109 protein-coding genes and 4 pseudogenes are annotated in these 108,017 nt (G+C 33.3%); 28 read left to right on the forward strand and 85 right to left on the reverse strand.

What is annotated here, in order from left to right:
* Positions 1 to 16: 16 nt before the first annotated feature.
* The 4 genes from IGK82_RS13270 to IGK82_RS13285 all read right to left on the reverse strand — a co-directional run bounded on the left by IGK82_RS13270 (position 17) and on the right by IGK82_RS13285 (position 2,356).
* The gene (locus tag IGK82_RS13270; protein ID WP_016632492.1) at positions 17 to 172 is read right to left on the reverse strand and encodes a hypothetical protein; all 156 of its coding nucleotides are present in this window, start codon (positions 170 to 172) and stop codon (positions 17 to 19) included.
* Positions 173 to 1,150, reverse strand: coding sequence for a hypothetical protein (locus IGK82_RS13275; RefSeq protein WP_430605194.1), 978 nt, complete (start codon positions 1,148 to 1,150; stop codon positions 173 to 175).
* Between the two features lie 84 nt (positions 1,151 to 1,234).
* The gene (locus tag IGK82_RS13280; RefSeq protein ID WP_430605195.1) at positions 1,235 to 1,918 is read right to left on the reverse strand and encodes a LytR/AlgR family response regulator transcription factor; all 684 of its coding nucleotides are present in this window, start codon (positions 1,916 to 1,918) and stop codon (positions 1,235 to 1,237) included.
* The gene (locus tag IGK82_RS13285; protein ID WP_014862241.1) at positions 1,919 to 2,356 is read right to left on the reverse strand and encodes a hypothetical protein; all 438 of its coding nucleotides are present in this window, start codon (positions 2,354 to 2,356) and stop codon (positions 1,919 to 1,921) included. It abuts the gene before it with no gap.
* A gap of 485 nt (positions 2,357 to 2,841) precedes the next feature.
* On the opposite strand from IGK82_RS13285, the gene IGK82_RS13290 reads away from it, so the two are divergent.
* Positions 2,842 to 3,096 carry a hypothetical protein gene (locus IGK82_RS13290; RefSeq protein ID WP_016632522.1) on the forward strand — a complete coding sequence of 85 codons (255 nt, stop codon included), beginning with the start codon at positions 2,842 to 2,844 and terminating at the stop codon, positions 3,094 to 3,096.
* A gap of 301 nt (positions 3,097 to 3,397) precedes the next feature.
* On the forward strand, positions 3,398 to 3,709 hold the full coding sequence (locus tag IGK82_RS13295) for a DUF3784 domain-containing protein (protein ID WP_430605196.1): 312 nt from the start codon (positions 3,398 to 3,400) through the stop codon (positions 3,707 to 3,709).
* Positions 3,710 to 3,824: 115 nt separating this feature from the next.
* Here IGK82_RS13295 and IGK82_RS13300 read toward each other — a convergent pair whose 3' ends face one another.
* The 10 genes from IGK82_RS13300 to IGK82_RS13345 form a co-directional block, all read right to left on the reverse strand.
* Complete coding sequence (locus IGK82_RS13300) at positions 3,825 to 4,838, reverse strand: DUF916 and DUF3324 domain-containing protein (protein WP_430605197.1); 1,014 nt, start codon at positions 4,836 to 4,838, stop codon at positions 3,825 to 3,827.
* A complete protein-coding gene (locus tag IGK82_RS13305) occupies positions 4,835 to 5,041 on the reverse strand; it encodes a hypothetical protein (RefSeq protein ID WP_010818061.1) in 207 nt (68 codons plus the stop codon). Before IGK82_RS13305 ends, IGK82_RS13300 begins: the two co-directional genes overlap by 4 nt.
* A 22-nt stretch (positions 5,042 to 5,063) precedes the next feature.
* On the reverse strand, positions 5,064 to 5,390 hold the full coding sequence (locus IGK82_RS13310) for a hypothetical protein (RefSeq protein ID WP_289867717.1): 327 nt from the start codon (positions 5,388 to 5,390) through the stop codon (positions 5,064 to 5,066).
* A 94-nt stretch (positions 5,391 to 5,484) separates the two neighbouring features.
* A complete protein-coding gene (locus IGK82_RS13315) occupies positions 5,485 to 6,060 on the reverse strand; it encodes a WxL domain-containing protein (protein WP_174114296.1) in 576 nt (191 codons plus the stop codon).
* A 71-nt stretch (positions 6,061 to 6,131) separates the two neighbouring features.
* A complete protein-coding gene (locus tag IGK82_RS13320; RefSeq protein WP_430605198.1) occupies positions 6,132 to 6,770 on the reverse strand; it encodes a SpaA isopeptide-forming pilin-related protein in 639 nt (212 codons plus the stop codon).
* Positions 6,771 to 6,785: 15 nt separating this feature from the next.
* Positions 6,786 to 8,669, reverse strand: a complete 1,884-nt coding sequence (locus IGK82_RS13325) for a BspA family leucine-rich repeat surface protein (RefSeq protein ID WP_430605199.1) — start codon at positions 8,667 to 8,669, stop codon at positions 6,786 to 6,788.
* 765 nt (positions 8,670 to 9,434) lie between these two features.
* On the reverse strand, positions 9,435 to 10,034 hold the full coding sequence (locus tag IGK82_RS13330) for a tyrosine-type recombinase/integrase (RefSeq protein ID WP_016632541.1): 600 nt from the start codon (positions 10,032 to 10,034) through the stop codon (positions 9,435 to 9,437).
* A gap of 131 nt (positions 10,035 to 10,165) precedes the next feature.
* The gene (locus IGK82_RS13335) at positions 10,166 to 10,372 is read right to left on the reverse strand and encodes a hypothetical protein (RefSeq protein WP_002405302.1); all 207 of its coding nucleotides are present in this window, start codon (positions 10,370 to 10,372) and stop codon (positions 10,166 to 10,168) included.
* A 1-nt stretch (position 10,373) separates the two neighbouring features.
* Positions 10,374 to 10,658, reverse strand: coding sequence for a hypothetical protein (locus tag IGK82_RS13340; RefSeq protein ID WP_002405303.1), 285 nt, complete (start codon positions 10,656 to 10,658; stop codon positions 10,374 to 10,376).
* A gap of 16 nt (positions 10,659 to 10,674) precedes the next feature.
* Positions 10,675 to 11,295 (reverse strand): recombinase family protein, encoded by a 621-nt coding sequence (locus IGK82_RS13345; RefSeq protein WP_172759831.1) that lies wholly within the window; start codon positions 11,293 to 11,295, stop codon positions 10,675 to 10,677.
* Between the two features lie 113 nt (positions 11,296 to 11,408).
* Between IGK82_RS13345 and IGK82_RS13350 the strand changes: the two genes are divergently transcribed.
* A complete protein-coding gene (locus tag IGK82_RS13350; protein ID WP_000245205.1) occupies positions 11,409 to 11,672 on the forward strand; it encodes an AbrB/MazE/SpoVT family DNA-binding domain-containing protein in 264 nt (87 codons plus the stop codon).
* Positions 11,666 to 12,028 (forward strand): type II toxin-antitoxin system PemK/MazF family toxin, encoded by a 363-nt coding sequence (locus IGK82_RS13355; protein WP_016622469.1) that lies wholly within the window; start codon positions 11,666 to 11,668, stop codon positions 12,026 to 12,028. Before IGK82_RS13350 ends, IGK82_RS13355 begins: the two co-directional genes overlap by 7 nt.
* A 65-nt stretch (positions 12,029 to 12,093) precedes the next feature.
* On the opposite strand, the gene IGK82_RS13360 is transcribed toward IGK82_RS13355, so the two are convergent.
* Both IGK82_RS13360 and IGK82_RS13365 read right to left on the reverse strand, forming a co-directional pair.
* Entirely contained in the window at positions 12,094 to 13,056 is a 963-nt protein-coding gene (locus IGK82_RS13360) for a LacI family DNA-binding transcriptional regulator (protein WP_025193455.1), read from the reverse strand.
* A gap of 1 nt (position 13,057) precedes the next feature.
* Positions 13,058 to 14,497, reverse strand: coding sequence for a sucrose-6-phosphate hydrolase (locus IGK82_RS13365; protein ID WP_016622470.1), 1,440 nt, complete (start codon positions 14,495 to 14,497; stop codon positions 13,058 to 13,060).
* Positions 14,498 to 14,686: 189 nt separating this feature from the next.
* On the opposite strand from IGK82_RS13365, the gene IGK82_RS13370 reads away from it, so the two are divergent.
* On the forward strand, positions 14,687 to 16,618 hold the full coding sequence (locus IGK82_RS13370) for a sucrose-specific PTS transporter subunit IIBC (RefSeq protein WP_025194138.1): 1,932 nt from the start codon (positions 14,687 to 14,689) through the stop codon (positions 16,616 to 16,618).
* Positions 16,619 to 16,908: 290 nt separating this feature from the next.
* Here the strand turns inward: IGK82_RS13370 and IGK82_RS13375 are convergent, their stop codons facing one another.
* The 10 genes and pseudogenes from IGK82_RS13375 to IGK82_RS13420 form a co-directional block, all read right to left on the reverse strand.
* The gene (locus IGK82_RS13375) at positions 16,909 to 17,169 is read right to left on the reverse strand and encodes a hypothetical protein (protein ID WP_016622472.1); all 261 of its coding nucleotides are present in this window, start codon (positions 17,167 to 17,169) and stop codon (positions 16,909 to 16,911) included.
* A 174-nt stretch (positions 17,170 to 17,343) separates the two neighbouring features.
* Positions 17,344 to 17,886, reverse strand: coding sequence for a super-infection exclusion protein B (locus IGK82_RS13380; protein WP_016622473.1), 543 nt, complete (start codon positions 17,884 to 17,886; stop codon positions 17,344 to 17,346).
* A 341-nt stretch (positions 17,887 to 18,227) separates the two neighbouring features.
* Positions 18,228 to 18,326: pseudogene (locus IGK82_RS13385) on the reverse strand (putative holin-like toxin); the annotation flags it as partial.
* A 372-nt stretch (positions 18,327 to 18,698) separates the two neighbouring features.
* On the reverse strand, positions 18,699 to 18,953 hold the full coding sequence (locus IGK82_RS13390) for a hypothetical protein (RefSeq protein ID WP_016632484.1): 255 nt from the start codon (positions 18,951 to 18,953) through the stop codon (positions 18,699 to 18,701).
* Between the two features lie 109 nt (positions 18,954 to 19,062).
* Positions 19,063 to 19,302 (reverse strand): hypothetical protein, encoded by a 240-nt coding sequence (locus tag IGK82_RS13395; RefSeq protein WP_016618875.1) that lies wholly within the window; start codon positions 19,300 to 19,302, stop codon positions 19,063 to 19,065.
* The gene (locus IGK82_RS13400; protein WP_016618876.1) at positions 19,289 to 19,465 is read right to left on the reverse strand and encodes a hypothetical protein; all 177 of its coding nucleotides are present in this window, start codon (positions 19,463 to 19,465) and stop codon (positions 19,289 to 19,291) included. Before IGK82_RS13400 ends, IGK82_RS13395 begins: the two co-directional genes overlap by 14 nt.
* Positions 19,466 to 19,590: 125 nt before the next feature.
* Positions 19,591 to 20,151 (reverse strand): thermonuclease family protein, encoded by a 561-nt coding sequence (locus IGK82_RS13405; RefSeq protein WP_430605201.1) that lies wholly within the window; start codon positions 20,149 to 20,151, stop codon positions 19,591 to 19,593.
* A 97-nt stretch (positions 20,152 to 20,248) separates the two neighbouring features.
* Positions 20,249 to 20,740 carry a single-stranded DNA-binding protein gene (gene ssb, locus IGK82_RS13410; protein ID WP_430605202.1) on the reverse strand — a complete coding sequence of 164 codons (492 nt, stop codon included), beginning with the start codon at positions 20,738 to 20,740 and terminating at the stop codon, positions 20,249 to 20,251.
* 24 nt (positions 20,741 to 20,764) lie between these two features.
* On the reverse strand, positions 20,765 to 21,130 hold the full coding sequence (locus IGK82_RS13415) for a hypothetical protein (RefSeq protein ID WP_430605203.1): 366 nt from the start codon (positions 21,128 to 21,130) through the stop codon (positions 20,765 to 20,767).
* A gap of 47 nt (positions 21,131 to 21,177) precedes the next feature.
* Positions 21,178 to 21,444 (reverse strand): hypothetical protein, encoded by a 267-nt coding sequence (locus IGK82_RS13420; RefSeq protein WP_430605204.1) that lies wholly within the window; start codon positions 21,442 to 21,444, stop codon positions 21,178 to 21,180.
* A gap of 126 nt (positions 21,445 to 21,570) precedes the next feature.
* On the opposite strand from IGK82_RS13420, the gene IGK82_RS13425 reads away from it, so the two are divergent.
* Positions 21,571 to 21,852, forward strand: a complete 282-nt coding sequence (locus IGK82_RS13425; RefSeq protein ID WP_016622687.1) for a hypothetical protein — start codon at positions 21,571 to 21,573, stop codon at positions 21,850 to 21,852.
* A 163-nt stretch (positions 21,853 to 22,015) separates the two neighbouring features.
* On the opposite strand, the gene IGK82_RS13430 is transcribed toward IGK82_RS13425, so the two are convergent.
* The 31 genes from IGK82_RS13430 to IGK82_RS13580 form a co-directional block, all read right to left on the reverse strand.
* A complete protein-coding gene (locus tag IGK82_RS13430) occupies positions 22,016 to 22,102 on the reverse strand; it encodes a putative holin-like toxin (protein ID WP_219376566.1) in 87 nt (28 codons plus the stop codon).
* 183 nt (positions 22,103 to 22,285) lie between these two features.
* Positions 22,286 to 23,857: a DUF3991 domain-containing protein gene (locus IGK82_RS13435; protein WP_430605205.1), complete on the reverse strand. Its 1,572-nt coding sequence runs from the start codon at positions 23,855 to 23,857 to the stop codon at positions 22,286 to 22,288.
* 63 nt (positions 23,858 to 23,920) lie between these two features.
* Complete coding sequence (gene mobP2 / locus IGK82_RS13440; protein WP_430605206.1) at positions 23,921 to 25,165, reverse strand: MobP2 family relaxase; 1,245 nt, start codon at positions 25,163 to 25,165, stop codon at positions 23,921 to 23,923.
* Positions 25,162 to 25,605 carry a hypothetical protein gene (locus IGK82_RS13445; protein ID WP_174115633.1) on the reverse strand — a complete coding sequence of 148 codons (444 nt, stop codon included), beginning with the start codon at positions 25,603 to 25,605 and terminating at the stop codon, positions 25,162 to 25,164. The genes mobP2 and IGK82_RS13445 overlap by 4 nt, the downstream gene beginning before the upstream one ends.
* The gene (locus tag IGK82_RS13450; protein ID WP_014862503.1) at positions 25,606 to 25,872 is read right to left on the reverse strand and encodes a hypothetical protein; all 267 of its coding nucleotides are present in this window, start codon (positions 25,870 to 25,872) and stop codon (positions 25,606 to 25,608) included.
* Positions 25,873 to 26,182: 310 nt separating this feature from the next.
* Positions 26,183 to 26,995: a hypothetical protein gene (locus IGK82_RS13455; protein WP_430605207.1), complete on the reverse strand. Its 813-nt coding sequence runs from the start codon at positions 26,993 to 26,995 to the stop codon at positions 26,183 to 26,185.
* A 21-nt stretch (positions 26,996 to 27,016) separates the two neighbouring features.
* Entirely contained in the window at positions 27,017 to 28,129 is a 1,113-nt protein-coding gene (locus IGK82_RS13460; RefSeq protein WP_430605208.1) for a lysozyme family protein, read from the reverse strand.
* 6 nt (positions 28,130 to 28,135) lie between these two features.
* Positions 28,136 to 28,717, reverse strand: a complete 582-nt coding sequence (locus tag IGK82_RS13465) for a hypothetical protein (RefSeq protein ID WP_430605209.1) — start codon at positions 28,715 to 28,717, stop codon at positions 28,136 to 28,138.
* Complete coding sequence (locus IGK82_RS13470) at positions 28,717 to 30,663, reverse strand: type IV secretion system protein VirB4 (RefSeq protein ID WP_430605211.1); 1,947 nt, start codon at positions 30,661 to 30,663, stop codon at positions 28,717 to 28,719. The genes IGK82_RS13465 and IGK82_RS13470 overlap by 1 nt, the downstream gene beginning before the upstream one ends.
* Complete coding sequence (locus tag IGK82_RS13475; protein WP_016633144.1) at positions 30,647 to 31,237, reverse strand: hypothetical protein; 591 nt, start codon at positions 31,235 to 31,237, stop codon at positions 30,647 to 30,649. The genes IGK82_RS13470 and IGK82_RS13475 overlap by 17 nt, the downstream gene beginning before the upstream one ends.
* Positions 31,227 to 31,538: a hypothetical protein gene (locus IGK82_RS13480; protein ID WP_016633145.1), complete on the reverse strand. Its 312-nt coding sequence runs from the start codon at positions 31,536 to 31,538 to the stop codon at positions 31,227 to 31,229. The genes IGK82_RS13475 and IGK82_RS13480 overlap by 11 nt, the downstream gene beginning before the upstream one ends.
* Positions 31,535 to 33,448: a pLS20_p028 family conjugation system transmembrane protein gene (locus tag IGK82_RS13485; RefSeq protein ID WP_430605212.1), complete on the reverse strand. Its 1,914-nt coding sequence runs from the start codon at positions 33,446 to 33,448 to the stop codon at positions 31,535 to 31,537. Before IGK82_RS13485 ends, IGK82_RS13480 begins: the two co-directional genes overlap by 4 nt.
* A gap of 19 nt (positions 33,449 to 33,467) precedes the next feature.
* Positions 33,468 to 35,828 (reverse strand): VirD4-like conjugal transfer protein, CD1115 family, encoded by a 2,361-nt coding sequence (locus IGK82_RS13490; protein WP_016622139.1) that lies wholly within the window; start codon positions 35,826 to 35,828, stop codon positions 33,468 to 33,470.
* Between the two features lie 12 nt (positions 35,829 to 35,840).
* The gene (locus tag IGK82_RS13495; RefSeq protein WP_016622140.1) at positions 35,841 to 36,959 is read right to left on the reverse strand and encodes an ArdC-like ssDNA-binding domain-containing protein; all 1,119 of its coding nucleotides are present in this window, start codon (positions 36,957 to 36,959) and stop codon (positions 35,841 to 35,843) included.
* The gene (locus IGK82_RS13500; protein WP_014862493.1) at positions 36,952 to 37,146 is read right to left on the reverse strand and encodes a hypothetical protein; all 195 of its coding nucleotides are present in this window, start codon (positions 37,144 to 37,146) and stop codon (positions 36,952 to 36,954) included. The genes IGK82_RS13495 and IGK82_RS13500 overlap by 8 nt, the downstream gene beginning before the upstream one ends.
* Positions 37,147 to 37,217: 71 nt before the next feature.
* Positions 37,218 to 38,015 (reverse strand): hypothetical protein, encoded by a 798-nt coding sequence (locus tag IGK82_RS13505; RefSeq protein WP_016622598.1) that lies wholly within the window; start codon positions 38,013 to 38,015, stop codon positions 37,218 to 37,220.
* A 1-nt stretch (position 38,016) separates the two neighbouring features.
* A complete protein-coding gene (locus tag IGK82_RS13510) occupies positions 38,017 to 39,645 on the reverse strand; it encodes a hypothetical protein (protein ID WP_430605213.1) in 1,629 nt (542 codons plus the stop codon).
* The gene (locus IGK82_RS13515) at positions 39,632 to 40,705 is read right to left on the reverse strand and encodes a response regulator (protein ID WP_289867124.1); all 1,074 of its coding nucleotides are present in this window, start codon (positions 40,703 to 40,705) and stop codon (positions 39,632 to 39,634) included. The genes IGK82_RS13510 and IGK82_RS13515 overlap by 14 nt, the downstream gene beginning before the upstream one ends.
* A 43-nt stretch (positions 40,706 to 40,748) precedes the next feature.
* Entirely contained in the window at positions 40,749 to 40,967 is a 219-nt protein-coding gene (locus IGK82_RS13520) for a hypothetical protein (RefSeq protein ID WP_016616838.1), read from the reverse strand.
* Entirely contained in the window at positions 40,967 to 41,200 is a 234-nt protein-coding gene (locus IGK82_RS13525) for a hypothetical protein (RefSeq protein WP_236919488.1), read from the reverse strand. The genes IGK82_RS13520 and IGK82_RS13525 overlap by 1 nt, the downstream gene beginning before the upstream one ends.
* 15 nt (positions 41,201 to 41,215) lie before the next feature.
* Positions 41,216 to 42,103, reverse strand: a complete 888-nt coding sequence (locus tag IGK82_RS13530) for a hypothetical protein (protein WP_236919487.1) — start codon at positions 42,101 to 42,103, stop codon at positions 41,216 to 41,218.
* A 780-nt stretch (positions 42,104 to 42,883) separates the two neighbouring features.
* Positions 42,884 to 43,738 (reverse strand): hypothetical protein, encoded by an 855-nt coding sequence (locus IGK82_RS13535; protein ID WP_242384712.1) that lies wholly within the window; start codon positions 43,736 to 43,738, stop codon positions 42,884 to 42,886.
* Positions 43,728 to 44,114, reverse strand: coding sequence for a hypothetical protein (locus IGK82_RS13540; protein WP_229206974.1), 387 nt, complete (start codon positions 44,112 to 44,114; stop codon positions 43,728 to 43,730). Before IGK82_RS13540 ends, IGK82_RS13535 begins: the two co-directional genes overlap by 11 nt.
* Before the next feature lie 103 nt (positions 44,115 to 44,217).
* On the reverse strand, positions 44,218 to 45,249 hold the full coding sequence (locus IGK82_RS13545; protein WP_174115711.1) for a TIR domain-containing protein: 1,032 nt from the start codon (positions 45,247 to 45,249) through the stop codon (positions 44,218 to 44,220).
* A gap of 131 nt (positions 45,250 to 45,380) precedes the next feature.
* Positions 45,381 to 46,859: a glucosaminidase domain-containing protein gene (locus IGK82_RS13550; protein ID WP_430605214.1), complete on the reverse strand. Its 1,479-nt coding sequence runs from the start codon at positions 46,857 to 46,859 to the stop codon at positions 45,381 to 45,383.
* A gap of 104 nt (positions 46,860 to 46,963) precedes the next feature.
* A complete protein-coding gene (locus IGK82_RS13555; RefSeq protein WP_430605215.1) occupies positions 46,964 to 47,326 on the reverse strand; it encodes a hypothetical protein in 363 nt (120 codons plus the stop codon).
* Between the two features lie 14 nt (positions 47,327 to 47,340).
* On the reverse strand, positions 47,341 to 47,667 hold the full coding sequence (locus tag IGK82_RS13560; protein WP_101732215.1) for a hypothetical protein: 327 nt from the start codon (positions 47,665 to 47,667) through the stop codon (positions 47,341 to 47,343).
* A 256-nt stretch (positions 47,668 to 47,923) separates the two neighbouring features.
* On the reverse strand, positions 47,924 to 48,427 hold the full coding sequence (locus IGK82_RS13565) for a hypothetical protein (RefSeq protein ID WP_430605216.1): 504 nt from the start codon (positions 48,425 to 48,427) through the stop codon (positions 47,924 to 47,926).
* Positions 48,428 to 48,479: 52 nt separating this feature from the next.
* Positions 48,480 to 48,995: a hypothetical protein gene (locus IGK82_RS13570; RefSeq protein ID WP_430605218.1), complete on the reverse strand. Its 516-nt coding sequence runs from the start codon at positions 48,993 to 48,995 to the stop codon at positions 48,480 to 48,482.
* A gap of 353 nt (positions 48,996 to 49,348) precedes the next feature.
* Positions 49,349 to 53,428 carry a SpaA isopeptide-forming pilin-related protein gene (locus tag IGK82_RS13575; protein ID WP_430605219.1) on the reverse strand — a complete coding sequence of 1,360 codons (4,080 nt, stop codon included), beginning with the start codon at positions 53,426 to 53,428 and terminating at the stop codon, positions 49,349 to 49,351.
* A gap of 119 nt (positions 53,429 to 53,547) precedes the next feature.
* Positions 53,548 to 54,366 carry a LysM peptidoglycan-binding domain-containing protein gene (locus IGK82_RS13580; protein WP_430605220.1) on the reverse strand — a complete coding sequence of 273 codons (819 nt, stop codon included), beginning with the start codon at positions 54,364 to 54,366 and terminating at the stop codon, positions 53,548 to 53,550.
* Between the two features lie 463 nt (positions 54,367 to 54,829).
* Here IGK82_RS13580 and IGK82_RS13585 point away from each other — a divergent pair, with 463 nt between their 5' ends.
* A complete protein-coding gene (locus IGK82_RS13585) occupies positions 54,830 to 55,249 on the forward strand; it encodes a hypothetical protein (RefSeq protein WP_430605176.1) in 420 nt (139 codons plus the stop codon).
* A gap of 1,119 nt (positions 55,250 to 56,368) precedes the next feature.
* On the opposite strand, the gene traE is transcribed toward IGK82_RS13585, so the two are convergent.
* Together traE and IGK82_RS13595 are read right to left on the reverse strand one after the other, a co-directional pair.
* A complete protein-coding gene (gene traE / locus IGK82_RS13590; RefSeq protein ID WP_430605177.1) occupies positions 56,369 to 56,713 on the reverse strand; it encodes a type IV conjugative transfer system protein TraE in 345 nt (114 codons plus the stop codon).
* Positions 56,714 to 57,358: 645 nt separating this feature from the next.
* Positions 57,359 to 58,372 (reverse strand): replication initiator protein A, encoded by a 1,014-nt coding sequence (locus IGK82_RS13595; protein ID WP_430605178.1) that lies wholly within the window; start codon positions 58,370 to 58,372, stop codon positions 57,359 to 57,361.
* Between the two features lie 660 nt (positions 58,373 to 59,032).
* Between IGK82_RS13595 and IGK82_RS13600 the strand changes: the two genes are divergently transcribed.
* Together IGK82_RS13600 and IGK82_RS13605 are read left to right on the forward strand one after the other, a co-directional pair.
* Positions 59,033 to 59,884, forward strand: a complete 852-nt coding sequence (locus tag IGK82_RS13600; protein ID WP_010829216.1) for a ParA family protein — start codon at positions 59,033 to 59,035, stop codon at positions 59,882 to 59,884.
* 9 nt (positions 59,885 to 59,893) lie between these two features.
* The gene (locus tag IGK82_RS13605; protein ID WP_016622199.1) at positions 59,894 to 60,436 is read left to right on the forward strand and encodes a hypothetical protein; all 543 of its coding nucleotides are present in this window, start codon (positions 59,894 to 59,896) and stop codon (positions 60,434 to 60,436) included.
* 718 nt (positions 60,437 to 61,154) lie between these two features.
* Here IGK82_RS13605 and IGK82_RS13610 read toward each other — a convergent pair.
* The 5 genes and pseudogenes from IGK82_RS13610 to IGK82_RS13630 all read right to left on the reverse strand — a co-directional run bounded on the left by IGK82_RS13610 (position 61,155) and on the right by IGK82_RS13630 (position 65,719).
* Positions 61,155 to 61,454, reverse strand: coding sequence for a hypothetical protein (locus IGK82_RS13610; protein WP_016622659.1), 300 nt, complete (start codon positions 61,452 to 61,454; stop codon positions 61,155 to 61,157).
* Between the two features lie 797 nt (positions 61,455 to 62,251).
* A pseudogene (locus tag IGK82_RS13615) lies at positions 62,252 to 63,568 on the reverse strand (Y-family DNA polymerase).
* Between the two features lie 664 nt (positions 63,569 to 64,232).
* Positions 64,233 to 65,024 (reverse strand): CPBP family intramembrane glutamic endopeptidase, encoded by a 792-nt coding sequence (locus tag IGK82_RS13620; RefSeq protein WP_016622696.1) that lies wholly within the window; start codon positions 65,022 to 65,024, stop codon positions 64,233 to 64,235.
* A gap of 210 nt (positions 65,025 to 65,234) precedes the next feature.
* Positions 65,235 to 65,519, reverse strand: coding sequence for a bacteriocin immunity protein (locus tag IGK82_RS13625; RefSeq protein WP_016622697.1), 285 nt, complete (start codon positions 65,517 to 65,519; stop codon positions 65,235 to 65,237).
* Positions 65,520 to 65,535: 16 nt separating this feature from the next.
* Positions 65,536 to 65,719: pseudogene (locus tag IGK82_RS13630) on the reverse strand (leucocin A/sakacin P family class II bacteriocin).
* Between the two features lie 299 nt (positions 65,720 to 66,018).
* On the opposite strand from IGK82_RS13630, the gene IGK82_RS13635 reads away from it, so the two are divergent.
* Positions 66,019 to 66,147, forward strand: coding sequence for a preprotein translocase subunit YajC (locus IGK82_RS13635; protein ID WP_240186078.1), 129 nt, complete (start codon positions 66,019 to 66,021; stop codon positions 66,145 to 66,147).
* A gap of 133 nt (positions 66,148 to 66,280) precedes the next feature.
* Here IGK82_RS13635 and IGK82_RS13640 read toward each other — a convergent pair whose 3' ends face one another.
* The 4 genes from IGK82_RS13640 to IGK82_RS13655 form a co-directional block, all read right to left on the reverse strand.
* The gene (locus tag IGK82_RS13640; protein ID WP_010709164.1) at positions 66,281 to 66,481 is read right to left on the reverse strand and encodes a hypothetical protein; all 201 of its coding nucleotides are present in this window, start codon (positions 66,479 to 66,481) and stop codon (positions 66,281 to 66,283) included.
* 421 nt (positions 66,482 to 66,902) lie between these two features.
* Positions 66,903 to 67,124: a hypothetical protein gene (locus IGK82_RS13645; RefSeq protein ID WP_430605179.1), complete on the reverse strand. Its 222-nt coding sequence runs from the start codon at positions 67,122 to 67,124 to the stop codon at positions 66,903 to 66,905.
* A complete protein-coding gene (locus IGK82_RS13650) occupies positions 67,111 to 67,422 on the reverse strand; it encodes a hypothetical protein (protein WP_430605180.1) in 312 nt (103 codons plus the stop codon). Before IGK82_RS13650 ends, IGK82_RS13645 begins: the two co-directional genes overlap by 14 nt.
* Complete coding sequence (locus IGK82_RS13655) at positions 67,412 to 68,032, reverse strand: recombinase family protein (protein WP_430605181.1); 621 nt, start codon at positions 68,030 to 68,032, stop codon at positions 67,412 to 67,414. The genes IGK82_RS13650 and IGK82_RS13655 overlap by 11 nt, the downstream gene beginning before the upstream one ends.
* A 203-nt stretch (positions 68,033 to 68,235) precedes the next feature.
* Between IGK82_RS13655 and mazE the strand changes: the two genes are divergently transcribed.
* From mazE to IGK82_RS13695, 8 genes are all read left to right on the forward strand, one after another.
* Positions 68,236 to 68,466, forward strand: a complete 231-nt coding sequence (gene mazE, locus IGK82_RS13660; RefSeq protein WP_010775692.1) for a type II toxin-antitoxin system PemI/MazE family antitoxin — start codon at positions 68,236 to 68,238, stop codon at positions 68,464 to 68,466.
* Positions 68,466 to 68,807: a type II toxin-antitoxin system PemK/MazF family toxin gene (locus tag IGK82_RS13665; RefSeq protein ID WP_010775693.1), complete on the forward strand. Its 342-nt coding sequence runs from the start codon at positions 68,466 to 68,468 to the stop codon at positions 68,805 to 68,807. Before mazE ends, IGK82_RS13665 begins: the two co-directional genes overlap by 1 nt.
* A 111-nt stretch (positions 68,808 to 68,918) precedes the next feature.
* Positions 68,919 to 69,857 (forward strand): hypothetical protein, encoded by a 939-nt coding sequence (locus tag IGK82_RS13670; RefSeq protein ID WP_016622486.1) that lies wholly within the window; start codon positions 68,919 to 68,921, stop codon positions 69,855 to 69,857.
* A gap of 247 nt (positions 69,858 to 70,104) precedes the next feature.
* Positions 70,105 to 70,707 carry a protein adenylyltransferase Fic gene (gene fic, locus IGK82_RS13675; protein WP_010821245.1) on the forward strand — a complete coding sequence of 201 codons (603 nt, stop codon included), beginning with the start codon at positions 70,105 to 70,107 and terminating at the stop codon, positions 70,705 to 70,707.
* Positions 70,708 to 70,913: 206 nt separating this feature from the next.
* Positions 70,914 to 71,711, forward strand: coding sequence for a GH25 family lysozyme (locus IGK82_RS13680; RefSeq protein WP_016622485.1), 798 nt, complete (start codon positions 70,914 to 70,916; stop codon positions 71,709 to 71,711).
* Positions 71,712 to 72,223: 512 nt separating this feature from the next.
* Entirely contained in the window at positions 72,224 to 74,887 is a 2,664-nt protein-coding gene (locus IGK82_RS13685) for an HAD-IC family P-type ATPase (protein ID WP_016632613.1), read from the forward strand.
* A 150-nt stretch (positions 74,888 to 75,037) separates the two neighbouring features.
* Complete coding sequence (locus IGK82_RS13690; RefSeq protein WP_016622483.1) at positions 75,038 to 75,670, forward strand: YfbR-like 5'-deoxynucleotidase; 633 nt, start codon at positions 75,038 to 75,040, stop codon at positions 75,668 to 75,670.
* A 235-nt stretch (positions 75,671 to 75,905) separates the two neighbouring features.
* On the forward strand, positions 75,906 to 76,187 hold the full coding sequence (locus IGK82_RS13695; RefSeq protein ID WP_016622482.1) for a hypothetical protein: 282 nt from the start codon (positions 75,906 to 75,908) through the stop codon (positions 76,185 to 76,187).
* Between the two features lie 187 nt (positions 76,188 to 76,374).
* Here IGK82_RS13695 and IGK82_RS13700 read toward each other — a convergent pair whose 3' ends face one another.
* Positions 76,375 to 76,752 carry a VOC family protein gene (locus tag IGK82_RS13700; RefSeq protein ID WP_016622481.1) on the reverse strand — a complete coding sequence of 126 codons (378 nt, stop codon included), beginning with the start codon at positions 76,750 to 76,752 and terminating at the stop codon, positions 76,375 to 76,377.
* An 89-nt stretch (positions 76,753 to 76,841) separates the two neighbouring features.
* Here IGK82_RS13700 and IGK82_RS13705 point away from each other — a divergent pair, with 89 nt between their 5' ends.
* The 3 genes from IGK82_RS13705 (at position 76,842) to IGK82_RS13715 (ending at position 79,922) form a co-directional block, all read left to right on the forward strand.
* Complete coding sequence (locus IGK82_RS13705; protein ID WP_016622480.1) at positions 76,842 to 77,801, forward strand: LacI family DNA-binding transcriptional regulator; 960 nt, start codon at positions 76,842 to 76,844, stop codon at positions 77,799 to 77,801.
* 122 nt (positions 77,802 to 77,923) lie between these two features.
* Complete coding sequence (locus IGK82_RS13710) at positions 77,924 to 79,117, forward strand: ATP-binding protein (protein ID WP_025194140.1); 1,194 nt, start codon at positions 77,924 to 77,926, stop codon at positions 79,115 to 79,117.
* Positions 79,118 to 79,391: 274 nt separating this feature from the next.
* Positions 79,392 to 79,922 carry a GNAT family N-acetyltransferase gene (locus IGK82_RS13715; protein ID WP_016622478.1) on the forward strand — a complete coding sequence of 177 codons (531 nt, stop codon included), beginning with the start codon at positions 79,392 to 79,394 and terminating at the stop codon, positions 79,920 to 79,922.
* Positions 79,923 to 80,554: 632 nt separating this feature from the next.
* On the opposite strand, the gene IGK82_RS13720 is transcribed toward IGK82_RS13715, so the two are convergent.
* Both IGK82_RS13720 and IGK82_RS13725 read right to left on the reverse strand, forming a co-directional pair.
* Positions 80,555 to 82,306 carry a thiol-activated cytolysin C-terminal domain-containing protein gene (locus IGK82_RS13720; protein WP_430605183.1) on the reverse strand — a complete coding sequence of 584 codons (1,752 nt, stop codon included), beginning with the start codon at positions 82,304 to 82,306 and terminating at the stop codon, positions 80,555 to 80,557.
* Positions 82,307 to 83,150: 844 nt separating this feature from the next.
* On the reverse strand, positions 83,151 to 87,719 hold the full coding sequence (locus IGK82_RS13725) for a Cna B-type domain-containing protein (protein ID WP_430605184.1): 4,569 nt from the start codon (positions 87,717 to 87,719) through the stop codon (positions 83,151 to 83,153).
* Between the two features lie 208 nt (positions 87,720 to 87,927).
* Here IGK82_RS13725 and IGK82_RS13730 point away from each other — a divergent pair, with 208 nt between their 5' ends.
* Complete coding sequence (locus tag IGK82_RS13730; protein WP_430605185.1) at positions 87,928 to 89,535, forward strand: hypothetical protein; 1,608 nt, start codon at positions 87,928 to 87,930, stop codon at positions 89,533 to 89,535.
* 1,229 nt (positions 89,536 to 90,764) lie between these two features.
* Here IGK82_RS13730 and IGK82_RS13735 read toward each other — a convergent pair.
* From IGK82_RS13735 to IGK82_RS13745, 3 genes are all read right to left on the reverse strand, one after another.
* Positions 90,765 to 91,475 (reverse strand): Crp/Fnr family transcriptional regulator, encoded by a 711-nt coding sequence (locus tag IGK82_RS13735; RefSeq protein WP_016622422.1) that lies wholly within the window; start codon positions 91,473 to 91,475, stop codon positions 90,765 to 90,767.
* A 27-nt stretch (positions 91,476 to 91,502) separates the two neighbouring features.
* The gene (locus IGK82_RS13740) at positions 91,503 to 93,005 is read right to left on the reverse strand and encodes a thiol-activated cytolysin family protein (RefSeq protein ID WP_016622421.1); all 1,503 of its coding nucleotides are present in this window, start codon (positions 93,003 to 93,005) and stop codon (positions 91,503 to 91,505) included.
* 203 nt (positions 93,006 to 93,208) lie between these two features.
* Positions 93,209 to 95,587 (reverse strand): hypothetical protein, encoded by a 2,379-nt coding sequence (locus IGK82_RS13745; RefSeq protein WP_430605186.1) that lies wholly within the window; start codon positions 95,585 to 95,587, stop codon positions 93,209 to 93,211.
* Between the two features lie 156 nt (positions 95,588 to 95,743).
* Between IGK82_RS13745 and IGK82_RS13750 the strand changes: the two genes are divergently transcribed.
* From IGK82_RS13750 to IGK82_RS13770, 5 genes are all read left to right on the forward strand, one after another.
* Complete coding sequence (locus tag IGK82_RS13750) at positions 95,744 to 96,034, forward strand: recombinase family protein (protein ID WP_016617124.1); 291 nt, start codon at positions 95,744 to 95,746, stop codon at positions 96,032 to 96,034.
* Between the two features lie 66 nt (positions 96,035 to 96,100).
* The gene (locus IGK82_RS13755) at positions 96,101 to 96,826 is read left to right on the forward strand and encodes a PrsW family glutamic-type intramembrane protease (RefSeq protein ID WP_430605187.1); all 726 of its coding nucleotides are present in this window, start codon (positions 96,101 to 96,103) and stop codon (positions 96,824 to 96,826) included.
* A 241-nt stretch (positions 96,827 to 97,067) separates the two neighbouring features.
* Entirely contained in the window at positions 97,068 to 97,760 is a 693-nt protein-coding gene (locus tag IGK82_RS13760) for a TIGR00266 family protein (RefSeq protein WP_016622728.1), read from the forward strand.
* A 123-nt stretch (positions 97,761 to 97,883) separates the two neighbouring features.
* On the forward strand, positions 97,884 to 98,909 hold the full coding sequence (gene sppA, locus IGK82_RS13765; RefSeq protein WP_016622729.1) for a signal peptide peptidase SppA: 1,026 nt from the start codon (positions 97,884 to 97,886) through the stop codon (positions 98,907 to 98,909).
* A gap of 1 nt (position 98,910) precedes the next feature.
* Positions 98,911 to 99,423 (forward strand): RDD family protein, encoded by a 513-nt coding sequence (locus IGK82_RS13770; protein WP_016617119.1) that lies wholly within the window; start codon positions 98,911 to 98,913, stop codon positions 99,421 to 99,423.
* 154 nt (positions 99,424 to 99,577) lie between these two features.
* On the opposite strand, the gene IGK82_RS13775 is transcribed toward IGK82_RS13770, so the two are convergent.
* Both IGK82_RS13775 and IGK82_RS13780 read right to left on the reverse strand, forming a co-directional pair.
* Entirely contained in the window at positions 99,578 to 99,865 is a 288-nt protein-coding gene (locus tag IGK82_RS13775; RefSeq protein WP_016622730.1) for a bacteriocin immunity protein, read from the reverse strand.
* A 53-nt stretch (positions 99,866 to 99,918) separates the two neighbouring features.
* Positions 99,919 to 100,120 (reverse strand): annotated as a pseudogene (locus tag IGK82_RS13780) (leucocin A/sakacin P family class II bacteriocin).
* A 259-nt stretch (positions 100,121 to 100,379) separates the two neighbouring features.
* On the opposite strand from IGK82_RS13780, the gene yajC reads away from it, so the two are divergent.
* On the forward strand, positions 100,380 to 100,619 hold the full coding sequence (gene yajC / locus IGK82_RS13785) for a preprotein translocase subunit YajC (protein ID WP_025193441.1): 240 nt from the start codon (positions 100,380 to 100,382) through the stop codon (positions 100,617 to 100,619).
* Between the two features lie 22 nt (positions 100,620 to 100,641).
* Here yajC and IGK82_RS13790 read toward each other — a convergent pair whose 3' ends face one another.
* The 9 genes from IGK82_RS13790 to IGK82_RS13830 form a co-directional block, all read right to left on the reverse strand.
* Positions 100,642 to 100,842 carry a hypothetical protein gene (locus IGK82_RS13790; protein ID WP_010709164.1) on the reverse strand — a complete coding sequence of 67 codons (201 nt, stop codon included), beginning with the start codon at positions 100,840 to 100,842 and terminating at the stop codon, positions 100,642 to 100,644.
* A 557-nt stretch (positions 100,843 to 101,399) separates the two neighbouring features.
* Positions 101,400 to 101,651: a hypothetical protein gene (locus IGK82_RS13795; protein WP_016622462.1), complete on the reverse strand. Its 252-nt coding sequence runs from the start codon at positions 101,649 to 101,651 to the stop codon at positions 101,400 to 101,402.
* A 157-nt stretch (positions 101,652 to 101,808) separates the two neighbouring features.
* The gene (gene bsh, locus IGK82_RS13800; protein ID WP_016622461.1) at positions 101,809 to 102,783 is read right to left on the reverse strand and encodes a choloylglycine hydrolase; all 975 of its coding nucleotides are present in this window, start codon (positions 102,781 to 102,783) and stop codon (positions 101,809 to 101,811) included.
* Between the two features lie 152 nt (positions 102,784 to 102,935).
* On the reverse strand, positions 102,936 to 103,400 hold the full coding sequence (locus tag IGK82_RS13805) for a WxL protein peptidoglycan domain-containing protein (RefSeq protein WP_430605189.1): 465 nt from the start codon (positions 103,398 to 103,400) through the stop codon (positions 102,936 to 102,938).
* 400 nt (positions 103,401 to 103,800) lie between these two features.
* Positions 103,801 to 104,370, reverse strand: coding sequence for a WxL domain-containing protein (locus tag IGK82_RS13810; protein ID WP_025193446.1), 570 nt, complete (start codon positions 104,368 to 104,370; stop codon positions 103,801 to 103,803).
* Positions 104,371 to 104,400: 30 nt separating this feature from the next.
* Positions 104,401 to 105,027: a SpaA isopeptide-forming pilin-related protein gene (locus IGK82_RS13815; protein ID WP_430605190.1), complete on the reverse strand. Its 627-nt coding sequence runs from the start codon at positions 105,025 to 105,027 to the stop codon at positions 104,401 to 104,403.
* Between the two features lie 15 nt (positions 105,028 to 105,042).
* Positions 105,043 to 106,227 carry a WxL domain-containing protein gene (locus tag IGK82_RS13820; protein WP_430605191.1) on the reverse strand — a complete coding sequence of 395 codons (1,185 nt, stop codon included), beginning with the start codon at positions 106,225 to 106,227 and terminating at the stop codon, positions 105,043 to 105,045.
* A gap of 15 nt (positions 106,228 to 106,242) precedes the next feature.
* The gene (locus IGK82_RS13825; protein WP_430605221.1) at positions 106,243 to 107,037 is read right to left on the reverse strand and encodes a leucine-rich repeat protein; all 795 of its coding nucleotides are present in this window, start codon (positions 107,035 to 107,037) and stop codon (positions 106,243 to 106,245) included.
* A complete protein-coding gene (locus IGK82_RS13830; RefSeq protein WP_430605192.1) occupies positions 107,021 to 107,788 on the reverse strand; it encodes a leucine-rich repeat domain-containing protein in 768 nt (255 codons plus the stop codon). Before IGK82_RS13830 ends, IGK82_RS13825 begins: the two co-directional genes overlap by 17 nt.
* Between the last annotated feature and the right edge of the window lie 229 nt (positions 107,789 to 108,017).

Consider the following 108,017-nt stretch of genomic DNA (forward strand, 5'->3'; position numbering starts at 1 on the left):
ATAAAGTTCTTTGATACTATTCTTCTACGCTTTTAAAAGATAATATTACATTTGCATTTTCTGGCATACTAGTAATCACTTCTCCTACCCCATCAATATCTCGCAATTTTTTTTTTGAATAAAATTTTGTTACAGCTAAAATAGTACAGATAATGATTAATAAAATATTCATCTACAATCCCTTTCTTTTTTTATACCAATATAAAATCCTAAAATCTGATATAACTGATGTCCCTAAAAATGAACAAATAGTCAAAAGTATAGTCATTAATATTATATTTAAATTTCGTTTATTTTCTTTAAATATTTCATCTTTCTTTAAATGCTGCTCTGGCTGTTCTGGTTGCTCTGGCTGTTCTGGTTGTTCTGGTTGCTCTGGCTGTTCTGGTTGCTCTGGCTGTTCTGGTTGTTCTGGTTGCTCTGGCTGTTCTGGTTGCTCTGGCTGTTCTGGTTGTTCTGGCTGTTCTGGTTGTTCTGGCTGTTCTGGCTGTTCTGGCTGTTCTGGTTGTTCTGGTTGCTCTGGCTGTTCTGGTTGTTCTGGCTGTTCTGGTTGCTCTGGCTGTTCTGGTTGTTCTGGCTGTTCTGGCTGTTCTGGCTGTTCTGGTTGCTCTGGCTGTTCTGGTTGTTCTGGCTGTTCTGGTTGTTCTGGTTGCTCTGGCTGTTCTGGTTGTTCTGGTTGCTCTGGCTGTTCTGGTTGCTCTGGCTGTTCTGGCTGTTCTGGTTGTTCTGGTTGCTCTGGCTGTTCTGGTTGCTCTGGCTGTTCTGGCTGTTCTGGTTGTTCTGGAATAATATCATTAATTATATAAATAAAAAAAGTAAGTTCAGATTTTACTCCAGCAGTAATACTAGGAAGAGATAATGTTACAGGTACTCCTTCTAAGCTTTCCTCTTTGTTTAAATTCGAAATATCTAGATACATCTCTCCATCATAGTTTTCCCAATTGGAACGATATAAAACTTTTGGATCAGACAATTCTAATATGTATCCTTTTAAATTCTCTTCATTAAGAAACTGAATTTCACTTAAAAAAAGTTTTATATCATTTATTCTCATACAATAATCTAAACTATCCACATGCCTATGTTCTAAGTTGATATTAACTGAATCATTCATATCTACTGATTCTACTTTTTCTATATTTAGCGTCATTATAACAATAGCTACAACGACTATGAAAAAAAAACGAACAAATCTCAAAAATTTCCTCTCCTTTTGTAAATAAATACATCTCCCTTAATAAATATTGTTTTTGTATTTTCTTCCTAAAGGTATTACTTCATTATTAGTTAAAATAACTTGATTCGAAGTTACTTTTGCTATATTTTTTTTATTAACTAAATAAGACTTGTGAATACGAATAAAACCTTTATTCGTAAGCTGTTCTTCCAATCTACTCATTGTTGAATAAAATTCAAAAGTACTATATTGCCCATAATGAACACTCACTATTCTCGCACAAATCTCAAAATAAAAAATTTCCTCTAAAAAAATACATTTACTTTTTCCTGCACAAGTTAACACAATAGACTCTCTCATTCTTTTTTCATTACGCAAAATGGCCTTCTTTAAAACACGCTTAAATTTCTCTTTCTCTCCGTTGTCTTTTATTATGTAATTTAGTGCATCCACATCATATCCATCTATAGCAAATTTTCCTGTTTTTGTATAAAATACAATTTCTTTATCATAACCTAAAAGTCGTATTCTTTTTATAACTTCCAAATCTCTATCTATATTTATATCTACATAGATTAGATCGATATCTAAAAGATTATCTTCAATAAAAAAATATAATTCATCAATATTTTTCTTAAATGAAAACTTGGCAAAATATTCTGTTTTTTCTAAGCACTCACTAATTAAGTCTTTACAAATTTCAGCGTATTTTTTGTCCGAGTCACAAATTACTATATGCATCTATTCTACATCCTCTCTCTGACACAATTCAAACTTTATTTGTCGTTGTTCCAACACCTTAGATTTTAATAAAGATACTAAGAAATTCCCTTCCTTATGTGCATTACCTAGTTTATAATAATAATCTATTAAATACTCTTGCTGAATTAATGTATGCATATCTTCTTCCATAACAGTTAAATCTACTTCTGAAAGATAGTAACTTATTTCTGACAAAACTGCTTCATATTCAAATAATTTTACAATATTGTTTTTAAAATTATAAAAATCAATATTTCGTTGTAAAATTATGCATTTTTCTGAATATTCATTGTAAATCGATATTAAATCTAATACATGCTTTGGATACTCGTTACCATTCTTTCTAATAACACGTTTATAATATGGATTCATTCTAAATAAAATTTCAGGATTTAGTTCCCAATAACATAATTCCATAAATCTTACTCACTTTCATTTCTTTATAATATTATTTTCAAATGCTATATATCCAAGACTTATTAAATTCAGAATTTCTAAAAGCTTCTTGCAACCCTGAAAAATACTTAAATCTAAACACTTCTTCTATATACACAACAAGATTTTCTAATATATTTATATCATATCAACCATTATTAACTCACTTTTTAATGATTATTTTCGTTTTATTTATCTCTTACTAATAAAAAAATAAAACAGTAACGAGATTCTGCTACAAACAACCGTCATTACCCTTCGTAAATTGAAACAACAAAAAATATTATGCATAATGTTCATGATTTTACAATACACTCTTGATTTTTTTTAGCATATTTTATTAAAAAACCGTCGTTTTTTTATTCTTAGAATTATTGAATGATTATTTTGTTGACTTTATTGAATCTTCAAATTATTTTATATGTATAAATCTTTATATTCTTAACTAATCTTAAGGAGGAAACTGTATGAAGAAATATTTAACTGTATTCATTCTTTTTTTAGGAGTAGTAGCAAACCTTTTAGTACTGACACCACAACTATATATTCATTCTCAACAAACGGTAGTAGGACTAATTTTAGGAATTATTGGTTTTATTTTAGCTATTTTCAATTATAAAAAAGGATATAAAACTTACCAAAAAATTGCTTTTATCTTAGGTGGTATTATCAACATTTATCCAGTTTTATATTTTACATTTCTATTTTTTGCACTTGGTTAATTTTACTTCACTTAAAACACCATAAAATTCGCTATTTAGCTTAATTTTATGGTGTTTTATACATCTCTAAAATAAAAAAGCAACAACCATAAAAACTCGAGGTATTACTTTACGCATACATACAGACACTATTATCTTGTCAATTTTACGACTTTTTTTCAATTCTTTTCTGCACGTATTTCTATATAAAGAAACGTTGCTTAATCTATATTCCTTTTTTCAGCTACTACGCTTAAGTGATGAAACATTAAGTAATTATGGTAATCAGAAACTAGATAACAATTCTTATGAGGTGATTTTTATGGTAACAAGTGAAATATGCATATCTTTTATCATTATTTTTTTCTTTGCGTTGATTGGCATTCAATTATTTCGTGGTAAGTGGTTAATGTTAATCGCAGTTTATAATACCTCCTCAAAAGAAGAACGAAAAAAAATGAATGGGAAAAATTTAGGGAAACTGTTCGCTTGCTTGCTGTTTTTCTTGTGTTTATTATTAGTTTTACAAACTTTTAATTTACTTTCTCCAGGTATTTTTTCTCTGCTTATATTTAGTGCAACTATTGGCACAATCATTTTTGCCAATAGTTCAATTTTGTTTAAAAACAAATAATTTTTAAAGCCTTCTAAGTGAAGGCTTTTTCTTTTATTTACAAACTGGATTTATAAAATAAGCAAAGATTTAACGAGCATAGGTATAATAATTTCTCGAAACGATTAAAAATTACTTATCGTTTCTTTCTCAATACAACTATAAGAATAATCAACAGTAAGAAAATAATTCCTACTAAACCAAGTACTAACCACTGAACGTTTCTGCTTTCCTCTTTCTCTGAAACATCTGTTTTATTCAATGCAGTAGCTTTTTCTTCTGTAATTGTAAATGATTCTTTTAATTGCCATTCTTGCTTTTCTGACCTTACGGTCATTTTTAACGTATACTTTCCTGCCTTCATTGCTTGTTTTTCATAATAAATGGGAAACTGAAACAGACTACTAGGCGCTATTTGCATGTCTTCTTTCTTTTCACTTAACACTTCTTTTTCACTGGCATCTGTTACACTTGCTTCAATCGATACTTTATTAATATAGTTTGCAGTTTTATTTTCAATTGCTGCACTAACTACATTCCGACTATTTACCTGTGTAGGGGTTACTTCTTTTAACGTAACGGCATTTTCTACAGGTGTTTTATCTCCATGGACAAGTAACGCAATAGCATAGGCAAATTTATTTTTAAACATCCCTTTTGTTTCATCTGAAGTCTTTTCTTCTGTAACATCCCGAAGAGTAATTCCTCCCGCCACAATGCCTGCATAATCTTTAGTCGGAACAGAAACATTTACTACAAAATCTACCGTCTGTTTAGGGGCAATTGTCTGCTTTTCTTTTTCAAAAGAAGCAACTTTCGTAATATCAAAAGGGACACTCGAAGTAAGTTGATTTTGAGTCTTGCCATATTCCACTACACCATTAATATTGGTGGTTGCTGGACTCAATTCCCCTGCCACTTCAATTGCTTCCTCCGAATTGTTTGTTACATGTATAACCAAAGGGACAGATTCATTCACAGGTAACGACAAATCAAAATATGTTTTGCTTTTATCCACTTGATACGCAGATTGTTCTGCATTCACTGAAAAATCTGCTTGATTTTCTGTCGCTACTCCCGTAAGGGAAAAACCTATTAAACTGAGTAGCGAAATGATTCCTACTCCTATGTATACTGCTATTTGTTTCATACTCTTTCATCCTTTCTAATCATTTTAATTAGTCCAACTACTAAAATCATGGGTAATGTATAAACAATTGTTTGCCACCAAGTATCTGTAAAACCACTAAATATAGGCAGTTGTTGGTCCAAAGAATAGATTACAGGTAATCCTATAATTGTTGCAAGATAGGAAAGAATAATTGATTGTACTTGTTGCCATCTTTTTTTCACAGTTCATCCCTTCTTTCATTAGTTATACGATTATCCCTTTGTTTTGACGCCATTTATTTAAATAAGATACAGAGACACCATAATAATCCGCAATCTCATGGAGTGTATACTCCAATGCTCGTAAACGCATATATTCTTCTTGGCTCATTCTACGAATTTTTCGCTTATCAGAAGTTAATCGTCGTAATTCTTCACTACACGCCATAATTTTCTTATATAATTCACTGGTTTCATCTCTATGCCATTCATCATCTAATGCCATCAAACGTAATAATTCTATTCGTGTCGCTTTAATTTTGTTCTTATCCTGAAGAACTTTTTCATCACCTATGTTTCGTGTTTCATACATATTCTTTACTCCGTTTACTTGCTTTTCTCTGCTAAATACACCCATTTTCCTTTGAAAAAAGGGAAGCAAATCGCTTCCCACTTTTTTTTATTATTTATGGTGCTGGCGCATCCGTTAATGTCCAAGTTAAATCGGCAGTATATTGTTCTGCTGATTTTGCAGATGTCCCAGGAACTTCTAACGTTACTCCTGTGTTTGCTGCCCATGTTCCAGTTGATACACCGTTTCCTTGACCATTGGCTGCATCTAATACTTTAACTGCCGAATCTGGTGTTAAAATACCATCTGTTACAGTCACTGTCTCACCGTTATCATTATTAGCTTGCCCTGAATGTAATGTTACTTGTGCACCTACTAATTCTTTCATACTAGCTGTTTTTAATTTCCCTGCTGTTACTGTTAAATTCCATCCAGCTGAAGAACCTCGTAAATCAGTTACTTGTACTTTACTTTCGTCTTGCGCACCATAAGTTTCCGTTGTAGCTTTTATTTCTTGTGCCCCAAAATTAAAATCAGGCACTTGATCCAAAGTTAAGTCTCCTGCAGTAAAAGTTACTTTCCCTGTAGAATTTTGGTTTTGTGGTGCTGCATCTGCAGAAATTGAAGAGAATCCAATCCCTCCTGCAATCATAGCCACTGTTAATGCACTAGTCAATTTCATTGATTTCATAAATTTTCTCCTTCTTTCTAAAAAATATTTATATAAACAAAATCTAAGATTTGTTCATTCCACTTGTTTAGCTACTTTGTTATATATTTCCGATACATCCCATAAATAGTACTTGCCAAAATAAGGATACCTAGAATCATCCAAACGGATGACATTTTGACACCTGTTTTTGGTAGGTTTCCTTTTGCTTTCTTAGCGACTTCTTGTTTTTGAGCTACAGGCTTTTTACTGCTTGTACTTTGATTTTTATTCGTACTCTCTACAGGTGTTGTTGATTGCGTTGTGCCACCTGTTTTTTTGCTTTTTTCATTATAAGCTGTAACCTTTACAGAAGTTTGATCAAATCCCACTTCAAATGGAATTGGTGTTTGATCTAATCGATAGCCCTTTGGGCTTTTTGTTTCTACAAACGTATATTTTCCTGGAAATAATCGAGTAAGGTGTATTTCTCCTTTTCCATCTGTCGTCATCGATTGTGCTACTTCTACTACTGATCCTTTTTCATCTCGTAGTTCAAATGTCGCATCTGATAATACTTCTTTTGTTTCCTTATCCTTTTTTTGCAAGATTACAGAGACTTCAATTGAACCATCACCAGTAAAGGTAATTCCAGCTTGACTCGTTTTAGACTCTGCATAAGTAGTAATGCCTAAACAAAAAGTCAAAACCATTAAGCTTCCCATTAATAACCATTGATAGATTTTTTTCATTACTTCTATTCCTTTCTATGGTGTATCATTTAATGTCCATTCAATTGTGCCGCTGTACTCTCCTGCATATGCTTTTCCTTCTTCAAGCTTTAACATTAATCCTTGAGTATTCGTCCAATTATCGGAAACAACTGTTTTTTCTGAATCTGTACTTGTAGTATGCGTTACTATAACTTGTGTGGCATTCTCTGTAATAGTTTCTTCCCCTGTAGAAGTTTTGTAAACTAAACTGTTGGAAAGAATCTTTCCATTATTTGTGAAAGGAGTTTGTAGTTTTGCCGTCAACTGCCACTTACTTCCTATTCCTCTATCATCTGTTATCGATAGGCTAGTTCCTTCTACAGTATCTACTGAATAATAATTCGTTCCCTTACTTAATTTGTGGGTACCAAATGATATTGTGGTAGGTACTTCTAAAGAAACAGTTCTTGTTTTCCATTGTGCATCATAAACTGTACCAATTAAATCCAACACACTAGTTGCTTGTGACGTATCCGTTGTCGTTGTGTACCCATTGAAAAGAAAGCCTGTTTTGATTGGCAGATTGTTTTGTTTGAATTCCTCTAATTTATCTAAGCTTGTCTCTTCTGGCCGGATAGCACAGCTCATAAAATAATTTAATTGTGTTTTCCCATTAACATAATTTCCTCCATTAGCATTGAATAAAATTTGAGGTACAGTTCTTTTATCTCTAGAATAATCATATGAAAAAAAGTAGGGATCTGTAGCAATAACAGTTAAAGAAGTATTACTAGTAGTAACAAAATTTGCATAATTTGTTTGAGCAACTGAACTAGTGATTTTAAAACTACTTAAATCAATTACTTGCAATGATGGTGTATAGTTGAACATGTTAGACATCGAATTTACATTGCTAGTATCAAAGCTAGTCACATTTAAATCTGTTAAGCTAGTGCAATCGTTAAACATGTGTGTCATACTAGTCACTTTAGAAGTATTAAAATTTCTAAGGTCTAATTTTTTTATTTTTCTTGCTCCCATAAACATACCAGTCATATCCGTAACTTTAGAAGTATCAAAATGAGATACATCTATATTTTCTAAACTATACATACGTTCAAAGGTACCTCTCATACTAGTAACATTACTTGTATTAAAGCTACTCAAACCTGTAAGATTAGTTAGGTTATAAGCATATTGAAACATGTAACTCATATCTCTTACATTTCCTGAGGAAAAATCTGGTAATGTTATGCTTCTAGCTTTACAATACTGAAACATTTTATAAGTTGTATTTAATAAACTAACATCTAAACCACTTAAATCAATACTATTAAGACTACCCCAATCAGCATCAAATGCAGATTTAGCAAATATTCCACTACCAATGTTAGTAGTAACTAAAGGAACTTTCTTCCCATCAGAAGAAGGAAAAACACTGAAGCTTGTGATAGAAGCATAATTTGGAAATATTTCTTTAGTAATATCTTTTAATTTGGTCGGTTTTCCATTTATTTCATTAGGAATAACAATATCTGTGGAACTTCCTACATACTTTGTAAGTAAATAGTCTGAACCTTCATCTACAACTTCCCAATCATTACTATTTGCATAAGTACTTGCCTCTAAAGTACTTATTTCCGTTTTTTCAGGATTAGTCTTAACAATGTTATTTTCTTCTTGCTCTTGTTCCGTTACCTCCGTTTTAGAAATTCCATCTGAATTATCAATTATATTTATTTCTCCAGAAGGAATTTTCTCATTATTTTTCAACTTTTCATCAGATATCCCTATATCTATTTTATTTTCAGGTAAAACTGTAGTTTCTTTTTTATTTAATTCTTCTGATTTAGCTTCTTCTGCCATTACCGTTACGGGCAACAACATTGTACTAAATAAAGAAATTACTGTTATTATAGACATTGTTTTTCTCAACATAATTCCTCCCTTGTGTTTTTATATTAAAAGAAAATAAGCTCCTTGGGTTATCTATGTCACAAACGACAATTTTCTCGTTTTATAAAATAAACTGCAAAAAATATTATCCACAATATAAGTGAATTTTCAATACTTCCCTCTATTTTTTAATCTTTTTTTATTCTTATCAAAAAGCAATTTAATTTTTTTCAATTTTGCTCTGTAGTACAACATACACACCTTTCATTTTTTCATTTTTTCCTTTTTACAACTTCTCTTAAAGCAACTCCTCATCTTCACAAAGATAAGACAAAAGAAATTTTTGTCTTATTTATAACAAAAAAAAGATGTTATCTTATTGTTTTTTTTTACTTGATATGTAAATCTTTAATTTATAAAAATAGATTTTTTTGTAATTTTATATGTAGAAATATTCCTTGCAAAAGAAAGACGCTTCGCTTCTAAATTTAAAAGCTATGAACCATAAAAAACGAGACAAAAATTTCTTTTGTCTCTTTCATTGTTTTTTACCCACTAAATAGCTTATACAACAATATCAATTTATAATCCTTTGACTTATTTGCAATCACTAAATATATATTCATTTTATTTGATTTTGATTTAAATTTTCCATCTGTTGTTATAAACAACTTAAATATGGTAACAAAAAACCATATTTTCTATTCCCCTATTTAAGTATACTTTATTAAAAATGACACAGTATTTTACACTATCCCAACCCATTTTATTTTGATAGTATATTTTTTATTCTTCTATTTTGTACTTTTATAAATTCAAACTCATCACAGCTATATCTTTATCTTCTTGTGTAATCCCTATATACCTTAATGTATCTCTTTGGGAAGAATGGTTTAATAAATCTTGAATAATTTCTATAGGTACTTTGTTTTTATACAAGAAATAACCAAATGTCTTCCTCATAGAGTGACTGCCTATATTTGAGATTCCATTTTCATTTGCTGCACGGTTTAAAATGGCCCATAATGTTTGACGATTCATTGGTCTATCCATCCCTTTTCCACTAGGAAAAAGATAGTGCTCTAACTCATCATTATTTACATATTCTGTAAAATTTTTATTGATATAAATCTCAAGTTCTTCTCGTAATTGGTCTGATAATATAACAGAATTGTACTTCCCTGTTTTTTGTTCTTTTAAAGACAATCTATTCTTAATCACTATTTTATTTTCTTCTATTATTGCTACATCTGATAATTTTAGATTTCTCAAATCCGAAATACGATAGGCTGTATTAATTCCCATAGAAAATATAAGCACATTTCGCTCACCATATCTCCCTTTACGCAAACTTTTTTTCATTTTATTTATTGACCGTTTATCTTTTAGAGGAACTACTGTATTCACTGTTCACACTTCTTTCATGTTTTTATATTTATCATAAAAAGAATTCAAATGTACCTCTTCTTTTTATTTTCAATAAAAACCATCATGAATTATCTACTTTGATCTAATTCATGATGGTTTTTAAAAGTGTTTTAATTCTTTCCCGCACCTATTTCTATATAAGAACCATTGCTTAATTTATATTCTTTTTTACAGCTACTACACTTAAAATGATTATATTTCCTCAACTCTCTTCTAGCCAATTGGCCACAATCACAAGCAACATAAGCAACTACATTTGTCTTATTCCACGTAGTAATTTCTATTCCCCAGTGATCATATTTTTTTCGAACAACCATCTTAATTCTCTCCGTTTCTAAAACTATATCTTGCAATCATTTCTCTATATTCTTGTTTTGTTTTAGGTCGCACTCGTAATACTTCTTCGGCCAACTCTAATAATAGTTTTTCCACTTTTACTGACATCGTATCAAAAATAACCATTGGCTTTTTTTCTTTTTCAACGCGTTTTTTGTATCTTTGATAATTTGCAGAATAGAGTCGACCATTTGACATTTTTTCTATTCCATACCCTGAAATTAAAGGATTTTCCAACAACTGAATAATCTTCTCTCTATTTTCCATAATAACTTCTCCTTATCTATTTTTCACTAAGTAATTGTTCTTCTTTAGCTTGTTTTTTAATTCGTTTAAGAGTAGACAAAGAAATACCTGTTTTCTTCTCTACTTCTCTCATGCTGTTTGTTTCCATTAACTCTAATGCATGTTTGTATTTATCATTCAACACTCTTTTGGGTCGTCCTTCTCGATAGTTTTTATTATTTGCTCTGTGCCACTGTTTTCCTTCTTGGGTTCTCGTTACGATTAAGTCTCGTTCAAATTGTGCAAAACTACCTAACATGTTCATCATTAACGTTTGCATAGAATCATTTTTATTTGGCTCAAAGGTTAAAGCATTATCTAGGAAGGTGATAGTCACCCCTGAGTTGTTTAAAGAAGAAATAATCGAATTTAAATCAACGATACTTCTAGCCAGCCGATCAATTTTCGTCACTAAAACTTTATCACCAGTTTTTACAATAGATAGTAGTTCTTCTAATTCTTTTCTTCCTTCTTTTTTTGTTCCCGTATATTTTTCACTGAAGATTTTTTCTGCTCCAGCTTGTTCTAATTTTTGAATCTGGGTTTTGTAATCTTGATTACTAGTACTCACTCTTGAATAACCATAAATAGACAAAATTTCCCCACCTTTTCTGAACATAAGTTTTTGACCTCTTTGGTTCTTATGTGAAATTGTTCAGTCGAAGGATAATTATGTATATACTTTATTTTTTAATATGTTATACTATGTATAAACAAGGAGAGGTGAATAAAATGGTAATGTTATCAATAAAAAAATGGGGCAATAGTAACGGTCTTAGACTTCCTAAATCTGTGATGGAATATCTCCAAATTCATACAGAAGATAAAGTGAAAATAACACAGGAGGAATCGAATGGCAAAAAACGATTAATTATTGAAGCTGTGGATTCTGATAATGATTTAACAATTGAACAATTGTTTGAAAATTATAAAGAAGAGAAGGTGCATGTAACTATTCAAGATTTAGGAAATGCGGTAGGAAATGAAAAATGGTAAAAGTTCCTCATCAAGGTGATATTTTATTGTTGAATACGGCTCCTAGATCAGGACATGAACAAACAGGTAAGAGACCGTATATTGTTTTAAGTCATGATATTATTGCAGATTACAGTAATGTTGTTATTGTAGCTCCTATATCAAGTACAAAAAGAAACTATCCTTTATATGTTTCTATTAATCCTTCTTACGGAATGAAAACATCAGGTAAAGTATTATTAGATCAATTAACCACCATCGATCATGAGGCTAGACAATGCGTGTTTTTAGAAACAGCACACGAAAAATTGATCGATGAATTATTGCTAAAAGTTAGAACCGTATTTCAAAAAGTAAATAAAACAAATAAATTTTAACTAATAAAAAGGCGAAAAAACGAACAAGTCAAAAGTTTCCGACTTGTTCGTTTTTTTTCTATCGATTAAATGCTCCCACCAGAAAGTAATGATACAGGTAAAATATAATCCTTACTTATCTTTTCTCCCTTAATCTTTTTCAACAAAACATCAACAATTAGTTTTGCAAGTTCATCAATAGGTTGTTTAATTGTGGTCAATTGTGAAAAAAATTGTTCAATAAATGATGTTCCATCGTAACCAATAATTTTAACATCTTCTGGAATATTTAAGTTGAGTTTTTTTACAATTTTCATAGTAAGAATAGCGGTTAAATCATCTGAAATAAAAATGCCATCTGGTTTATTAGTCGAAATAATCGATTTAATTTCCATCTCTCGACGAATTGTAGACAAACTATTAGGAACTTTAAAAACTTTTCCTTCTGGAATTTGGAAAGAAAATCCTAAAGCACGTAAACCTGTAGGAGAATCTGTATTATCATTTCCAGTAATCATAATAATATTTTGACAACCATTTTTCCGTAAAACGCTTGCTGCCAATTTACCACCTTCAAAATTATCTGATGCGATGATAGGAACATTTGGTGCTAAATTTCTATCAAAAGCAATAATTGGTGCTTGAACACGCTCATAGTCAGCAATCCCAAGATTATGACTAGAAGAAATAATACCATCGACTTGATTTGCTTCAAGCATTTCAAGATATTCACGTTCTTTTCCAGGATCATTTTCGCTATTACAAATAATTGTTTTATATCCTTGATTAAATAATTCTATTTCAAGGTGTTCAATGAGTTCCGCATAGAATATGTTACTAATATTAGGGAAAATGAGACCTATAAGTTGAGGTGATTTTCCTTGTAAGCCTCGTGCTAAATTATTTGGTTTGTATCCTAAAATTTTCATAGCTTCATGAACGTTTTTTTTAGTTTTTTCTGACAAATAGCCTTTGTTATTAATGACACGAGATACAGTTGTCGGACTAACTCCAGCTAATTCAGCTACATCTGTTAATTTTGCTACCATATTAATATTCCAATTCAAAGTATTTTCCAATAGGTTTCCCTGATTTTATTTGAATCCCATTTTGGTCCTTCTCAGGAAATACACGACTGGTAAATACTTTCTCTCCTTTATTAATAAAAATCTCAATGATTGAATTATCTACAAAAATATTAGCAATTGTTTCTTCAGTATCTATTAAGCATTCACGAGTCATACCAAAATCAATTGCATATTGAATCCCTGCTTTACTCCGATCTAAAATAACTTTTCCTTCTTTAGTATCAACTATTAAGCTGAGTCCATTCCCTTTATCATCAGCAAAAAGAAGTAATTCTGATTTCTGATTAGCCGGAAAAGTCACTTCCAGTTCATAAGTATTACTTGTTTCTATTTTTGACGTAAAATCTTCACAACTAGTTCGCAGTGTTTTAATAGCATCTACAGGGTATTGATAAAGTTTTCCATTATTGATAGAAAGCTCTTTAACAAGACTCATTGCGCCTTGATAATCATACTTATCTGTTGGATATTCAACATCAGGAAGCCCAATCCAACTAACAATTAAAGTACGTCCATCAGGAGAATTAAATCCTTGTGTTGCATAAACATCAAACCCATAATCAAGATTTTTAATTTTAGAAGAACCCACAAGTTTCGCAGTTCTTTCATCAAAACTTTGACAAATTTTATAAGTATTCGGATAAATATTATCATAACTAAGTTCTGATTTATCAAGACCCTGAGGACAATAAATCAGAATTGGTGTATCATTTACAAATAAAAGATTAGGGCACTCTATCATGTATTCTGAACCACTACTACAAAAATCAAGATTTCCTACTTCTGACCACTTTTCAACACTGTTACCTACAGCTTTATAAAGCTTAATAACTCCTCTTTTTTCAAGACTTTGTCCTCCAACAATTGCATAAAATTGACCTTTATAATCAAAAATTTGCGGATCTCTAAAATGATCTGTTACGTCCTCAGGTTTGTTAATAAAGACATTCTCACACTTAGTAATACTGTAACTTCTATCCATCCATGCTCCCAATTGAAATGAATCACGTCTCCAATTTTTATCACGAACATTTCCTGTATATAATAAAAGTAATTTGCCATCTACTTCATATGCTGATCCAGAATATGCTCCATGACTATCGTATTTTGTATCTGGAAGAAGCTCTGTTCCTGTTATATTAAAATGAACTAAATCATCTGACTCAGCATGCACCCATTTTTTTAACCCGTGTGCCGCTCCAAATGGCCAATTTTGGTAAAAAAGAGTGAATTTTCCATTAAAAAAAGAGAACCCATTCGGATCGTTAAGCAACCCTGTTTTAGGTTCAATATGATAGCTAGCATGCCAAGGAGATTGCTTAATATTTTCTTTTATTTTTGTAATCTCATCTTTACTCCATTCAGAATAAGCGCGATATCGTATTTCTCGAGATAATTCCATATTTTACTCCTTCAAAGTATCTTTTTATAACTAATATAGTAAACGTTTTCTCTATAAAAATCAATCATTCTATCTAAAAATAAAAAAAATATGATAAACGTTTGACATGTTCATGAAATATGCTAAAATAAACATAAATTAAAAAAGCGCTTTCTCAGAAAGAAAAATATGATAAAAGGAGTTGTTCATATGGACTATGCTAAACTAGCTTCCGACATAATTCTAGCAGTTGGAAAAGATAATCTTATCGCTGCTGCACACTGTGCAACACGTCTTCGTCTCGTACTAAAGGATAATACAAAAGTTAATCAAAAAGCTTTGGATGAAAACCCAAATGTAAAAGGTACCTTTAAAATTGATGGTCAGTATCAGGTTATTATTGGTGCTGGTGACGTTAATTTTGTCTATGATGAACTTATAAAAAAAACTGGCCTTTCAGAGCTTTCAACAGACGACTTGAAACAAATAGTTGATAAAAATAAAAAATTCAATCCAATTATGGCATTAATTAAACTACTATCAGAAATTTTCGTACCAATTATTCCTGCACTTGTTGCAGGTGGTTTATTAATGGCTCTGCGAAACTTTTTAACTGCCGCAGGTCTTTTTGGACCAAAATCAATCGAAGAAATGTATCCTGCAATTAAAGGAATTTCCTCTATGATTCAGCTTATGTCAGCTGCACCATTTATGTTTTTACCAATTCTAGTTGGTATTTCCGCTGCTAAACGTTTTGGAGCAAACCAATTTCTAGGTGCTGCAATTGGTATGATTATGACAACGCCAGACCTTGGTGGAGCCACTGAATATTGGAATATTTTTGGATACCATGTTGCACAAACAAACTATGCCTACCAAGTAATTCCAGTATTAGCTTCCGTATATCTTTTGTCAATATTGGAAAAATACTTTCATAAAAAACTTCCTTCATCTATTGATTTTACATTCACACCATTATTATCCGTAATAATTACTGGATTCTTAACTTTCACAGTTATTGGTCCCACAATGTTATTACTATCTAATGGAATCACAGATGCTATTGTTTGGTTATATAATGCAACTGGGTTCATAGGAATGGGGCTCTTTGGTGGAACATATTCACTCATTGTTATGACTGGTCTTCATCAGTCATTTCCTGCAATCGAAACACAGTTACTTTCAGCATGGACAAATGGTATCGGACATGGGGATTTTATCTTTGTAGTTGCTTCCATGGCAAATGTAGCTCAAGGTGCTGCAACATTTGCTATTTGGTTTTTAACTAAAAATTCTAAAACAAAGAGTCTGGCTTCTTCTGCTGGATTATCAGCACTTCTTGGTATTACTGAACCAGCATTGTTTGGAGTAAACTTAAAATACCGTTTCCCATTTTTCTGTGCTCTAATTGGTTCAGGTATTGCTGCAGCGATAGCAGGTCTACTTAAAGTTGTTGCTGTATCACTCGGTTCAGCCGGATTTCTTGGGTTTCTTTCAATCAATGCAACTTCTATCCCCTTTTACTTGCTATGTGAATTAATAAGTTTTGCAGTTACTTTTGCAATTACTTATTTCTATGGTAGAACAAGATCTGCCGGTATCTTTGCAGCAGAAGCAATTGCTGAACAAACATCGGTTAATACTTCAGAAATAAAGACAAATCAAATAGAAAACGCTGATGAACTTACAACAGTAGAAACGATTGTTAGTCCTCTTGCTGGTGAAATAACTACTCTTGATTCAGTTGATGATCCGGTGTTTTCTTCAGGAGCTATGGGACAAGGAATTGCTATTAAACCAAATGGGAACACTATTTATTCTCCAGTAGATGGTATTGTTCAAGTCGTATTTGAAACTGGGCACGCTTATGGTCTCAAATCAAATACTGGTGCTGAAATATTAATTCACATTGGTATTGACACAGTATCATTGAATGGTAAAGGATTCACTAAAAAAGTTGGTGCTAAACAAAAAGTAAAAAAGGGAGAGATTCTTGGAACATTTGACAGCACAGTAATTACAAATTCAGGACTTGATGATACAACAATGGTTATTGTAACAAACTCTAAAGATTATTCAGAAGTTATTCCTATGACTAAAAATATAGTTACCGAAGGTGCAGCCTTATTGACAATTAAATAGCTTATTAAAAGGTAATGAGAGTGGGACAATAGTCAGAAAAAATCTGATTATTGCCCCACTCTCTGTTCTGTATGTTTCCTAATCTAAAATTTTTATATTATACTAGTTACTTTTCTTCTTCATCTGTAAATTTTGCTGGATAGAATATTTTTCTTTGACTCATACTTTTACAGACATTTATCTGCTCAATCATTTTTTATTACAATATCATAGCTAGTTAAAAAAACAAAAGTTTTTGACCTCTCCAGTTGAGATAACTATATCTAAAAATTTATTAACTTAATCTGAATCTAACTATTGAAGAAAACTTCCACAGATATTAACTTATTAACTATATCAACATCAAAAGAATTAAATACCGGAGGAAAACTTTTCAATTTAACAGAATCATTATCAAGCTTAATTAACAGAGTTTGAATATCACCAAATTGATGACTACCATAAGTTAATGCAACATAACCTGATTCATTTGAAGATACAATGATATTAGAATCATTAACAGCTTTAAGTTTCCAACCAAAAATTAGATTCATCTCTTCTTTAAACTCCAATCATTAACCCTCCTACTTTTTTTCACCCTAAGTTGTTGTATATTGAATATTTAGAAACAACAGGGTATACCTTGTTGTCTCTTTTTTAACTTCCTGTTACTTATTTCTGAGAAAGCATTATATTTTTTTGAATTAATAATTCAATTCTAACCATGTTAACTATTATCAAGTTACTTAGTTATCATAATAGTTGTATTTTTCTTTCAGTTTTTCTTCTGCATACGGCTGTAATACATACGGAAAATGAGGATTAGATAGCTCTTCAAAACCATATATAGGCATCTGATCCATAACTCTAACAATCAGGTGATATTGTTCCAGTAATTTTACCTTTTGATTAGTTATAGGCAATTGGACTGGATTAGGATGTGATTGATAGAGCTTTGCTAGATAAACTAATGCCAGTTCATCTTCAAGCAGCTTATTTTGTTCTTTTCTTAAAGCTGCTTGAAAAATTTTTTCTTGATTTTCTTGCACTTTCTTACTAAAAAAACCTACAATTAGAAATACCACAGAGACTAAGAAAATAATTGGAAGAGTCCAACCATATTTATTCAAAAAACTATCAATATAGATCAATTGTAATTGCTTCTTTGGTAAAACAACATTCAATCCTAAAACAATAAAAGAAACAATTCCTAAACACCAAAATATTCCCTTATTTAAGGGATTATTCAAAAAATCAATTATCTTATCAATAACTTTCAAATTTAGCACCTCTTCTTTACTTATTATTCTGGATTTTAATTACATGTATGTCTTTACACTAGAATAATAGCATAAAAGAAGAAACAATAATCGCTAAAAATAAATAAAAAAAACATAATTTTTCATTATTTTAACTGCTTAAAAAATACACTGTTCCTACCAAAATTAAATAATCCAATCCTTCAAACAATTCTTTATTATAGTATTTTTTTATAAGATATGCTATAATATACATGAAAAGAGAGTCGTGCGTTAACACAACTCTCTGATTGTAGAACCGTTTAAGACGGTGACTTTGTTTAGTTGTTAATTATAAAAAATAACCGAACTCGCCAAAGTTGACGGTTATTTTTTTTGTCGTTTTTTAGCACTGCTACAACCAATCCAATCAATGCAATGGTAAAAGTACCAAAAGCAAAAATTGTCTGGATTGTTTCATATGCAGACAAAAAGGCATTTCCTTTCTAAAGATTTTAGCACTTACATTCATAAGCACCACCACCTCTCAAAGATAGCCACCGTCATAACTTTTCTACTTTTTCATTATAGCATAATAAGCATAGAAAACCTAGCTAAGATAAGCTTTCAAGAATATTCTTATTCTTCTTTATTGAACCATTTTTCAGTTATATAACTTGGTATGTCCTTCATAAAAAAACTTTCTTTTTAAAGTCGGTGTTGTTCTCCGACTATCTCTAACTAGAGAATACCTCACAATAAAAAAAGCTCTCTATCAACTAGAGAGCATCGTCAAAATTGAGAAATATAATGACCTTCTTAATGAAAATCACTTATTATTTTATACTATGGTTTTCCAAAATTCAATCTCTCATAATTACTTTTTCTTTGTAGGAAAGAAAAAATAATTGATTTGTTTTTTCAATATATTGATAGATTGCTACCTTAAATGTATCCGTTAACCCTGGTATTTGTTCAATTGTTTCGTTTACCTCTTTTTCATTATATACAAAAAAATCTCCCTCCCATGTCAACATTACTGTTAACTCTACGTTCCGAATTTGCAAAAAATACGTACAACCAAACGTATTGCCACACTCACGGCCGTAAATAAACATATTGCTCTCACTCTTTCCTTATACTAATCTTTCTCTTCTCTCATACCTTACTGAAATGCTACTAGCACCAAAGCAAAAAGCTTTTGAATTTTCATAAATCGTTTATCACTTACTTTTTCTTCTTTCTTCCTTGAACACCAAATGTTTTCATTATTTGATAATCCGCTCGAATCATTCGTTCTAATGTATGGGCAGGATAATAGCGTTGTTTGCTTATCTCTCGATCTTTTGCCACAATTTCTTCCCACATCTCTTTTACTTCTCGAGAAACTAAACAATCAATTCGTGCTTTTTCCTCCACATGTGGAGCTGTTAGGTTCACATGTGGACCTGAATTATTTTTGGACATTTTGTACCCTTCTTTCTCTCACTGAACACTGATATTTATACTCATCCCAAGTAGTAAACAAATAGATAAATAACAAAAAGAAAATACCTAATTTAATTAACAACGGTAAAAATTGCATCAACATACCACATAAAATCATTGCCACCAATAATCGTTTGTTCACCTTGTCTTCACGTCCTTTTTCTAGTAAACTAAATATAGTTACCTTTTCAATTTTGATCCCTTAATTTGCGGTACTTGTTCATTTGTAACAAGTACCGTATTTTCTTTAAAATTGATTTATTGACACTAGTTACTCCATATACCTAAATGTTGTTGCTGCGCTAATGCTTGTTTTTCTTCTAACTGTTCTAAGTATTTTGCTTCTTTATTTTTCACGTAAGCGACTTTTGCTAAACCTTCACTTACTAAGATTTCCTGCAATAATTGACCATCCACAAACACATACGCCAATAATCGACCATAACGATCTGTTTTATTGGCTTCATCAAATTCTAGTTGGATTTCTTTCGCATTACTCAACAATGTTTTTGTTCTGTTACTTGCCTCTTTACCAAATGGTTGAACAGGTGTGTTCGGTTTTACTGTTTCAGGGGTATCTATCAATAAATACCTCACTTTTTGTTCCTTACCATTTACACGAAACACGCTTGTATCACCGTCTACATGTCGAACAAAGTCTACAGCTACTCTTTCTGAAGAAGCTTGTTTTTGCTCAATTTGTTGTATTGATTGGTGTAGTTCTTGCGTTAATCCACCGATTATTTCTTGTGTGCTACAGCCCGTCAATAAAAGAAAGCTAAGACAAGAAACAAAAAAGAAGCCTATCCTGTTTAGTCGTTTACTCATTTCTTCTCCCTTCTATAATTTCTTGCTCTATGCTTGCTTTATTTAAACATAGAGCAAGACTATTTATATTTTCATAAAACATTACTTAACAAAGCTCTCAGAACGGTAAGTCATCATCTGAAATATTTATTGGATTTCCATCAAATGGATCATCATTTGGCATTGAATTAGCTGCTGAAGAATGGTTACTTATATTGTCTGTAGTATTATTCATAGGTGGATTCTGATTCGTTGACGTTCTTTGTTTTTGTTCTCTTTCTTCTGCTTGAGAACGTGATTCTAACAACTGAAAACTTTCCACGATTACTTCAGTTACATAAACACGCTGGCCTTGTTGATTTTCATAAAATCGAGTTTGAATTCTTCCTACTATTCCAACCAACGTTCCTTTTCTAACATAGTTCGCAAACGTCTCCGCCGGCTTACGCCAAATCACACAGTTGATAAAGTCTGCTTCACGATCACCATTTTGGTTTTTATAATTACGATTTACAGCTAAAGTAAACGTTGTAACAGCTATTCCACTAGCTGTATAGCGTAAATCAGGCTCTTTCGTTGCTCTACCAATCAATGTCACATTATTTATCATTTATTGTTCCTTCTTTCTTTTTATTTACTTTACTGCATGAATAAATTTCTGATATAGTCGCAAACATTGCTTTTTAATCAACAAATACACAATAATAACGACTGCTATTGTAAGTAATCCTTTTATCAATACAGATAAAAGAGGCACGAAAAAAATAAGTATTGGTACAAAATATACCCAAAAATAATAAAATGCCGTCAAAAGAAGCGCACATAGGCTAATAAACGCCAGAAAATAACAAACTCTTTCTAATCCATGCGTTTGACTAAGCCCTTTCATCACATGTAATATTGGCCAACCAACAATACGAATAACCAACGACAATAGAAAATCAATTCCTGTGCTGATTAAATCATATAGATTCTCAAAAAATAAACGGATTATTTCCATAGAAATTCCTCCTCTCACTGGCTCCTTTTATCCTTGGAAAGGAGCAGCTACGCTACCCACTGTTCCAATCGTTCAATTGCTTTTTTATCATGCTCAAGATCATTTGTAGTGTACCATTCAGGTAATTCTTTCTCAGAGAATAGACTATATAGGAATGTTAGTATTTCCATGCTTTCTTTAGCTTTACTAGCAGATTCACATTGATTCACATAAAATTTCACTTCTTGTCTTAATCTGTCAACATAAGAATAATGAAATGTCTTATTTTCTTTTACCATGTTTTTTAGTCTATTTTTTTCTTCTTTTGTAAGCATTTTTTCGTTCTCTCCTCTGCTTTCTTTATGTTTTTATTATACCTTATAAAGTTATCTTTGTAAATATAATTTGTTGATTTTTTTATCTTTATAAAGTATACTTCTAAACAAAAGGAGGTTTTATTTTTGAACAAAAACGAATTTTATCAATTATTAGATAATCATCCTTCATTTTTGAAAGAATACTTACAAGAGAACTTACTTACCAAAGACGAAGCACCAAAATATACACAACAAACCCAAGGAAGTTTTGATTCCACTGCAAAACTGAATTCCGTAATACAACCATTCTTTTCAAAAGAAAAAAACGGACGAACTACCTTTAAACTATATTTAAAATCTGAAATGATTGAATACGGTAAAAATAGAAGAAGAATTCATGTAAAAAAAGACCATTCACAAAATTGAATGGTCTACACTAGTATTTGTCCTATAGATATGCTAAAATATACGTGAAAAGAGAGCTGTGCGCTAACACAACTCTCTAGTGTAGAACCGTTAAAAAGACGGTAGCTATCGAAAAAATAGTTTTTTAACCATCTTAACGACCTGCTAAAGTGTTAGAAGATGGTTATTTTTTTGTGTTCGTATGATCTATAATCAGCAAAACTAACGTTGCAAATGCAATCATTAGCGATAATGCTTCAAATACAGACATGCTTACTCCCTTCTAGGGATAAAGCTATGAACCATAGGCATCACCCCTTTATTCAAGAGATTAGCCACCATCTTTTCACTTTTCTACTAAGCTAGTATACCATAATCTTTTTTTCAGAAAAACACTCGCTTCTACAGTGTTTAACGCCCACTCAATGGTTTTTAGGTTGAGTGGACGTTAAATTTACACTCGAGCCATTTCTTTTGCTTTCGCATATTTTCTTTGGTCTTGTTTATCTACCGCTTGATACCCGTAATTTTTTATTAAGAAGGCCATTTCATGCGCTGACTCGGCCTCATAAAATCCAACGGTCTGTTCAAACCGTTTGCGGGTTGCCACAACCGTCTGTTTCCCTTCTTTTTGCTGCATCGTTACTTCTAAGTGTTCTCCGTCTTTTCGCTCATAACTTTCTTCCAGTAATTTTTGTTCAACACTCCGTGCTGTTCGAACTTTTAAAACGTCGTTCCAGTCCTTATAAATGACATCCATCGGCTTGTAACGTTCTTCTTTATATTGTGTATGATACGTGGTTATTTTCGATTCTAGGCGACGTAACGCTTCGTCTGTTATTTCTAGTTGTGGCTTTCTTAAAAAGGCTTGAAGGTCGATATAGCCTGTGTTTGGATTGCGAGACTCATTCAACGCCTTTGCTACCTGTATAGAAGCTGCGCGCACGTCTATCGCATGATCATTTCTTTTTTCTGGGTCTTTTGCCGCATAATAGCCACGATAGTTCCAGCCATTGCCCACTGTCGTTTTATTAGACATATTCGTCAATGCTTTATGAACCCCTGCAATCAACTCCCAATCCACCGCACCATTTACAGCAGCTGAAGCCGCTTGGTAATGTTGAATGTTTTCTTTTAATATCCAATGGTCTAAAGGAATAAGAGAATGAAAATGTTCATAGTGACTCATTCGATCCCAAAACTCATGACCTGTTGGATCATTATCCAGACCAAAATAAACACCTGCCGTCGGTCGCGTTCCTTTGGTTTCTTTCATGTATTTCATCGCAGATACAACCGTTTCAATATTCATGCCGTGCCGACCGTCTAAACAGAACAGCATGCAATCTTTTAATCGATCTTTATTTAACGACCAATACGACAGAGCGTCGATAGGCGCTTCAAAAAATAAAATCCTATCTGGGTTCTTACCAATCGTCACATTAAAGCCAAAGTGTTTTTGCGAATTTTTAGCAATTTTCTTTGCTACGCCTCGTGGCTCATTCTTGTCTGGTGTAATCCCTTGAACAGTGGCACCTACGCGTCTTCCTGCATCATTCCAAACAAAAATGGCTTGGCCTAACACATCTTGTTGAATCATTCCTTTTTTTATTAGTCCCCGAACAATCTCTTCATCCAATCCACGCTTGTTGATTAAATAGTTCTCTACTTGTTCTGTTGACGGTGCGTGTTTGAAATAATAACGAAACGGTTCTTTTTTCTCTTCTTTGATAGTGGCTTTTGGAAATTCTGTTTGTGTTAATAGCCCCACACACTCTTTAAACGAACCTAACTGTAAATAATGTTGCGCAAAAGAAATCGTATCTCCGCCCAGCGTCTTACCATCTGAATTGACCACTGAATTTTGCCACCACCGATTGGTGAACTTATTAATACGTAAGCTATCGTGTGCAGCGTCCGTTGCCCACTTGTTCCCTAAATCAATAATTTCTACTCCCTGGGATCGTGCAAAATCGACAATCGACACTTGTTTCGCTTTTTCCTTCAATTCCGTAAATGTTGGCATCGGTCTTCCTCCTTTAATTTTCATACACAAAAAGCACAGCGTATATGCCTTACGCTGTGCTTTTTATCGACTATTTTCTTGTTCTTGCTCACGGAGTAATTGTTGATAGATTCGCTGGTTCCGGGCATGTTCAACCTGTCTATCTAATCCCCGCTTAATTTTATTTAGTTGCTTCTGACTCACTAACGGTTTTTGCTTAGTGGTCTTCTCCCACTCCTCTTGATTCGTTTCATACTGACGAGGGGCACGCTTCTTTCGTTCCTGGTCTTGTTCCTTCATATCTCGCAATAAGGAATTTCCTAACCGCGTATACAACTCATGGTATTTATTTTTCCGATAATCCAGAATTCGTTTGTACTCTATATCCCCTGTTCCGTATGCTCGTTCCCGAACATCCATTTCTTCTTGTAACTGTTGATCCAGTTGCGAAACTAAATAAGGTTGATACTCCGACAAGTACCGCTCAATGTATTGATCAATGAACGGACGCGCTTCTCGTAATACGTGATTGTTATACTTCCATAAACGTCGATCGTTTGGCAAGCGATCATAAATTTGTGTGTACAATTGCCGGTACGGTTCTTCCCGTAACGCTGCTTTCCATGAATAACCAGGTCCTGTAATTTCTTTCCGTATTAAAGTAGAAATTTTCGCTAACGATTGATCACGGTCTAAGAGATTACTCACCATACGACTTCGCACATGGTCCAAGGTCTTTTTATGCCAGCTCCCCTTCCTGGCCTGATACGTTTCTCCTGTTTTTCGATTCGTATAAAGACCATAGGGGCGTGTTGGTTCTGGTTCTACAATCGCAAAATGGATATGAATGTTATCCGTATTATAGTGAATAGAAGCCGCCCAGCTAGCCGAGTCTGCCAGCTGTTCTTCCACTAACGTTTCTTTCATCATGTGACGAAACGCATTTTTTATATCGTCTGCTTGTAACTGCTTCGTCCGAGGATTCCAAAAACCATAGTGGGCTAACCAGTCATTGTCAAACGACACCACCCCTTGCCACATAACCGAGTCTTGCTCTTGTGCCTGTTGAAAGACTTCTTTAATCGATAGCCGTTCTTTGGTAGTTAAGTGATCTTTATTCGCAGTGAACAGCCCATCACTTTTTTCAGGATTGCCCATGTATTCTAAGTACCCATCTTTGTCTTTGGTTGCGGCATTGAATTTCTCAAAGTGTTCATTACGAACAGCCTCGTCTCGGTCCAAATAATCCACATACGTTTTAAAAGTTTCTGCTTTTCCTGTGACGTATTGAAACGCAAAGACCACACCAGGTCGTTTCTTCTCGGTCATTCATTCCCCTCCTGTGGTCCCTTGTATCGTTCACGGTTTAACTTCTTCGTTCGATACGCGGCAATCTCATCACTCACTCGTTGGATTGCCTGCTTCATTGGTTTGGCTACCAAGTCACTCATACCACCTAGAGAAGAAATTCCCTCTTTGATTAACCGACCATTCTCAATCTCCATCAGCACACGCGTATTTTTATCGATGTATCCTGTCCGAATACGTATTGGGTCCAGCTCTTTTTTTACGTCTTCGAGGAGTTCTTTTTTTAATTGTTGTAAGGTTTCAAGCTCTTCTTTCATTCGTGCATGTTCTTCAAAAATCATCGTAAGTAGTTCAGCGTTTTTCTTCCCTGGGTATTGTTCCGCATAGCGTTCAATGTAGGCTAACCCAAACGGACTATCCTCATTCGTGAACCTCGCTTCAAATCGTTGAACAGAATCCATTTACACACCCTCCCCAAATTCTTTGAGGAAGCGATCAATGACCGCATCCTGTTGTTGAATGATACGCAACGCTTCAGACAAAACCCGCTCGTGGTTTTTGACCAGCGCCTCCCACTCCAAACGTTCGCCGGTGAACTCGGCGCCTGCCACGTGAGAGGCAAGCACAGTCTTTGCGTAAGCTTCTCGGCTGACGCCTTTTTTTGTCGCTAGGTCGTCCAGACCCGCCACCGTTTTTTTTGAGAGCTTCCTTAATAAAATATCTGCCATAAGTGTCTTCCTTTCGTTCAAACTATCAAGCGAAGTACGATAGAGGAAGCGGAGCTTCCTGCTATCGCGTTACAGAGAGTCTGTGGGCTTGGCCACAAGTGCACAGACTCTTTGTAAGAGCATAAGGGGAACCTGATATCAAAATTGATATAAACCGCAGTGCGGTTTGGTTTTAGCGTGATATCACTTTTTTTGTGAATACCGGTAAAATTGCCTGTTTTACCGGTACTTTCTTAACGGTAAAACTATGATTTTTAACGGTAAAATCATTTTTACCGTTAAAAACACCCAATTTACCGGTAAAAAACCCTCAATTTCCCTCTAATTTTTTAGCTAATTTTTGGTACTGAACCATCTTTTTTTCCTGTTCCTCCACTCGTTTTTGCTCTTCCTCTATGCTCTGAGTCAACGAGCGAATCTTGGATTGGTTCTGAGAAATTTTCCCTTCGTCCGTCGTCCGTTGCTCACTTGTTTTGAGGGAGAGGTGCTCTTTCATTTCTTGATTGGCTGCTTCTAAAATTTTAATATCTTGCCGTGCTTTTCGAATCGTCGCTTCCGATTTTTTAGCTTCTTTCTGCGCTTCTTTTTCTAGAAAAACATACAAGGTTTTCAAGTAAGCCTCCTCTGTTTTTGGCTGGAATTTCTTCTGATGGTTCGCCCTTTTTACAGAGACTGGGAAGAGCTCAGAACCACTAATCAAACTCTTCTGTTCACTCTTTGTATACATCACCGCAAGGACAAAATCTCTGTCTTTTTTAACGGATTTAACGAACAGTTGATAGTAATCGTCTGTGATTTTTTCCACCTTGACGTCTAGCTTACTCAACATGTTTTTAGTCTTTTGAACAACGGGTTGAATAGGGTCTAGCGGGTCAATTTTGTTGACCTTAAAGTACACACCTAGCTGTAGAAGCTCTTGGTCTTCGTAGTAGTTGGCTTCCACTAACTGAACCACATTTTGCCCTTGCTCAATGTCCTCTCCAATCTTTACTCCTTTGTCTTTTTCATTGCCTGAATAGAAAAATAAACTACCAAACAAAACAAAGAAAATCGTTAAAAGGACTCCACCCATTCGCCGATATTTCTTCACACGTCCATCCTTTAATGACAGTTCTGGAATCATGGTTTCTCCTCCTCTCACTCATTATTTTTTACGCACCAGGCTCGTTACAATTGGGTATTCTTTTCCCCAATGTCGAGTGTATTTTGCCGCTACACGACCCTGCTCTGCGTTCTGTTCATAGGTGGTAAGTTGACCGTTTCCGTCAACGCTGGCTACCACACCGGTATGGCCATAAACTTGGGGGGCATACCCACCTTGACCAAAATTAATAACGTCTCCGGCACGCACATCATTGTAGCTAGGATTCAAGATAACTTCCCATCCATAGGCAGCCCAATCATAGTCTGTTCCTATCTGTGAGGCATACCATTTATTGGATCCCATCAATTGCGGCCCACCTAATTGTGTGACATAGTAAGCCGTAAGCCCATAACACTCTCCATTGTTAAGGGTTTGACCTAAAACGCCATCAAGCGTATTAATCGCACCTGTACTTCCTTCTTGTTGTTGCGACGTCACATAACGTTTTACCTTGTCACAATAAAAGAAGTTTCCACCATTCAAATAGAGGTACCCGCCATTGTACGCAACAGCGATTGGATCATTGTAGGTGTATCTTGCTCCAGTGGTATTTCCTAAAGACGGCGCCACCACCGTTAACGAATATTTATCCGCCAATTCTGTCGAGTGCTTCTTGCCGTTTTGAGAAACAAACACATTGTAATTACTCCCGAAGTTATACGATTGGACAGCCGTCCAACGGTCATTGCCTAACGCTCGCGCTTGGTTCAAGCACTGCTTGTAATATCGAACCCCTTGTCGTATCGACGACTCAGAATCTGCCAACGCAAACTGAGGCAAGCCTGCCGACTCACTACTCTGCATAGGGTCAGGTTCTTTCCCACCAGACTCCACCATCATGATGGCCAATAAGACGGGGACTTCTTCAGAAATGTTTTCCTCTTTGGCGTATTTTTCAACGATGGCTTTCTTTGCCAGCACTTCTGGACTAAGGTTTTGATTCCCCAAAACACCTGAAACATTTTCTCCTTGTCCGCTACTTGCACTATCTGCTTGCGCTAAAAATAAAGCGCCTGTCGCAAGAAGAATCACCGAGAAAAAAATAGCAATCGTGAGGAAAAAACTACCAGGAAGAAGCCAACATAATAACTTATGCTTTAGGAGTTTTTTCACTAGGCATTACCTCTTTTCTTCAAAAGAAACCTCTTCAATTTTCCAGTCATTCCCACTTTGGCCAAACAATAATTTTCCAGTCATTAATATGCCTCGATTCTGTTTATCTACACTCATAAAGGAGTAAATCAATTGCTCTTTTGCCCCATAATGAACCACTTCTTCCTTCTCTATGTTTTGAATAAACTGATAAAGAGGAATCTGTCCAGAAGCCAATTGCTTTTGGACAGATTCGCTTGTAATAGCCTTGATTGCTGGGTCTTTTTTCACGTCTGGGTTCATTAATGAAACGATAAATTGCGTGCCTAGCGCTTCTAATTTACTAATCGTATCCAAAGACGACGCATTCCAATTGGCTTGGTCTACAGCACGTTTAGAAGGCTCTTTTTCTACTGAGGAGGACGACGTTTCCATTGACTCAGACGAACGGTTAATCGTTGAAGCATCTTCTTTCATGGTGGAAGAAAGAACATATTCTTCAACGTCGCCTTTTCCTTCATTACGGAAGAAAAGCGAAACCATGCCTATAAGTAAAAACACGACAAAAAAGCACGCAATAAACACCCGAAATTCTTTTGGCTGTTTCATTACGCACCACCTCCAAAGAGAAGTATTTCTTCTTGCGTACGTTCAGTCGTCATTAATAAATTTTCTGCGCCATCAATACAGAGAAGTCCTTGCCCAACCTTTAAATTCGGCAACAACTCATATTGAAGTTCGGAAATACTATCTCCAAACAATTCTCGAATAATCTTTAAAGAAACTTGACTATGTTTCAATAAGAAACGATACTGACACAACCCATACAATTGCGAAATATCATTCGCAGCTTCTGCCATGTCTTTGTCTGACACCTGATCCATATTTGGAAACATTCGCTCCAAGCGTTGAGTCGCCAACCAGATACCTCCAAACAACTTCCGTGCTTCAGACATCATGGTCATAAAGAACCGTGTAACGTAAGACTTCGTTGTATTAATCCAGTTGTGGCATTCGTCTACCGCTATCACAAAATGCCGAGCCAAATCAAGGGCTTCTTCTGAATTCATTGTTTTTATCCGTTCGTTATACAAATCAAATTCTTTCAACCCTTGACGCATACACGCTTCATGCGTTTGGTCAATGGCATTGTACATTTGTAAATCTTGAATTTCTCCTGAAAGCTGTCCCAAAGTATTCGTGTTATAACAAACAACCTGCACGTTGCTTAAATCTTTAAACGTCGTATGGCCATTAAACATGTTGCCATACTGCTTTCTTAATTTGGTTAACGAAAGAAGAATACTTGAATAATAGCTTTGATACTCTGGATCACTTTCTTCTTCCTTTCGTTTTTCAAAATAAGCGATCACGTCACTTAAAATAGGATATTCTTCCACTGGAAGCGACGTGACAGGTTTTGTTTGTCGTTCTCCAATTAACCCAATGTCTTCATAAAAATCATGGAGAGTATTCGTATAAAGGGTTACTATGTCCTCTTTCGCTTCTTTGTTAAACATGCGATACTTAATTCCTGCTTTGGAAATATGTTGCTGAAAAGACGCTTTTTCGTCCACCGTGCCGTCCTCACGGACGACCGTTGGAAATACTTGATACATATTAATCATGCCGTCTGTGCCATCTAAATTAACGACTGCGCCCTGAAACAAGCGAACCAACGCATTGGCTTCCTTCGTTGTGCCAAAAATACGAATCAAATCACCACGCATTGCGCGATCAAATAACATCGCTTTTAATAGCGTTGATTTTCCCGCGCCCATATCTCCAGATAAAAACACATTGTAGTAAGTGCGTTTGTCTGTTTTCGCAAAAAAATCAATGTATACCGTTCCACCAGAAAACGTCGTACCATAATAGCGCCCTCGTCGGTCATTTAACGCTGTTTGGTTATGAGAAAAACCTAACCCCATGACTTCACCAGGCAAAGGCAAACTTTCCCTGGAATTAGATAGTTTTTCTTGTTCATGAATTGGTAAAAACATCGAACGGTATTCATCGTCGTTTTCATCCATGAATACCGTTCCTGTATACCCATCACTACCCAAAGTCTGCATAATCGTATTGACGCGCTTTTCTAGCCCTTCTAATGTGGCATCATACACAAAAATTCGTAAATGAACTTGTTTGATTTGTTCTCCTGTTTGACTCAATGCCAAAGACCATTCCCGTGAAATTTGCTCTTCTGCCGCTAAATCATCCGCTGTAGTTTGATTAGGGGCACGTCGTCTTTGAGAGGCAATTTCACTGACAGAATCAGAAATTGCTTTTTTATAATCCTTATCTTCAGGCGTATAATAATCCACAATTAACAACGTATGTGGCATTACTAAATTTTTAATCCAGGTATCTGTAAACAACGTGGGGCGATCCACCACATGAATACACGTATTGTAACTATCACCAAAACGCAAGAAAAATTCATGTGCAGTAGATACGCCACCTTTTGGTTGCGTATCATAAATCAACTGAAGATCTCTTCGTGTTTGTTGGGTATGTTCTGTTTGATCTTTTATCTGTTTATTCTTCTTCCACAAGTCGAATCCCTCCCGTATTATTCATTAGTTGTAAGACCAACACTTTATCTTGTTCAGAAATTACCTGATAGTCATATACTTTGTACTTCTTAATTTTGCTTAAATTATTTTCTAACTCTTTGATGGTATCTCCGAAAAACCACGTAAATGAGGTGAATCGCATCACATTTTTTTCTAACCACTTTAATTTTTCTAATTCCGTGTGTAAGAGTCGTAAATGAACGAGATCTGTCGTTGAATCAATCATTTTTTTATAATATTGTTGTTGCGTTTGATTTCGTTCAGGGAAATTCATATACACTTCTTTGACGGAACGTTTGTATTCCCGCATAAATTCCCACGCATTCTCTTCAATGTAATCTAGTTCATCATAAGTTAGATAATCCAAATCATACTTTTTAGGCACTGTAATTTCTGCATACAATTCCCGGTAACTATTTCTTAACTTGATGTACCCTTCTGGTGTCATACCTGCAACGGGATACAATTTCGTTAATTCCAAAATCCGCTTTTGATTTTTCTTTGCTTCTCGGGTTTGTTTTTTCTTTCGTTCTGCAATCGCATCAATTCCCATGATCTTCCTCCTCTGCTTTTGGTGGGTGAATAGGGTGATAGACCCCGCGTGTTTTATAAAACGCGCGGAGAATCACCTGAAAATTCTTTTTGTTGTGTACTTCAGACGGACTAATCAAAAAATAAACCGTTACTGGAAACAAAATCAACACAATCACTTTGAATATCCCTACAAAAAAAGTAGACAGTAAAAAGCCAAAAGGAATAGCTAAAACCGCAAGAAGAGCGTCTTTTAAGCTTAATTTTTGATTGTATTTTTCTTTTTCAATCAATCGTTTTGGCACAGGAATTTGTCTTCTCATGGTTTATCTCTCCATTTCTCTCCTGTATTTTTTCCTAATTCATAACTTCGTACGCCACCACGTACCAGTTTGGTTTGTGCAAGATTTTGCCGTGTAGAAATGTATTTATCTACCATAGCGTCTTTGAATGTATCGTCAGAGCTTGGTGTAGATAGATCTCTTTCCAATCTTGCTCTTGCCTCTTTAGCAGCCATTGGTAAGGTTGCTGGATTAGCCTTCGGTTCTGGTTGTTCAACTAAATTGCCTGCTTGATACGCAGCTAAATGTCCTGGAGAAACCGAAACTTGTTTTTTCACGCCATTTTTGGAGAAATCATTTGCCGGTGTTGCTTTTCCAGCTCCTTCTCCTAGTTTCGGAGGTGTCCCTGTAGAATCTGGTTTGGCTCCAGTTAAATCATTTAGTAAATTAGCCGCTTCTTTAGGATCCGTAATCATTGGTGGTGTAGGTTGTTCACCATTACTTCCTGAAGGCGTTCCCTCTTCCCCAAAGCCATTCGCAGAAAGATTGGTCTTTGGTTCTGGCGAATGATTAGGTTCTGTGTTTTCTTTGTTTCCTGCTGTTGGTGTGTTGTCTTTTGTGCCATTTGTTTGAGTAGTCTTTTCAGGTTTAGCTTTTGGCCCTGTGGAAGCACCGTCTTCTGGAAGAGGACCTCCTTTAAAGCCTTTCAATAAACCGCCTAAACCTGCACCGGCATTCGTTGCGCCTCGTACAGCTTTTCCTCCAACAGATTTTGCCGTCTGCATAGATTTAGATACACCACTTGCCATGGCTTTTCCTGCACTGGTTGCGGCCATACTGCTTTGTGTAAAGCCGACTAAACTTCTTCCTACAGAACTTAAGCCTGCATCAATGCCAAATAACTGTTCCACAATATTTGGACCATCAATAGCGGCCATTGCACCGGCAAGAATCGCAATAATATCCCATGGTTTTTCTAGTTGCAATTCTCTTACCGATGTCATATACAAAACAAAGAGAGTCAATAAAACAGAGAGCAAGTATAAAACAATAAACGAGTTTCTGATTTTTAACAATAAGGTCTTGTTTCGTTGGCCATTCTCTAAATCTGTCAGTGTCAAGCCATAACCCAACACCCGCATAGCACCAATTTCATAACAAATTTTTCCTGTTTTAAAAATGGTAAACACTAAAACAAGCCCGTAAGCAAGCAGTTCTAATAAGATATACCAAGGGTGCCAAGAATAACGGTAATAGGCCTCATCGCTCTTTAGAAAATGGGACTCTAATTTGGCTAATTTAGCCTCTCCATTTACTTCTACCACCTTTTTCTTTAAAGTTTCTTTCCCTTCTTTCGATAAGGGTGATTCTTTAAACAAATGAAAATCTGTATCCACCACTTCAGAAATATCCAATAATTGTAAATTTTCAATTTTTTGAATATCATTCACGCCTACATCATTGGCTGGATATTGCCACCCTTGTTTGTCAATGGTATACAAATCCGTAATATTGTCTTTAAAGATTTGTAACGTGGCTTCGGAAGGTTGTTGTAGTCCTTCTCGACCAGCTGAGACCAATTCTCCCGCTTTGCCCATAAAAAAAGGCAATCCTACAAACATTAGAATTGCCATCAATATATTATTCACGATTTTTTGTTTGTCTTTTTTTGGGTCACCGATTAAGCGAAAGGCGATCCACAACATCGCCAACATCATTAACGAAATAACTACCGGACGATAAGGATCAATAAAATTTCTGACCGCTTGACTGTCCCAAAAATTCATTAATTTATACATTTGACCCACACCTTCACCCAAGGTGTCCACAAATCCTTTTATACCAAGCAATAGATTAAATGAAATATCTCGCAAAGCGCTGTCCCAAAACGTAATTACTTTTAACAACGGATCAAATTCTAATAGTCGAGCAATGATTTCTTCATTGGACATCGATTCCTATTCCTCCTTCCTAGCGTTCTACCATACTGTAAAATAGTTCTTGAACCTCAGGAATATCGAAATAAATCAACCAATTTTCTACTTCTTCCACTGTATCTAAAGAAAGAAAACGATCGTATTGGTCTTCTTCCACGGAACGTTGAACAATGGCGCGCATCAAGGTTAATTGATCCTCACTAAACACGTTAGTTAATAAGGTAAACGTGTCATGAATAGGTTCTAACTCTTCAATCATGGTAGAAACTTCTTCTTCTGGCAACGTTTCTTCTGTTGTCCCATGTATATACTCCACTTCTTCCACCTCCCTTGGCTCTTCTATTTCATCATGAGAAATTTTTGGTTGTGGATCTTTTGTATAAACCCCAGTATCTTCTATATCAACCGTATCAATCTTAAAGTCGATAATTAACTCCTCCATGCAAAGATACGCATGTGGACTTGGTTCTCCATGTAATTCCTCAAAAGTCATTGGGTGATCAAATCGAGGCATTAAATACTCATAGCGGTGCAACATTTTGGTTCCCTCTGCTTCACACGCTCGAATCGGTCGTGGCTCAACGCCATTCCCTTTTAAGTCTCTACGCATTTTCGTCCGATAAACAATCCATTCTCCAGGCTTCAATAACCGTAGCTCTTCTTCTTTTAGCAATTCACGTCCGTCTTCTGATTCACCATAACTTTTATCCATGCTTAACGGATCCCCATGTCGGCTAGTAGAAATAACCGTTGTTTCCCCTAACATACTACAGAAATACTTCGCATCGTCTTCTCCGTCTCCCATAATATAAATCTTGTTTCCACACGCATTTATTAAGGCACGGGCGCCTTCTTTACCATAGTTTTTGTCTAATTGTACCATTGATTGGGTGATCAAATAATAAATCATGCCACGCTCTAATCCAACATTCATATGGCGCTCTAAGCCTGGTACAGCTGGAAAATTGGCTACCTCTTCCATGACGCTTTTTACTCTACGTGGCAATTTAGAGTCTCTGGATAAAGTCGCGCATTTTGCCAACACATAATTCATTTGTGTTAAGAAGGTGGAAATTAACGCATAGTTGGAGTCGTCGTAGTCTGGATAAACAATAAACAACGCCACTGGTTTTTCCCCATACGCCAATTGTTCAAAAGCAAAATTACTTTTAGCCGTTAAACGACCAATACTATCAAAGGTAAAACTCTTTAGTTTTGCCATTGTACCTGTATAAATCCCAGAACGGGTAATTCCTTGAGAAAATTGAATCGTCGCAAATTGAAGTTTTGCTGGATTCGTTGGCTCTAAATCACTGAAAAACGCGTCTAAAGACGTCATGCCATTTTCGTCTGGATCTTGGCCCAATTCACTCAACATAACCGAAACGGTATACATAGTGACTTTTTCAGGTTCGTCTTTCTCTTTACAAAGAAAACATACTGCTAAAATTAGCGCATTCACTAGCGCAATAGACGCTTCTTCCCACATAGGGTCTGCATGAGAATGCTCGTTATGAAACAAGGAGTAAGTGAACGTGTTACATAACAATTGCGCTGTATCGTAATCACCTTCCCAATACGCTTTTTTGATTAATTCTAGTGGATTATACCCCATTGAATACTCTGGCTTCACTAAATTTAAACACCAAACGTCATAGCCAAAACGCTCAAACTCTGCTTTAGTATTTTTAATCATATTCCCCTTTAAATCAGTGATAATCACCGAATCTTTTTCTTTTGCACGCATAATCAGGTCTAGCGTGGGATAAGTATACATTTCTGTTTTTCCAGATTGTGTTCCTGCGTCTACCCAAGCATTGGTTTTATTTCGATCCATAAACACATATCCCTTCGAACAAAAAGGCAGTGAAAATCCTTGAAACTTCCATAAAAAATACCACACAGGAGACAAATTAAAATGAAGGACCGGAATCCCACTTTCTCCTTCATATTCTTCCTCATTCAACGCCACAATTGGATATTGTTCAAGCATTTCTTTAAAGGTTGTCCAACGAGCAACCCCTTTTGTGCCTTTGTTTAAATCCCTATAAGCAATTCGCATTTGGTATAGTTTTTTTGGTACAAGCAATAACCAAATAACCAAAACTGCTAGTGGGAAAAAGCGCATGTACGCACCGAATAAAGGCGCTGGTTGTAAAGGAGACGTTTGTAAGAGATAGGCCCATAATTGTTGCCCAATAGACGGACCGTTTTCCATCAGTTCTGGTGAAATCCCTTGATTTTTTACCGTAACTAACGCAGTTAAGCCTACATAAAGAAGTTTTGTGAGAATATTTAATCCTATAAGCAATGCAAAATAAGAGACTACACCAACAAAAACAATCACTAAAGGGTGCGCAAGAATCACTTTCCATTGTTTATATTTCTTATGCATGAATCTCCCTCCTTAACGACCAAGACCTTGCGTCCTCTTTTTAGCAGCTGGTGCATGTTCTTTTCGTGTACTAGAGGGGGTCTGTGTTTTTTCTTGTTCATTGGTCTTGGCTAAGCTTTTTTCGTACTGTTGATCAATTTCTTGTATAAATTGTTTACATGTTTTTTGAATATCTCCTAAAATAGCCACTTGTTCTTCTGCGTTTTCCTCATAAAACATTTGGCCATTTTTCGTCCAGTTAGCAATGTAAGGAATCGCATGTTCTTTCGTATCTATCCCATAATGATTTGAAACAACATAAGACACCATTTCTGCTTGTAATTCCTTGATATTGGTCGTTTGTGCCGTCACTTGTTTGGTAGACCAGTACGAATTCGGCTCATTTTGTCGCGTACGATCATGTAATTGCGCATGGGCCAATTCATGTATCAAAGTAGCCACTTCTTCTGTTGGCGTGTTTCTTGGATTGAGTACAATTTCTTTTTGTTTGCCGTCTATACTTGTCGCAAAAACGCCTTTAGCCAAACCTAACTCCTGAAAACCCATACGAGACGTTTGCGGCGTACGAATAGGTACCTGCATTTTCTCTGAAACATGGTGCAACGATTGTTTTAAAGCAGCTAAATCGGTTGTTTTTTCTGTTGAAAAGGCAAACCGTTTATTAGGAAACAACTTAGGATAATCCTCAGGTTTCGCATTGGTTTGCGTAATATCAAATACAGTTGTTGGCGAAAACGAATAAATACTATGTTTCGTTAATTCTCCTGTTTGAATTTTTTCTTTTTGTTCTTTGGTGGCTTTTGATAAAGGAATACATTGCCCATTTTCTCCCTTAATGTATTCAAAAATATTGGGTTTTAAAATACGAATCCCTTTCTCGCCTCGTTGAACAGAGAAGCCCATTTTTTTGAAAAAGGCAAAGCTTCCTACTGCCTGAGCACCTTCAAATTGCGCCTGAATCAATGCTTGATTCCGAAAAGAATACTCATAGAAACGATCCATAAACCGCAACAACTCTAATTGATCTTCAATTGTTTTGGTATGGTTTTGAATGTAGGTCAAGCTTTTTTCAGTCATTTGTTGGACCTCTTGTTCAATTTCTTCTTTTGTCCGTTTTTGCCACTTAGCCATTTAGAAACTCCTCTCTAGTCATAAAGACCCCTTCGCCAAATTGATGTTTTTCTTTTAGTATTTGTTGGAAATCTTCCGCAATCACTTCGTCTACTTCCAACATTAATTCTTCTTTTGTTTCTAAATCTTTCGCGTATAGCCGATTAGGCTCCACCTTTGTGATTCGAACCAATTTCTTTTTATTCATGTGTTCCTCCTAAAAACGTTATTTTTAAATACAAAAAAGAGTCCCTGCAAATAAGCAAGGACTCTTTCTAGTCATTTTTTTGATCTTTTATACAGGTATAGATTGTGCTCACACAGAGTTAAGCAATAAAAAATTCCTAAACTTGCATGCAAGAGTATGTTAAAAATAGATAACTCAAAGATATTTACTACTTGTGCCACACAAAAAGACACTCCTAGACTCAGATAGAAAATACCTAACCATAAGAAAGGAACTTCTTTCTCTTTTGACGGTGTTCTTTCCACTAAAAATGGCAAGAATGACGGGAAATATTTTACTTTGAAGGCAAGCTCTATTTTTCTAGGTACAAGGTTTTCTTGTTCCGTTAAACTTCCTTTGTCCTTCGATAACGTATACACACGTTTTTCTCTTACCAACTGAAAATACGTCTTTTCTTCTGAAGAACGATCTGATGTTATAAGTTTTTGAGCCAACTCTTCATCATGGAGTTTAATTACTTGTTGCCACAAACAACAAATAATAAGTAGTGAAGATATCGGTAACAGCTTGTGCCACACTGATTCTGAAAGTCCACCAACTATTCCTATTAAAGCCCACGAAATAAACACATTTGTAATAGGTGTCAAAAGTTTTAACAGGCTTCCTTGTTCTTTTATGAAATGACTGAGCAAATAAACACAAACCAAAACAGCATATATTAAACGAATATACCTCCCTACTCCAAATGTTTCTTGCCCAAAAGAAATAGTCATGGCATTCATACTCTGCCAACCTTCCATTCCCACATCAGCTAAAGCAAAAAAGATACATACATTTACAACCATATTAAATACGCGTTCCACTACATATTGTTGATACCAATACTTCATATTAAACCTCCACTAATGCTGCTTTCGCATGTTGTAATGCACTTACTGCGTCATTTACTTGTTCTTGTGTTGCTTGTGGATCTGCCATTACTTGATTAGCTGTTTGCAACGCTTGATCCAATGTTGCCCAACTATCCGATGTATAGTTTGAGGCTTCTAACTGAGCAACTTCTTGAATCAGCTGTGTTAAGACGGTCTTATCTGCTTTTTTTACCAATTGCTCTTTGGCTTGTTGTAACGCTGCTAATTGTGCTTGTGCTGCTTCTTCTGTTACTTCACCACTAGAAACAAAGGCTTTCGCTCTAGCCAATTCAGCTGTAAATACCGCTACGGATTGTTCCGTATACTCGGTTAAATCCATTTGTTCGCAAACTTCAATCAAACGCGTCAATTGTAATAGACTATAATCTGGTTCCCCAATCGTTTGTAATTGAGCTAACGCTGCTTGAACCAATTGAACACTTTCGTCCACTTGGGCTTGTGTAGCATCCACAAATTGCAAGACTTGTTGCGCTTGACCTACTGCTTCGTCTAATACTTGTAAACTTTCAGCTGTATACAACGCGCGATCAATGCCTTTGGCTTGCTCAACAATCGCTTGAAGCGCTGCTTTTTCTCCACGTTCTACTAAGTGCATAATCGCTTGATTCAACTGATTTAATGCTTCATCAATACGTTCTTGTGTCGCTTCGCCTTCTTGAATCAACGCTGTTGCTTGTTCATACGCTTGATCTAAGCGTTGGGCACTTTCTGTCGTATAGTTTTCTCGTTGAATGAGCTTCACTTGCGCGACCAACTGCTCTAAATCAGAAAAATTGCCTCGTAGTACCAACTGATCAATGGCTGCTTGTAAGGCTTCTACTTGTGCATTCACTTGAGCTTGCGTTGCTTGACGTTCTTCTAACATAGTTTTAGCTACCTTCAGTTGGTTTTGCATCGCTTGATAAGAAGCTGTCATATAAGCAGAAGCTGGTAAGCCTTCCGCATTTTCAACTAAGCGTGCCAATACTTGATAATCCACAATCGCTACTGGTGGCTGTGGATCAGGTTGTGGCGTTGGTTCTTGCGGTGTTTCTGGTTGAACAGGTGGCAATGGAACAACTGGTTTGTCCATTTCTTCGCTTGGTTTTGTTTGTGTATTATCTGTTACTGGTTTTTGCGGAGATTTTTCTGGTTTAAAAATTGCTGGTTGTTGCAATACTTGATCAAGAATTGTTGGTTGTTTTGTTGCTTCCTTGTCTTTGATTGATTGTGCAACAGCGACCAGTTCTTTCGGCGATAAGGAGGACTTCGTTGTTCCTTTATTGTCTGAATCTTTCGCTGTTTCTACCAAGCCAAACCGTTCAAAAACATCCGTTGAAACGTCTGTGGTTGTTTTGTTTTTCTTTGCTTGACTTTTTTTAGTCGTAACACTTGATTTTTTTCGACGATCTTCAGGAATGATCCAAGAATCAGTTTCTTTTTCTTTCTCTCCAGAAAATTTTTCAGTTGCTTGCTGCTTTGGTGGGGTAAATGCTTGGTAGGTCGCATAACCGACAGTTCCCGTACAAACCGTCACAGCGGCTACAATACCTAATAATTTCTTATTTTTTAATAACTCCTTGTCAAAAATTGGCTTATTCATTTTCATAATAAAGCTCCTCTCCTAATTGTGTTAAACGTTGTTTCCACAGTTTTTCATTTTCTGAATCTTTCTTTTCCCGATAAAGAGCGATCATTTCTTGACATGTTTTTCCCGTCTCGATCAATTCCTTTATTTCTTCACTTTTCAAGCGCTTATTGATTGATTCAGCTTCTGAAAATGATTCTTTTCGAATCGCTCGAATAGCTTTTTTTGTCCAAGCTTTTTTTAATTCTGTGGCTAATTGGGTACTTTTTAAGGTTTTATTCAAGATTTCTGCTTCTTCTAATTGATCCAGTTGAATATACGCATAGGCCAACATTACTTTTCGATCCGTATTTAATTCTGACCCTTCAGTTTGAATGACCTTTTTCCATTCTTTTTGGTAGAAAGCCAAATCAAAAGTTCCCTCATCAGTGGGAAATTGCGCATTAAATGTTTTCAACTCCTGAAACGCTTGTTGTTCCACTAAATATTGTTCAATGGCTTCCCGTTTATCAGGAAAGGCAACAGCTGCTTCCGCATATTTTTCTTCTTTTAACAATTGTTCATAGGTTGGCTTGCTTTGTACGTCTTGCTTTGAAAAAGAACTTACCCAAAAACCACCTATTCCAAGAAAAACGAGAAGAAGTACCCCTAGGATTATTCCTTGAGTACTTCTTACTGAAAAGGTTGGCAAAGAAAAAGAACGCTTTGACGCGTTCACTGAGGGCTTACGATTCCTTTTTTCCTTTGGTTTAGGTTTTTTCTCTCGTTTTTTTGGTTCTTCTAAAGTATCTGGTGCTTCTAATGCTTGTTGGATACTGGTTAACAGCTCTTGACATTCGTCAGAATCTGTCCGTTTGTGTAACGTGGTAAATGTATGTTGGACAACTAAAAGAAGGTTGCGTGAATGACCTTCTCCTATTACACAGTCATCCCGAAAAAGAATGTCTTTGTCTTCCATAATGGTTAATCGGATCGTATCTTTTTTTCCAGTATCTTCTGCAAACGTTTCTAACTTTTGCAAAAGCAAGTTGGCTTCTTTCACCGTTAATCGTTTTCTTTTAGAAGGGAGAAGTGTCTTCACCTTCCTCCCTCCTGTTATCTGAACATACATGAACTTTCCTCCATTACGCGCTCATTAACCAAGTAACAATCGCTGCTCCCGCTACAGCAACACAAATCCCTAATACAATGTGTTCCATATGTTCTTTGGCTTCTTCTACTTTTCGTTGATTTTTACGCATCATATTCCAAGCCGCCAGCAACAGCTGTAACGTTGCCCAAGAACCAATTAGACCTGAAGCACCGCCAATAAGAAAGGTTAAAACTGTTTGAATTCGTTCCATTAAGCTTGTCCTCCTCCATGATTTTTATGATTAGAATGAAAAGACCCTGGCGTTTTTTCCGCTTGTGTTTGTTTGGTCATCATCGCTAACGCTTCTGTCAACGTGTCTTGGTTCGTGGAGATATATTGTTGATACAACTCCCCCAACCACGTATCATGGTCTTCTTTTTTCGCTGCCATGATTGCTTTTGCTAATTTTCGCCGATTGTTTAATTCGGTTTGTGTAATTTTCATTTATTTAAGTGCCTCCTAATAACTTACTTTTCGTTTATTTCGTTTTAATTGCTTCGCTTGTTGTTTCTTTTCCTGACGTTCACTTCCAAATGTCGGGGTAAATCGTTGGCCAATCAAACGCAACTCATGTAAAAATGCTAATTCCTCGTTATATTGACCGACAGGAACTTTTTTCACCCATTCCCTTTTCCGACCATAGCCTTGCCAGATATAGCCTGCTTGGTAAAGAGCTTGTTTACAATGAAACCCTCCTGAAACGCCGATATAGTAATGCATACACAAAAGTGCTTCAACGGGTCGCAAAACACTTATTTGAATCATTGGAAATTGTTGATTTAGAAAGGCTGCTTCTTGTTCTGCCTCTTGTTTTGTTGAAAATTCCTTTTCCCAAGCTTTACCTAACGTAAAGTAGCGGTAACTTCGATTTTTTAATAGCATTCGTGCCTCGTAACTATTCGTTACATGGACGGTAAAACCATTGTTTGTCGTTTGATTGGGTAGCTCCCACGAAGAAACCTCTCCAAATCGTTCCACTAGCTGATCATATTCTTTCACCGCATAGACAAGTAGAGTATCCTCTGTCAACAAATCCATAGCCATGGCCGTACTTACCAACAAAAAGAAACGTTCATAAAACGCGTCTTTTTGTTTCAGCTCTCCTTCATCCATGAACAACACATGACGTGTCAATTCTCGTAACAGCGTTAATACCGTAGCTTCAGGAGACTGCGTAAGAGTAAACAATTCAATTTTTCGGTCATTCGGTACATATTGGCCCTGCTTACTTTTTAATTCCTTTGGGACAATAGAAACAGTAAAATCCAAATAAGGCGTTGCGTCCTCATACGTATTGGTTAATACCGTACACAACAAGTGATGCAAGGTTTGTTCTTCTCCAACCATTCCTCTCACCTCCCTTCAAAGCAACAAAAAAAGCAAGTAAAAACTACTTGCTTCAAAAATTGCTTTATGTTATATAATAAATAGAAGGACAATACTCCTTTAATAATCCCTGTGACTAAGTCACAAAACAAAAAATACTCCTTTGGTGTCCAGTAGTTGCGGTACTGGACATTCTTTTTTTCTTGAAAAAAAGACAGCATTTGTGGTATAAAAAAACAAAGAACAGTGTTATTTTCTGTTCTTTGTCACACTCAAGCGTCCGTTAGCGGATACTAACGGGCGTTTCTTTCTGGATCAATAGTCTACCAATAACATTGTCCAAAAATAGTCAATCAGTGGTCGATTGACTGTTTTTATTATAAAATTGACATCCTTTTCATTTGTTTTATAATGAAAGGTGTATTAAACACTCCATCACAATCTGTCTTGAAAGGCTTCGCATATTTTGTCGAGCCTTTTTATTTTTTATTGAAAAAGTTCTTTGGCTGTGATATAAAATAAAGAAGCGAGTAACTCAAACATAGTGCAAATCCTGAGTAAATTCGACGCATTGAATTTACGACTGCCAGTCTAAAAGACTGGTATTTTTTTATTGAATTTTTTTGAATAATATGCTATATAAATAACATATACCTCAAAAAAATTAGATAATGTTTTCTAAACCGCTGTTGAAGCAATCAGTCATGATTGCTTCTCTTTTTTTATTTCCTTTACTCAGAAGCTTCTTGTTTTAGAAACTATTAGCTTTCCACTTTTTAAATACCTCTTTTCTTTTTATTCTCATTCACTAGCTTCTTCTAAAGTGACTGATGAATCAGTTTCAAGCACACATTCTTGCACAGATAAACTTTTCGGTTCGATAATTGACCACTTCAATTTCACAGTAACAAATGTTTCTTTTAGATATTTTCCTATATGAGTATGAGAAGTTTGTCCTTCTATATAGGCAGGTTGGTTTTCGTTCTCATGTTCAACTATTTTAAAACCAATTGGAACAAAAATCTGCTCAGCATAATCCGATAAAATAACTTGATCTTGAATACGTTTAGGAATAGAAGCAGCCTCTCTTTTTTCTCTATAATCTGCAATAATAGCTAAATGGTTTCTTGCACTTTTCCAAAAAAAGTGAATTGCAAGACTACTTAAAAGAAACGTTAGTAAATTGGAAAGAAATGTAAAAATGAATTCTATTGGAATATCATCCAACGTTTGGATATTCGGAATTTGTTTTTGCCAAATTAAATAGACAAACCCTACACAACAATAACTGATAAATGATTTTACTAAATGACAGAATCGCTCTCTTTTATAATCTGAGTTAGATATGTCCCATAACAAACCTACAAAATGGCCAAGAAACCAAATAAGTAAAAAACTACTTAACGTGGTGGCTACAGCAGTAAACAGCTGTTGTTTAGATATTTCCAAAATTTTATCTAATTCATAACAAAGTAGAATAAAATTCAAAAAGTACAATAGACAAACTATCATCGCACGATATCTAATAAAATAAATAAGATTCATCAATTGCACGCGATAAAACGCAGAACTTGTTAGGGTTGCTACACACTTATTTTTGGTTTCTTTCATTTCACGTTTTAACTCGTTGAACATTTTTTTAGCATCATTTTTCATTTGTTAAACCTTCTTCCTTCACAAATTCTACAGAGTGACTGTTTGCTTGTCGCAACGCACGATTTTGTGAACGTAATTCTTCATTTTCTAGTTGAACTCGTTGTATTTCATCGTTGAGCTGCTTTAAAAAGTCCAACGACTCTTGAATTGCTTTTTGTTTGTCAGTCAATAAACCAAGTTGAGGATCTTCTACCTGTGAAAATCCACTTGATAGTTGTTCTTCTAGCTTCTCTGAATGCTTCTGTTGTTCTTTTAAATGATTTTTAGATTCTTCCAATAATCGACTTTCTCTAAATTTTTCCCCCATGAATCTACTTAATGCCAATGATACTGCCGTTGATATCGGTAGTAGCAATACCAATAAAAAATGGTTCATTGTTTGATTTTCTCCCTTCTACTTTTCTTCTTATTATTTTTGTAATTTTGAATAACAAAAAACTACTAACATCCCATTTGTTAGTAGCTAGTGTTGGCTTGATTCATCTTTTTTCAATTGCTTGAGCGATTTCTTCAATTGTACTATGTTCATAATCAATATACTTTAAATTTCCCAATCCAAACATAATATCATAAGGGTCTACTTGGTCTAGTTTTACAATAAACCAAGGCTTAGCTGTTGATTGTTGATAAATCACTTTATCAAAAAAAACGAATAATTCATGCTTAGCAAACATCGATTCTTTGGTTGCTTCACTTAAAAATATAATCGGAATATCCGATAAACGAACAACTTCGTCTATACGTTCCATTAATCTGTCACCTACATCAATTTGTTCTTCGTCTAACCAAAAATCTAACCCATATTCCCTCAAGCCCGAAATAATTTTTTCTACTTCTGCTTTATTCTTATGACAGTATGACACAAACAACTTTTTCTTTGTCTCTGTTTTCAGCGTGAACGCCCTCTCTTCCATCATTTTTTTTGAAGGTAAGAGAAAAATACTGTCAACAAACAGCTTAATTTCCTCTAAGTCAGCCTTAAAAGGTAATGAAACAACATTGTATTGCTGATTATTCATACAGTTGAAAATTTCTTCTTGACCAAAAAAATCGTCAATTTTCATTCCTGAGCGTACGGCTATTTCTTTAATTTTTTCAATATTAGATTGGGTTTCTACAATCATTCCTGTTTCTAAGGAATAATGAGTCTTGTTTACAAAAAGAATACAGACACCTGTACAATCTACTAAATGATTGATTTCTTGAATAACTTCATAATAGCAATCATACTCTTCATACGGAAAGCGAAAAGTAAGCTTCTTTTTCATACAAATTTCTCCTATTTCTATCAAGTTCTCTCGACGATTCCATTGGACTAAAACCGTTTTTGAAAATCTATAATAGAAAAAAGATTCGATCGCTTTTCGGACAAAGTAAAACTCATTATCATTTTTCATACATCCTATTTTCTCTAAAGGAACACTAAATCGACAATACTTATATTGATTACTTGCTTCACTAAACAATTTGTCTAAAAAAGAAGGATCATAGATTCGAAAAATCCGTTCCATTCGCTATCCCTCCTAACACAAATAACAAACGATCTATCTCTTTTTATGAAAAAAATGTTAACTAGTGTTCTTAAGCTTTTATCATATAAACAAAAGAAAAGCAGACACGTTGTCTGCTTTTCTTTGTTTCTTTATTTGGGCATGATATAACTCAACATACTTGTTTGAGTTGCTGCAATTGTACGAGTAGATACGACGTTTAAGCCTTGTACATTCATTTCTGAAATGTAAATTGAACCGTCTTGATTCACTTTTTCGACGAATGCCACATGCCCATACACTGGATCTGCACCTAACACGCCCGCAGGGAAGGAAACGGCTGTTCCTGCTTGTGGTGTGCGGCTTACTTCATATCCTCGGGCTTGTCCTGTCACGCCCCAGTCTTTTCCATTTCCCATGGTTAAGTCAATGTGTTTGCCTAATTGAGTGATTCGATTATAGACATACTGTGTACAATTTCCCCACGCATAGCTATTAGACGTATCATAGTTTTCACCATTATACGCTGGAAAATCAGATTCTGTCATTTCTACTGTCGCTTTCGGATGATCATACATGGTTAAGTCGTAGGTTTCAATTAAGCCGTTTAATTTCTGATTGTATTGACTATCTGTCGCATAACGTCCTGTCAAATACTGAGTAGCTTCTTGATAGGTTTTCGCTTTACTTTTCCAGACACCTTCATAAAAAGAAGCATTACCTGCCAACCCTTCTTTTAAGAGTTTCGCGTAGTCTTTCAGGCTCTCTTCGTAGCTCTGATATTGTCTAAAGGTTGCTTGGGTAGTATAAAGCGTTCCATTGCCTAAATCCTCTTGTGTCGCAAAAGAGACCCCTTTTCCGTTATGTGTGCCTTTAATGCCAAACAAATTATAATTTGGTGCTTTTGATAGCAAACTTTGACCACTAGCAGATTCTAAAATCGCTTGCGCAATCATAACAGATGCATATAAATCATTTTCTTGCCCCACTTTTCTAGCTGCTTCTCCAATTTTTTGAATAAATTGTTCTACACTTTCATTTTTTCCAAAGTGAATTGTTCCATCTGAAGAAAGCGTACTTTCTGGCACTAACTCTTGAATAGGCGCTGACGGGGCTTGGTGATATTCTTTGACTTCGTCTACAACAGGTGCTGCTATTCCTTGATTTGTTGTGCTTGTTTCTGTATTAGTAGAAACACTTGATTGAGTGGACTCATTTTGTTGGTTCGTCGGCGTTTCTGTTGGCTTTTGTGGTGTTTGTGTCGGTGTTGAATCCGTTGGTTTGGATTCTTCCACAGGCTGATTTTCTTCTGGTTTTTGTTCTGGTTCTACGGGTGTCGTTTCTGGTTTGCTTGAATCTGGCACCGTAGGTGTTTCTGGTTCCACTGGTTGCTCAGGTGTAGTTGGTTGTTCTTCCGTGGAAGAATCTGTTGGTGGTGCTTCTGGCGTTGTTTCTGGAGTAGAATCAACGGTTTCTTCTGTTTGTCCTCCATTACTTTCTTCTTGAACCGTCGCAGATTCTGAAGAAAGTGTCGGCGACGTAGGTTCTTCATTTGCAAAAACTGCTGGTGTATAGCCAAATACTTGGCTAACAACTAATAATGCAGACAATAATTTACTTGTTTTCTTCATGACTTTTCCTCCATTTATTTCATTTTTTTCTTACCAAACAGAAGTATATACATCTGTTTGTGAAAACTTTTTTAACACATTATAAAATTTTTTCAAAATTCTGTTTAAAGCAAGTCGTTTATTTGTGTTATATACTCGGTTAACTGCGGGACTTTCTTAAAAAAGTTTACCAGTGTCTGTTTTGAAAAAGTAGGTTTAAAGTAAAATGCAAAAGGGTGATTCTCCTTGACAGGTATCAAGACGTCAAAGGAATAAACTTCCATTGCTTGATCTTTCACTTGGTTAAGTAGTACTTCTTCAGAATCATTAAATTCTCCTAGAAGGTATCCTTTGTTTGTTTTGAAACACAAAACTAAAGAATACTCTCTTTGATTTTTGTCTGTAGGTACATACAAATCTGGCCAGTAAGGTTCCGTCCATAATGGGTTATAATCAAATAGAAAAAACTGATTGCATTGATACGCCATGATACCTTCTCCTTCTAATTTTTTACTTTCAGGTGCCACTTGTTTAATTTACGTTTCTTTATTTTGGATGATTTTGGTACGTCAAATCCAAACAAATCTTTCCAAACACCATGGCTTCCTTGTACAATCGGTATCGGCAAACACTTACCTGAATGTATCAAAATTATCTGGGTATATGCCCTCAACTGATCTGGCTTCAACAAGCCGTTCTTCTGAAATTCCAACACTTTATTCGGTAAAAGTGAAATCCGAAAAAGATAATTATTTTCATCATAATAAAGTTTTACATCTGTTTCTCTCACTGCCAAAGCTTTTCCTTCAGCTTTAAAAATACTTCCCATAAAGTTCCTCCTAAAATTTTCTCAATCATTATAAGTAAAAACAGTGAACTTCACTGTCAAAAAATACTATGTTACTCAACATGTAAAGCTAGATAACTTAAGCATACGCCTAAGAAAAGACCAACAAGTAAGCCACAAGCAAAAAGAATGCTACTCATTTGTGAACTTCTCCTTCTATTTTCTTATCATTTACAAACAACTCTGTTCCATCTTGATTGACACGTACTTTTTGATTATCAGTTGTAATTCCGCTTAACTATCCTGAATACAAAAAGTCAACTTGATACAAATCAATAGTATTGTCTGCGAGCTTTTTGAACTGTTTTTGTTTATTTAGATAGTTCTCATTAGCAATTTGAATATTTTTTACTTCCGTACCTCTAAGGGTACCTTTTAAATAAAGTCCTGGGAATTTTTCCCTTTTTGAACTGTCCGCTCCATTGAAAATAAAAGTAACACTAAAAGGAATAGCCTTCTTTTTTGGCCAATCTTCAATCTCTATAATTGGTCTAAACTTCTCATTTACTTTTTCTGGTAACAGATAATGTTTTTCTTCCAATCTCTGTTGAATCGTATCTTTCCACTCGTTCTCTTGTTTAATATACAAACAAGGCATCACAATTAAAGCAATTACAAAAACAATTAAACCAGTAAAACATGTGTTTACTACTACGTCCGATTTTTCATTAAAAATCGCCATAATAAAAAGAAAAAGAAAAACCAACGCAATTAACGATATCATTATCATTATCCAAACCATAAAAATCCTCCTCAACATAAAAATAGTCAACATTTCCTAGTAGAAACCAAAATTATTGAAGTAAATCGCCTTTTTCCTTTAACTCTTTTTCATTTCTAAAGATTCTTTTTTCAACATCCACAATATTTGAATCTAGCACCCGTATACTCTCCTTCAAATCTTCATAAAAATTAAATATATCGCTTAAAACAACATATTTTTGAACATATAAAAAAGTAAGAATAATTAAAATAGATGGAAAAATCATAAAACAACTGAAATCTCCAAACCATATAAATAATTCGCTTAGAATACCTATAAAAATAGAATTTTCATCAAATTTCAAAACATTCATACTCATACCACAAACATAAAAGAGACCAGAGATAATAATTAATGCCAAAAAAATGTCAAAATACTTTGCCCAAAGATAAAAAACGTACTGAACAAAACGGAATCTGTGCTTAGTACACTTTAATAACAACGCTTTTTTGTAACGTAATTTTTTTCGTTGTCTGTTCAATCGCTTTGTTTCCTTACGTAACTTTTTCATTGCTTCTTTTCTTTGTAAAAGGTTTATAGTTTCCATTACTATTTCTCCCTATCCTTAATTATTTTTACAAAACTACCTATTCCATTTTCCAAATTTCGGATTTCTTGATTCAGGTATAATAAAAAAATTGAGATCAGGCGTTTGCATAAAGCAAGTATTTTTTCTCATTTTCTTTGATTGGCTAACAGGCTTTGTGGAATTATCAGACAAGATATTAGCGTCTAAAAACCAATTTTCATGGATATTTCTACTTTGTTTTTTCTTATTAAAATTGTTCAAAAATTTAGAAAGCATTGATCTCCTTCTCCTTTATCGTTCCTTCCCATTTCACTTCAAATACTATAACAAAACTAGAGATAGCCTCTGTTGACTATCTCTAGTTCGCTTCATTATTCTTTGACTTTACGCCGTACCAAAACAACACTTGCACATACAAAAAGAAACAGCCCTAATGCCACATATGCAACATTTGCTGTTTCTCCTGTTTTTGGTAATGCTTTTGGTGTTTTGAAGGTAACTGTTTGGTCTTTATTGGCCAAGTTATCTTCTTTACCAACAAGTTTTGTTTTTTCTTTGTCGTAATAAATATAGTGAGTAGCTACCCCTTTTTGACCGTCTCTCATCGTATTTTTCGCAATTGGAATATCTACATGGATCGTTTCATTTTCGGCTTTTGCTGTATACGTTGATTCGACAGTCGTAATCACTTTTTTCGTTTCTGGGTCTACGTATGGAGTAACGATAGTGTACGTGTGTCCTACTTCAGAACCTTTGATTTTCACTTCATCACGTAATGTATTGTCAATGGTTGGGTTCGCTTCTTTCTTACCGTCTACAGTCGCTAAAAGTGTCGTAATTTCCATTGGTTTGCGTTTGTTGACTGCTTTAAGGGAAATGACTTGGCCATTCGTTTCTGGTGTTACTTCAAAGCTCAAATCGTCTGTATTTGGATAGTACCAGCTCAATGGTTTTGTTTCTTTAAAGCGATAGTTTCCAGTTGGCAATTTCTTCACATTGATTTTTCCGGCTCTATCTGTCTTGTACGTATTTACCACAGTTTCTTTTTTACCATCTACACGAATTAATTGGAACTCAACCCCTTCAAGCGGTTTGTTTCCTAAGTTATCCGTTTTGATTAGCTCTACGTCTGTATACGCCAATTTGTTTTCAATCTCTTTCCGAGCCATTTTCGTCAAGATTTCTTTATTTTCAGCGTATCCGTCCGCAAATACATGAATCGTATGCTCTTTTTCATTCGTAGAAGGTACATATTTAAATCCATATTTGGTTTCGTCCAACACATGGTCATTACCTGCATCAATTTCTTTTAAGTAGAAATTACTTTCTACATTTGGTAATGTTAAGCCTTCAAAAACTAATTTGCCGTCTTTGACTTTCGCAAAAGCTAATGCAGTATCATGAGGTAAAATATCAAAGCCAATTTGAATACCACCTTCACCAACAAACAAGCCAAAGACTTGGCCATTCTTCGCATTTTCTAGCTCGATCACTGGTTTGCCGTCTTCCCAACCAGTTACAACTTCTTGTTTCTTGTAGCCGTATACGTTGATTTCTTGCAATTGATTTTCAACTTTAACGGTTGTAGAAGCTAATTCAACCAGTTGTCCTTCGTATTTGATTTCAAAAGGAATTGGGTCTTTTAACATCACAAAACCATTTGGTGCTTCGATTTCTACTGCTTCGTATTTACCTAGATACAAGTTTGGCTCAGATTCAGTCATTCCTAAATCATTTGTTACTAACTCAAAATCTTTGCCGTCTTTTTGAACATATTCACCTTTGGCCAAACGAACTGTTCCGTCTGGTGTTGTAATATCTTCTCTTGCACGGATTTTGAATTTTACACCTGCTAAATCCACTTGGTCATATTGAATTTCCGCATATTTCCCGTACTCACATTCTTTTTCAACAGTAGAAATTCCTTTTTCACCTGTCTTATGGATTTTTACTTGGCCTTTTTGTGGCATATTCTCGAATTTAATCGTAATTACACCGCCTGCATCGGCTTCAGTAACAGAGAAAACAACTGGTTCAGTCGCAATTAAGTAGCCTTCCGGCGCACGTAACTCACGAATTTCATAACGATCTTTACCGAATGGTAAGCTATCGCTTGTCACCAATTCCCCTTTTTCATTGGTTTTGAATTCGTCACTAATTTCTAATGAGTTTGGTACACGCATAGAAACATAGTCGCCTTTACCGTCATTTGCCCAGCGGTCCCAAATTTTGAACGTTGTATCGCGTAGCGGAATATTTTTTCCTGTTTCTGCGTCAACTTTCACTAAATGTAGACGAGCTTCAATGATTTTATCTTCCAATACCCAGAAGAATTTTTGGTCTTCTTCTGAAATAGTAAATTCAATTGGATCAATCGCTAAATATCCTTCTGGCGTTTTAGTTTCTTCCATGACATAAGAATCGTAAGGCAATGTTTTACCTGTACTTGCTTTACCATTTTTATCCGTTGTCATCACTTTTACAACTTTTCCAGTTGTTTTTGACGTGATAGTGAATTCTGCCCCTTCTAATTGAGGCTTGATATTGTCTGCTTTTCCTGTGATTGTATCAAGGACTTTTTTGACAAGTGGTTTGTCACCAATTTTAACAATTTCCACGCCACCTTTAATGACTTGGTCTTTTAGCGTCATTGTTTTTACTGCGACAGTTTTATCTTGACCTGCATACGCAATGTTTACTGGATATTTTGTTTTATCTAACGTATATCCTTCTGGTGCTTTGATTTCTTGAACATAATAGTCATGCATAATTTGAATGTTTTCAAAAGAACCTGTGACTTTGTCTCCAGATTTTTTCAACGTCACTTCTTTTACTTTTTGACCATTTGTTTCAAATAAACCATACACAGCGCCTTCCAACTTAGCAGATCCTTGCGCTTGATTTCCTGTTTCCTTATCTTCTTTGATAAGATCTAAGCGTCCAACTTGCTTTTTGTTTTTGAACGTAACTGTAATTGTTTTATTCGCTTCAACTGTGACTGTTTGTGGTGTTTTATTAAGAACGTAGCCGTTCGCTGCTTGAATTTCTGGAATGGTTACTGTTGTCCCATGAGGAATATCTTTCAGGTCAGCTTCACCATTAGCGTTAGTTACCACTTCCACATTTCGGCCACCATAAGAAAGCTTGAATTTCGCACCAGAAATAGCTTTTCCTGTGTCTGCATCCACTTTTTTGATTTTTACATTACCGTTTTTTAGGACTTTGATTGGAATACTAATTTTAGCTCTATCAGGATCTCCTAAAACTGCAACTGTCTGACTACCTGGTTTAGCATATGCAATATTATTAGGATCTTCTGAATAACGTAAAAAACTAACATTTCCTGTTTCATTACTTGAGGCAGTTGCTGTTAGCTTTAATTGATTGCCATTTTTCTCTACTTTTACTCCTGCCGTGTTACTACTCATTTTTTGATAATCTTTAAATACACCATTTGTATCTGTTAACGTTACAGATTGGCCTACTTTTAATGTTACTTGTTGATTGTTAAATGAAGGTCGTTTTGCAAGATTCGCAATTCCATTATGGATTTCATTAATAATCCCTTGATTGCGTCCACTGTTTTGAATCCATTGAACACCTAGTTCATCCCACAAAAATGTTTGGGTATTCCAATAATGTGGAATATCTTTAGTTTTAGTATAGCCAATTGTAGCTCCTTGTTTCATTCTTGTAGTAATTTGACTAGGCATTACCGTTTGCGTATAACCACCAAAACCATTAACCAAAAGCCCTGGTTCAATACAAAAAAGTGGTTTTCCATTTGGAGTAGCCATTTCATCATAAACTGATCCCCATGTTTCTAAGCCACTATTAGGCATCCGAATATGCCAATTAACTGCAAATTGACGAACAACTTGAATCGTTATTCCTGCTCGTTCTTCTACTGCTCTACGCAATCTAGACGCTGATTCAACTGGAGTGAATTCATACAACTTACCATTTGAAGCAGTAAATCCTACGTGTGCTTCGTAAGAAGCGCCTTTAATCGCTTGAATTTCTTGTGTATGTGCGTCCATGAAAGCAAGTAATTCTGCTTTTACAAGCTCTGTTTCATTTCCTACTAAATAAGTATAGGCAGATCTATCAGAAGAATACAGTTGTTCTTCACCTTTTGCCACATCTGGACTTGAATTATCAGTGTTAACTATTGATCCACTCATTTCCGTATCTGTAGACGGCTGAATTTGTGTACTTGTTTCATTCTCTTTTGTCTCACTTGTCTTCTCTTTTTCAGAAGAACTTGTTTGAGTTTTTTCTGTTGTTTCTTCTTTTGAATTTTCAGTTGTACTAGACGTACTTTCAGAAGCAGTTGTTTCTGTAGTCGCCATAGACGGAAATCCTTCCGCTACAACTTGTGTTACAGGAGTTAAAGAATTCATTCCTAACACTGCTAAAGCAAAGAGTGTACATAATTTTTTTAATCGCATTTGTTTGCCCCCTTAATTAAAAATTTATCTATATAAACACCTAAATTGGTGAAATTTTTGTACAAAAAAAAGACCTTTAACATAAACGTTAAAGATCTTTCATAAGTATAGTGCCTATCTTAATTTAATGTTACACAATATCTGATTGTACCATCAGAAAATGAGCTAGTGGCAAGACCTGATCTATTGTATTCTTCATCAGTTAGATTTTTTTCTGCCCAAGCTTCAGCTTCCTCATATGTCATGAACCAAGGACTTACACGTCCAGCTGGTTCATTATCTGGCGTTGGTTCTTGTGGAGTTTCTGGTTGCTCAGGAGTAGTTGTTCCTCCATTTGAACCTCCTTGATTGCCTCCACCAGGTTGGCTTGGTTGTTCTGGCGTTGTCGTTCCTCCGTTTCCAGGAGTTGATGGTTGATTATTTTCTGGTGTAGAAGGCGTTGTTTGTCCGCCTTGGCTGCCATTATCTGGTTGAACTGGCGTTTGTTCTGGTGTACTTGGTGCTACTTCAACATTTCCAGTTTGTGTGTTATCTGTTACTACATTATTCGTTGTTGCTTCTTGTGCAGGTTGTCCGACAGGTTGAGAAGGATTTACTTTGTCTGTATCTTGAATCACTGTTTGAGCCACAGTTTCACCTGCGCTGTTTTGCACACTTGCTACATTGCCATCAAAACTCAATTTGTTTCCTGCGTAGATTAAATCTACATTTGCAATTTTATTCATATCTGCTAATTTTTGCACTGTAATATTTGTTGCTTGGCTAATAGCACTTAGTGTATCTCCCCAAACAATAGTATATTCATTCCCTTTAATTTCAGCTTTGATTTGTTCTGCTGTACGTGGTGTCCATTCTGCTGCTTCAGCTTTTTCACTATTCATTGCTAATGCAATTCCACCTACTGTTACTCCGATAGCCAATACTTTTAAAATTTTCATAATTTAATTCCTCCAAACTTTATCAATAAATTATTTACAAAAACATTGCACCAAAGTTAGTTCAAACTATTAAGTAATTTTGTTAATTTTTTTATTTTTTGATATACTAAACTTGGTTCAAGGTTTTATAATCAAAAATAAGAAAAGGTGAGATAAATAAAATTAACCAATCTAAACGAAATTCAAGAATGGTCTCAAAAAAACCTAATCAATAGAAAACAAGCTTCTAAAATATCAGGGCTAAATTATGAAGGCTTTTCAAGCGCTATTAAGCGACAACACATAAAATCTTTTTTAGAAATAGGCGATGAAAAGGGCCCTTCTCTTACTCGTCTTTATTTAAAAAGTGAAGTCGAAGAGTATGCCAATAAATTAAAAGAAAAAAGACAGAAACGGCAATAAGTCGTTTTCTGTCTTGCATTATACTTAAAACAATAATAAAGAATTATACAACGGAGGTTCTATGAATAAGAAATACATTGTTGCTATTGGTTCAATCTTACTGATTGTACTTACTATTATTGCTTTTACTGTATCTAACAAAACAGAAACACAGTCACAAAATACTGTTCAATCAACTACTACAAGCCATTCTAGTGAGCTTGCCGTTTATCCTTCATTAAATAGCCTAAGAGAAAAATATGGACAAGATTTAATCGATCTTGGTTCTTCTCAAATCACTACTGTCTTGTTTGAAAAGAAAAACGTAGCTTTTATCACTTCTGAAAAAGAAAATAATATTGAATTTCCACTTACCGTAACAGATAAAGAGAAAAACCTTTTTTCAATTTCTAGTATCAAACATACCCCTAATAATTTAAAAATAGGTGATACTTTTGGTCTTGCAAAAATCCATGAACAATATCTTGCATACTCCCGTTAAGTAACAAGAGAGCTTCTCTTGTTACTTTTATCACATAACCGTTTTTATTATATCAACTTTTTTTAACCGCTTCAATATTATATCTTAAGTATAATTGAAATAGTTACATAGTTGCTAATGTCTTTTTTTGAATAACCTTTACTAATTTAAATTGATAGCCCCATGTTCTGTTCTCCATTCTCTAAATTTTGCATCACTATTTTTCAAAATTCATCCTTTCAAATCCAAAAAGTTCATACAATCTTTTTGCTATTGAATATTTCATTGTGCTTTCTCCTCCTGTCAAATTCTTTCATGCTTTCTCTAAACAATTTTTTTGAAAAATTCATATTTCCTTACTAAAATAATTTTAGAAACTAAACACTAAATCGAAAGGACGAACGACCATGCAGCTAACTGTTTTTATTTTATTTCTTGCATTTTTAGTATTCGCTGTTGCCTTTTTATTACATAAAATCAGTTTAGGCGTTTTCTTGCTATTTTTCCCTGTAGCTCTGCTTCTATGGTTTAGCCTTCCAGCCATAAAGAAACATAAAACAGACAAAAACACGCACTGATTTTTCACTTTGTCTTCTTGGACCCACTTAAAAATTAATTTCGACTAGTTTATGGCGTCCGAAACTAGAAACCCTAATAGACAACGGTAAATGTAATGTCCTGTTTTTCATTACAAGTGTCTACATGTAGTGCAGCACACAACCTACCTTTTCCAGATAAGCGCTTCCCCATTACGAGAAGCCTTTTCTTTTTTATCAAAAGAAGTGTCAAAGCCTAGATCCCTTAGTAGCTGCTCTGATAAATCTAGGCGCTATAGGTTACTTTCCTTTTTGTATCCTTTCTACGTGCTCCAATTGTTTACCAAGAATCGTCATCATTCTTGTTCATTTACAAAAGTTATTCGCAAGCGTGTACTTCTATGCACCAATTCGTTGTTGTACATAGACTAAGAACGACCTTCGTTCATTCTAAAAAGGACTGGCAATAGTTTGCCCTAACTTTAACTGCTGACCGCTCACGCAACCTTCTTGTGTCCAACATTTCTCTTTTTCACATCATAGAAATCAACCAAAAGTTCCATAACATTTTCAAGCACGTCCAAGAAGACAAATCGTTTTTTATTTAGTTTTCGTAACGTAAAAATTTGCTCATTCCTTTTCCCGTAGGTTTTAACGGGGCACCACGTTGAATTCTACGGCCAATTAAAATACCGTTATGATCATAGACATGTTTAATTTCAGGATAAACATCTTTTAACAAAATTCTCGTCCTTTCTCGTACTTTTTTCTTGGTTCCTTCGAAATAATGCTCTACTTCAATCGCTTCTAACCCATCAATCCGATAGTTTTTACTGCTTTTATGCGTTTCAGAACGTATATTTCTTAACTGGCGTTTTTCCCTAGACGAAAATGTCGTCACTCTTGCGCCATAATACCCAATATCCTCTTTACGTAAGACTCTAATCACAAAAATTCCTCCTCGACATCATCATGAAAAGTTAGCACGCAACAAAAAAGGGGAGATTGCGCCAAATTGCACAATCTCCCCTTTGAAACATCCTACACACAGCAAAAACAGATTATACCAAAATAAGCGTCCCAAAATTCAGTTTCTCAAATGAGAAGAGAAAAAGAATTCAAAGGAAATCAAGAAAAAATGTTTTTCTTTTTGCGCATAAATTGATATAATACAGTTTGTTGTAACGCAGGTTGCAACAAAAGGACCGAGGGCAATTCATACGCTTTGGAGAGCTGAATTGTCTTAATCTCCCGCTAGGACTGCCAATCCTATGGAGACGGTTCTTTTTTTTGTTGCCTGCTAGCTTCTCATGCTTACTTTTAAGCTGGAAACTCAACAAACATTGCATTTATTTAAAGGTGTATTCTTTAATTCTAATAATTTCAAAAAAAGAATAGCATACCCTTAAAAATAATGCAAATAATTTTTTAGATTTACTAGTAAATTGTAATTAACACAAAAATCAACAGTAAAAAGCGAACTCGTGTTCCCTTTGTGTTTGTTTAGAATATACCATTAGCAAAATTTAGTGTCAATATTGATAAACAAATATGCAAATTTGCATACAATATAATCGTGATTGCTTGAAGCAGTTTAAACCCAATTATGGGTAGTTATATCTGGTAGATTCTCAATTTTATTTGAATTTAACTGGTTCTTTTTCTCAATTGCACATTCAACGAATAAGTTGTAAAAAGATTTATAAAATAACCCTTTAGGACTTTTTACAGAAGAATCAGTTTTAATTTTATGCATCACTCTTCGTAAACATTTGTCAATTTCTTCTTGATAATCTTCGCCTAACAAGACTGTAGCATACTCCTTTTCTGCTTTATTTTTAGCTCGAATAATTGTGCCAACTTTTTCATGAGCTTCTTGAATTGTATTTGAAAAAAGAGCAATATATTTTAAGCTGGACTTGTTTAAAAATGTTTGTTCTTGAACTTCATGAAACTGATCTAATAAAATTCGTTGGCGCATCTGCTCTTTATCCGTCTCTTTTGTGTCTATTGTATCTAAAGAATTATTTATATAGATATTATCTTTTACTTGTGCGATTTCAGCATATCCACTATTATTAAGGGTTTCAGCGTTTTTTTCACGGCGTGCGATTTCAGCATATCCACTATTATCAAGGGTTTCAGCGTTTTTTTCACGGCGTGCGATTTCAGCATATCCACTATTATCAAGGGTTTCAGCTTTTGTGTTTGCTGACAGGTATAAATCTTCTTTTTTTAACTCTGGCTGTAAGAGATAATATTTGTTTGCTATGTTTTTTCCAGCTTTCGCATCAAAACCGCCTCTGACAACTTCCAATAAGCCATACTTTTCTAATTCATCTAGGGTAGATTTAACTTTTCCTTGATAGCAATTCAGCATTTCCATGAGATCCTTTTGTTGAAAAATCAAATAAATCATTCCATCTTCGTCAATCCAGTTATTTGTGAGAGCAAGAGAAATTTTGTCTTTAAAAAGCATATAAGCAATCTTAGAACTATCTTTCATAGATTTGTATTTTTCATTTTTCAACAGAAACTGTGGGAATTTCCAAAATAGCTCCGAGTAGCTGTTTTGATAACTATACCCCCGTTCTTTAATATTCGTCATTATTTTAGATACTCCTTTATTAGATATACTTTAATCACATAGTAAGCAATTTAAAAATAGCAAAGACAAAAGGCGTTGGCAAGCAATAATAATAGCTATTTAAATTAGTTACCACTTTAATTCTTGTTAGAAACTATTTAGTTACCACCTCAACTTAATAAAATAAGTATTTACACACCACCATTAATATAAAAATAATTTATTTAGTTACTACCTGAATGTATAATTGTACTCTACTGTAAAGTGAATTACCTACTACTTTTAATAAACAATTAGTTACCACTTTAAATTTATTTAATTACTACTTATTTTGGTATGTAAATGTATAATTATTGGTAATAACGATAGTAATTAAATGAATTAGTTACCACTTTAAATTTATTTAATTACCACTTTAAATATAAAAATATGTGTATTATCTACTACCGAAATTATAATTAGTTACCACCTTCTTGTAGATTAAAAAAAATTGCCTACCACTTTAAATATAAAGATAAATTAATTAATTACCACCTTTAAATAAATTGATTACCACAGTAATTATTATTTAATTGAAATTAATTACTACCTTAAATACTTCTGGTGGCATTTAAACTAGTTATATTTTAGGTGGTATGTTATAATATTTATAAAATTGTACTTAGAGAGGAAGTTGCATGTATGGCAGCAAAGAAATATGTAATTGGTAACTTTAAAGGTGGCGTCGGTAAAAGTACTTGTGCTCAAATGTTTGGATTTGAGTCAGCAAAATTCAAAGAATTAAAAACATTAATCATTGATTTAGATATGCAAGGAAATACTTCTGATGTTATGAACTTAACGCATATGAATTTTTCTAAAGATGAGGGTGGGGGGGAAGGTGAGTTAATCGAATACACAAATACAATTACTGACGTACTTATTTCAAATATTGATCCACATGATGCTATTTATAAGATTATTGAAAATCTGTATATATTACCTGCGGATATGTCGTTTGAATTATACGATGATTGGATTAAAGATAGATTTCCTAATTCAATTGATAAGTTTAAATACATGGAAGAAAAATTATCTCCTCTATTTAATGATTTTGATGTCATTTATTTGGATGTACCTCCATCAATTTCTATTTATAGTAAATCAGCTATGTATATAGCTGATTGGGCTATTGTTGTGTTACAAACTCAAGTTAAATCTATGCGTAATGCTATGCAGTATTTGGAATATATGGACTTCTTTACTAATGAATTTGATACAAATTTAAAAGTTGCTGGTGTTGTTCCATTTATGTTAGAAAGCGGTGATTCCGTAGATAAAGAAATGTATCAACAAGCACAGGAAATCTATGGAGAGCACTTAATTAAAAACGTTGTGCTAAAAAATGCACGACTTAAAAGATATGACGGATCAGGTATCACTACTGAATTAACTAAAAAAGGAAAATTAAAGCAATGGGATAAGAAATGCCATGAATTATTTATCAACATTTTGGACGAATTAGAAGAACATGAACATTGGTATGAAGGGTAGGTGTAAAGAATGGCTGAGATTAAAAACTTAGGTATCTTTGGTAGTAGTAATAAAGGACTAGATAAAATAAAGCAGCGATCAAAGGAGAGGGCAAGAGAAACAACTATAAGTAATATTCCTAAGACTAATAGTACCTTTAGAAGCCAGAAAACAAGCTCTGTAACTCATGAAGTACCTATTCGAAAGAAAAGAAAAGGTGCCCCAATAACAAAATTTGATAAAGTTTACGCTGCAATGCAATCTGTTAAATTATCTGCCCTTACTAATGCTACAGCAAGCATCATGGTTGAAAAGTATGAAACAAATATGAAAAAAGACGAATTATTGAGAAAAGCTTTAAATGAATATATTCGATTAAATCTTTCTCAAGAAGATAAAAATGATTTACTTAATTCTGTTGCCCTTGAATTAGATTTGTTTAGAGAAGCTCATCCTATTATTCCTGATGTAGATATAGACAATAATGTGATACGTTCGTCTGAAGAAATAAAGCAAGAAACGTTTACTGATATAAAGAAACAATGGGGAATCAACGATAAAATAAGAAAATAAAAAAAATACCTACCACTTTAAATAAATATGGTAGGTATTTTTTTATTTAATGATTTTTGTGAAACATATAAAGAGAAGTAAAAATTTTAATACACTTTCTCTACGTATATTAAAATATATTTAAAGTGGTAATCAAATAAGAAGTAAAACATATTAAATATTGATATATAAGTAATATATATTAATAAAAGGTGGTATATAAATGCTATTAAAGTAGTAGCTAAATAAAATAAAAACGTTATTTACGTTATAAGTATAGGAAAAAAGCACTAGATAAAAAGATTAAAGGTGGTAAATAAACCGGACTAAAGTGGTAGGTAAATAAGAAGAAGTGGTATATATTAAATACTGATGTATAAGTAGTGAATTTTAATAAAAGGTGGTATATAAATGCTATTAAAGTAGTAGCTAAATAAAATAAAAACGTTATTTACGTTATAAGTATAGGGAAAAAGCACTAGATAAAATGATTTAAGGTAGTAATTAAATGTATTAAAAGTGGTAAGTAATACATGATAAATATTGATATATAAGTAATAGAAAGAAACAAAATGCAGAATTTGAAATGGATAAACAGCCAGAAATTTTTCTCCAACTTGTTATTTATAGATAGGTTTGTACAGATAATCCTAAGGCGTAATAATCTAAAAATAAGGATTGCTGTTACTTGGTTTTGATTGATTAAAAAAAAATAGAAATATTTTTAACCCTTGTTATACTAAACTTTTTCATCAATAATTTTTTTAGTACGTCTGTAACGTTCCAGGTATAGCAAATAATCGTCTTGCAGTTTTAAAAGGTCTGAATAAACATGATCCATAGTTTTGCTGGCAGACAGGGAAAGAGAATAAATAAATGAGATAGGAAGTGTTTCAATTTTTTTGTTGCGAGTAATCCAAGAAGAAACAGTTCCTTGAGAGAAAGCGTGTAATTCACAAAATTCTTCAACAGTAATCCCTAGTTGCTTGATAATGTATGTGTTGATAGGGTGCGGATATACAAAGGTTTTTCTAGGCATGGTGGGAAATCCTCCTTTTAAATAAATATTAATGCGCTCGCAGTAATATTCTATCAAACTCCAAGCAATAAGGGAAGGCCATTCCTGCTTATTTTTTTGTTGACCTCCTTAAATAATATGTTATACTATAGGTGCGAAGCGAAATTAGTTCAACAGCATAGTTACACCAAAAAGCCCTCCTATTTGCGGTAGGAGGACTTTTTGGCGCTGTTGCGACTTCAGCGTTGGGGCTAAAAGGCAACTGCTTGGATTATCGACTAATCGTCTAGCCAACGATCAACTAGAAAAAGTACTAGACCCACAAGTAGCGGTGAGATAATCAACGAAATTAGTTTCTCAGCCATAGTTACACCACCTTACTTGGCAGTTGCCGCAATAATTATAACATAAATTCAAAATATCCCTATGTACTTTTAAAAACTTCAGTATTTTATTTCATCTATAAATCTCTTTTCCTAACATATACGTTCGCTTACACCAGGAACACTTGTATTTATCAAAATTATTTAACACTCTACTTACCAAACAGCCACACAGCATCCTTCACAAATGTAACGTTTAGAGGGCCCTTCAGCAATGTTTAATCGTTCCCAATCAGATCTTTCATTGATCAAATAAATATGGGCATATGTGTGCGTGTGTTTATGGGCATCATATTTATTTGAATATATACATATTCATGCGTGTGAACATGCGCATAAATATGTTTTGAATCTTTTATGTCTGGCTTTTCCTATAAAAAAATAAGAGTATACCAGTATACTCTTATTTTTGATTTAGTAACAAATTTTTTTAGTTTATCTTTCCAAACCAATGTTTCCTCCGGCATGACCGCCAACTAAGCCCGAACGATTCACAGCTGTTGCTCCATCTAAAAGAGAAGAAGCATGTATCAATGCTTTAAAGCTAAATTTTTGACGTATTTTGTCAATCAAAAAATCCAACTGAGTATCTACAATTTGTTCTTCAGGAACAGAAAAGAGATCTAACTGAAGGGTAGTATCCCAAACCAACTTTCCAAATGAAACGCCTAAATTACGAATGTCTATTCCAGGAACATAGTTTTCTCGAAAAAGCTTTAAAACATGCTCGGTTAACACTTTTGTGTTGTTGCTGCGAGAGATTTTAAGCTATTTTCGCCAACCAGACCTTCCCAGTCAATCAACTTGTCCTTTAGAATAGCCTACAAATACAGATACACATTCCGTTTGACAGTTTGAGTTTCTCAACCTAGTTGTTACCTGATCTGAAAGTTCTTTCAGCACTAATTCAATTTGATCTCTTCTTGCGTAATCTCTAGGTAATACCTGACTATTTCCAAAAGACTTTTCTTTAGCAACTTGTCTTTTTTCTCCTAAAAAACTTCGATCAATACCCCAAGAATGAGCGTACAGCTGTAAACCCATGACACCAAAACGTTGCTTTAGAATATAAGGATCTGCATGAGCTAAATCATGAATGGATTGAATTCCTGACATCTTCAAACGAGCAGCCATTCGCTTACCAATGCCACAAAATTCCGTAATAGGGGAGATAGACCAAACTTTTTCTTGAACATCTTCATATCTCCACTCCGCTACAAAACCAGGTGTATTTTTTGCTTCATTGTCTAATGCTAATTTAGCTAGCAAAGGATTGTCTCCAATTCCAATAGTTACGTACAATTCCATATGATTATAAATCACACGCTGTATAATTTTGGCCAACTTAAATGCTGAATCACAATTAAAGTAGGAGAGAGAAGCAGTAATATCTAAAAAACTTTCATCTACACTAAAGACAGAATGATCTTCGTCGGCAACGAATCTTTTATATAAATTATTGATTTCTTGATTCTTTTTCATATACACATTCATTCTTGGTGGTACAACTAATAAATCAAGGTGATCAGGGACTTCGTCTTTACGAGTCACATTAGAAATTCCTAGAACTTTTTTTGCCATTGGAGAAGCAGCAAGTGCTAATCCACCTGCATTATCAGCCCCACTCATTACTATAAGTATTGTTTTGAGGGGATCTAAGCCACGTTATACACATTCTACGCTCGAATAAAATGATTTTACATCGATACACAGAATGTCACGTCTAGGTTCTTTGGAATAATCAAATTTCATACAAAAAACCACCTTTCCACTCAACATTATACGAACTAAAGTTCGCACAACCAAGCGAACAGCGTTTAGTTTTAACAGTAAAATTTTTTATTATACATATTAATTTTCTCCAAACAGAATAAAGAACCCCACTGTCATCCAAGACAGTGGGGAAATACAAAATATACTAGTTTATATTCAACTACATTATGTTGCTTTATACGGAATTTTGCAATTATTCTAAGCCTTTGAACAAAAATTCTGAATTTTCCATTTCTAATTCTTCATATTTAAATCTCAATCTTCATTATACCGCATCAACATAAAAATCTTGTATAATTTCACTTTCATTTATAGATTTTATTTTGATTTCTGAAGTATAATCTGCTACATAAAAATAAATTTTAGATGTACTCAAAATTTATAACGGAAAAGACCACACCAATTAATTTGATTAACCTTTTTCTATTTGATTATAAAATTAGTTAGAACTCATGACTGATTCTTTTCTAAAGCTAATACTAAAATACCCCCACGAATAAATATTATTATTCAATTTCTATTAATACTTTTTCAAATATTTAACGAAATAGAATATTGAGCATTTCTTCTGGAAAATATCTTTATTAATAGAAAAATCCAAAGAAATGACGTCTCCAAATTATTTTTGAACAACATTTTTTCGTTAGTCAGTATCCATTTTATTACTTAAAAGCAATATATTCGAACTATCCCTATCAAATGAAATAAAACATATAATAGAAACTATGGCAATAGGTAAAAATAATAAAATAGTTGATCCCCAAGTATCTTCTGTTGCCACTCCAACTGCTATCATTGGTTGAAAGTCAAAAAAAGCATGAAAAAGAATAGCTAACCATATACCATTAGTCCATACTCTTATTGCTGCAAATGCCAACCCCAAAGCCGTTGCATAAAATACTTGTTGCAATGTAGCCGTCAAGGTTTGCCCTGACAGATTAATTAAGTGCATCAGTCCAAATAAAAAAGATGAGCTAACTCCTGCTAACAAAAACTTATTTTTACTATTCTTAAAAAAATCAAGAAATATAGTAAATGCAAGAACTCTAATTAAAAATTCTTCTAGAATACCTGCACTCAATGCTACTCCACCTGCTACAATAACTAATTTTGCTCCTCCAGTCATTATTTCTTTCAAATCATACAATTTATCTAAGAAAAAAAAAGAAAGGACAAAAAAAGATAATACTAAAATAATAAATAAAATATTGCTTATTTCACTGAATTTTATTTTAGTTTTAGTTATTTTAATTGTTCCCACTAATAAAAATGAAATATAAGCTAATATAGACGAAGTACCTAATGTGTAAATCGTGCTCATAACAGTCCCCTCTTGTAAGTCTAAAAATGGAAAGATAATACCACATATTATAAATCCAAAATACACAAATAAAACATATCTTAATTTATACAGCTTTTTATAATTGTAATTCATAAAATTCTCCTTCTTTGTTATATAATTTAAATTTCCAATAATTATCTTTCAATAGAAATGTTCACAATACTCTGTATAGTTAACTTCTATTTACTAAATAAAATTACTCTTGCACACTTGTTTCTCATAACATCTTGGTTAACCCAAGATATATTCTGCTAAAAAAAAGATTTCATTCGTTATCTATATATGTCATAAAAAAAAGATTGATTAGATCCAAATACCGATAGACGCCCAGCCTCTATATTTTTGGCCCTCTTTAGTCACAAATTTTTGCAATTCAATAATTGATTCAGGCATTTCAAAATGATGTCTTGCTAAATACTCACTATGAATTGTACTTAATTTATAACAGATTTCACCGATATTTATTTCATTAGTTGTCAATCTTTTGGCACATTCAAATAACTTATTTTTTACCCCCTCATATTCATTTATTTTAGGATCGTCATACGCTTTACTAAGTAAATCCAATAATTCTTGTTGTTTATCCATTTTAAACTAATCCTTCCTATCTAGGAGCCCAAGGGCCATGTTGACCCCAACCATTAACAATAATTTTTCCAATTTCTCTTGAAGCTTTATTCCAGTCTAGCCAACATTTTTGCTTATTACAAATTACAATATAAAACATTTCCGTAATACGTTGCAGATTCTACATTTGTTCCTAATGCTGTAAAACCAATCCCAATCATGTCACAAATAACTTAGCCTTTAACTAATTTCTTTTTCATGAATGTTCACCTCGAAAATAAAAATTAGAAAACGTCTTCTATATAGAAATTATAGAACTATTGGTATAGTTTTGTAAATGTTAAAACAAAAGAATTTTCCTAACATTTTTGTAAGTTGGTATTCATCAATTTCAATTGTTTTTTACCTGATTATTGTACCATTTCATTCAAAACAAATATTGCCATCAATACTTTCTTTTTATAAAATAGCCTTGATGTCTATATAAAAATTTTCAAATTAACAAGGAGAAATGAAACCGATGCTTATCATGCTGCTAGTCATTGTTGCTATGTATTTTTATCTGTTTCGTACACAAAAAAAGCAACAAAAAGAACGACAAGATTTTTTAAACAATTTACAACCAGGAGACGCTGTTGTGACTATTTGAGGGTTACATGGAGTAATTTCTGAAATATCTTCAGATAAAAAGAAGGTAACTCTTGACTGTGAAGGCGCACTTTTCGACTTCGATCAACAATCTGTACGAACGAAAAAATAAGCAGAAAGGAATCCCTCTCTGCTTATTTTTTTCTTTTATTTGGCAAAGAATAGCCTAATTCTTTCAACTGTTTTTTCGTGACCACATGACGAAATTCTCCATCAAAAACGATCACTGTATATTGATTTATCACTTCAACTTTTCCTTTGAGCGTTTGTCCCATAACAGATTGACAATGCACAAATGATCCGATATCTATTAAATCCTTACTTTTTTTGGCCAAAACACAACCTCCGAAAATAATAATTAAAACCACCTATCTAGTAGGTGGTTTGGAAGAAATAGTCTCTGAAGAACAATTTCAACGTAACAGTCTATAAAAATTTTATCGTATTTACTTTCCTATTTCAATCTTAACTTCCCTAAAAAATCTTGGTACAATTATTCATGACTTTTATTTAACTAGGAGGAAATCATGAATATACTCTTCTTAAGTATCTGCCTTTTTTATATAGCCACTATCTTAACAGGAATTTATCACTGGTGGCGTAATAAAAATAAGTAGAGAATCTACCCAGATCCTACTTTAAAATAAAAAAGCAACAACCACAAAAAATTCGAGGTATTACTTTATACATACTGACACTATTCTATTGAGGAAATAGTTGTTGCCTATTATTATTTTATCAAGATTTTACCTTTTTTCAATTCTTTTTTGTGCGTATTTCTACATAAGAACCGTTGCTTAATTTATATTCTTTTTTACAGCTACTGCACTTAAAATGATTATATTTTCCCAACTCTCTTCTAGCCAATTGACCACAATCACAATCAACATAAGTAACTACATTTGTCTTATTCCACGTAGTAATTTCTATTTCCCAATGATCATATTGTTTTCGAACAATCATCTTAATTCTCTCCATTTCTAAAGCTATATCTTGCAACCATTTCTTTATATTCTTGTTTTATCTTAGGCTGAACTTGTAATACTTCTTCGGCCAACTCTAATAATAGTTTTTCCGCTTTTACTGACATCGTATCAAAAATAAACATTGGCTGATTTTCTTTTTCGACACGTTTTTTGTATCTTTGATAATTTGCAGAATAGAGCCGACCATTTGACATTTTTTCTATTCCGTATTCTGAAATCAAAGGATTTTCCAACATCTGAATAATCTTCTCTTTATTTTCCATAATAACTACTCCTGAATTATTTCTCATTAAGTAACTGTTCTTCCTTTGCTTGTTTCTTGATTCGTTTGAGAGTAGATAAAGAAATACCTGTTTTCCTTTCCACTTCTCGCATGCTATTTGTTTCCATTAACTCTAGTGCATGTTTGTATTTATCATTCAACACTCTTTTAGGACGTCCTTCTCGATAGTTCTTATTATTTGACCGGTGCCACTGTTTTCCTTCTTGCGTTCTTGTCACGATTAAATCTCTTTCAAATTGTGCAAAACTCCCTAACATGTTCATCATTAATGTTTGCATAGAATCACTTTTATTCGGCTCAAAGGTTAGGGAATTATCTAAGAAGGTGATAGTCACTCCTGAATGGTTTAAAGAAGAGATAATCGAATTTAAATCAACGATACTTCTAGCTAGCCGATCAATTTTCGTCACTAAAACTTTATCGCCAGGTTTTACAATAGATAGTAGTTCTTCTAATTCTTTTCTTCCTTCTTTTTTTGTTCCCGTATATTTTTCACTGAATATTTTTTCTGCTCCGGATTTTTCTAGTTTTTGAATCTGGGTTTTGTAATCTTGATTACTAGTACTCACTCTTGAATAACCATAAATAGACAAAATTTCTTCACCTTTTCTGAACATAAGTTTTTGACACCTGATAATTCCAAGTATATCACGAAAAAACAAAGAGGTCAAAAACTTTTAAGTTTCTGAACCTAACAAATTAATCCTAAAATATCTAATCTCAATTATTTAACTAAATTACACTAAGTTAATTCAATTTAGTATATAAGCGTTTGAAACTATTTAATTATTTAGTATAATAAAAGACAAGAGGTGATTGTATGTTAACCACAAAATCTAGAAAACAAGGAAGTTCTGTAGTATTGACATTACCATCTAACAACGGACAGAAACCAAAAGCAGACCAAGAATATATAGTGATGTATTCTGATGATGGGACAATTACGTTAGTTCCTAAATTACAAGATCCATTTAGTGGGGGAGCAGAAGGGGAGTACTACGAAAAAGATGAATGGCATGACATTGAACCTGGAGGGAGAGAATTATTTTAATGAGTGACGAAAAGAAATATATTCCTAAAAAGGGCGATATTGTATGGATAGATTTCGATACTTCAGCTGGAAAAGAAATACAGAAAAGACGTCCAGGTCTAGTAGTTTCTAGATATGAGTTTAATAGAAAGACGATGTTTGCAGTAATTTGTCCCATAACTTCTACAATTAAAAATATGCCCACTCGTTATACATTACCTGATGAAATGGAAACTCATGGACAAGTCGTTATTTCCCAATTAAAATCTTTAGATTTTACAGAAAGAAAGTTAAGCCAAATAGAACATTTACCATTAAAGGATATGGCTAAAATAGATCAAATCATTGAATACATTTTTTAATTATAATAGGAAGAAAGAATACATATAATATTTAATGTTCATGAATTCTTTCTTTTTATAACGTTTATTTACTATAACGTATTATAGTAAATAGACAGAAAGGAGGATAAATTGAACCTAAGAAAAATAGAACATGAAATTGAAGAAATATTGTCTAAGGATACTCATTCATGGGTGCGTCTATACGAGCTAATAAGAGAAGTAGAATATAGTAAATTATGGCGTAATGAGTATAGTTCTTTTACACAGTGGATTAAACATTTAGCATATGTAACAGGAGTAACTGAATCTCTAATATGGAAAAGAAAAAAAGCAGGAGAAATATACTTTGACTACCAACAACGAGCAAGAAGTAGGGGAGTTAGTGTTCCTAACATAGAGGACGTAGAAGTCAGTCCAGATAACTTTGAATTAGTAGAAAAAATTAGCCAAGGAAACAGCCAAATAAAAGATGAATTAATGCAACAAGTTTTAGCAAAAGATATTAAGCGATCTGATTTAGTAAACACTTGGTCAACTATTAAAACGATTCAAGCTAAAGAGGGTGGGGGAATCGTTAAAAAGAATAGATACTCCAAAATTGATAGTAGTGACGAACAAATATTTACTATATCTGATTTTTCGTTTGCATTGTCAGAAGGTTCGTGGTTACAAATTGCTAAGAATTCATATCACAAAGGAAAATCAGTTTATAAGCTAATTCCCAATTTTTCTTTTTATTCTTCGTTATTGATGAGATCTGTTACTTTAGATTTTTTATTGCTAGAAAACGTGTCTAGTAAATATACACAAGAATTAAATACACATAGCATCGAAATAGTTTTTTCGGATAACAAACTTAACAATATAATTTTAAATACTAAAACTAATTATAGCTGGGTCGTTGTTCCTGAAGATATCTCACTCATTGCACTTAAACAGCTTCCTAAAGAAATAGGGTTATTAAAAATTTCATCTAAAAGAATAATACAAGTTGTTAGGAATGCAGCACTTACTAATGAAACTAGTAAATTAGATATTTTACAAGCATTCATCGTTAAAACTATATAAATTAATATCTTATATGTAGAAAAAAAGTGTTTATTATACATCATCAATAATCTATCATGACGATGCAGCATATCTCAAAAATGGCATTGAGTTTATTTTTACCATATGAAAAAATGGGAATAGCAAGTGTCTTTATATTTTTGATTGTTATGTAGATTTCGTGCTAAAATACATTGAAAAACTTAGCATGAAAGTTGAAAGAGTTATTGAAAAAAAAGGATTAATAATTAATAGGCGGTGAATTCAGTTGTTAGAAAACAAATTAGGTATTATTAACCAACTTGAGTTAAACAGAGTTGAGGAACGTGTCAGTAAAGAAAAGGCAAAACAATTATATGACTCTGGAGATATTGACAGAGTAGAAATTGGAACATTCAAAGGGCTATCATATATTCATAATTATTTGTTTGAAGATATTTATGAATTTGCAGGTAAAGTTAGAAGTCAAAATATTTCTAAAGGAAATTTTCGCTTTGCACCAGTAATGTACCTAGAAATCGCTTTAGAACATATAGATAAAATGCCCCAAAGAAATTTAGATGAAATTGTAGCCAAATATGTTGAAATGAACATTGCACATCCTTTTCGTGAGGGCAATGGTAGAGCAACGAGAATATGGTTAGACTTAATTTTGAAAAAAGAATTAAAGCAGGTTGTAGATTGGAACTTAATTGATAAAGAAGATTATTTATCTGCAATGGAAAGAAGTCCAGTCAAAGATTTGGAAATTAAATATTTAATCTCAAATGCTTTAACTGATAAAATTAATGATAGAGAAATCTTCATGAAGGGTATTGATATTAGCTATTATTATGAAGGATACACCGAATACAATGTTGAGGACTTATAAATTAAAGGCTTCATTTTAAAGAAAAATTCAAGTTGTTACGCATGCAGCACTTACCAATGAGACTAGTAGTTTATATGTCTTACAAGCGTTCATTGTTAAAACCGTTTAACTTAACCTTTTATATGTAATAATAAAAAACATTTATTATTTTTCATTAATGATCTATCCTATTAATGTACCATACAACAGAAGAAGGGAATGGTTAAATGAAAATTTCAGCTAAATTATTTGTTCTAGGAATAGGCCTAACTTTTGGAGGTCTTATAACGAGTATTCCAGCAGAAGCAAAAAATATTGTGACGAGTAACTATGAATTAGGAAGTTTTGCTCAAAATGACCCTGTCAATTATTCCTTACTAAGAAGTAAACGCAGCCTCAGTGAAACACCTCCTAGAGTGGATTTTATCGATATTTCCTCTCATAATGGAGAGATTTCTGTAGAACAATTTCAAAAGATGAAAAACATGGGAATTAAAGGCGTAGTAGTTAAATTAACTGAAGGAACAACCTACAAAAACCCGTTAGCCCCTAGTCAAATTACCAATGCCAAAAAAGCAGGTCTAACTGTTTCAACATATCATTTTTCTTGGTTTGAAAATCAACAAGAAGCAATTGATCAAGCCAATTACTATGCGGATTACGCAGAAGAATTAGGACTATCCCAAAATAGTGTCATGGTTAATGATGCAGAAACCACACCAATGATTAACGCAGATGCCACAAAAGTTTCTGTCTACTTTAGAGATCAATTAGCAAAACGTGGCTTCAAAAATGTTGTCCATTATTCTAGCGCTAGTTGGTTCAATAATAATTGGATGGAATATGACGTTTTAGGTAAAGAAAATAGTTGGGTAGCAGAATGGCCGGCGAACCCAAGTGCTAATAACTTATTGCACACAGATACAGCCGCTTGGCAATGGAGTAGTCAAGGTTCTTTTGATTTCATTCCTGGATCTAACTTTGACTTCAACGTAGATTACCTAGGACGCTTTACTACTAACTAAAAAAGAGCGATTCTTTTTAGAATCGCTCTTCTTTCTGTCTAATCGACCACTGAATAAACATACCTAAAATACTTCACCAGATAAATAGACAGTCGTTTTCCGCCGACTGTCTAAGACTAAGATAGATTTGTAAAGAAGTGAATAACATACTTTACATAATAGAATTTTAACATATACAAATAAAATGAGCTAAATTTTAGTATCTTAAATACATTAGTTATTATGTTATATATTTAAATGTAAATTATTCAACGCAGGTTTTTGTTTGTTAGTTTCAAGTAAAAGCTTGCAAAGTTATTCATGATTCTGTATTCTTATATTTATATTAAAGGAGGTGGTTTAATTGACAAGTGATTCGATAGAAGGTGAGCAGAGAACTTTAGTATGTTTATCCTATTTCTTAATTGAATAAGAATACAGTAGTGCATCAAAAATTACTTTTCATTACCAGGATAGTAATAGATGGGCTTTTTTGTGTTTAACTATATTAAGATAGGGGTTTAAAATAATTTATGGAAGAAAAAAATATATACCAATTAAATATTAATGAAGTATTAAGAAAATACAATATATCAGATTTAGAAAATGGTTTAACAGATAAACAAGTTAAAGAAAGTTTGTTAATTTACGGATTAAATAAATTAGAGTCAAAGAAGATACCAAAATGGAAACTACTTCTTAGACAATTTAATAACATGATAATCTATATTTTATTGTTTTCGGCATTGCTTACATTGATAATGGGACATATCTCAGATGCCCTTATTATTGCATTAGTGGTTATTGTCAATGCACTGATTGGCTATTATCAAGAGGCAAGTGCCTCAGACGCTTTAGAGCGAATCCAAGAAATGCTATCTTCTGAGGCAACTGTGTATAGAGACGGGATCAGAAAAGATATTCTTTCCGAAGAAGTAGTTGTTGGTGATGTTGTCTTTTTAGAAGCTGGTGATAATGTTCCAGCGGATTTAAGAATCGTTGAAGCCGATAATTTGAGGATCCAAGAATCTGCTCTGACTGGTGAACCTGATTCTGTAGAGAAGACTGAAGAATCTTTAGAAACGACAGGCATACCACTTGCTGAAAGAGTTAATTTAGCTTTTGCTTCAACTTCTGTTACTTCTGGTAGTGGCATAGGAGTTGTAACTTCAATTGGTGAAAAGACTGAAATAGGAAAAATATCAACTGATGTTAATAATACGGAAACTAGAAAAACTCCACTCATGAAAGAGATAGATGGCTTAGGTAAAGGAATTACTTATGTCATCATGGCGGTAGCAATAGCTTTGTTTGTTTTTAGTTTGATTTTAGAGACTTATTCTTTGTCAGTGCTATCTCTTGCCGTAGTTACAATGATTGTGGGGTCTATCCCTGAGGGATTACCAGCCACAACTTCCGTTGTTCTAGCAATGGGTGTGAGTGATATGGCTAAGAACAAGAATACAATAGTTAAGACCTTGCCTGCTGTAGAAACATTAGGCTCTGTAGATGTTGTAGCTACAGATAAAACAGGAACTTTAACTAAAAATGAAATGACTGTTAAAGATATTATTTTTTACAAAAAATATCTTCAAGTTACAGGAGATGGATACAAACCCAAAGGAGAGATTCTTCATAATGATTCTCCAGTTGTAGTCGATAACCAACTTGAATTGTTTTTAGAAGCTGGGTTTGAAGCTAATGATACGGTGCTGGTGAAAGAAGAGGACCGTTGGACAATTAATGGAGAGCCTACAGATGGTTCTTTCTTAACGTTGTTTTATAAGCAATATTCTTATCCTGAGAAACCAGACTATGAAGAAATAGACATGTTACCATTTGACTCAGACTATCGATACATGGCAAAGCTTGTTGAAAATAGTCACAAAGAACGGATTATTTTTATAAAAGGTTCTCCCGATAAACTTTTTCCAATGGCACAATCTTTTGATTCTTCATTTGACGAGAAATATTGGTTTCAACAAGTAACAGAACTTTCTGAGGAAGGAAAAAGAGTTGTTGCTGTTGGATTCAAAAAAGTCTCTTCAGATATTGAGGAAGTGACACATGAATTACTTAGTCAGGGTATAGATTTACTGGGAATTGCAGGAATCATTGACCCTCCAAGAGAAGAAGTTATTCATGCCTTAAAAGAAATGAATCGTGCGGGTGTGCATGTCAAGATGATAACGGGTGACCATCCTTTAACAGCCAAAGCAATAGGTGAAAAACTTTGTTTAGCTCCTAAGATAAACGTGGTCACTGGTGCAGAACTTGACAGTATGTCACACGATGAGTTTAAGAATGCAGTGTTGTATAATCAAGTATTTGCAAGAACCACACCAAAAAATAAAATGGATATTGTGGAAGCTTTACAAGAAAGTGGAAAAGTAACTGCAATGACGGGTGATGGTGTCAATGATGCTCCCGCTTTAAAGAAAGCAGATATTGGTGTAGCCATGGGAATGAACGGAACTGATGTTGCAAAAGATTCTGCGGATATGATTCTAACAGATGATAATTTTGGAACAATGTCTGTAGCCATCAGAGAAGGTAGAAGAATTTACGATAATATCAAGAAGAGCATATTATTCCTTCTGCCAACATCTTTTGCTGAAGGTTTAATCATTGCTTTTACAATTTTGACGCAAAAAGAAATGCCATTACAACCAACACAATTATTATGGATTAATATGGTATCAGCAATTACAATTCAGTTTGCTTTTATCTTTGAGCCTGCTGAAAAGGGGATTATGCATAGAAAACCACGTAAAAATGGGAATCGTTTGTTAAACAATCATGATATATGGCAAATGGCTTACGTATCGGTTTTGATGGCTCTGATAAGTATTATTTCATATGAATGGTTATTAGCAGAAGGTGTTAGCCAAGCAGTTGCTAGTACTATGATGATTAATGTTGTGGTATTGAGTAAGATATTCTACTTATTCAATATTCGTACTAGTCAACCGGTAATATCAAAAAGTTTCTTTAGTAATCCAAAAGCCTTTGTAATAATTTTGATTATGATTGTTCTTCAGCTAATTTTGACCTATGTCCCATTTATGCAATCTTTGTTTTACACTTCTGGGATGTCAATAATTCCCTGGGGTATTTCGATTGCATCGGGTATTGTCATTCTTATTATCACAGAAATTGACAAGTTACTTAGGCTAAAAACAAATAAACAAACGTAATAGCAATATATCAGACAAAAAATAAAAATTCGACTAGAAAAATCTAGTCGAATTTTTTAGTGTAAAAGCAGTTGGTGGATAATAACTGTATGTTCTCTTGTGCTATAATTGGCATAAAAGTGAATATACATTTCAGGAGATGATTTAGTAATGGGATTAAATGCATTTTTAACAGGATTAGCCAATTTAGAAAAAATAAGGAGAGCTCCAGGTTTTTTTAAATATACTGAACACACAGTAGCTGCCCATTCATTTAGAGTAGCAATGATTGCTCAAACTTTAGCTGATATAGAAGAGTTGTCCGGGAATAATATTAATTGGCAAACTCTCTATGAAAAGAGTCTAAATCATGATTATACGGAAAGATTTATTGGTGATATAAAAACACCAGTGAAATATGCTAATAAAGAATTACGCAGCATGTTAGCTTCTGTTGAAGAAAGCATGACAGAAGCTTTTATAAATCAAGAAATTCCTAATGAGTTTCAAAAAATTTATCAAAGAAGACTTTCAGAAGGAAAAGATGATACTTTGGAAGGTCAAATTTTATCCGTTGCAGATAAAATAGACTTAATGTATGAATCATACGAAGAAATTTCTAAATCAAATCCAGATAATGTATTTAAGGATATGTTTTTCGATGCAGTAATAACCGTAAAACAATATAGAACGCTAAGTAGTGTCGAATATTTTTTTGAAAATATTTTTCCAGAACTAATCCAAGATGATTTTTATGGTAAACTTTCGTTTCAAAAAGAAATAGAAGCTATCCTTAATGATTGAATATCTAATAATTAAAAAAATTTTTAGAATAGAAAAATTCTTTTTCATATGCAGTAACACCTAAAAGTTAGATATAAAAATCTAACTTTTAGGTTTTTTTTGTATTATTTATTAGGTATTTAAATAGATTATTCTATTTAAACTTGAACAATAAGAAAAAAACTATATTTTTTCCTTGCTATGGAACCAGTTTCATCATTTATTCTAAATTTGTAAAAATAGAGGAGGGAAGAAAATGTTTACAAATATCGAAATACAAGGAGAAAAAGGTAATCAATTGATCTATGTACGTTTAACAATTGAAGGAGATACTTTGGTCTTGAAGAGTCTTACTGGCAGTGATCGTGGAAAATTAAGAATGATTCCACTGAATGAAATCGAAAAGCAGGTTTTCGATAATTATTTTGGAGGACAAAGGTGGTCTTTTGAATACTTAGGGGTTACTTGGAAGATTTTTGAATATGGTACAGGACTCTTCTCGTATATTCAAAAGAATTTACAGCTGCTAACTTATTAATAAAAAAGACTTAAAGTTCAAGTCTTTTTTGTTTCAGTAAAAGTATCTGCTAGTGCATAACTAATTCTAAATAATTATAAATGTTACTAAAGGATAGTATAGTTTCTTAATTTTAAATTCCTAATAAATCGTTCGAATTAAATAATATTACTTCTATACCAAATAAAAATAATTTAATTCCCTTTTTTTAAATGGTTAATTCTAGTAGATTTCCTTCAGGATCTTTTACTATAGATTCATAATAACCATCACCAGTCCACCTAGGGCCATTTAATATTTCAAATCCATCTTTAATGAATTGCGTAGTCATTCGATTTACGTCTGATACTTCACCAACTTTAATTGCTAGGTGAGCAAAACCTAAAGAAAAATTATTACCATCAACTAATCCAGATTTATTTTGAATCTCCAAACGGGCACCATCTTTAAAAATTAAAAAATAAGAACGAAAGCCTGTTTTAGAGTTATGGTAAAGTTCAGTTGCAGTAGCGTTAAAGTAAGTTGTATAAAAATCCTTCATCATTTCTAAATTGTTTACCCAAAGTCCGATATGTTCAATTTCCATTTGATATTCACTTCTTCCTGTTTATTTTGTAAAATTTATTGTAAGATTACTATAATTTATGGAACGCGTTCCAAGTCAAGGAGAAAAAAATGCATACTATTTCAGATATTGCAAAAATTGCTGGAGTTTCAAAAACGACTGTTTCCCGAGTATTAAATGATGAAAAATATGTTTCTGATAAGTTACGACAACGTGTTAAAAAAATTGCAGACGAGTTAGGTTATATTCCGAACGGTAATGCTATTAGTCTTAGTACTGGAAAAACATATACTCTAGGTGTCTTGTTGCCAGCGTATGATAATTGTTATGACGAACTGTTAAACTCGATTTTATTAAATGCAAAAGAAAAAGACTATCATGTTATGGTATTGCCTAGTTATTATGAATTTATTACTGAAAAAAACTACTATGAAATGTTTCGTCGTAAAGTCATAGACGGTCTAATTCTAGCTTCCATAAATGCTCCAGAAAATATAATTATAGATTTACAAAAATATGGGAAAATAGTCTCTGCTGAAAAGCTAGATAACAGAGATATAACTATGATTTATCCTGATAGAACAGCTGCGTATAAAACTTTATTTGGTCATTTAAAAACGCTAGGTAAGAAAAGAACTGTGTTTACTTTAGAACGATCACCAGAGGTTAGTAAAAGCTCTCTAAATAAAATTAAGTCTTTCCAAAATTATTTTACTGAACCCATAGAAAATAAAGATTTTTTCATTGGAATTAAAAGCTTTAATGATGGTTATCAGTTAGGTAAACATTTGGCAAAATCTCAAAATGTTCCTGAAATAATATATACGAGCGGTGATCAAATAGCAGCAGGTGTTATTAAGGCTTTTAACGAGAATAAGATTAAACATGGAGAAGATTATCAAATTATTGGAGAAGGAAACACACCGTATAGTCAAACTTTGAACTTTTCTTCTATCGATTTTCGTTTAACTGAAATTGGTGAACTCCTCGTTACACACATAGTTTCTGACGTTGAACAAGAAAGTAAATCATTTACACCTAATATTTTATTTCGTGGTCATTTAGAATAATATAGTTAGTCATTTTCTTTTTTTGAATTTATACTACTAAAAAATTAGCATTATTTGAAGTAAACTTCAAATAATGCTAAAATATTCGTGTAATAGAAGTTTAGTTCAAAGGAGTGGAAAAAGTGTTTCAAAGACCTATTTATCTTAATCAGCTTATTCAGTTTAAAGATTCTGACTTCATTAAAGTTATTACGGGAGTTCGTCGTTCCGGAAAGTCAGTCTTATTAATGCTTTTTAAAGAATATTTACTAGAAGAAGATGTGTCTGAAGACCATATAATTTACATTAATTTTGAAAGTTTTGAATATCAAGCAATTAAGACTGAAGAAAAATTTCGTAAAAAGATCAAGGAATTACTTCCTAAAGATAATAAAAAAATATATTTATTGTTCGATGAAATCCAAGTTGTGGAAGGTTGGCAAAGAGTTGTTAATGGTATTCGTGTTAGTTATGATAGCGATATCATTATTACAGGATCAAACGCAAATATGCTCTCAGGAGAATTAGCTACGCTTTTAAGTGGTCGCTATATTGAAATTCCGATTTATCCACTTTCTTTCCAAGAGTTTTTAAGTGTAAAAGGAATTGAAGTAAATTCTCGTAAAATAGATAGTGCTTATGATGAGTATGAAAAATATGGTGGATTTCCTAGTGTTGTTATTGCAGAAGAGGCTATTAAAGATACTATTTTATCTGGAATCTTTGATACAATCGTTTTAAATGATGTTGCATTGAGATCTGGTGTAAAAGATCCTACTGCTTTAAAATCAATCATTAGTTTTTTGTCAGATAATGTTGGTCAGTTAGTTAATTCTTCAAAAATCGTTAATACTTTAAAGAGCGAAGGTGTTGAAACGACTGCTCATACAGTAAATCGATACCTAGATTTACTTGAGAATGGTTATCTATTTTATCGAGTAAAACAGTATGACATTCGAGGAAGAGAGTATCTTAGAACTAACGGGAAATATTTTATTGTAGACTCTGGATTACGTAGAAATGCTATAGGCAGAAAAGACGGTAATTATAGTAACCGTTTAGAAAATATTGTTTTTATAGAATTAAAAAGAAGAGGATACACTATAGACGTTGGCAGACTCGATAATAAAGAAATTGATTTTGTTGCAAGAAGATTAGACGAGACTCTTTACGTCCAAGTAACTTATGAATTACCAAATAACACACATGAAACTGATAATCTTTTAAATATCAAAGACAACTATAAAAAAATAGTTATAACTGGTAGGTATCATGATATAGAGCAAATAAATGGTATTCCAATTATTTATATTGTAGATTGGTTATTGGATGAATAGTCAAAATTTATTAGTATTAGATGAACAATTACAAAAATACAGTAGTGAATGACCGTTAAGCTGACTTTCTATTTATGTATTATATTTGTTCAAGATAAAAGAAACATATACACTGTTTACGAGTTTCTATACCACTGTTGCTGTTGAAACCTCCTTAAGTTATTATGATTAAAGCAACAACTTAAGGAGGTTTTTGTTTGACAAACTTATGTTTACTTTTGGTAATCATATAGCTTCTTAAAATTTAAACTTGATAGAAGGGAAAGTACAAAGCATGCAAATTAGAAAAATAGATAAAAAAGATTTTTCAATAGTTTCTAAAATGATTCGAGAATCTTTTGAACATACGGAGCATGGATATGGTAACGAAGCTGAATTAGTCGATAAGATACGCGCTAGTACCACATACATTCCTGCTTTAGAAATGGTTGCTGTTGACAATGATAACTCTATAATAGGTCATGGATTATTAAGTGAAGTAAAAATTATTGATTCTGACAATGTTGCTCATGTGGGATTAGTTTTGGCTCCACTTGATGTGGCAGTTAATCATCAAAATAAAGGAATAGGAAGTAAAATATTAATAGAGTTAGAAAAAGCAGCGACAGAAATGCATTATCGATTCATCAGCATTCTTGGCCATCCTGACTATTATCCTAGATTTGGCTATATGCCAGCAAGTAAATACAATATCGAGGCACCTTTTGATGTCTCCGATGAACTATTTATGATAAAACCATTATATGATGATGCACTAGATTCAATTAGTGGAACAATAAAATATTCTGATGCTTTTAATGAATAATGCAATAGGAGCTGGTATTAGCTCCTATTGCATGTTGTTATCTGGATTTACCGAAAAATTAGTACTTTTAATCCCAAAAATCTAAAAAGAAACGTAACCGTTATAAAATAAAACATCCGTACAGTCACACACTTAAATCGGTCATTAAGAATATGTAAATCTACTACATAAACGCTTCATGAACGTGAATCTAATGATAATTATACATAAATAAAAAATCAAAAAACGAACAATGTGAGTTATTAATCATTTAAACTTCCTTAAATATCACTAAAAAACGAATAATTTTCTTTAACAAGTATAATTTTTACTCTTAATCTTATCATTAAGCCCATTTACGCTACTTTGAATAATATATCTTATGTTAACTAGAAAACAAAAATACCCATTAATTAAAAATATCTGATTAATGGGTATTTTTGTTTTCTTATTCCTTTCTCCATTTAATATCTTTTAATAATAACACATTATGTGGTAGTTATAAGCTTAACTCACATTAAATTTAGCTTCTATACTTTATGGATCATTTATTCCTATATAAGAAATCATATTTTTTACCAAATGTAAAAACTCCATTACTAATTGTACAAAAGAGCTTAGATTTATCAAATAACAAAAGATTGTTATTACACTTACTTTTGTAACAGCTGTCTCTTTTTCTCCCATAATTGTTCAGCTTTAGTAATTAATTTAATCATTTCTAAAGCATCTTGATTATTCGGCATACTCAAAACTTGTTGCTTAACCTCTTGAATTTTTTTATTTGTAACATCATGCAATAATTCTGTATATTTATCTGAAGTAAATAACTTGTCAATACTATGCCATATTTTACTATATTTTAATTCTATAATTATTCTAGGAGTAAAACTTGTTTGGTTTTTTTCATTATATGGAGGAAAAAGTGGATGCCGCCATCTCGTTTCTCTCTTCTTTATATATGGAGAAATAGCTGGATTTAGGTTTATATTAAATTCAGCACTATCATCATTAGCTTTCATACTTGCTTTTGCATAAAAGTTAGGCTTAAGTATTTGAGGCCCATTAGATGTAAATAATGTACCACCTGAAATAAATAAAATTTCTACAGTAGCTTTTTTATCAATACCATCATAGCTCATATATTTATCTTCACAATCACTATTTTTAGATATCAATTTAGCTTCATAACTTCTTCCCTTTATCAAAGAATCTACCTTTCCTATAATCCTAAATTGAAATGGAGAACTTTTAGCCGAAGATACAGTAAAAGTTGGCTTTGAATCTGCAATTTCTATATATCCGTTTTCTGGGGGAACAACTCTATAAAAACTAGGAAAAGCTAAAAATGGATACAGTACACCAGTTAAAACTCTTGGAAACTCCGAAACATATATTTTTCGTCCCATAAATTCTGATTCTGACCAAATGATTTTTTTTTCTTCACCATTTTGTAATTTTTTTATTTCAAAATCATCGAATGTATCGTATTGAATAACTTTATCATACACATACTCTTGATGGTAATCTGTATTTTCTCTCGGCAATGTTTCTTCTATATAATGAGGGAAAATAGTTGTACCACTTGTTAATATAGTACGTAATTCTATATTTGGCAAATTTTTCTTTTGATATATAACGCACCAAGGATTCCAAACTAACCCTGTAGCTCCAATAATTTTAATATTGATGTTTCTAGCATTAGCTGGAATTAATATTTGTGATAAAAAACCAACCATTTTATTCATGTTGTTTTCAGGCCATTCTATATTCCTTATTATTTCATTACTATTATTACTGGAACTAATTTCATCCCAATCAATATAGTAACGTACTATATATGCTCCTCTATGATTTAGCATAATTTTATTAATGCCGCCTTTATTATTTAGTGAAAAATCATCAATTAAAGTTGATTTTTTTAAGCTACTATCCTCTAAAATATTCTCCTTTGATTCTTCCATCAAATTCTTTTCTTTTCTATCCAACTCTTCTTTTGATACTGATTCTTTTGAATTTGGAGAACTACTATCTTCCAAAATATTCTCCTTTGATTCTTCCATCAAATTCTTTTCTTTTTTATCCAACTCTTCTTTTAATACTGATTCTTTTGAATTTGGAGAACTACTATCTTCCAAAATATTCTCCTTTGATTCTTCCATCAAATTCTTTTCTTTTTTATCCAACTCTTCTTTTGATACTGATTCTTTTAGATTAACATATTCATTTTCTTGATGAAATGATATAGATATATTTGAATCACCATTATTTAATTGTTTATTGAGACTTGGGCTTGCATTTACACAAGTAGGCTTAAATATACTTAAAATAATAAAAAAAATGATTCCACTAAACAACTTCATTATTACATTTTTTTTACTAATTACTTTCTTTTTATACTCCACTTCAATCAATCCTTCCTTTTATTTTTTGTATTTTCATTTTATATTTAATATCAATCAACACGCTTTAACATTAGTTAAATTTCAAATTATTTCTATCACTTAAATAATAGAGTGTGCATGATATAAACATAAAAATAATTTATCTACTCATATAAGTAAATGAACAAACATGAAAGTTATTTGATATTGCTGAAAACCGACAACTTTATTAGTTAAAACGTTATTTTAGCCGTTTCTCACTGTTTGTACAAAAAAAGTCCAATTTATTGCCAGTGATATGTATTGCACCTCATGTTTCTCTAGTGAAAAAATGATTCTCAGTATTATTAATTGCTTTCACGTCGATTGAACCTTCCGAAACCATCAAATCACTTGGATAATCTACTTATTAAAAAGTTAAAGTTTAACTGAAAAATGACTCAAAAAATACTTAAAATTATTACAAGAAAATTTTGATAGTTTAAACTGTCATTGACGTCCTTCGTTTAAAACTTATTTAATCGGAATAGAGCTTATGGACAGACTACTTTTCTATAATAATGAATTAACACAAGTCTACACGTTGTAACAAGAACTTTTTGTATCCTATTCATCAACGAAATCAAACATAATTTAATGTCCTGCTGCTTATCAAACAACCTTAAGAAAATACTAAGAAAAGATCCATCTGGAATATCTAATTGCATATTCTCACTCTACAAAGACAAGTAATGCAAACAAAATAAAAAAATCCAGAGGAAAAAATCCTCTGGATTTGACGAGATTCTGCAATCTATCTTTATCAATATTAAACATTATTTGACAAAGAACCTAAAATTATGACTTTTTGAGTATTTACACTTTTTTATTTTTTTCTAAAATAAAAATAACTACTACCAAAAATTAAACAAATTCCTAATATAATCAGCCAAAAATCTATTTTCTCTCCAGTTTTTAGAAGAATATTTTTTTTGCTTTTTATATTAGATAATTCAGAAGTTATTGATTTATTTAAATGTGTATTTTTGGGGGCTATAGGTGTATGTGTATTTGTAATTGTCACATTTCCTAAATTACTATCCTCTACTTCGCTTGTATAGCCTGGTACATCACTTACTTCTTTCACTGTATACTGGATAGTTTCTCCTTTAGCTTTTTCTGCCAAATCTACCCATGTGTAACTCCATTGATTTCCATCACTTAATTCAATCGCTTCTCCTTCTGCTTTACCATTGGCATATAATTGAACTTTCACACTATTTGGCCGTAATCCATCTTGATTATTACTGTCATTCCAAGCTTTAGTTACGCTCACACTAGTTTTACCCGGCGTATAGCTATTTATAATATCAAAGCCTTTAACCTCAGTACTGTAATCAGCTACTTGATCTTCTGTCACTGTATAGTTAATCAATTGGCCATTCTCATATTTTGGTAAGTTCTCAAATTGATATTTCCAACCATCGCTTTCTCTTACTTCTTTATTCGCAACCATATGGCCGTTGGCCAATAAATTTACCTTAATACTCTCTGGACGTTTACCGTCTTGATCATCATTGTCATTCCATGTTTTCGTTCCACTAACTTGAATAATTTCAGGTGTATGTGTATTTGTAATTGTCACATTTCCTAAATTACTATCCTCTACTTCGCTTGTATAGCCTAGTACATCACTTACTTCTTTCACTGTATACTGGATAGTTTCTCCTTTAGCTTTTTCTGCCAAATCTACCCATGTGTAACTCCATTGATTTCCATCACTTAATTCAATCGCTTCTCCTTCTGCTTTACCATTGGCATATAATTGAACTTTCACACTATTTGGCCGTAATCCATCTTGATTATTACTGTCATTCCAAGCTTTAGTTACGCTCACACTAGTTTTACCCGGCGTATAGCTATTTATAATATCAAAGCCTTTAACCTCAGTACTGTAATCAGCTACTTGATCTTCTGTCACTGTATAGTTAATCAATTGGCCATTCTCATATTTTGGTAAGTTCTCAAATTGATATTTCCAACCATCGCTTTCTCTTACTTCTTTATTCGCAACCATATGGCCGTTGGCCAATAAATTTACCTTAATGCTCTTTGGACGTTTACCGTCTTGATCATCATTGTCATTCCATGTTTTCGTTCCACTAACTTGAATAATTTCAGGTGTATGTGTATTTGTAATTGTCACATTTCCTAAATTACTATCCTCTACTTCGCTTGTATAGCCTAGTACATCACTTACTTCTTTCACTGTATACTGGATAGTTTCTCCTTTAGCTTTTTCTGCCAAATCTACCCATGTGTAACTCCATTGATTTCCATCACTTAATTCAATCGCTTCTCCTTCTGCTTTACCATTGGCATATAATTGAACTTTCACACTATTTGGCCGTAATCCATCTTGATTATTACTGTCATTCCAAGCTTTAGTTACGCTCACACTAGTTTTACCCGGCGTATAGCTATTTATAATATCAAAGCCTTTAACCTCAGTACTGTAATCAGCTACTTGATCTTCTGTTACTGTATAGTTAATCAATTGGCCATTCTCATATTTTGGTAAGTTCTCAAATTGATATTTCCAACCATCGCTTTCTCTTACTTCTTTATTCGCAACCATATGGCCGTTGGCCAATAAATTTACCTTAATACTCTCTGGACGTTTACCGTCTTGATCATCATTGTCATTCCATGTTTTCGTTCCACTAACTTGAATAATTTCAGGTGTATGTGTATTTGTAATTGTCACATTTCCTAAATTACTATCCTCTACTTCGCTTGTATAGCCTAGTACATCACTTACTTCTTTCACTGTATACTGGATAGTTTCTCCTTTAGCTTTTTCTGCCAAATCTACCCATGTGTAACTCCATTGATTTCCATCACTTAATTCAATCGCTTCTCCTTCTGCTTTACCATTGGCATATAATTGAACTTTCACACTATTTGGTCGTAATCCATCTTGATTATTACTGTCATTCCAAGCTTTAGTTACGCTCACACTAGTTTTACCCGGCGTATAGCTATTTATAATATCAAAGCCTTTAACCTCAGTACTGTAATCAGCTACTTGATCTTCTGTCACTGTATAGTTAATCAATTGGCCATTCTCATATTTTGGTAAGTTCTCAAATTGATATTTCCAACCATCGCTTTCTCTTACTTCTTTATTCGCAACCATATGGCCGTTGGCCAATAAATTTACCTTAATGCTCTTTGGACGTTTACCATCTTGATCATCATTGTCATTCCATGTTTTCGTTCCACTAACTTGAATAATTTCAGGTGTATGTGTATTTGTAATTGTCACATTTCCTAAATTACTATCCTCTACTTCGCTTGTATAGCCTAGTACATCACTTACTTCTTTCACTGTATACTGGATAGTTTCTCCTTTAGCTTTTTCTGCCAAATCTACCCATGTGTAACTCCATTGATTTCCATCACTTAATTCAATCGCTTCTCCTTCTGCTTTACCATTGGCATATAATTGAACTTTCACACTATTTGGTCGTAATCCATCTTGATTATTACTGTCATTCCAAGCTTTAGTTACGCTCACACTAGTTTTACCCGGCGTATAGCTATTTATAATATCAAAGCCTTTAACCTCAGTACTGTAATCAGCTACTTGATCTTCTGTCACTGTATAGTTAATCAATTGGCCATTCTCATATTTTGGTAAGTTCTCAAATTGATATTTCCAACCATCGCTTTCTCTTACTTCTTTATTCGCAACCATATGGCCGTTGGCCAATAAATTTACCTTAATGCTCTTTGGACGTTTACCATCTTGATCATCATTGTCATTCCATATTTTCGTTCCCTGAATGTTTACTTTTTCTACACTTTTGTTAGTTACAGTAAGACCTGTTTCAATTTTTGTATAACCTTTTGGAACAAAATCAATACCATTTTCATCGACTTCTTTTACGCTATATTGATACTCATTTCCATAATTATCATATTGCTCTAACCCATTCCAAGTAAATGAAGACTCACCATCTTTTAATTCACCTAATCCTATGCTAGGGACTTCTTCAAGTTGGTTTCCATTATTAGTTAATCGGTACAATTTAAGATAAATTGTTGGTCGTGGTGATTCTCCACCTTCCCAAACTTTATTTGCAGTAACAGAAATTTTCTTTTTCTCGTTGCTAACATTTAAGATGACACCACTTGTATCTTGATCTGTCATAGTAAACTTCAGTTCTTTTACCGTTAGCGGATCAAAATCAATCCAGTCTGGAGCATGAACTTCTTTCACAATATAATCACCAACTACTAACTTCTTAATCCCTGTAACCCCTTGTTCATTTGTTTCAAGAAGTACACTTTCTTGTCCTTGAATTGTTCCTCCATCTGCTCGCTTAAGTTCAAATTGAACATGTGGAATCCCCACCTCTGTCCCATGAACTTTTTTCACAATCTTTAATTCACCTTTAACTGTCCCATTCACTCCACCAGATACATCAATATTTTTTACTGAATAATTAAATTCTTCTCCTTCAACAGCTGGTTGATTATATTCTTTGAACCAAGCTCTGGAATGATTATCAAAAGATGCTTGATTTGGATTCGAAATAATCGTTTTATAATTAATTCTAAAAGAAGTTAGATTTGCGATGTTTTTTGGTAAATTAATTGTAATTCTATTTTCGTCAACAGAATAATTAAAACTTGCTCCAGGATATGCTTGTAAAAAATTTGTAACACCTTCTTCACCTCTAAACACCTTTTCTCCAGCATACTGAGAGTCAGTGACTATTTCAAAACTTGCTGGATCAAGTTTTTGACCTGGCTGTATTTCGTCTAAAATACGTACATCTTGTGAAACATAAGCTTTATTGTCGTTAATACATAAAAACCATCTGACATGATCTGTATCTTGAGGTAACATATCACCAACTTTATAATAAAAATCACTTGGCCCTGTAGAAGATGCTGGTTTAGTTACAGTAATTACTGCTGTTTTATCACCACTACTTACTGTAAGATTCCCCGTATTTTCTTCAGAGGTATTGGTTAAATTGCGCGCTTGAACCTCGAATTGCGCCCAACCTTCTACATCATCTAAATTGCGAATATTATCATTAAAAACTATGATTGCTTCGTCTGTTGTTACATTTAACTTACCTACATTTTTTCCTTGAATCATCAAATCGATACTTTTATTAAATCCAGAACCATAAATGTCACCACCGCTAGGCCAACTAACTTTGATATAATCTCCTGGTTGAATATCAATTGTTTTCTCATTAAATTCAAGATTTACTGTAAATTTTTCGCCATCTCTTACACTAGTTGGCGAGACACTTAAAGAAGTCACATTACTAGTAACATCTCTACCTTCTTCTGCATGTGCCATTGTTTGAAATATTGAACAAAAATTTGAAATCAAAAGAAAAATTATCATTATAATTTTCATTTTTTTCATATAAATTCCTCCATATATATAATTTTTAAGAATATATTATCAAAAAAAATATTTCTTTTCTATAATTTTTTAGTTAATTCATGGATAGTATTATATGTTGCTTATATATCTATGCCCAGATATCAATAGTATCGAATTAACACATGTTAATGATTTCAGAATGACACAGTTAGTATAATAATTTTATCAACGAAAGGGAGGTTTACATATGAATAAACAAAACAAATATAATATTCTAATTTTTTTCTGTACTATCATATTTTTTTATGCGTGTCAATCTACTTCTGTCCATGCTAACCAAGTGCAAATTATAGAATCAGCTGCTCCCGTTAAATATTTGTCAAATTCATCTCAGAAAGTGGCCGATACATCTTTAAATTCAAAAGATTCAGCACCTTTAGAACATAACGGTGCTACCGATGAAAAAACTGTATTACCAGATAAGCAAGCGACCGATACATCTTTAAATTCAAAAGATTCAGCACCTTCAGAACATAACGGTGCTACCGACGAAAAGACCGTATTGCCAGATAAGCAAGTGGCCGATACATCTTTAAATTCAAAAGATTCAGCACCTTCAGAACATAACGGTGCTACCGATGAAAAAACTGTATTACCAGATAAGCAAGCGACCGATACATCTTTAAATTCAAAAGATTTAGCACCTTCAGAACATAACGGTGCTACCGACGAAAAGACCGTATTGCCAGATAAGCAAGTGGCCGATACATCTTTAAATTCAAAAGATTCAGCACCTTCAGAACATAACGGTGCTACCGATGAAAAAACTGTATTACCAGATAAGCAAGCGACCGATACATCTTTAAATTCAAAAGATTTAGCACCTTCAGAACATAACGGTGCTACCGACGAAAAGACTGTATTGCCAAATCAAATAGAAAAGTCTTCTGAAGAACCTATAATTACATTAATTAAGAAATATTTTGATTCTTCGAATGCAACAGATATATTTTCTATATTTCATTTGACAAAAAAAAGCATTACAGATAAGTTAATAAAAAAAATACCCATGTTAATAAACAAAAAAAAGCCTATTCAGCTTCGAATAACCAAAAAATCATTATTTTTTGATAAAGTTTCAGTTAATGTTTATTGGGATAAAATAACTTATGGAGAAAGAAGATTGGGTAAAGGTAATAAGATTGCATTAGATATTTCTTTAGATGATAATCCCCCGTATCATTTTATGATAGAGGAAAAAGTTTTACGACAATTAATAGATGAATCACTTGAGCAAATCAATAATATTACTCAAAAAAATAACATCGAGATATTAAAATATATAGAAAAAATTATAAAAAAAATAAGAAATCAACCTGTTTTAAAAGATGATAATATTACTGTTGGAGAAATTATAGATAATGTCCACACAAACTCATTAAGCGAAAATAATTCGCATTTTAAGATAATAAAAAAAATATCAAAAAAACTTAATGCCCCTAATAATCATGTCCTTAAAGAACACTTAAATGCTGCAAGTAAAGAACTAGCAAATTTAATTACTTTTTTTACAAGTAAAATTAATATAAAAAGAAACTTAGATCAAGTTATTGATTATGATTCCAACCAATCTAGTTTAGGTTTCTTTGAATGGTTTATAAAAAGTGCTTTGATTAAAAAGCTTGGTCAAACGTATAATGAAAAATTATCTCTAGAAAAATTATTACAATCAATAGGTTTTTCGGGAGAAAAATTGATTAAAAAATGTCTAGAATCACCTTTAGTAAATTCGATTTTATCACGCTATCAAACAAAATTATCATTGTTTATCAATGAAAATATTCCTGACAATTGATTATGCTATTTTATGGCTTTATAGTTTCTAATGGTGGCTAAAAAGCCACCATATTTTTTCAAAAATAAAAAAGAGCCGTTAAAAAGGGCACTATGTAGTGCGCCCCCAAAGTTTAGATTTTTTGGTCTAACATTGGGGGCGTATTTAAATTGGCAAAATACGATTATGCATTCAAGAAAAACGTAGTCGTAGCTTATCAAAATGGATCAGGAGGTTATCGAACACTAGCGAATTAATTTAATATTGCTTCACTTTCAACTGTTCGTAAACGGGGTAAAACAGTCGAAAAATTTGGATTTAACGAACTTCATCGAAAAGTAAATTATCAACATTGCTCTTCCAAATCCAAGCGGGATGTCATACACTATTATTAAACGAATGGTGAATCTTATCTGACTGTCGCATTAAAATATGGTCTGTCAAATGACACCTTAGTATTGGCTTTTCATCAGAAATTTCTAGAAATAGGCATAGAAGGGATTTCACCAAAACAGAAAGGAAGATCTTCTATGTCAAAGAAAAAGAAACCCGTTCAGGTGAAAAAAAGCGGGCGGAACTAGCCCTCATAAAAAAGCTCCGCGCTTTAGAAATGAATATCCCGGAACGACTCAAGAACGAAATGCCTGAATCACCCACGAACTCCGAAAAAAATTCCAATCAAAAATTAGAAGTCCTGATTATGAACGTGAGCAAAACGGGAATATTCAAATAAAAAAAACTCTATTTAGATCCTTTTCTTGGTTTATTTAATGGTGAAATCTTGTCTTACCGTATTTCTAAATAGCCGAATGCCAAAGCAATTCTTGAGGAACAAAAAGAAGCCATTGATAAAACGCAAGATTGTCAACATCGCCGCACTTTTCATTCTGACCAAGGTCGGGGGGGGGGACCAAATGAAGCATTACAAAAAGCAATCAACTAGTCACCAGATCTTTCAAGACATGTCTTAAAACAAGAAACCTACCATGGTATTATTTATTCTAATTTTGAAGAACTAGAACAAGCAATTTAGGAATGGATTGATTATTATAATCATCAACGAATAAAGAAAAAAACAGGGTGCAGTCACGTCCAATTAGGTGAACGGTTCATCGCATAAAAATACCGACCAGATTTCTCCAGTCGGTATTCGGTCTAACTTTCGGGTCTCACTACACTCTAATGACCACCTTGCAACCTTTCAGGAAGCAACAAGTAGTACGCCCTTCCAGTATATATTACTAATAATTTTAATAATTTATTTTTTCCCACTTTTGTCTTTCATTAAGAGCAAACCATTCTTCTATCTTTGGTGCATTAATCTTCAAAATATCTAACTTTAATATTTTTATCTTTCCATTTTCTATAACTATAACTTTCTCTTTTTTTAAATTAGATAACATTCTAGAAACAGATGCTACATGTGATATCCCACAAGAATCACCTAAGTCTTGTAAAGTGGCAATTAACTCTATCGTTATCGTTCCATTCATTTGTTTCTCTCCAAATAAATATGTCCAAACTAATAATTGTCCACACAATGCACCACATTTACCATGAACAGAAAAATCACACAATTTCGACCACACAAAAGTTAATTGTTTTTCTAAGCAGTCAATAACATATCTCATTATGTTTGTGGATTTAGCCATAAATGTAGTTAAATTATCAATAGTTAAAAAATATAACTTAGCTGTATCTGAAACAACTTCTAGATTATATTTACACATTGCTTTATCATTAAATATTGATGTTGAAAGAATAAGTATTCTTCCTTGAATATGCTGCAAAGTGAAAGTAAGACCTTCTGCATTACTTATTGTCATTTTTAAAATACCTTCTTCAACAAAAATATTTGAGTAATTATTTTTCCAATTACTTATTATAAATTCTCCTTTTTTATAGACTTTTGAACATAATCCATTTGCTTGAATTTGCTTTAAAAATATATCATCTTTCATTACTGTACACCTTCTCTACTATTAATATTAAGGAATGATCTTATTAACGTAATAAGGTGCTAACGTTGTTCCCCATATTGAAAACTCACGACAATTTACATTTGGCAAGTTTTTTTTATCACATATAGTGTGCCAAGAATCCCAGGCTAGACCCGTAGCTTCAATAATTTTAACATTTATATTTCTAGCATTAGCTGGAATAAATATTTGTGATGAAAAGCCAGCTGTCTTGTTCATATCATTTTCAGGCCAACTTACATTCTTTTTTATCTCATTTCCTTTATCATCGTAACTAATTTCATCCCAATCAATATAATAACGTGCTATATATGCTCCACTATGATTCAAATTTATTTCGCCACTATGATATTCATGAACTATAGTCTCTACGTAATCAGTAGCTTTACTAATTAGCGCTTGCTCATTGTCCTTTATAAACATTGTATTAAAAGATATTGGTACTGCTGGACTATTTCTATCAAAATTTTTCCCCTCATCAATCAGTTCATGAATACTACTCAACGTACCATTAATAACTTTAACACCTGATTTTGAGCCTCCACCATAAACTATTGCGTTAAATGTAGATTCCTGAATTAAGCTACTTAACTCAGCATCTGAAGAAACATCTTTACCGTTAATAGCTGCATCTACCGCTAGTTTAAATTTATTGCTAGTGTTACTTGTTTCAATTGCAGCATATACCGTTCTTCCGTACGATACACTTGAAACAAATACTGGAGGCGCATCATTGTTTACACCTTGTCTTTGTAGTTCATACGGAGTTACTTTTTCCGAAAAATATTCTGACGGTTTAGCTTTAGCTTCTGTGCTTACAGTATAATAAATTTGTTTAAATTTCAGGAAAATACATTGCTTTTCTCCCTTATTGATTGACGAAAAATCAACATTAAGTTTTTGTGCAACTGTTTCAATTCCTAAACCTAATTGTGTTTCTAATTGTGACATACTATATGTTTGTGCTTGCTCACATTCTACTTTTGCTGGTACTTGTTCATATTGAGGGTACTTTTTAATCCATATATCAATCATATCATTGATAGCACTTTTAATGTTTCCACCGTCGGGATGTTCGACAAATCTCTGATTATCGGTACCAGTTAGTCCTGGCAAATCAATTGTAAGAGTCAATCCTTTTTTTTCAGCTGAAATTGGCGTAGGTCTACCCTCTGTCAAGCCTCGATTCGCTAAATATATAGCTCCTGGATAAAGATTTCCTTCTCCTGCAGATAAATAGGATATATCCGAAGAACCATTACTTAAGCTTTTCTTTTTCTTTTCTACTACATAAAATACTCCATTTCTCCAATCTGATTCAGTACTAGGTAAATTACTTATGCTGTCTCCTTGAAATCTTAATATCTTTAACGGATCATAACTAAGCGAGTAAATAAAATCATTAATAGCACTATTTTCTATGTTACTTCCAAAAGCTTTTATTGACTTTACTGAAAAGAAAATTAGAAAAATTACTCCTATTAACAAACAAGTTGAAAATTTTTTATTCATTTTTCATCAACCCTTTCTATTTACTCTATATATATTTTATAAGCAATAGTAAAAAAAAGCATTGACATATGTTAAAATGTACCTCGTTAGTTAAATATATTTTTTCTATTTTCTTTTTCATTAACTACCTCCTTTCATCTATCTATTATAAAAAAATTAGAAGAACTTTGTAAATATTAATTTTTTGTATTGAAATTTTTCAATTAATTTATTTCATGTCCTCCAAACCATCTATTTAGTGCATCTTGTAATGCCTCTTGTAATGATTGTCTTTCTCTAGCAAACTTTTCAAGCCATTGAGATAAATCAATAAATTGGTTTTTAAGTTGTTCTCTATATTCTCCCACTTCAATTTTCTCGCTTATTATTATTTTCTTCATCTTTTCCAAGCTTTTTTTAAATTCTTCATCTACATTTAAAGTTACTAAAACTTTTTCGCATATTGAAACTAAAGAATTTATCGCTATATCCTCAACTATATAAAATGACTCTGTATAAAGTTCTTGATTAACCTCATTCAAGTCCAATTTGCATTCTTGAATTGCTTTTTCTAAATCTAAATCTAAATCTTCTAATATTTTTTTTACTTCCATAATATTTTCTTCAGGCTGTAGAAGTAACTGCTTGTGTGTAAAAATTTCGGATAGCCTTTTTAAATTTTCTTCAGAATACGGTAATGTTGATACTACAGTATTCAAAATCCCCCTGGCCCGTTCCAGAGTAGGCAAATAGTTCAAAAGAATCATATTATTTTCTTCATTGTCAGATTTCATGTTACTTAGTGATTTTTGTATTACTGGTATATTACTATATATTTGTTTTGTTGATATTTGTTCAATTTTCTTTCTTTCTAACTGTTCTAACATCTCAAATAATTGGTTCAAACTTTTTATATTGTATGGAAAATACATATCACAGGCTATGCCATTTATCCGTTCAAGCATTTTTAGTTCTTGAAGAATACACTGATTTGTATCTTTTTTATCTTGTATATTATCAGTTGTTGCAGACTCAAGATCTTCAATAAACTGTATATTATTAACTACTTGCTGTATTAACAATTCATTGAACTGTGTAGGTTGATACGCCTCTATTTCCTGGCTACCAGAATCCTCTCCAAGCTGTGTAGGTTGATACGCCTCTATTTCCTGGTTATCAAAATCCTCTCCAAGCTGTGTAGGTTGATACGCCTCTATTTCCTGGCTACCAGAATCCTCTCCAAGCTGTGTAGGTTGATACGCCTCTATTTCCTGGCTACCAGAATCCTCTCCAAGCTGTGTAGGTTGATACACCTCTATTTCCTGGCTACCAGAATCCTCTCCAAGCTGTGTAGGTTGATACGCCTCTATTTCCTGGCTACCAGAATCCTCTCCAAGCTGTGTAGGTTGATACACCTCTATTTCCTGGCTACCAGAATCCTCTCCAAGCTGTGTAGGTTGATACGCCTCTATTTCCTGGCTACCAGAATCCTCTCCAAGCTGTGTAGGTTGATACGCCTCTATTTCCTGGCTACCAGAATCCTCTCCAAGCTGTGTAGGTTGATACGCCTCTATTTCCTGGCTACCAGAATCCTCTCCAAGCTGTGTAGGTTGATACGCCTCTATTTCCTGGCTACCAGAATCCTCTCCAAGCTGTGTAGGTTGATACGCCTCTATTTCCTGGCTACCAGAATCCTCTCCAAGCTGTGTAGGTTGATACGCCTCTATTTCCTGGCTACCAGAATCCTCTCCAAGCTGTGTAGGTTGATACGCCTCTATTTCCTGGCTACCAGAATCCTCTCCAAGCTGTGTAGGTTGATACGCCTCTATTTCCTGGCTACCAGAATCCTCTCCAAGCTGTGTAGGTTGATACACCTCTATTTCCTGGCTACCAGAATCCTCTCCAAGCTGTGTAGGTTGATACGCCTCTATTTCCTGGCTACCAGAATCCTCTCCAAGCTGTGTAGGTTGATACGCCTCTATTTCCTGGCTACCAGAATCCTCTCCAAGCTGTGTAGGTTGATACACCTCTATTTCCTGGCTACCAGAATCCTCTCCAAGCTGTGTAGGTTGATACACCTCTATTTCCTGGCTACCAGAATCCTCTCCAAGCTGTGTAGGTTGATACGCCTCTATTTCCTGGCTACCAGAATCCTCTCCAAGCTGTGTAGGTTGATACGCCTCTATTTCCTGGCTACCAGAATCCTCTCCAAGCTGTGTAGGTTGATACACCTCTATTTCCTGGCTACCAGAATCCTCTCCAAGCTGTGTAGGTTGATACGCCTCTATTTCCTGGTTATCAAAATCCTCTCCAAGCTGTGTAGGTTGATACGCCTCTATTTCCTGGCTACCAGAATCCTCTCCAAGCTGTGTAGGTTGATACGCCTCTATTTCCTGGCTACCAGAATCCTCTCCAAGCTGTGTAGGTTGATACGCCTCTATTTCCTGGTTATCAAAATCCTCTCCAAGCTGTGTAGAGTGAGGAAAAAAAGTATCTCCAACTTGACTACTTGCAATACCTACACAAGTCACAGCTGTTGCTAATCCTAACATTCTTTTCTTTTTTGTTACCTCTTTTTTTTTGTTCAAAATAGATTTGTTCATTTTCAACTTCCTCCCCTATATTTACTAAATAAAATTTACAAAAAAATATTTTAACTAAAAATGGATCAACAACTCATTAACATATGTTAATGAGTTGTTGATCCATGAAATAGTAAAATTATTCTAAATTTATAATTTAAGAATGGAGGTAATTATTTGTCACTTTATGGTTATTCAAGGGTTAATAATAAAAAATATGTTAAAAAATTAAAAAATATTGGAGTAAAAAAGATTTTCATTGAAAAATCTATAGATTCTGAAAACGAACTAAAAAAACTACTTTCCTTAGTACAACCCAAAGATGAAATTTTAGTACCTAAAATTAATTTATTTACAAAAAATATAGTTGATTTAAGTTCTATAGTATCCACTTTAAATGTTTCTGGAATCTCTGTAACTTTTATAGACGATAATCTTACTTTTAAATGTACACCTAATAATAAATAGATTTTAAGAATGAAAGAGATGACTTTTTGAAAAAAATAATTTTATTTATTAAGCATTACAATAGGAATGGGGTATGAACTTTCCACTCTAGGTACAGAAATTAGTAATTCAAACTATTTAAAAATATTGCTTGGGATATATATTATTCCTAGTATTTTATTATTAAAAATGCTTAGTACAACATTAAAAATACGAGCTTACTTCATATCTATAGGAATTTTTAGCGGTTTATTCTCATCTGGTTGGATAAGCGGAGAGTGTAATTTTAATTTAGAAAACCGTTTGTTAAATTTCTTTGATTCGTCAGAGATAATTGATAAATGGTCAGCAGCTGTAACAGCTCCTTTTGTTGAAGAAGGTTTCAAAGTTATTTGTGTTCTAATGATTGTTTCGCTGTTTCAAATAACCGATATTAAACCAATTTTTCTTATAGGGATTTCTGTAGGCTTGGGCTTCCAAATTGTAGAAGATATTTCTTATATTATTGGAGAAACAAATTCTTCTCAATTATTTTTCGAACAAGTTTTTGCTAGAATTTCAAATGCAATTTCTTCTCACTGGGCATACACAAGTATTTTTTCAACGGGTATAGCTTCTATTTTGAAAAAAATTCAAATTTTTTCAAAGAAAGATATTTATTCATTTGTGGTAGCTCCTATTATTTTGCATTTTTTATGGAATTCACCAATGAATGAGTTCAGTTTCAAAGGTATTAAATTATTACCTCCTATCCTATCCATTGTAACTCTTCTATTTGTTTTAAAAATAACTTTAAAATTACTAAAGACTTAACCGTAAGCTGAAATAATTTTCCTGGATATGGAATACGTAGATACAATTTCTAAAAAAGTAAACGAGATAAAGAGATATGTAGAAAATGAAAAAAATTCTTTAAGATACTGCCAGAATTCTAACAGTCGTTGAGTTTTGTTATATTAACTTACAAAAATGTTAGAAAAAATTATTTTTTTATTATAAAAAAAATAATTGATAAGTTATACTACTGATAATAAGTAAAAAGGAGTTTAATACTATGCAATACAAGACAATCGGAAAAACTTTTCCATTGGTAGAAGTGGCCTTACACATAGGTGAAAGTATTCTATTAGAAAGTGGGGCACTAGTCTATCACAATAGTGAAATTAATTTAGAAGGAAAAATGAATAGTAATGGAAGATCTGGATTTGGTGGAGTCCTTAGTGCTATCGGTCGTTCAGTGTCTAGTGGTGAAAATTTTTTTATTACAAAAGCATCTGGTCTAACAAATACAGCAAGAATTGCTTTGGCACCAGCTACATTAGGAACCATCAAAGAACTTAAGGTAGACAGTGAGCATTGGCGATTAAATACGGGAACATTTTTAGCTTGTGATGCAAGTGTTTCTTATAATATGAAACGTCAAAAGCTAAGTGGAGCCATTTTTGGGGGGACTGGAGGATTGTTTGTAATGGAGACAACTGGTTCTGGATCATTATTGATCAATAGCTATGGAGATATCACGGAAATCCACTTAGATGGAACTACACCATTTGTTGTAGATAATCACCACGTTGTTGCATGGTCAGAATCGTTAGATTACAATATCAAAATTGCTTCTGGAAAATTTGGTTTTACAACAGGTGAAGGTTTGGTTAATGAATTTACTGGAATAGGTACAATTATTATTCAAACAAGAAGCATTAAAAAAGAAGCTAACAGTGATGGGATAGTAGAGTCAATATTGTAGTATGGCTTAAACTTATATGCGTTAACAATTATTTATCCGAAAGAAAAATACTAACAAAAATGATTTCTTTGACAATAAAATTTAGCTAAGAAGAAAATAACTACTTACTTTTAGGAGGAAACTATGAATAAAAGAAGATGGACAGCTATTGGTATCGCAGCAGCATTGTTTATTATATCAATCATTATTGCTTTTATACCGGAAAAAGAAACCAAAGAAAATACTTTGACAGGAATTAATAGAATTTTTTATGGATCAAATGAGTTAATAGAAGAGACTTTAGAAGAAGGGAAAGATAATAAAAAAATAGTTAAATTATCAGTTGAAGGAACTATCGCCGACACTGGGGAAAATAATCTATTCAGTAAAAAAACTTACAACCATCAAAATTTTTTATCCCAAATAAAAAAAATACAAGAAGATAACACCGTTAAAGGTGTTTTACTTGAAGTAAATTCTCCTGGTGGTGGAGTTTATGAAAGTGCAGAAATCGCCAAGGAATTAGAAAAAATTAAGCAGTTAAAAATTCCAATTTATACAACTTTTAAAGACACTGCTACCAGTGGAGGATACTATATTGCCGCCAATACAGATAAAATCTTTGCAACCGAAGAAACCACGACAGGTTCTATTGGGGTTATTATATCAAAATTAAATTATGCTGGGCTGTTAAAAAAACTAGGTATCACAGACTCAACATATAAAAGTGGAGCTTTAAAAGATATGTTGTCTTCCGAACGAACCCCAACTCCAGAGGAAAAAGAAGTCATACAAAATTTTGTTATGAGCTCTTACAAACGTTTTTTAAATATTGTTGCAAAAGGCCGTCACATGAACATTGACGATGTGAAAAAAATTGCAGACGGTCGTATCTATGATGGAACTCAGGCCCTAGAAAATGGTTTGATTGATAAAATAGGATTCCCTGAAGACGCTTTGAAGGACTTAAAAAAAGAGAAAAAATTAGAAGATGCCAAAGTTATTGCATATAAAAATAGTACTACTGATTTTGCTTCTTCTTTGCTTGGAGTGAAACTAGCAGAGTGGCAAGGACTTAAAGCAAACACTTCTGCTCAGTTATTTTCAATATTGGAAAAACTAGGAACCTCTGAGGCTCCTAAACTAATGTATTATTACGGAGGTAGTTAGTATGAAAGTAGAAAATTCAAATTTTACAAATGAAGAACAAAGAAAACAGTTTCCAAATTATTTTTATGCTGGCTTTTGGTCACGCTTCTTCGCTTTTTTTATAGACTATTTGTGTATTAATATTCTCACAAGTGCAACTATAGGTTTAGTATATAAGCTTATTGGCCTAAAAGCGGATTCTTCAATTATAACTATTTATGGTTTTTTTTCATTGGTCATTTATTTAGGTTACTTTGTTCTTTTAACCAAATTAAATGACGGGCAGACGATAGGAAAAATGATTTTTGGACTAAAGGTAGTTAGTTTTCAAGAAGATGCACTTAGTTGGCAAACAGTTCTTATTCGAGAATTATTCTGTCGTTTTATCTTAAAAAATATTTTCTTCTCTATTGGATATCTAATAACGATTTTTACTCCCAAAAAACAACATATTGGTGATTATTTTTCAAATACAAGTGTGGTGAAACTAAACTTCTTAAATTGTTATAAATATAAATTTATAAATCAAAATTGAAAGAACGAGCATTTAAATGTCTTTATTGCATAATTATAATTACCTAGCAATATTTTTGAAAATGGCTTAGAATTGCTCTCTCAAATTTACAGTAAAAAAACTCACTGCTCTATAATCGGCAGTGAGTTTTTGTGTAATGGACGCTAGTTTATAATTATCTAATAGGTACTTTTTCAGAATAACTATAGAATTGAGACTTATCTGTAAAATTAGCTTTATATTTACTGTTAATTCCAGCCTTTTTAGATATATCTCCTAATTCAATTAATAACTTTTCATCATTTCCTAAAAAATGAATTTTATTGTCAAATCCAACAATATAGATATAATTCACCATTTTATTTATTAATACTTCTGGATATTTTTCGCTATCTATTTTTTTATAGACTTGCAACAAAACATGTGTAATATCTAATATAGCTTTGGTCTTATCACGCTTCATTAAACTATTATATAGTTCATGAATTATTTTTTTGTTTCCTCAATATCAATCATTTAAATCCTTACTCCACTAAAACTACCAAACAAATTATCTCCCCAACGTTTAACTCCTTCTGACCAAGCTTGTCCCTAATTTACTATTGCAATACACATCATTTCCATAATACGTAGCAGCTTCTATATTTGTTCCTAATGCTGTAAAACAACTCCCAATCATACCACAAATAACTAAACCTTTAACTAATTTCTTTTTCATGAATGTTCATCTCGAAAATAAAAATTAGAAAACGTCTTCTATATAGAAATTATAGAAGCATTGGTATAGTTTTGTAAATGTTAAAACAAAAGAATTTTCCTAACATTTTTGTAAGTTGGTATCCATCAATTCCAATTGTTTTTACCTGATTATTGTACCATTTCATTCGAAACAAATATTGCCATCAATACTTTCTTTTTATAAAATAGCCTTGATGTCTATATAAAAATTTTCAAATTAACAAGGAGAAATGAAACCGATGCTTATCATGCTATTAGTTATTGTTGCTATGTATTTTTATCTGTTTCGTACACAAAAAAAGCAACAAAAAGAACGACAAGATTTTTTAAACAATTTACAACCAGGAGACACTGTTGTGACTATTGGAGGATTACATGGAGTAATATCTGAAATATCCTCAGATAAAAAGAAGATAACTCTTGACTGTGAAGGCGCACTTTTCGACTTCGATCAACAATCTATACGAACGAAAAAATAAGCAGAAAGGAATCCCTCTCTGCTTATTTTTTTCTTTTATTTGGCAAAGAATAGCCTAATTCTTTCAACTGTTTTTTCGTGACCACATGACGAAATTCTCCATCAAAAACGATCACTGTATATTGATTTATCACTTCAACTTTTCCTTTGAGCGTTTGTCCCATAACAGATTGACAATGCACAAATGATCCGATATCTATTAAATCCTTACTTTTTTTGGCCAAAACACAACCTCCGAAAATAATAATTAAAACCACCTATCTAGTAGGTGGTTTGGAAGAAATAGTCTCTGAAGAACAATTTCAACGTAACAGTCTATAAAAATTTTATCGTATTTACTTTCCTATTTCAATCTTAACTTCCCTAAAAAATCTTGGTACAATTATTCATGACTTTTATTTAACTAGGAGAAAATCATGAATATACTCTTCTTAAGTATCTGCCTTTTTTATATAGCCACTATCTTAACAGGAGTTTATCACTGGCGAAATAACAAAAAGAAATAAAGAAAACATTTAGAAATTTTCTATCCCAAAATAAAAAGGTAACAACCGCAAAAAAATCGAGGTTTAAATTCATGACACTATTATATTGAGGGTGCGATCATTACCTTAGTTCATTTTACCAATTTTTTTGCTAATTTTAAATACCTCTTTATTTCTTCTTTCTTTGAAACATCTGTTTTATTCTTTTCTTCTACTAATAAACAGAAAATAACAAATATACAAAAAGAAGAGTGTACAAAAAAGGTGCTGCGCACTCTTCTTTTTAATATTTTCTTTTACATATATTGTTCTACATGTTCAATTTCTTTTTGTAGTTCTTTTTTATCGTACTTTTCATACTTACCAGCTTCGTGTGCAATCTTTTTAATTTCATGTATGGCTTTTTTCTCAACAAGCCATTTTCTCATACTATGTTTTTTTGCATCTTCATTTAGAGAATCTAATTCTTCTAAATTTGAATCCAGTTTGTTCAAAACATCTGCAATTTTTATCAATGCTTTTGCTTCTTTTTCTTCATAGTTTGACATAATAGAGGAGTAGGGACTCATGATGTAATCGCGTGATTATGATTTCATTTGTTTTCATCCACTAAACTAATAGGACTAGAAAATAAATCATTCACAAGTTGAACTGTTAAACATGGTAGAATTGTATGCTCATTTTAATACCTGTTCAGCTAACAAATTAATTCACATAATTAATCTGTTGATTCTCTACTATTGGATAACTAATTAATCGATCACTTTCTAGATTTTCATTATTCATATTTACTGCATTAATTTGACTATCTTCATATGTGCGATAATAATAAATTCCTTTATCTATGTTGCAACATGAAGAGTAAATGGTATATTCATATTTTCCATCACCAACATCACATAAGCCTTTTTGTTGTTCCACTGAACCTAATATATGGAAAAACTGACTAATACTTTCAGATTCTGAATTCCCAGTTTTTGAATTCAATTTGGTAAACGTTGCTTTTACAAATCGTGAGGTAGAAGATAAATCCCCAGGTAATCCTATTCCACCCATTCCTCGACTGTATACATTCAAATCAATTTTATTTGAAAAATTATTTTGGGGTGTTTGACTTGATAAACTACGATAATTGTTTAAATTAAATAATTGATAGTTAAATGGAGGATTATTCGTCAACACACCTACAGGATTATCATAAATATGAAGCCCTTCTTTCACACTCTCAATAACAATTGATTTTTCTTTATCTGCTAATAGCCAATGTAAGGGAGACAAAGGAAGAGTTTCACTAAAATTGATAGAAACTAAATTCATCGTTTCTAATAATTTTTTCGCTTCGTCTACAGTTGCGCATTGACCCAAAATCCATGGAATAAATTCAAAAGGAGACACATTTGCTTTTCCTTCTTTGAATGTTTTATAATCCGCATAACCAGAAAAATTTAATCCTGCCATACTTAGCCCTTTTTCGTTTGTTGCATCATAATAAAGTGGATAATCTGCTATTCCAGCAGCTATTCCAATCATAGCATAATGCGTATCTAATTTAGGAACTTTTCGAAACTCTAAACAATAATTCCTTGGAACAATTGTAACTACTTCCTCATAAGATATTTCATAGTCAAAGTTTCGGCCAAAATAATGATCCTTAGTAGCATAAGTAATTGCGGTACACATAAAAAAACCTCCTAAAATAATTTATATTAGTTACCTTACTTCTATATAATATGACGATAGAACTAAATTAGCAAAATTTTCTTTTTCATTTTTTTAGTAGTTATGATAGTTATCTCGTTAATCCAAACACCAAAATAGTTTTATATAATTACTTAATCTATGGTTTCTTTTAACGTAACGGCATTTTCTACAGGTGTTTTATCTCCATGGACAAGTAACGCAATAGCATAGGCAAATTTATTTTTAAACATCCCTTTTGTTTCATCTAAAGTCTTTTCTTCTGTAACATCCCGAAGAGTAATTCCTCCCGCCACAATGCCTGCATAATCTTTAGTCGGAACAGAAACATTTACTACAAAATCTACCGTCTGTTTAGGGGCAATTGTCTGCTTTTCTTTTTCAAAAGAAGCAACTTTCGTAATATCAAAAGGAATACCCGAAGTAAGTTGATTTTGAGTCTTGCCATATTCCACTACACCATTAATATTGGTGGTTGCTGGACTCAATTCTCCTGCCACTTCAATTGCTTCCTCCGAATTGTTTGTTACATATATAACTAGAGGCACAGATTCATTCACAGGTAATGACAAATCAAAATATGTTTTGCTTTTATCCACTTGATACGTTGATTGTTCTACTTCTCTGACGCCATTTATTTAAATACAGCAAAGAGACACCATAATAATCAGCATTCTCATGGGTCGTATATCCTAACACTCATAAACGCATATATTCTTCTTGGCTCATTCTACGAATTTTTCGCTTATCAGAAGTTAATCGTCGTAATTCTTCACTACACTCCATAATCTTCTTATATAATTCACTGGTTTCATCTCTATGCCATCAAACATAATAATTCTATTCGTATCGCTTTGATTCTGTTCTTATCCTGAAGAATTTTTTCATCATTTATACATCGTGTTTCATACATATCTCTTTACTCCCTTTACTTTCTTCCCACTGTAAATATACCTGTTCTCATTTGAAAAAAGGGAAGCGATTTGCTTCCCTCTTTTTTTACGCTCCTGGCGCATCCGTTAATGTCCAAGTTAAATCGGCAGTATATTGTTCTGCTGATTTTGTTGAAGATCCTGGCACAAATAATCTCACACCACTTTCATTCCAAGTAATTTTTGAAATCCCATTTCCAGAGCCCGCTTCTGCAAATACTATTTTAGTTGCTGTTTCAGGAATTAATGTACTCTCATCCACTACATTTATTGCTTCTGTATTGCTATTTGAAGCTTTTCCTCCTTTAAAACTAATTTGCGCTCCTTTTAACTCTTTCCCACTTGCTGCGAGTTTTGTAGATTTTACAGTTAATCCCCATCCGGTTGATGTTCCTCGTAAATCTGTTATCTGAACTTCACTTTTTGTGGTTGTTCCATATAACTTGTCTTGTGTAGAAATCGGCTGCTGACCAAAATCAAAATTTGGTACTTTATCCAATGTTAAATCTCCTGGTGTAAAAGTTACTTTTCCTGTTGTTACTTGTGGATCAACTGCATATACAGAAGTTGATGAAAAGCCAATTCCTCCTACAACTACTGCCACTGTTAATACATTAGTTAATTTCACTGATTTCATAAACTTTCCTTTCTTCCTCATTTTATTCTATTACTTTGTTATATATTTTCGATACATCCCATAAATAGCACTTGCCAAAATAAGGATACCTATAATCATCCAAACGGATGACATTTTGACACCTGTTTTTGGAAGGTTTCCTTTTGCTTTCTTAGCTACTTCTTGTTTTTGAGTTACCGGCTTTTTATTGCTTGTACTTTCATTTTTGTTCGTGCTTTCTGTAGGTGTTATACCACCTGTTTTTTTACTTTTTTCATTATAAGCTGTAACCTTTACAGAAGTTTGATCAAATCCCACTTCAAATGGTATTGGTGTTTTATCTAATCGATATCCCTTAGGGCTTTTTGTTTCCACAAACGTATATTTTCCTGGAAACAATCGAGTAAGGTGTATTTTTCCTTTTTCATCTGTCGTCATCGATTGAGCTACTTCTACTACTGACCCTTTTTCATCTCGTAGTTCAAACGTCGCATCTGATAATACTTCTTTTGTTTCTTTATCCTTTTTTTGCAAGATTACAGATACTTCAATCGAACCATCCCCTGTAAAGGTGATTCCAGCTTGACTCGTTTTAGACTCTGCATAAGTAGTAATGCCTAAACAGAAAGTCAAAATCATCAAGCTACCCATTAACAACCATTGATAGACTTTTTTCATCGCTTCTATTCCTTTCTATGGCGTATCGTTTAACGTCCATTCAATTGTTCCTGTATACTCTCCTACACTTGCTTTTCCTTGTTCTACTTTTAACAATAATCCTTGTTGTCCTGTCCAAGAATCAGAAATTTTTGTAACCTCTGAATCTTTCGATGTTGTACAGCTTTTAATTATTTGTGCTGCATTTGAAGAAAGAATCTTTTCATTACTAGACTCTTTGTAAATCAATGCATTCTCCAGTTTTTTATTAGTTGACGTATTCGTTAATTCATCCGTCAATTTGGCTGTCACTTGCCACTTACTTCCACGACCACGCTCATCATAAACAGCTAAAGGATCCCCTTGAACCGTTGCTTTATAATACTGTGTTCCTTTTATTAACTTTTGGCTGCCAAAATCAATGGTATCTGGTACAGTCATATACACTTTTTTCTTCGCCCATCGAGCAGTAAAAGTAATTTCGGCACCATCACCTGGATCTACATTATTAAGGAGTGTTGCAACTGTATCTGTTGAAGTAACTAACTGCCCATCGTACTCCCATCCAACAAAATCATAACCTGTTCTTTTTGGTATATAATTTGCTATATTTGCTTGTTCCCATCTAATACTCGTTGGAAATTGTGGATTAGTTGCTCCTTCGTAATTCAAATCAAAAATAAGTTTATACCAATTTTCTACATAGGTAGCAATAAATTCTGTATTTGTTGTCATTAAAAATGGATTACCTTGACCAGTAGAAGGATTTCTATTCCAAGAACTAAATGTATACCCATTTCTTTTTGGGTTTGCCGGAGGTGTAGCAATAATGTCTACTCCATACGGTTCTTCATAGGTATCTTCTTGAATCAAGCTTCCATCCCAATCTTTCCATGTAGCAGTATATCGATTACTGTACTGAAGCCTTTGTTCTACAGATAACACAGTTTTATTATCAATAACATAATCATAGTAAATCGTAGAATACGTACTTCCACCACCATCAAATGTTAAAAGACCCGTTGTTGGTTCATACTCAAATGCTGATCCTGAAGTTGATACCCCATATTTCACTTGGGTCACTTTCACCTTTGCAGGGTCAATCCCAGGATATAGCTCTGATAAGTTGACCGTGACTTTCTCAGCATCTATATCTTTTCTCAACAATTTGGGTTGTAAGCGTTGATATCCATAACTTACTCGTGGATTAGTTGCATTCAATTCAATAAATGGTAATTATTGATAGCCAAAGGCACCTGACCCTACCGTTTTTAAAGAAGCTGGAAGTTGTAAACTTTCAACCAAACCATTTGAAAATGCCGTATTCCCGATACTTTCTACACCTTGTCCTAAATCAATCTTTTTTAAGGTAGGATTATTATTATCTCCCATAAAAGCATTCGCCTCTACTGCTTTGACAGAGTCTGCTAATGTAACTTCTTCTAATGGATTACATCCAAACGCAGCATACCCAATTTTTTCTGCTGTTACTGTCAATTTTTTTATTTGGTTAGAACTAAAGGCACCTGATCCAATACTCTTAATGCTATTTCCCCAATGAATCGTATGAATATTACTATTTGAAAAAGCTGAGTTTCCTATAGTAGTAAGAGCGTTTGGCAACGTTAACTCTCCCAAATTATTCCCTATAAACGCTTGTTCTCCTATTGTTTCTACATTAGAAAAATCTATAGTAGATATTTGATTACTTGCAAACGTACTAGAATTAATAGTTTTCAAGCTTGTTCCTATTTTCACCGTAGTTAGTTTTCCATCTACAAACGCTCGCTTTTCAATTGTTGTTACACTATTAGGTAGTTCCAATGTTTGGAACATCGAATTTCTAAACGCGGCTTCTCCTATATAACTTAAACCTTCTGTTAATACTAATTTATTAATATTGGCATTTTCAAACGCTTGGCGTTCAATCCTCTGAACTGTGGCAGGAACTACTAATTCATTAATTGTTGTTCCAGTAAATGCTTGAGCGCCTATCCTTGTAACATTTCCAAGATTAACATTTACTAATATAGCTTACTCCTGATCCAATAGTTACATCCGTTAATTTATTCCAATAAAAAGCATAAGAATCTAGCGTTGTTACACTATCTGGAATAACCACATTTGTTAAGCCACATTCTCGAAAAGCTCCCATACCAATAGTTGTTAAATTTGACGGAAGTTGAACATTGGATAAAGCAGGATTATTATCAAAGGCTAATCGATTAATTCTAGTTACTGTGTTAGGAAATGTTACTGAGGTAAGCCCTTTATTTGAAAAAGCACTGTCCGCAATAGTTGTAATAGGAATACCATTTATTGAATCTGGAATAACTACATCCGTTCCTCCGAGCGTAGCATCATATCCAGTAATAACTCCTCCAGAAACTGTAAAAGCATTCTCCGGTGTACTCTTTGTCACAGTTTTATCAGCTACTGTTGATTCAGCATTCGTATCATTATCGTTTAAAGAAATTGGAGCGGGTGTGGTTTCTTTTTCTTCTTTAGATAAAGATTCGTTTTCTACAATATTTTGATCACTATTAATAGCTACATTGTCTTGGTTACTTTTTGACAAATCGGTTTCTACATTATCCACAAACTCTGTTTTTTCATTATTCTCTGAACTTTCTCCAGCTACATCTTTTGTTTCTTCCGATATAATTGTACTTTCTTTTCCATTTGATACTTTTAATTCACTATCTTCTGCTATAACTACCGTAGGTAGAAGTATTGAACTAAAAAGAGAAACTATGGTTACTACAGATATAGATTTTTTCATTACTCTTCTCCTTTCATCTACTTTTTATCGATAAAATTATATAAAAAAAGCTAGAACAATTGCTAGCTTATGTTACAAATTACAATTTTTTTGTCTTAAATTTTTTAAACTACAAATAATTATTTATATCGAAAAATATTTTTCAACTATTACTTTAAATACTTTACATTTTTTTATTAAATCACTTGAGTTATTTAATGAAAAATTAGAATACTCGTCTTTTTGTATA

Origin of the sequence: Enterococcus sp. AZ197 (assembly GCF_050556405.1) — a bacterium.
Classification (GTDB): Bacteria; Bacillota; Bacilli; order Lactobacillales; family Enterococcaceae; genus Enterococcus; species Enterococcus faecalis.

Excerpts from the sequence above, each read along its gene's own strand:
- IGK82_RS13730 (WP_430605185.1), top strand. The coding sequence starts at position 87,928 with ATGAATAAACAAAACAAATATAATATTCTAATTTTTTTCTGTACTATC.
- IGK82_RS13285 (WP_014862241.1), bottom strand. The coding sequence starts at position 2,356 with ATGGAATTATGTTATTGGGAACTAAATCCTGAAATTTTATTTAGAATG.
- IGK82_RS13550 (WP_430605214.1), bottom strand. The coding sequence starts at position 46,859 with ATGAAGAAAACAAGTAAATTATTGTCTGCATTATTAGTTGTTAGCCAA.
- IGK82_RS13355 (WP_016622469.1), top strand. The coding sequence starts at position 11,666 with ATGGTAAAAGTTCCTCATCAAGGTGATATTTTATTGTTGAATACGGCT.
- IGK82_RS13480 (WP_016633145.1), bottom strand. The coding sequence starts at position 31,538 with ATGAGAAGACAAATTCCTGTGCCAAAACGATTGATTGAAAAAGAAAAA.
- IGK82_RS13290 (WP_016632522.1), top strand. The coding sequence starts at position 2,842 with ATGAAGAAATATTTAACTGTATTCATTCTTTTTTTAGGAGTAGTAGCA.
- IGK82_RS13435 (WP_430605205.1), bottom strand. The coding sequence starts at position 23,857 with ATGCCAACATTTACGGAATTGAAGGAAAAAGCGAAACAAGTGTCGATT.
- IGK82_RS13540 (WP_229206974.1), bottom strand. The coding sequence starts at position 44,114 with ATGAACCATTTTTTATTGGTATTGCTACTACCGATATCAACGGCAGTA.
- IGK82_RS13715 (WP_016622478.1), top strand. The coding sequence starts at position 79,392 with ATGCAAATTAGAAAAATAGATAAAAAAGATTTTTCAATAGTTTCTAAA.
- IGK82_RS13815 (WP_430605190.1), bottom strand. The coding sequence starts at position 105,027 with ATGAAAAAAGTCTATCAATGGTTGTTAATGGGTAGCTTGATGATTTTG.
- IGK82_RS13665 (WP_010775693.1), top strand. The coding sequence starts at position 68,466 with ATGAGTGACGAAAAGAAATATATTCCTAAAAAGGGCGATATTGTATGG.
- IGK82_RS13685 (WP_016632613.1), top strand. The coding sequence starts at position 72,224 with ATGGAAGAAAAAAATATATACCAATTAAATATTAATGAAGTATTAAGA.
- IGK82_RS13340 (WP_002405303.1), bottom strand. The coding sequence starts at position 10,658 with ATGGAAAATAGAGAGAAGATTATTCAGTTGTTGGAAAATCCTTTAATT.
- IGK82_RS13415 (WP_430605203.1), bottom strand. The coding sequence starts at position 21,130 with ATGGAAATAATCCGTTTATTTTTTGAGAATCTATATGATTTAATCAGC.
- IGK82_RS13490 (WP_016622139.1), bottom strand. The coding sequence starts at position 35,828 with ATGCATAAGAAATATAAACAATGGAAAGTGATTCTTGCGCACCCTTTA.
- IGK82_RS13760 (WP_016622728.1), top strand. The coding sequence starts at position 97,068 with ATGCAATACAAGACAATCGGAAAAACTTTTCCATTGGTAGAAGTGGCC.
- IGK82_RS13650 (WP_430605180.1), bottom strand. The coding sequence starts at position 67,422 with ATGAGAAATAATTCAGGAGTAGTTATTATGGAAAATAAAGAGAAGATT.
- IGK82_RS13350 (WP_000245205.1), top strand. The coding sequence starts at position 11,409 with ATGGTAATGTTATCAATAAAAAAATGGGGCAATAGTAACGGTCTTAGA.
- IGK82_RS13755 (WP_430605187.1), top strand. The coding sequence starts at position 96,101 with ATGGGGTATGAACTTTCCACTCTAGGTACAGAAATTAGTAATTCAAAC.
- IGK82_RS13320 (WP_430605198.1), bottom strand. The coding sequence starts at position 6,770 with ATGAAAAAAATCTATCAATGGTTATTAATGGGAAGCTTAATGGTTTTG.
- IGK82_RS13445 (WP_174115633.1), bottom strand. The coding sequence starts at position 25,605 with ATGGATTCTGTTCAACGATTTGAAGCGAGGTTCACGAATGAGGATAGT.
- IGK82_RS13705 (WP_016622480.1), top strand. The coding sequence starts at position 76,842 with ATGCATACTATTTCAGATATTGCAAAAATTGCTGGAGTTTCAAAAACG.
- sppA (WP_016622729.1), top strand. The coding sequence starts at position 97,884 with ATGAATAAAAGAAGATGGACAGCTATTGGTATCGCAGCAGCATTGTTT.
- IGK82_RS13810 (WP_025193446.1), bottom strand. The coding sequence starts at position 104,370 with ATGAAATCAGTGAAATTAACTAATGTATTAACAGTGGCAGTAGTTGTA.
- IGK82_RS13575 (WP_430605219.1), bottom strand. The coding sequence starts at position 53,428 with ATGCGATTAAAAAAATTATGTACACTCTTTGCTTTAGCAGTGTTAGGA.
- IGK82_RS13645 (WP_430605179.1), bottom strand. The coding sequence starts at position 67,124 with ATGGAGAGAATTAAGATGATTGTTCGAAAACAATATGATCATTGGGAA.
- IGK82_RS13275 (WP_430605194.1), bottom strand. The coding sequence starts at position 1,150 with ATGACGCTAAATATAGAAAAAGTAGAATCAGTAGATATGAATGATTCA.
- IGK82_RS13450 (WP_014862503.1), bottom strand. The coding sequence starts at position 25,872 with ATGGCAGATATTTTATTAAGGAAGCTCTCAAAAAAAACGGTGGCGGGT.
- IGK82_RS13635 (WP_240186078.1), top strand. The coding sequence starts at position 66,019 with ATGCTTATCATGCTGCTAGTCATTGTTGCTATGTATTTTTATCTGTTT.
- IGK82_RS13525 (WP_236919488.1), bottom strand. The coding sequence starts at position 41,200 with ATGAAAATTACACAAACCGAATTAAACAATCGGCGAAAATTAGCAAAA.
- IGK82_RS13565 (WP_430605216.1), bottom strand. The coding sequence starts at position 48,427 with ATGGTTTGGATAATGATAATGATATCGTTAATTGCGTTGGTTTTTCTT.
- IGK82_RS13280 (WP_430605195.1), bottom strand. The coding sequence starts at position 1,918 with ATGCATATAGTAATTTGTGACTCGGACAAAAAATACGCTGAAATTTGT.
- IGK82_RS13390 (WP_016632484.1), bottom strand. The coding sequence starts at position 18,953 with ATGTTTATTTACGGCCGTGAGTGTGGCAATACGTTTGGTTGTACGTAT.
- IGK82_RS13455 (WP_430605207.1), bottom strand. The coding sequence starts at position 26,995 with ATGATTCCAGAACTGTCATTAAAGGATGGACGTGTGAAGAAATATCGG.
- IGK82_RS13530 (WP_236919487.1), bottom strand. The coding sequence starts at position 42,103 with ATGGTTGGAGAAGAACAAACCTTGCATCACTTGTTGTGTACGGTATTA.
- IGK82_RS13610 (WP_016622659.1), bottom strand. The coding sequence starts at position 61,454 with ATGCCTAGAAAAACCTTTGTATATCCGCACCCTATCAACACATACATT.
- IGK82_RS13775 (WP_016622730.1), bottom strand. The coding sequence starts at position 99,865 with ATGAAGCGTGATAAGACCAAAGCTATATTAGATATTACACATGTTTTG.
- IGK82_RS13830 (WP_430605192.1), bottom strand. The coding sequence starts at position 107,788 with ATGAAAAAATCTATATCTGTAGTAACCATAGTTTCTCTTTTTAGTTCA.
- IGK82_RS13495 (WP_016622140.1), bottom strand. The coding sequence starts at position 36,959 with ATGGCTAAGTGGCAAAAACGGACAAAAGAAGAAATTGAACAAGAGGTC.
- IGK82_RS13420 (WP_430605204.1), bottom strand. The coding sequence starts at position 21,444 with ATGCTTACAAAAGAAGAAAAAAATAGACTAAAAAACATGGTAAAAGAA.
- IGK82_RS13295 (WP_430605196.1), top strand. The coding sequence starts at position 3,398 with ATGGTAACAAGTGAAATATGCATATCTTTTATCATTATTTTTTTCTTT.
- IGK82_RS13690 (WP_016622483.1), top strand. The coding sequence starts at position 75,038 with ATGGGATTAAATGCATTTTTAACAGGATTAGCCAATTTAGAAAAAATA.
- IGK82_RS13315 (WP_174114296.1), bottom strand. The coding sequence starts at position 6,060 with ATGAAATCAATGAAATTGACTAGTGCATTAACAGTGGCTATGATTGCA.
- IGK82_RS13365 (WP_016622470.1), bottom strand. The coding sequence starts at position 14,497 with ATGGAATTATCTCGAGAAATACGATATCGCGCTTATTCTGAATGGAGT.
- IGK82_RS13600 (WP_010829216.1), top strand. The coding sequence starts at position 59,033 with ATGGCAGCAAAGAAATATGTAATTGGTAACTTTAAAGGTGGCGTCGGT.
- IGK82_RS13270 (WP_016632492.1), bottom strand. The coding sequence starts at position 172 with ATGAATATTTTATTAATCATTATCTGTACTATTTTAGCTGTAACAAAA.
- ssb (WP_430605202.1), bottom strand. The coding sequence starts at position 20,740 with ATGATAAATAATGTGACATTGATTGGTAGAGCAACGAAAGAGCCTGAT.
- IGK82_RS13360 (WP_025193455.1), bottom strand. The coding sequence starts at position 13,056 with ATGGTAGCAAAATTAACAGATGTAGCTGAATTAGCTGGAGTTAGTCCG.
- IGK82_RS13505 (WP_016622598.1), bottom strand. The coding sequence starts at position 38,015 with ATGAAGTATTGGTATCAACAATATGTAGTGGAACGCGTATTTAATATG.
- IGK82_RS13475 (WP_016633144.1), bottom strand. The coding sequence starts at position 31,237 with ATGGGAATTGATGCGATTGCAGAACGAAAGAAAAAACAAACCCGAGAA.
- IGK82_RS13770 (WP_016617119.1), top strand. The coding sequence starts at position 98,911 with ATGAAAGTAGAAAATTCAAATTTTACAAATGAAGAACAAAGAAAACAG.
- IGK82_RS13510 (WP_430605213.1), bottom strand. The coding sequence starts at position 39,645 with ATGAAAATGAATAAGCCAATTTTTGACAAGGAGTTATTAAAAAATAAG.
- IGK82_RS13535 (WP_242384712.1), bottom strand. The coding sequence starts at position 43,738 with ATGAAAAATGATGCTAAAAAAATGTTCAACGAGTTAAAACGTGAAATG.
- IGK82_RS13325 (WP_430605199.1), bottom strand. The coding sequence starts at position 8,669 with ATGTTGAGAAAAACAATGTCTATAATAACAGTAATTTCTTTATTTAGT.
- IGK82_RS13370 (WP_025194138.1), top strand. The coding sequence starts at position 14,687 with ATGGACTATGCTAAACTAGCTTCCGACATAATTCTAGCAGTTGGAAAA.
- IGK82_RS13485 (WP_430605212.1), bottom strand. The coding sequence starts at position 33,448 with ATGTCCAATGAAGAAATCATTGCTCGACTATTAGAATTTGATCCGTTG.
- IGK82_RS13335 (WP_002405302.1), bottom strand. The coding sequence starts at position 10,372 with ATGGTTGTTCGAAAAAAATATGATCACTGGGGAATAGAAATTACTACG.
- IGK82_RS13625 (WP_016622697.1), bottom strand. The coding sequence starts at position 65,519 with ATGGATAAACAACAAGAATTATTGGATTTACTTAGTAAAGCGTATGAC.
- IGK82_RS13310 (WP_289867717.1), bottom strand. The coding sequence starts at position 5,390 with ATGTATGAAACACGAAACATAGGTGATGAAAAAGTTCTTCAGGATAAG.
- IGK82_RS13545 (WP_174115711.1), bottom strand. The coding sequence starts at position 45,249 with ATGGAACGGATTTTTCGAATCTATGATCCTTCTTTTTTAGACAAATTG.
- IGK82_RS13680 (WP_016622485.1), top strand. The coding sequence starts at position 70,914 with ATGAAAATTTCAGCTAAATTATTTGTTCTAGGAATAGGCCTAACTTTT.
- IGK82_RS13500 (WP_014862493.1), bottom strand. The coding sequence starts at position 37,146 with ATGAATAAAAAGAAATTGGTTCGAATCACAAAGGTGGAGCCTAATCGG.
- IGK82_RS13345 (WP_172759831.1), bottom strand. The coding sequence starts at position 11,295 with ATGTTCAGAAAAGGTGGGGAAATTTTGTCTATTTATGGTTATTCAAGA.
- IGK82_RS13700 (WP_016622481.1), bottom strand. The coding sequence starts at position 76,752 with ATGGAAATTGAACATATCGGACTTTGGGTAAACAATTTAGAAATGATG.
- bsh (WP_016622461.1), bottom strand. The coding sequence starts at position 102,783 with ATGTGTACCGCAATTACTTATGCTACTAAGGATCATTATTTTGGCCGA.
- IGK82_RS13745 (WP_430605186.1), bottom strand. The coding sequence starts at position 95,587 with ATGAACAAATCTATTTTGAACAAAAAAAAAGAGGTAACAAAAAAGAAA.
- IGK82_RS13605 (WP_016622199.1), top strand. The coding sequence starts at position 59,894 with ATGGCTGAGATTAAAAACTTAGGTATCTTTGGTAGTAGTAATAAAGGA.
- mazE (WP_010775692.1), top strand. The coding sequence starts at position 68,236 with ATGTTAACCACAAAATCTAGAAAACAAGGAAGTTCTGTAGTATTGACA.
- IGK82_RS13595 (WP_430605178.1), bottom strand. The coding sequence starts at position 58,372 with ATGACGAATATTAAAGAACGGGGGTATAGTTATCAAAACAGCTACTCG.
- yajC (WP_025193441.1), top strand. The coding sequence starts at position 100,380 with ATGCTTATCATGCTATTAGTTATTGTTGCTATGTATTTTTATCTGTTT.
- IGK82_RS13520 (WP_016616838.1), bottom strand. The coding sequence starts at position 40,967 with ATGGAACGAATTCAAACAGTTTTAACCTTTCTTATTGGCGGTGCTTCA.
- IGK82_RS13695 (WP_016622482.1), top strand. The coding sequence starts at position 75,906 with ATGTTTACAAATATCGAAATACAAGGAGAAAAAGGTAATCAATTGATC.
- mobP2 (WP_430605206.1), bottom strand. The coding sequence starts at position 25,165 with ATGACCGAGAAGAAACGACCTGGTGTGGTCTTTGCGTTTCAATACGTC.
- IGK82_RS13560 (WP_101732215.1), bottom strand. The coding sequence starts at position 47,667 with ATGGGAAGTATTTTTAAAGCTGAAGGAAAAGCTTTGGCAGTGAGAGAA.
- IGK82_RS13620 (WP_016622696.1), bottom strand. The coding sequence starts at position 65,024 with ATGAATTACAATTATAAAAAGCTGTATAAATTAAGATATGTTTTATTT.
- IGK82_RS13655 (WP_430605181.1), bottom strand. The coding sequence starts at position 68,032 with ATGTTCAGAAAAGGTGAAGAAATTTTGTCTATTTATGGTTATTCAAGA.
- IGK82_RS13465 (WP_430605209.1), bottom strand. The coding sequence starts at position 28,717 with ATGAAACAGCCAAAAGAATTTCGGGTGTTTATTGCGTGCTTTTTTGTC.
- IGK82_RS13395 (WP_016618875.1), bottom strand. The coding sequence starts at position 19,302 with ATGTCCAAAAATAATTCAGGTCCACATGTGAACCTAACAGCTCCACAT.
- IGK82_RS13430 (WP_219376566.1), bottom strand. The coding sequence starts at position 22,102 with ATGTCTGTATTTGAAGCATTATCGCTAATGATTGCATTTGCAACGTTA.
- IGK82_RS13795 (WP_016622462.1), bottom strand. The coding sequence starts at position 101,651 with ATGTCAAACTATGAAGAAAAAGAAGCAAAAGCATTGATAAAAATTGCA.
- IGK82_RS13570 (WP_430605218.1), bottom strand. The coding sequence starts at position 48,995 with ATGGAAACTATAAACCTTTTACAAAGAAAAGAAGCAATGAAAAAGTTA.
- IGK82_RS13585 (WP_430605176.1), top strand. The coding sequence starts at position 54,830 with ATGAATAAGAAATACATTGTTGCTATTGGTTCAATCTTACTGATTGTA.
- IGK82_RS13300 (WP_430605197.1), bottom strand. The coding sequence starts at position 4,838 with ATGAAACAAATAGCAGTATACATAGGAGTAGGAATCATTTCGCTACTC.
- IGK82_RS13405 (WP_430605201.1), bottom strand. The coding sequence starts at position 20,151 with ATGAGTAAACGACTAAACAGGATAGGCTTCTTTTTTGTTTCTTGTCTT.
- IGK82_RS13740 (WP_016622421.1), bottom strand. The coding sequence starts at position 93,005 with ATGAATAAAAAATTTTCAACTTGTTTGTTAATAGGAGTAATTTTTCTA.
- IGK82_RS13735 (WP_016622422.1), bottom strand. The coding sequence starts at position 91,475 with ATGAAAGATGATATATTTTTAAAGCAAATTCAAGCAAATGGATTATGT.
- IGK82_RS13555 (WP_430605215.1), bottom strand. The coding sequence starts at position 47,326 with ATGGCGTATCAATGCAATCAGTTTTTTCTATTTGATTATAACCCATTA.
- IGK82_RS13580 (WP_430605220.1), bottom strand. The coding sequence starts at position 54,366 with ATGAAAATTTTAAAAGTATTGGCTATCGGAGTAACAGTAGGTGGAATT.
- IGK82_RS13725 (WP_430605184.1), bottom strand. The coding sequence starts at position 87,719 with ATGAAAAAAATGAAAATTATAATGATAATTTTTCTTTTGATTTCAAAT.